The organism is Streptomyces sp. NPDC005898 (genome assembly GCF_040629635.1).
GTDB lineage: Bacteria > Actinomycetota > Actinomycetes > Streptomycetales > Streptomycetaceae > Streptomyces.
In genome coordinates this window covers 57672-173014 of the sequence record NZ_JBEXWC010000010.1, presented here as the reverse complement: position 1 = coordinate 173014, position 115343 = coordinate 57672, and the positions used below count along the sequence as shown (strand labels likewise).

General features: G+C 73.8%; 54 protein-coding genes and 2 pseudogenes (2 of these 56 cut by a window edge). 24 read left to right on the top strand and 32 right to left on the bottom strand.

Annotated elements, in window-relative coordinates; translation table 11 throughout:
- A protein-coding gene (locus ABZ385_RS16320; RefSeq protein ID WP_358911858.1) for a hotdog domain-containing protein crosses the window boundary here: on the bottom strand, positions 1 to 291 show its 5' portion. Its footprint begins 171 nt before the window's first position; the window shows 291 of its 462 coding nt (coding positions 1-291); it begins with the start codon at positions 289 to 291; the stop codon falls past the left edge of the window.
- A gap of 2 nt (positions 292 to 293) precedes the next feature.
- A complete protein-coding gene (gene acpS, locus ABZ385_RS16315) occupies positions 294 to 683 on the bottom strand; it encodes a holo-ACP synthase (RefSeq protein ID WP_358578271.1) in 390 nt (129 codons plus the stop codon).
- Between the two features lie 170 nt (positions 684 to 853).
- Between acpS and ABZ385_RS16310 the strand changes: the two genes are divergently transcribed.
- On the top strand, positions 854 to 1549 hold the full coding sequence (locus tag ABZ385_RS16310) for a MerR family transcriptional regulator (protein WP_358911856.1): 696 nt from the start codon (positions 854 to 856) through the stop codon (positions 1547 to 1549).
- 142 nt (positions 1550 to 1691) lie between these two features.
- Positions 1692 to 2615, top strand: coding sequence for an APH(6)-I family aminoglycoside O-phosphotransferase (locus ABZ385_RS16305; protein WP_358911854.1), 924 nt, complete (start codon positions 1692 to 1694; stop codon positions 2613 to 2615).
- A gap of 94 nt (positions 2616 to 2709) precedes the next feature.
- Here the strand turns inward: ABZ385_RS16305 and ABZ385_RS16300 are convergent, their stop codons facing one another.
- Both ABZ385_RS16300 and ABZ385_RS16295 read right to left on the bottom strand, forming a co-directional pair.
- Positions 2710 to 4314 (bottom strand): peroxidase family protein, encoded by a 1605-nt coding sequence (locus tag ABZ385_RS16300; protein ID WP_358911852.1) that lies wholly within the window; start codon positions 4312 to 4314, stop codon positions 2710 to 2712.
- Between the two features lie 44 nt (positions 4315 to 4358).
- A complete protein-coding gene (locus ABZ385_RS16295; RefSeq protein ID WP_358911850.1) occupies positions 4359 to 5666 on the bottom strand; it encodes a cytochrome P450 in 1308 nt (435 codons plus the stop codon).
- A 302-nt stretch (positions 5667 to 5968) separates the two neighbouring features.
- Between ABZ385_RS16295 and ABZ385_RS16290 the strand changes: the two genes are divergently transcribed.
- Both ABZ385_RS16290 and ABZ385_RS16285 read left to right on the top strand, forming a co-directional pair.
- Positions 5969 to 6916: an acyl-CoA desaturase gene (locus tag ABZ385_RS16290; RefSeq protein ID WP_358911848.1), complete on the top strand. Its 948-nt coding sequence runs from the start codon at positions 5969 to 5971 to the stop codon at positions 6914 to 6916.
- A gap of 204 nt (positions 6917 to 7120) precedes the next feature.
- The gene (locus ABZ385_RS16285) at positions 7121 to 8356 is read left to right on the top strand and encodes a beta-ketoacyl-[acyl-carrier-protein] synthase family protein (RefSeq protein ID WP_358578256.1); all 1236 of its coding nucleotides are present in this window, start codon (positions 7121 to 7123) and stop codon (positions 8354 to 8356) included.
- A 60-nt stretch (positions 8357 to 8416) separates the two neighbouring features.
- Here the strand turns inward: ABZ385_RS16285 and ABZ385_RS16280 are convergent, their stop codons facing one another.
- The 3 genes from ABZ385_RS16280 to ABZ385_RS16270 form a co-directional block, all read right to left on the bottom strand.
- Positions 8417 to 8713, bottom strand: a complete 297-nt coding sequence (locus ABZ385_RS16280) for a hypothetical protein (protein WP_358578253.1) — start codon at positions 8711 to 8713, stop codon at positions 8417 to 8419.
- A 51-nt stretch (positions 8714 to 8764) separates the two neighbouring features.
- On the bottom strand, positions 8765 to 10981 hold the full coding sequence (locus tag ABZ385_RS16275) for an acetoacetate decarboxylase family protein (protein ID WP_358578250.1): 2217 nt from the start codon (positions 10979 to 10981) through the stop codon (positions 8765 to 8767).
- 155 nt (positions 10982 to 11136) lie between these two features.
- Positions 11137 to 11691 carry an XRE family transcriptional regulator gene (locus tag ABZ385_RS16270; protein ID WP_358578247.1) on the bottom strand — a complete coding sequence of 185 codons (555 nt, stop codon included), beginning with the start codon at positions 11689 to 11691 and terminating at the stop codon, positions 11137 to 11139.
- Between the two features lie 184 nt (positions 11692 to 11875).
- Here ABZ385_RS16270 and ABZ385_RS16265 point away from each other — a divergent pair, with 184 nt between their 5' ends.
- The 3 genes and pseudogenes from ABZ385_RS16265 to ABZ385_RS16255 form a co-directional block, all read left to right on the top strand.
- Positions 11876 to 13000, top strand: coding sequence for an aryl-sulfate sulfotransferase (locus ABZ385_RS16265; protein ID WP_358911846.1), 1125 nt, complete (start codon positions 11876 to 11878; stop codon positions 12998 to 13000).
- Complete coding sequence (locus ABZ385_RS16260) at positions 12997 to 14388, top strand: solute carrier family 23 protein (protein ID WP_358911845.1); 1392 nt, start codon at positions 12997 to 12999, stop codon at positions 14386 to 14388. Before ABZ385_RS16265 ends, ABZ385_RS16260 begins: the two co-directional genes overlap by 4 nt.
- 43 nt (positions 14389 to 14431) lie before the next feature.
- Positions 14432 to 14703 (top strand): annotated as a pseudogene (locus ABZ385_RS16255) (histidinol-phosphate aminotransferase family protein); the annotation flags it as partial.
- 85 nt (positions 14704 to 14788) lie between these two features.
- Here ABZ385_RS16255 and ABZ385_RS16250 read toward each other — a convergent pair.
- From ABZ385_RS16250 to ABZ385_RS16185, 14 genes and pseudogenes are all read right to left on the bottom strand, one after another.
- On the bottom strand, positions 14789 to 16027 hold the full coding sequence (locus tag ABZ385_RS16250) for a lytic transglycosylase domain-containing protein (RefSeq protein WP_358911843.1): 1239 nt from the start codon (positions 16025 to 16027) through the stop codon (positions 14789 to 14791).
- Between the two features lie 36 nt (positions 16028 to 16063).
- Positions 16064 to 16825 (bottom strand): hypothetical protein, encoded by a 762-nt coding sequence (locus tag ABZ385_RS16245; protein ID WP_358911841.1) that lies wholly within the window; start codon positions 16823 to 16825, stop codon positions 16064 to 16066.
- A gap of 25 nt (positions 16826 to 16850) precedes the next feature.
- Positions 16851 to 17399 (bottom strand): nuclear transport factor 2 family protein, encoded by a 549-nt coding sequence (locus ABZ385_RS16240; protein ID WP_358578233.1) that lies wholly within the window; start codon positions 17397 to 17399, stop codon positions 16851 to 16853.
- 26 nt (positions 17400 to 17425) lie between these two features.
- On the bottom strand, positions 17426 to 18424 hold the full coding sequence (locus tag ABZ385_RS16235; RefSeq protein ID WP_358911839.1) for a hypothetical protein: 999 nt from the start codon (positions 18422 to 18424) through the stop codon (positions 17426 to 17428).
- On the bottom strand, positions 18421 to 18939 hold the full coding sequence (locus tag ABZ385_RS16230; RefSeq protein ID WP_358911837.1) for a hypothetical protein: 519 nt from the start codon (positions 18937 to 18939) through the stop codon (positions 18421 to 18423). Before ABZ385_RS16230 ends, ABZ385_RS16235 begins: the two co-directional genes overlap by 4 nt.
- Positions 18936 to 20231: an MlaD family protein gene (locus ABZ385_RS16225; protein WP_358911835.1), complete on the bottom strand. Its 1296-nt coding sequence runs from the start codon at positions 20229 to 20231 to the stop codon at positions 18936 to 18938. Before ABZ385_RS16225 ends, ABZ385_RS16230 begins: the two co-directional genes overlap by 4 nt.
- The gene (locus ABZ385_RS16220) at positions 20228 to 21397 is read right to left on the bottom strand and encodes an MCE family protein (RefSeq protein WP_358911945.1); all 1170 of its coding nucleotides are present in this window, start codon (positions 21395 to 21397) and stop codon (positions 20228 to 20230) included. The genes ABZ385_RS16225 and ABZ385_RS16220 overlap by 4 nt, the downstream gene beginning before the upstream one ends.
- 146 nt (positions 21398 to 21543) lie before the next feature.
- On the bottom strand, positions 21544 to 22590 hold the full coding sequence (locus ABZ385_RS16215) for an MCE family protein (protein ID WP_358698324.1): 1047 nt from the start codon (positions 22588 to 22590) through the stop codon (positions 21544 to 21546).
- A 110-nt stretch (positions 22591 to 22700) separates the two neighbouring features.
- Positions 22701 to 23804 (bottom strand): MCE family protein, encoded by a 1104-nt coding sequence (locus tag ABZ385_RS16210; protein WP_358587307.1) that lies wholly within the window; start codon positions 23802 to 23804, stop codon positions 22701 to 22703.
- Positions 23801 to 24847 carry an MCE family protein gene (locus tag ABZ385_RS16205; RefSeq protein ID WP_358587305.1) on the bottom strand — a complete coding sequence of 349 codons (1047 nt, stop codon included), beginning with the start codon at positions 24845 to 24847 and terminating at the stop codon, positions 23801 to 23803. The genes ABZ385_RS16210 and ABZ385_RS16205 overlap by 4 nt, the downstream gene beginning before the upstream one ends.
- Entirely contained in the window at positions 24844 to 26097 is a 1254-nt protein-coding gene (locus tag ABZ385_RS16200) for an MCE family protein (RefSeq protein ID WP_358587303.1), read from the bottom strand. The genes ABZ385_RS16205 and ABZ385_RS16200 overlap by 4 nt, the downstream gene beginning before the upstream one ends.
- Before the next feature lies 1 nt (position 26098).
- Positions 26099 to 26905 (bottom strand): ABC transporter permease, encoded by an 807-nt coding sequence (locus ABZ385_RS16195; protein WP_358587301.1) that lies wholly within the window; start codon positions 26903 to 26905, stop codon positions 26099 to 26101.
- A 5-nt stretch (positions 26906 to 26910) separates the two neighbouring features.
- Positions 26911 to 27660, bottom strand: a pseudogene (locus ABZ385_RS16190) (ABC transporter permease); the annotation flags it as partial.
- An 11-nt stretch (positions 27661 to 27671) separates the two neighbouring features.
- Positions 27672 to 28742: an ATP-binding cassette domain-containing protein gene (locus tag ABZ385_RS16185; protein WP_358587299.1), complete on the bottom strand. Its 1071-nt coding sequence runs from the start codon at positions 28740 to 28742 to the stop codon at positions 27672 to 27674.
- A gap of 562 nt (positions 28743 to 29304) precedes the next feature.
- Here ABZ385_RS16185 and ABZ385_RS16180 point away from each other — a divergent pair.
- From ABZ385_RS16180 to ABZ385_RS16160, 5 genes are all read left to right on the top strand, one after another.
- On the top strand, positions 29305 to 29937 hold the full coding sequence (locus ABZ385_RS16180; protein WP_358587297.1) for a hypothetical protein: 633 nt from the start codon (positions 29305 to 29307) through the stop codon (positions 29935 to 29937).
- A gap of 100 nt (positions 29938 to 30037) precedes the next feature.
- Entirely contained in the window at positions 30038 to 31627 is a 1590-nt protein-coding gene (locus ABZ385_RS16175; protein WP_358587295.1) for a DUF6801 domain-containing protein, read from the top strand.
- A 63-nt stretch (positions 31628 to 31690) separates the two neighbouring features.
- Positions 31691 to 32641 carry a hypothetical protein gene (locus ABZ385_RS16170; protein ID WP_358587292.1) on the top strand — a complete coding sequence of 317 codons (951 nt, stop codon included), beginning with the start codon at positions 31691 to 31693 and terminating at the stop codon, positions 32639 to 32641.
- Positions 32642 to 32854: 213 nt separating this feature from the next.
- Entirely contained in the window at positions 32855 to 34063 is a 1209-nt protein-coding gene (locus tag ABZ385_RS16165; protein WP_358587290.1) for a helix-turn-helix domain-containing protein, read from the top strand.
- Positions 34064 to 34110: 47 nt separating this feature from the next.
- Positions 34111 to 35352 (top strand): glycosyltransferase, encoded by a 1242-nt coding sequence (locus ABZ385_RS16160; RefSeq protein ID WP_358911833.1) that lies wholly within the window; start codon positions 34111 to 34113, stop codon positions 35350 to 35352.
- Between the two features lie 86 nt (positions 35353 to 35438).
- Here ABZ385_RS16160 and ABZ385_RS16155 read toward each other — a convergent pair whose 3' ends face one another.
- On the bottom strand, positions 35439 to 35798 hold the full coding sequence (locus ABZ385_RS16155) for a hypothetical protein (protein WP_358911831.1): 360 nt from the start codon (positions 35796 to 35798) through the stop codon (positions 35439 to 35441).
- Between the two features lie 119 nt (positions 35799 to 35917).
- On the bottom strand, positions 35918 to 36847 hold the full coding sequence (locus ABZ385_RS16150) for a DUF6531 domain-containing protein (protein ID WP_358911829.1): 930 nt from the start codon (positions 36845 to 36847) through the stop codon (positions 35918 to 35920).
- Between the two features lie 342 nt (positions 36848 to 37189).
- Here ABZ385_RS16150 and ABZ385_RS16145 point away from each other — a divergent pair, with 342 nt between their 5' ends.
- Positions 37190 to 39409, top strand: coding sequence for a helix-turn-helix transcriptional regulator (locus tag ABZ385_RS16145; RefSeq protein WP_358911827.1), 2220 nt, complete (start codon positions 37190 to 37192; stop codon positions 39407 to 39409).
- Between the two features lie 6 nt (positions 39410 to 39415).
- A complete protein-coding gene (locus ABZ385_RS16140) occupies positions 39416 to 39973 on the top strand; it encodes an XRE family transcriptional regulator (protein ID WP_358585777.1) in 558 nt (185 codons plus the stop codon).
- 43 nt (positions 39974 to 40016) lie between these two features.
- Here the strand turns inward: ABZ385_RS16140 and ABZ385_RS16135 are convergent, their stop codons facing one another.
- Entirely contained in the window at positions 40017 to 41468 is a 1452-nt protein-coding gene (locus ABZ385_RS16135; RefSeq protein ID WP_358911826.1) for a serine hydrolase domain-containing protein, read from the bottom strand.
- A gap of 211 nt (positions 41469 to 41679) precedes the next feature.
- Between ABZ385_RS16135 and ABZ385_RS16130 the strand changes: the two genes are divergently transcribed.
- Complete coding sequence (locus ABZ385_RS16130; RefSeq protein WP_358911824.1) at positions 41680 to 42417, top strand: TetR/AcrR family transcriptional regulator; 738 nt, start codon at positions 41680 to 41682, stop codon at positions 42415 to 42417.
- Between the two features lie 95 nt (positions 42418 to 42512).
- On the opposite strand, the gene ABZ385_RS16125 is transcribed toward ABZ385_RS16130, so the two are convergent.
- Both ABZ385_RS16125 and ABZ385_RS16120 read right to left on the bottom strand, forming a co-directional pair.
- Positions 42513 to 43607 carry a hypothetical protein gene (locus ABZ385_RS16125; RefSeq protein ID WP_358911822.1) on the bottom strand — a complete coding sequence of 365 codons (1095 nt, stop codon included), beginning with the start codon at positions 43605 to 43607 and terminating at the stop codon, positions 42513 to 42515.
- A gap of 138 nt (positions 43608 to 43745) precedes the next feature.
- A complete protein-coding gene (locus ABZ385_RS16120) occupies positions 43746 to 43943 on the bottom strand; it encodes a hypothetical protein (RefSeq protein WP_358697816.1) in 198 nt (65 codons plus the stop codon).
- Between the two features lie 177 nt (positions 43944 to 44120).
- On the opposite strand from ABZ385_RS16120, the gene ABZ385_RS16115 reads away from it, so the two are divergent.
- Positions 44121 to 44726 (top strand): dihydrofolate reductase family protein, encoded by a 606-nt coding sequence (locus tag ABZ385_RS16115; RefSeq protein WP_358585788.1) that lies wholly within the window; start codon positions 44121 to 44123, stop codon positions 44724 to 44726.
- A gap of 15 nt (positions 44727 to 44741) precedes the next feature.
- On the opposite strand, the gene ABZ385_RS16110 is transcribed toward ABZ385_RS16115, so the two are convergent.
- Genes ABZ385_RS16110 through ABZ385_RS16085 form a run of 6 tightly spaced genes read right to left on the bottom strand, consistent with a single transcriptional unit; the run spans position 44742 to position 49757 of the window.
- A complete protein-coding gene (locus tag ABZ385_RS16110; RefSeq protein ID WP_358911820.1) occupies positions 44742 to 45860 on the bottom strand; it encodes an HAD-IIIC family phosphatase in 1119 nt (372 codons plus the stop codon).
- A gap of 5 nt (positions 45861 to 45865) precedes the next feature.
- A complete protein-coding gene (locus ABZ385_RS16105) occupies positions 45866 to 46843 on the bottom strand; it encodes a 3-oxoacyl-[acyl-carrier-protein] synthase III C-terminal domain-containing protein (RefSeq protein ID WP_358585791.1) in 978 nt (325 codons plus the stop codon).
- Positions 46840 to 47940 carry an acyl-CoA dehydrogenase family protein gene (locus ABZ385_RS16100; protein WP_358585792.1) on the bottom strand — a complete coding sequence of 367 codons (1101 nt, stop codon included), beginning with the start codon at positions 47938 to 47940 and terminating at the stop codon, positions 46840 to 46842. The genes ABZ385_RS16105 and ABZ385_RS16100 overlap by 4 nt, the downstream gene beginning before the upstream one ends.
- On the bottom strand, positions 47933 to 48214 hold the full coding sequence (locus ABZ385_RS16095) for an acyl carrier protein (protein ID WP_127911399.1): 282 nt from the start codon (positions 48212 to 48214) through the stop codon (positions 47933 to 47935). Before ABZ385_RS16095 ends, ABZ385_RS16100 begins: the two co-directional genes overlap by 8 nt.
- A 14-nt stretch (positions 48215 to 48228) precedes the next feature.
- Positions 48229 to 48894: a class I SAM-dependent methyltransferase gene (locus tag ABZ385_RS16090; protein ID WP_358585794.1), complete on the bottom strand. Its 666-nt coding sequence runs from the start codon at positions 48892 to 48894 to the stop codon at positions 48229 to 48231.
- Positions 48894 to 49757, bottom strand: coding sequence for a 3-hydroxyacyl-CoA dehydrogenase family protein (locus ABZ385_RS16085; protein WP_358911818.1), 864 nt, complete (start codon positions 49755 to 49757; stop codon positions 48894 to 48896). Before ABZ385_RS16085 ends, ABZ385_RS16090 begins: the two co-directional genes overlap by 1 nt.
- A 1123-nt stretch (positions 49758 to 50880) precedes the next feature.
- Here ABZ385_RS16085 and ABZ385_RS16080 point away from each other — a divergent pair.
- The 8 genes from ABZ385_RS16080 to ABZ385_RS16045 all read left to right on the top strand — a co-directional run.
- The gene (locus tag ABZ385_RS16080; protein ID WP_358911816.1) at positions 50881 to 74145 is read left to right on the top strand and encodes an amino acid adenylation domain-containing protein; all 23265 of its coding nucleotides are present in this window, start codon (positions 50881 to 50883) and stop codon (positions 74143 to 74145) included.
- A complete protein-coding gene (locus ABZ385_RS16075) occupies positions 74142 to 83354 on the top strand; it encodes an SDR family NAD(P)-dependent oxidoreductase (RefSeq protein ID WP_358911815.1) in 9213 nt (3070 codons plus the stop codon). Before ABZ385_RS16080 ends, ABZ385_RS16075 begins: the two co-directional genes overlap by 4 nt.
- 16 nt (positions 83355 to 83370) lie before the next feature.
- Positions 83371 to 86976 (top strand): beta-ketoacyl synthase N-terminal-like domain-containing protein, encoded by a 3606-nt coding sequence (locus ABZ385_RS16070; RefSeq protein ID WP_358911813.1) that lies wholly within the window; start codon positions 83371 to 83373, stop codon positions 86974 to 86976.
- Positions 86977 to 87054: 78 nt separating this feature from the next.
- Positions 87055 to 93054, top strand: coding sequence for an amino acid adenylation domain-containing protein (locus ABZ385_RS16065; protein WP_358911811.1), 6000 nt, complete (start codon positions 87055 to 87057; stop codon positions 93052 to 93054).
- Positions 93051 to 96407, top strand: coding sequence for an ACP S-malonyltransferase (fabD, locus tag ABZ385_RS16060; RefSeq protein WP_358582994.1), 3357 nt, complete (start codon positions 93051 to 93053; stop codon positions 96405 to 96407). Before ABZ385_RS16065 ends, fabD begins: the two co-directional genes overlap by 4 nt.
- A gap of 128 nt (positions 96408 to 96535) precedes the next feature.
- Positions 96536 to 111454, top strand: coding sequence for an SDR family NAD(P)-dependent oxidoreductase (locus ABZ385_RS16055; RefSeq protein ID WP_358911809.1), 14919 nt, complete (start codon positions 96536 to 96538; stop codon positions 111452 to 111454).
- A complete protein-coding gene (locus tag ABZ385_RS16050) occupies positions 111451 to 114984 on the top strand; it encodes an amino acid adenylation domain-containing protein (RefSeq protein ID WP_358911807.1) in 3534 nt (1177 codons plus the stop codon). The genes ABZ385_RS16055 and ABZ385_RS16050 overlap by 4 nt, the downstream gene beginning before the upstream one ends.
- 45 nt (positions 114985 to 115029) lie before the next feature.
- Positions 115030 to 115343 carry the 5' portion of an OzmP gene (locus tag ABZ385_RS16045; protein ID WP_230904478.1) on the top strand. 835 nt of this gene lie beyond the right edge of the window, so 314 of the gene's 1149 nt are visible here — the first part of the coding sequence; its start codon is at positions 115030 to 115032; its stop codon lies off the right edge, out of view.

Here is a 115343-nt window from a genome sequence, read left to right as displayed (position 1 = left end):
GCCCATGGACTCGACCGTCCCCTCCAGGATCAGGGTGTCCCCGGGGCGTACCGGCTCGTGGAAGGAGACCTCGTCCACCGAGAGGAGCGCGGCGCGCCGCCGCACCCCGGTGGTGGCGATGATCAGCCAGGTCCCGGCCTGGCAGAGGGCTTCCAGGATCAGCGGCTCGGGCATCTGGGGACCCCCGCCCTCGTCCCGCCAGAAGTCCTCCAGCCACGAGGTCACTTTGCGGGCCCGGATGGCGCGCCCCGCATCCCAGGTGTCGATTCGGTCGATCAGATGGAAACGCATCGTCATCCTTCGTCTAGGAACATCACGGCGTGGGCGATGGCGTACGCCCCGCTGTGCGAGAGCGAGACCTCGACCGAGGCGGCCCCGGCCTTCGCCGCCCGGTCCCCGGCGCCGCCGGACAGCCGCACGCGGGGGCGCCCGAGCGGGGTGTTGACCACCTCCACGTCGGTCCAGCGGGTGCCGGGACCGAGCCCGGTGCCGAGCGCCTTCAGGACGGCTTCCTTGGCGGCGAAGCGTGCCGCCAGAGAAGCGAGGCGGTTGCGTTTGCCGGCGCAGTAGGCGCGCTCACGCCCGGTGAAGATGTCCTCTTCCGCGGCGGGATTGTCCGCCAGCAGCCTGCGGATCCGGTCCACTTCGACCAGATCCACCCCGACCGCGATCCGTGTCGCCACGCCACCCATCCCCCGTCAGCTGTTCCGTTCCGGCACTGCCCCTGAGAGATCCGGACCGGGACGCCGCGGATACATCGGTGTACGGGTGTATCCAGGGCACGTGGTGGGCGATCTGTGGTGCGTGATGTGTGGTGGGGGAGCGAAGTCGCGGACGGGCAGGGGTGGGGTCGATGCGCATCGGCGAATTCAGCAGACGGGTCGGCGTGCCGATTCCGACGATCAAGTACTACCTCCGGCAGGGCCTGCTTCCCCCGGGCATCCTGACCAGCCCCAACCAGGCCTTGTACGGCCCCCGTCACGAGCACCGGCTCCGGCTCGTACGCGCGCTGAGCGAGCTGGGCGGTGTCCCGCTGGCCCGGGTGCGGGCGGTCCTGAAAGCGATGACGGAGCCGGACCCGACGCCGCTCGGGGTGCTCCGCGCGCTACGGGAGCAGGACGGCGGGCCGGACCGCGAGCGGAAGCCGGTTCCGGAGCTTCACTCGGAGCCCGAGCCCGAGCCCGAGCCCGAGCCCGACCCCCACCCCGACGCCGGTCCCGAGCACGACCGGGCCCGGGCGGTGGTCCTGGAGACCTTCACCCGCCGTGGATGGCGGATCTCCCCGGACGCCTCCGACGTACGGAAGCTGACCACCGCCGTCCTTGCCGTCCGGCGTCTGGGGCACGCGGACCTGGCGACGGCGGCCCTGGACGCGTACGCGGACGCCGGTGAGCGGACCGCCCGCGTGGAGGCCCGGTACATAGCCGAGGGCCGCGACCCGCGGCAACGGGCGGAACGGGCGGTGATGGCCGCGCTGCTCGGCGAGGCCCTCCAAGCCTCGGTCCGCAGACTGGCGCTGGAGGAGGCCGTACGCGCCCCCGCCCGGTAGCCGCGCAGCACATCTCGCCGGCCACGCCCGACGCCGAGGCCGAAGCCCAGGCCGCCGACCGCCGACAGTCACCCACCCGGCTTCGGCACCGAGATTCGATAGGTTACGCGGAAAGCACCCGCACCCTCCCGAGGACGTCGAGATGAGCAGGGCAAGACTGGTCGAGATCCCGGAAGCCCTGGCGTCGTCGTACGCCCACGCTCTCGGTGAGGAGGGGCAGGGCTGGATCGCCGCCCTGCCCGCGTTGGTGGCGGACTTACTGGACCGCTGGGCGCTGACGACGGACGGCGTACCCGCGTCGGGGGAGGCCTCGCTGGTGCTGCCGGTGCTGCGCGCCGACGGCACCCGTGCCGTCCTCAAGTTGCAGACACCCCGCGAGGAGACCTCCGCCGCCATCACCGGGCTGCACATCTGGAACGGCCGCGGAATCGTGCGGCTGCTCGACCACGACCCGCAGAGCAGCACCATGCTCCTGGAGCGCCTGGACGCGTCCCGTTCGCTGGCCTCGGTCGAGGACGACGACGCCGCCATGGGCGTACTCGCCGGGCTGCTGGCCCGGTTGGTGTCCGTCCCCGCGCCGCAGGGGCTGCGCTGCCTCGGTGACATCGCCGAGGCCATGCTGGAAGAGGCACCGCGCGCGGCGGCGGCGCTGGCCGACCCGACCGACCGGCGGCTCCTGAACCACTGGGCGTCGGCGGTGGCCGAACTGGCCGGCGACCCCGGTGACCGGATGCTGCACTGGGACCTGCACTACGGCAACGTCCTCGCCGCTGAGCGTGAGCCCTGGCTCGCCATCGACCCGGAACCGCTCGCCGGCGACCCCGGCTTCGACCTGTGGCCCGCCCTGGACAGCCGGTGGGACGACATCGCGCCACAAGGGGACATGGCGCGCGTCGTGCGCCGCCGCTTCGACCTGCTGACCGAAGCCCTCGGTCTGGACCGGGCGCGCGCGGCCGGCTGGACGTACGGCAGGCTGCTGCAGAACGCCCTGTGGGACATCGAGGACGGCCGCACCGCCCTCGACCCGGCCGCCGTCACCCTCTCCGAGGCGCTGCGGAACCACTGACCCCGGCCACACCCGGGCCCGTGCACCTCGGATGAACCGGCGTATCAGCGGCCGGCCTGCCCCCCCACCGGGCCGGTCCTCCCCCTGACCGCGCCTACCCCCTGACGCCCGGCGCCCGCTTCGTGCCGAGGGACACCAGGTACCGCCCGTCGTCCTCCGGCAGGTTGCGGTGGACGACGTCGGAGAGCGAGCGGGTGGCGCGCAGGATCGCAAGGCCCTCCGCGGAGAAGGTCTGCGCGGTGAAGAGCCGCGGTGACAGCAGCGGGTTCGTCAGGGCCTCGGAGAACGAGTCGATGCCGATGATCCGCCCGAGCAGATTGCCGAAGAGGCTGCCGTGCCGGGCGTCCTCGGCGAAGAGGCCGACGTACAGGTCCAGGTCGTCGACACCGCCGTACATCTCGTGCAGCGCCTCGCGCACCACCGGGTCGCCCGACACCTGCCGCAGGTCGCTCACGCGGGGAAAGCCGAAGTGCTCGCGGTAGTCGTTGTACGAGGCCACGTCCAGCTCGCGGCCGACCTCGACGCTGCGGGCCTCGATGGGCAGCAGCAGCGGATCGGTGTTGAACAGGCTCATGCGCCCGGCCGGCTGCCGGGAGAGGTCGTCGAACAGGGGGCCCATGCCCCGCTCCTCGACGATCCGGCCGTTGGCGAGCGTATGGAGCAGGGGAACGTCCCGGCCGGCGATGCGGTACGTCGACGGGATCAGGCTGTGCCAGCGGTACACCAGGCTGAACTCGATGGTCGACCAGTTCTCCCGGTGCCAGCTCGAGCGGACCGTCCGTGTCGGGTCCAGGACGAAGCGGAAGTGGAACGGGGTCAGGTGGTTGATGTACTCCTCCAGGACCAGCCGGATCGTCATCACCACCAGGATGTTGCGGGTGGTCTGGAAGACCCGCTCGTCGTCCCAGGCGGGGTACGCGCGCGACAGCAGCCCCGCGATCCTGTTGTGCTCGCGCAGGAACAGCACGTTGACGAGCATCGGGCCGATGTGGGCGTGCGCCCGGTCCCCACCGGTCGCGAAGACGGTGTCGCGCAACGGCTCCGGCACGTCCTCCCAACGCACCGGCTTGAGGAGTTCGAACTCCTTCTTGATGCGTCCCTGGTCGCACAGCAGCGGCGGGAACTCGCCGCCGCCGACCGTGCGGCTCTTCAGCCGGCCGCCCTCGAACTCCCGCAGGCACGCCGTCACCTCCTCGGACGCGCCGTACAGCTGCACCAGGTCGATGGTGTGCGGCGAGTCGGTGCGCCGAGGATCACCGCCCAGACCGTGCCCCCGCAGGAAGCCGTCCGTGAACCACTGGGCGAAGGCGGGCAGCAGGGCGGTCGACCGGGGGCACATCTGCCCCGGCCCCGCCCTGCGGAAGAGTTCGGCCGCCCGCTGCGGTGCCGGTCGCCCCGGGTGCGGGGAGGTGTCCGGGGGCAGGTGCCGGCCGACGTACGAGCGGTCCGTCAGCGAGGGCCATGACGTGTACGGCGCCATGGTGCTGAGCGGGTTGGGCCGGGGCGGGGCCTTGAGGACGGCGACGTCGGTGAGCAGGGCGTTGGTCTTGAGGTGCAGCCACCGGTTGCCCTGCACCGCCCGCCACAGCGGCGCGTAATGGGTGAGGACGTGGGCCTCGACGCGGTTGCGCAGGCCGTCGCGGGAGGGATCACGGTCGTCTTCGCCCGGCGTTCGGCTCCGGCGCGGGATGGTGGTCATCTGGTGCCTGCTCTCCGGTCGGCGGCTGGGGGACGCCCGTACGGTCAGGACGGGGCCCCCGTGTCCGCCGTCACGGTGTAGTGCTGCGGATAGGGCGTGTCCCCGTAGTCCAGGGCGCGTTCGGCGCCTGGCAGCGGCCGGACACCGGGGCGCAGGAGCACCCGCCGCACCATCTCGGGGAGGATCGCCCGGGCCGGATACCGACCCACGCAGGCGTGCGCCCCGTGGCCGAGCACCAGGTTGTGCACGGGCGTCCGGTCGGGCCGGAAGGCGTACGGATCCTCGACGACCGTCTCGTCGAACATCGCCGACGCCAGGTGCGCGTGCACCACGGTGCCGGGTGCGAGGCGGGTCTCGCGCGGGGTGCCGGCGGCCAGCACGTGCTCGCGCACGCAGAGCCGTGGCGTTGACGGGACGAAGGGGTGGAAGCGCAGAGCCTCCCAGACGTAGCCGTCGAAGGCGGTGGTGTCGTCCGCGGCGGCCGACCGCTCGGCGCGGGCCAGCTCCTCCGGACGGATCGCCAGTTCCTTGAGCGCGGTCGCCGCGCACTGGGTGGCGTTCTGCTGGTAGCCGATCAGGTAGCCGACGAGCTGGTGGTTGATCCGTTCCTCGTCCATCGGCCGGTCCGCTCCCGGCGGCAGAACCGTGCGCAGCATCCGGGTGAGGACGTCGTCCGGCACGTCGTGGCCGGGGTCCGCCGACAGCGCGGCGACCCGGCGGCGGATCACCTCGGCCATCAGCTCGTGCAGTTCCTTGCCGGCCGCCACGCCGGCGGCGTGCACCTCGGGGTCCCGGTCGGGGTTGACGAACACCGCGCGCTGCACGCGCTGCGACAGCAGGTGCAGGTCCTCCTCGGCCACGCCGGTGAAGCCCAGGTACTCCTGGGCCACCCGGGCCGCGACCGGGGCGGAGAACTCCTGGATGTAGTCGAACGTCTCCCGCCCCGTGGCACGGGCCGACGCGATCGCCCGGTCCAGGGCGTCGTCGGCGAGGCGCGCCGTGATCCGGCGCACCGGCAGGAAGTCCCGCGCGGGCAGCATGAGCTGGGCGTGCGCGCGGTCGTGCCAGTGGAGGTCGGCGCCGTCCCGGGCCAGCATGAACGGCCCGTGCAGCGCCTCCTCCAGGAGCGGGCCGTACACGCCCACGGTGAAGACGTCGGGCGTCGACAAGACCTCCACCACATCGGTCATCCGGGTGACGAAGACGCCCGCGGGCGTGGCGAACACCGGGCGCGCCGCGCGCAGCTCGCGCAGCACGGCCGGACCGTCCGCCTTCATGCGCTCCCGCAGGAGGGCCACGCGCCGCGCGGCGTCGCTCTGCGGGATGGTGTCGTACGCCGCTAGAAACTCCATGGGTGCACCCAGACGTGGCGGGGCGCCGCGGACCGCGGTCGCCGGCGGATTCGCTCTCAATTACGGCACGGAGTCCCCGAGCCCGCACCACGACCGGGTCACCGGTGTGAATATGCCCGGTGCCTGCCGGGCGCCGCCGCGTGCCGCCGCCCTCCATCCCCGGCCGCGCCCCAGCATGGACCAGGACCGAACCCGCGACGGCAGGAGGCCGCACGCATGCTGGGACCAGGGCAACCACCGGGGACGTGCCCCCTGCCGGCGGCGCCTGTCGCCCGCGCCCGCCGGAGCGCCGGAGCACCGCGGTGACGGCCTCCCACGCCGCCGAGGCGGACGGGCCGGCGCACTCGGGGCCCACGGCCGGCACCGTCGCGGTCACCGGGGCGGAGTACACCGGATATCTGCTGGGCATCATCGTGCTGCCCTTCGTGGTGCTCGCCGCGGCCCTCCCCGTCGCCTGGGGACGCGGGGCGGGCGCCCTCGACCTGACGCTCGCGGCCGTCATGTACGTCATCTCGATCGCGGGCATCTCGACCGGCTACCACCGGCACTTCACCCACCAGTCCTTCAAGGCCGCACGCCCGCTGCGCATCGCCCTCGCGCTGGCCGGCGGCATGGCGATGCAGGGACCGGTCGCCCTGTGGGTGGCCGAGCACCGCCGCCACCACCAGTTCTCCGACCGGCCGGGCGACCCGCACTCGCCGTGGGCGTTCGGCACCGGACGCCGTGCCCTGCTGAAGGGCCTGTGGCACGCGCAGATCGGCTGGTTCGCCCGGCGCAGGCGCGCCGACCTCGCCCACTACGCGCCGGACATCCTGAACGACCCCGACATCAGCCGGCTGGACCGCTGGTACTGGGTCACCGTCACCGTCTCGTTCGCGCTCCCACCGCTGATCGGCGGCCTGTGGACCATGTCCTGGTCCGGCGCCGCCACCGCCTTCTTCTGGGGCAGCCTGGTGCGCTACGCGGTCGTCCACCACGTCACCTGGTCGGTCAACTCCGTCGCCCACGCCTTCGGACGACAGCACTACCGCAGCAGGGACCAGTCGCGCGACGTCCGCTGGGTGGCGCTGCTGACCTTCGGTGAGGGCTGGCACAACCTCCACCACGCCGACCCGACCAGCGCCCGCCACGGCGCGCTGCGCGGACAGTTCGACGCGACGGCCGCCCTCATCCGGCTCTTCGAGCGCAACGGATGGGCCCACGACGTGCGGTGGCCCGACAAGGAACGGCTCGCCGCACGCCGGCTGTGACCCACGATGGAGTGAACGGCGGGCCCCACGCGCGTGTCGTGATCACGGGGCGACTCCGGCGCAGCGGTGGGGTGGTAGGCAAGGACCCGTCCCGCACCGCCACACGCCGCGCACCCGCGCCGTCCACCGGCCCCCGCCCCGGGGGCCGGTGGACGCGCGCTCGCACCGCGTGGGGCCGTGCCCCCTCACGCCCCGGAGGTTCCGTTGCACGCGTACGCGCGCACGCGTGACGTCGCCGTCACCGGCATCGGCCTGCTGTCACCCGCCGGAACGTGCGCCGAGAGCTCTTGGGCCACCCTGGTGCGCGGTGTGTCGGTGGCCCGTACCGACCCCGTCCTCGCCGGGCTGCGGACCGACTTCTCCTGCGCCGTCCCCGACTTCGGGGCCCGCGCACGACTCGGCCACGCCACGGCCCGGCGCCTGGACCCGTACGCCCAGATGGCGGTGGTCGCCGCACGCCAGGCGGTGGGCGACGCCGGCCTGGATCCCCAGGAGTGGCACCGCGACCGCGTCGCCGTCGTCCTCGGCGTGGGCAGCAACAGCCTGCACTCGTACGAGAAGCCCTTCCGGCTGCTCCACGAGGACCGTGCCGACCGCGTCTCCCCGTACCAGGTCACCCGCAGCGTGCCCAGCATGGCGGCGGCCGAGGTCGCCCTGGACCTCGGGGCGCACGGCGTGAACTTCACCACCAGCAGCGCCTGCGCGTCCGGGGCGACGGCCCTGGGCACGGCGCTGGACCTGCTGCGGGCGGGGCGCTGCGACATCGTGCTGGCCGGCGGCAGCGAGTCCGCCCGCAGCCGGATGACGACCACGTGCTTCGGCCAGATGCGGGCCATGTCGTCCCGCCGGTCCGATCCCGGCACCGCCTCCCGCCCCTTCGACGTCGAACGCGACGGCTTCGTGCCCGGGGAAGGGGCCGCCGTGCTGATCCTCGAACGCCCCGAGGACGCCCACCGGCGGGGCGCCCGTGTACGCGGCTACCTCGCGGGCTACGGGGCCACCGCCGACGCCCACCACCCGGCCGCGCCGCACCCCGAGGCCAGGGGCGCCGAAGAGGCGGTGCACGCGGCGTTGCGGGACGCGGACTGCGCGCCCGGCGACATCGACCACGTCAACGCGCACGCCACCTCCACGCCGCTCAACGACCTCACCGAGGCACGCATGCTGCGGCGGCTCTTCCGGCACGACCCGCCGGTGACGGCGAACAAGAGCGTCATCGGTCATGCCCTCGGCGCCGCGGGCGCCATCGAGGCGGCGGTGACCGTACTGACCCTCCAGCACGGTCTCGTCCCGCCGACGGCCAACCTGCGCCGCCAGGACGCGGCGGCCGAGCTGGACGTCGTCTCGGGCGTGCCCCGGCCGGCACGCATGCGCACGGCGGTGAGCACGTCGTTCGGCTTCGGCGGCCAGAACACCGCGCTCGTGCTGCGCGCGCCCTGAGCCGGGCACCCGGAGGGGACCGGCCGTGACCCGGTGGGCGAACAGGCGCAGCGGCGCCCGTCACCTCGGGCGAAGGCGGGCCCTGGGTCCGGCACCGGCCCGGGCGCCCGCGGACCGGGCGGTGTGCCTGCCCACCAGCACCGCGGCCGCCGCCAGGTCGTCGGCGGCCTGCCGGCAGCACGCCGCCTGCCGGTGCAGGGTGGGCACGCACCAGTCGGGCACACCGGGGCGCCCCTCCAGCAGAGCCGCCTGCTCCAGCAGACGCGCCCCGGCGCCGGCCAGCCTCTCGGCCTCGGCCCGCAACCGGGCCTCGTACGGGGTGGGTTGCTCCTCGTGGCGTACGGCGTGCACGGCCATGGGCTCCCTCGCTCTCCTCGTCCCTCTCCGTCCCCGCCCCATCCCTCGGCCTCAGCGCGGCAGAGCCGCTCCGGAACCGCGCCGCGCCTGGTACTGCGGCGTGCTCAGTACGCACAGCGGGCGGGCCCCGTCCAGCCCCAGGGACCGCAACTGGCGCACCAGCGGCTCCTGCTGACCGCCCCCGTCCGGTGCGCAGCGCAGCCGCACCCGGGGGGCCGCGTGGAAGCGCTGGCGTCCGACGCAGTGCACCAGCGACCGCAAGGTCGCCTCCGCCGTGCGCCCGTAGAGCACCGAGTCCATGTGCGGAGCCGGCACGTGCGGCCCGAGGCTGCCGGTCAGCCGGACCGGTGGCTCCGCCGTGGCCCCGCCGGGCCGCGCCGTCTCATCCAGGGTGACGTGCAGCCGGTTGCCGGTCAGCCGGACATCGATCTGGGCGCGCGTGACCGGCTGGCCCCACAGCTCCCGGCTCGCCGCCTCGGCCTCCTCGGTGGTGACGGCCAGGGCCGTCACCTGCCGTCCCGTGCGCCGGGTGTCCGCCCGGCGCAGCAACTCGGCCAGCACCTCGTGACTCCGGGGCCGCCACAGGTCGTTCACCAGTACCGCCAGGCTCAGCTCGTTGTACGCGCCGAGGCTCACACAGCGGTGCTCGTACGCGGAGAGCGCCACCAGAACACGCCGGCCGACCCGGCTGGGGCTCATCCAGGAGGTGTCGGCCAGCAGCCGCGCCGCCCTGTCGGGCTCCACGGCGAAGAAGGCCACCACGCTCGTCGAGTCGTAGTACAGCACCGGGGTCTCGACCGGGCCCGCGGCGGTGGCGGTCCGGGTCACCGGCACCGCCATCAGGGGGTAGCCCTGCGGCGGGTTGGCCCGGTCCGTGAGATGGAAGACCTGCGAACGCACCACCGGCCCCTGGTACGGCGACAACGCCTCGTCGATGTCCCGGCGGGCGTCCGGCAGGTCCTCCTCCAGGTTGGCCATGTACCTGCCCAGCGAGTGACACAGCGGGAACTCATGGCTGGCGTCGACGTAGTCCACCTCGTACCAGTCCGGGTGCGGGGTGAACACCGCGCCGGAGCCCGCGCCCCGGCCGTCGAGCGTGGGCACCAGGTCGTGCTGGTTGGTGACGCTCGCCACCCACGTACGAGGGTCCGCGGGCTTCTTGTTGTCGATGGGGGAGCCCACCGCCACCATGTGCGTCACCCGGAACCGCCGGCAGAAGCCGCTGTTCTGCGCCAGGTTCATCAGGGCGATGCCGCCCTCACTGTGGCCGATGAGGGCGAGCTCGGCGCCGGCGGGCAACCCGTACTCCTCCACGGCCAGCAAAATGCCGCGCGTGTAGGGCGACTCGGGGTCGAAGAGATTGCTCCAGGCGCCCACGAAGTCCTGAGGCGAGTCGTTGCGCGGCTTGCCCGGCGCCATGCCCGGGGCATGCAGCACGTGCCGCACCACACCGTCCGGGCCCCGGACGTCCTGGATCAGGACCCGGCCATCGGTGCGCAGCAGATCGATGTTGCGGAGGAACCCCATGAAGGAGCCCTCCTCGGCGAGCGACCGGCGGTCCTCCTCGTCCAGCTCCACCGGCACCGCCGCGCCCTCACCGGCGTCGAAGGCCGCCAGATGGCGCGCGGAGATCCCGAACCACGGATCCGCGTGCAGCGCCTCGCCGGTCGCGATCTGCCAGCCGACCTCGTCGTTGAGAGGGTTCTCGTCGAGCAGCGCCCGGATCGCCGACAACTCCGCGAACAGAGGCGCGATCGTCGACATCGCCCGCTCGGCGCCCTTGTCCTTCATCAGCGCCCGCAGGGCGCGCAGCGCCTCCACGTCCCGGTCGCCCGTGACGGCGTCCATCAGGCGCCGCATCCCCGGGTCCCGCCCCAGCTCCGGATGCTCCTCCAGCACCGCGGCGGCACGCAGCCGCAGCGACGTCACGGCGACCCGGTTCGCGAGGCTCTCCCCTCCGCACACCTCGCCGGCCTGGCCCATCCGTTTCAGCCACCCGCCCGCGGCCCCGAGCGCGAACCCCAGGCCCGAGGGCCGGGTCAGTGCCCGTACGAGCGCACCCTGCGCCGCGAGGCCACTGCGCGGACGCCGCGCGCTCGACCGGGTGAGCCCCGGATCGGCGAGCACGGCGCAGGCCTCGGCGGCGGCGCCCCGGATGTCCGTGGCGCTCCGCGACACCTCAAGAGCCGCCTCGCGCAGCAGACGCGCGGTGACGACGGCGTCGGACCCGTCGGGGCGCTCCGCGCCGGCGTGGGGGTGAGTCGCCATGACGGCCCTCGCAGAAACGTGAAAACGGGCCGACCGGCTCGACCCTGTCCTGGGCACGATGATCGTGCCTTCCCCACCCCCGCGCATCCGGGCGACCCGGCGCCCTCCGGACTCCGCGGCGTCCGCCGGTGCGCCGGACGCGCGGCCTCGCGTCGTCAGGGCTCCAGTACGTCCACGTGGTCGCCGACCGCCACCACCAGGACCCGGGTGTCCGCTCCGGTGGAGCGCCAACGGTGCCGGACGCCCCCGGACAGCAGCAGCGTGTCCCCGCGCCCCAGCCGGTGGAGCCGGCCGTCGGCCTCCACCTCCACCGAGCCGTCCGCCACGTACATCAGTTCGTCGTTGCGGTGCCGGAACTCCCGGTCGGCCTCGTGCTCGCCGACGAACTCCAGCGCGTGCAGCTGATGGCGGCCGCGCACCACCGGGCGGACCCGCGCCTCCCGGTCGAGGCCGCTGTCCTCGGCGGCCCGCACGACGTCGACCGTGCGGGTCTCGTCGGAGGCCGCGAGCAGCTGCACCGCCGTGGTGCCCAGCGCGTCCGCGATCCGTTGCAGGGAACGCATGCTGGGCCGCGCCCGGTCGTTCTCGATCTGACTGAGGAACGGGGAGGAGAGCCCGCTGCGCCGCGCCACCTCGGCGAGCGTCAGGTCGAGTGCCCGCCGCCGACGGCGTACGGCGGCACCCACCCGCGGTGTGTTCGCGGCCTCCATGGTCTCCCGTCCTCCCCGCGCGGCGCCGTTCTGCCTGGTCGACGACGCGTACACGCACCTTACGCGGCCCGTGGCCGGCATCCGGAGGGGGTTTCGCACTGCCGACACATGCCCGTCACACTCCGTCTCTATCGTCAAAGTCAGTTGTTCTCATCAAAGAAACTTTGACCGCGAGGAGTTGGACGTGCCGCCCGTCGACCAGAATTCACGCCGCCGCCGCCCCACCGGCCTCATCGCCCTCGACGAGAGAGCCGCGTACGACGGATACACCCTCTACGCGCCGCTCACCGGCACCGGAGAGGTCTACCTCATCGACCTCCACGGACGGACCGCCCACCAGTGGCACCTCCCCTGGCGCCCGGGTCGCCACGCCCGGCTCCTCACCGACGGAACACTGGCCTACAACGGCGTGCTGCCGGGCGAGAAGGCGCTCTTCCCGATGTGGCACAAGTACCGGGGAGGCGTCATGGTCCACGCCGCCCCCGACGGGACCGTGCTCCGGGAACACCGCGACCCCCTCCAGCACCACGACGCCCACCACCTCGACGACGGCGGCATCCTGTACACCGCCCTGGAACCCCTGACCGGAGCCGAGGCGGGAGCGGTGCGAGGGGGAGTGCCGGGCTCCGAGGCCACGGGCGGCATCGTCTGGGCCGACACCATCAAGGAGACCGGTCCGGACGGTGAACTCCGGTGGTCCTGGCGGGCGGCCGAGCACCTGGACCGCGAGGAGTTCCCGCTGCACGAGGCCTACGCCCGCGAACACTGGCCCCTGATCAACAGCGTCACCCCACTGCGGGACGGCAACATCCTCGTCAGCCTGCGCAGCGTCTCGGCCGTCGTCGTCATCAGCCGCGACACCGGCGAGGTCCTCTGGAGGAGCCGCCCCGGCACGGTCAGCCAGCAGCACGCCCCCACCGAACTGGACGACGGCCGGCTGCTGGTCTTCGACAACGGCGTGTTCCGGCCCGGCCACGACGTCCCCTACTCCCGCGTCATCGAGATCGACCGGGCCGGTGGCGACATCGCGTGGGAGTACCACGACCCTGCCCGCGAGTTCTTCTTCGCACCCTTCATGGGCTCCGCCCAGCGCCTGCCGAACGGCAACACCCTCCTCACCGACTCTCCCTCCGGGCGGCTGTTCGAGGTGACGAAGGACGGCTACCTGTGCTGGGAGTACGTCGTCCCGCACTTCGCCGGATACGCCGAGAGCGAGGTCAGGGGGCTGTTCCCGTCCGAGCCCAACGCCGTTTTCCGCGCCTACCGTTACGCCGCGGCCGACATCCCCTGGCTGGGGGCGACAGGATGACGGCCACGCCCACCGACGCCACCACCGACCGCTCGGCCGACGCGGTCGATGCGGTCGACGCCAGGGTGCCCTTGCGGCGGCTGGTGCCCCTGTCGGTCCAGCACGTCCTGGCGATGATCGCCGCCCCGATATCCACCGTGTTCCTCGTCGCCGGCACTCTGAAGATGCCGCCGGGAGCGACCGCCTCGCTGCTCAGCGCCGTCCTGCTGCTGTGCGGCGCGGGCACCCTGCTCCAGTCCCTCGGCGTGTGGCGGATCGGCGGGCGCCTGCCGTTCGTCATGCTGCCCGGGGGCGCCGCGACCGCGTTGTTCCTCCAGATCGCGCAGGAACACGGCGCCCCCACCGCCGCCGGCGCCGTCCTCCTCGCGGCGGCCCTGCTCCTGGCCGTGCTGCCGCTGTGCGCCCGTGTCGTCAGGCTCTTCCCGCCACTGGTCATGGGCGTGACCGTGCTGCTCATCGGCATCGCGATGATCCGGGTCGCCGCCGGCCTCGTCACCGGACCGGACGGCACCGGCGAGCCGCGCACGGTGCTCCTCGCCGCGCTCACGGTCGCGGCCACCCTCGCCGCGTACGTTCTCCTGCGCGGTGTCTGGCGGCAGACCTCCGTCCTCATCGGGATGGCGGCGGGGGCCGTCGTGGCAGCGACCACCGGTCTCGGAACCTTTGCCCCCGCGGCCGGAAGCGGCTTCGCGCCGCCCGCGTTCCTGCCCTTCGGAACGCCGCGGTTCGATCTGGTGGCCGCCCTGCCGCTGCTCGTGTTCAGCCTCACCACGCTGGCCGAGATCACCGGGCAGACCGTGCTCAACAGCGAGACGGTGGGCCGCACTCCCGCCCCCGAGCGGGACGTTCCGCGCGTCGCCCGCGCGGACGCCCTGGTCTCCCTGGCCGGCGGGCTGTTCGGCACGTCCCTCATGGTCACCAGCGCCGAGAACATCGGCATCGGCCGGCTCACCGGGGTCCGCAGCCGCTTCGTGACCGCCGGGGCCGGAGTCCTCCTGGTCGCCCTCGGCCTGGCGACACCCCTCTCCCGGGCGCTGGCCGGCATCCCGGCGGCCGTCGTGGGCGGCTCCGCCCTCGTCGTCTACGCCGTGATCGCCGTGCTGGGCATCGAGATGCTCCGCCGCGCCGACCTGTCCGGCACGGGCACCGGCACCATGACGGCCGCGCTCGCGCTCACCGCGGGGCTGCTGCCGCTGCTCAGCCCGCATCTGTACGCCGGATTCCCCGCCTGGGCCCGTACGGTCCTGGGCAACGGCGTCGTCGCCGGCACCCTGACGGCGGTCCTCCTCTCCGCACTGCTCGGCCGCTTCCGCCCCGGAAAACCCGCCGTTGCGCTGCCGAGCGGAGGCGTTCGAACACCGCTCGACGGCAGCCCGTCGGGCACTTGACGCACACCGCCCCAGCACCCGACCTGGACCGGGCCGCTTCGACTCGGTCGATGAAGGAGTGGCGAACTTTCTCACGGTGACCCTGCCGCCGCGGGGACCGAGCGCGCGCGACTGGTGGGGGAGTGCCGTAAGTTCGACGTGTTCCTGCGTGACCTGTCGCCGATGTCCTCGGCGTACCAGGGACGATCCGTCCGGATCGCCGTCCGCGACACGGCGGAGAACGCGCGGATCGTGGCGGCGTGCCGAAGCGCCCTGGACGCGCTGAACGCGCCGGCCGCCGTGCCGGGGGGCGCGCCGGGGCCGGCCTCCCGGTGACGACGGTCGCCGCTCTCGTGCCGTACCTGTGCGGGGCGCCCCCGCCAAGGACGCCGACCGGTGGCTGTCCGGGGCCCCCCAACCCTCACCTCTCGGTAGCGGTCATGGACGTGCAGGGCGGCTCCTGTTTCGGGGCCGGGGAGCTGTCGGGGTCCGGCGAGGGGCTCGTCGAGTCGGAGGGGCAGGGCTGTGGGGGTGACGGGTCGGTGGGGGTCGGTGTGGGGGAGGGGCCCGGGGTCGGGGAGTCGGACGGGGTGGGCTCCGGCGGCCGGGTGGGGTCCGGTTCCGTCGGGGTCGGGGACGGCCGGGGTGAGGGCGAGGACGGTGCCGGGTGCGAGGGTGTGGGGGTCGGGGTGGGCGTGCCGGGGTCCGGGCCGATGATGACGCCGCCGTCGCCACCCTTGCCGTCGCCCCCGCGACCTCCCTTGCCCCCGCGGCCGCCCTTGTCGGCCGGTGACGTGGCCGGCGTGTCGCCGCCGGCCCCGGGTGACGTCGGGATGACGCCCTTGCCGTCGGGCACGGCGTGCGTGCCCCTGCGGTAGAACTCCAGCCAGGAGCGGACCAGTTCGAGATAGGGACGCGACTGGTTGTAGCTGAGGACCGCGCGGTCGAGGTCGGCGGGCCGGCTCAGGTCGCGGCTCCCGGCGCACAGGTAGTGCCCGGCTGCCAGGGCCGCGTCGAAGACGTTGTTGGGGTCGTCGCGGCCGTCCCCGTTGCCGTCCGCACCCCACCGCGCCCACGTCGACGGCAGGAACTGCATCGGCCCCACCGCGCGGTCGTACACCGTGTCGCCGTCGTGGACGCCGCCGTCGCTGTCCCGGATCAGGGCGAAGTTCCGGCCGTCCAGGGCCGGGCCCGTGATCCGGCCGAGCGTGGTGCCGTGCCGGTCGACCGCGCCGCCGCGCGCCTGCCCGGACTCCACTTTGCCGATGGCGGCGAGCAGTTCCCAGGGCAGCGCGCAGCCGGGGTCCGTCCGGGCAACGGATCTCTCCGCGGCGCGGTACGCGCGCAACACCGTCCCCGGGATGCCGGCCGCGGCACGCTCCGGGGACCTCCGCTCGGTGTGCGGCGGGGCGTCGGACGTGACCTGCGGCGGGAGTTCGGTGTGGTACGAGCCGTCAGCGGGCGGGGCGAGTTCCGCGTACGGCGGGTCGGGGGCCGGGGCGGGCCGGTCGTCGGCGGCCGGACGGGCGCTCACGTGCTGCGGGAGCACTCCGGGGGCCTGGGAGGCGGTGAGCGCCGCCACCGCGCTCACGGCGATGGCGGTGGTCCGCAGACCCCTGCGGGTCCGGACGGGCAGGCGGCGGGCGCGGTGTTCGGGCATGGGCACTCACTCCCTGGTGGTGGGGCGCGGGCGGGTTCAGCGGCGGAAGGTGTCGATGCGTGAGACGAGCCAACGGCCGTCGCGCCGCTGGACGTCGACGGCGAACATCGCCCCGGCGTAGGCGCCGTCGTCCCGCGCCTTCTTGTCGCCGGCCGTGCTGACGCTGCTCTGATCGGCGTAGACCAGGACGCGGGCCCGGTCGCCGTCGATGCGTTCGACCGCGCTGTCGGTGACCGTGGTGGTGATCACCGCCTTCTGCTTGTCCGCGCGGGCGCGGACGGCGCCGAGCAGTTCCCGGTGCTGGGCGACGGCACCTCCCGTCAGCCACTTCTTCGCGGCCTTGTCGAAGGCGCCGGGATGGGCGTGGTCGTACGAGAAGAGTGCCGCGACGGCCTTGGTCGACTGGCCCTTGATCTCGCTGGTGCGCGCGGTGTCGGACAGGGCCGTGTTGCGGGCGGCCGGGTCGTCGCGGAGCGCCTGTGCGCGGGCGTGAGCCCAGCCGGCGAAGCCGCCGAGGAGCAGGGTCAGCAGGCAGAGGATCGCGAGCGTGCGGCGGGGCGGGGGCGCGGGATCGAGGGGGGACGCCGTTTCGTCGCGGGCTGCCTGCCGGGGGCGGGTGAGCCGTGCCTTGTCGCGCCGGTCCTCGCTCCCCTGGGCGGCGTCGGCGGCATCGGCGGCGACCGGGGCGGGCGGAGTGCGGTCGCGGGAGTGGGCGGCGGCGGTGGGGGCCGGCGGGCGGCGGGCCTCGCGGGTCTGGCGGCGGCGTGCGTTGTTCAGGTGGTGGCGGGTCGTCGGCATCGTGTGTCGTCCTTTCCTCGGCCGGTCAGCCGGCCGGCGTGCCGCCGACCGGGGCCTGGCCCAGGGCGCTCAGCTTCCAGGTGCCGTCGGTGCGGGTCAGTTCGCCGAGCATGCGGCTGTCCTTGTCGGTGCGCTGCGCGCCGGGCGCCTTCACCGTCACCCGCAGCGCGACCAGCACTCGGGCCCGGCCGGCCCGGTCGTCGAGTTCGGTGAGGGCGCCGGAGAGCACCTTCGCCGTGGTCACGGTCTTCGCTTCCCTGACCCGGTCGGCGAACTCCGCTCGTCCGCCCGCCAGTTGCTCGCGCAGTTCGCCGGTGGTGGAGGACTCCCAGAGGTCCAGGCCGCGGTCGAGGCTGCGGTGGTCGAGGGTGTTGAGGTTCTGCACGGCCTGCTCACCGGCGGCGAGGGCGGCGTCGCGCTGCTCGGCGTACCCCGCGGAGTCGGCGTGGGCCGCGTCGTACCAGTCCCGGCCCGCCCACGCGGCGAAGCCGCCCGCGAGCAGAGTGAGCGCGAGGGCGAGCCCCGTGACCGGCATCGCTCCCGGCCGGGCCCGGCCGCTGGTGCGGCGTCTCATCCGTGGTCCCCTCTCTCCGCGCTCGCTCAGCGCGTCTTGATGTCGACGATTCGCCACTGGTCGTCCTCCCGTCGCGCGGTCACCGTGAGCTGGGCCGCCGCGGAGGTGGTGCCGGCCTTGCCGCGGTGCGAGATCTGATCGAGGAAGACCAGCAACCGCGCGCTGTCACCGTCGAGTTCGATCACCCCGGTGCGGACCGCCTGGGTGCTCAGGGTGACGCGCCGCGCGGCGACGTCCGCGCGGATCCGCTCCATCAACTCCGTGTACTGGCGCTGCGCCCGCCCCGCGAGGACGGACCGCGCCGCGCGTTCGGTGGCCTTCAGACCGTCCGGCGTGTACGAGAAGACACGGGCGAGGGCGTTGTCGACGTCACCGGCGACCCGGGTCGTCTCCTCGGCGTCGGTCAGCGCGCGGTTCGCGGCGGACGGGGTGGACCTCGCCTGATGGGCGCCGTAGAAGAAGCCGCAGCCGGCGAGGACGAGCAGCGCGGCGCACACCGCGGGGACCAGCCGTCCGCCGAAGCCACGCCGGCGCGCTCGGCCGCCGCGCACTCCCGCGGTCTCCTCCCGCGAGACACCCCGGCCGGGCTCGGTGCCGGGGGCCGGGGCGGCGTTCGCGGTCGCCTCCCCTTGTCCGCCGGGGGCCGGGGTGGTGTTCGCGGTCGCCTCCCCCTGTCCGCCGGAGGCCGCGGTAGCGCTCGCGGTCGCCTCCCCCTGTCTGCCGGGGGCCGCGGCGGCGTTCGCGGTCGGTTCCCCCTGCCCACCGGGGGCCGGGGTGGTGCTCGTGGTCGGTTCCCCCTGCCCACCGGGGGCCGGGGTGGTGCTCGTGGTCGGCTCCCCCTGCCCACCGGGCGCCGGGGTGGCGTCAGTGGTCGGCTCCCCTTGTCTGCCGGGGGCCGGGGCGGTGCTCGTGGTCGCCTCCTCTTGCCCGGCGGGGCCCACGTCCGGCCCGGTCCGGTCGGTGGGCGGTCCGTCACCCGGGCCCCGGTGGGCCCGGGGCCGTCCGAGGTGCGGCAGCCGTGTCATCGGCCCTCGCCCTCCTTCGCCGTCCGCGCGAGCGGTACCGCGCTCAGTGCCTTGACCTTCCACTCGCCCCCGCCCGTGCGGGCCAGCACCGCCTCCAGGCGCTTGCGGTCGACGGTCGGCCGCTTGCCCGCGCCGGGGGTGACCTCGACGCGCACGGTGGCGACGAGTTTGGCGGTGCCCGCGCGCGTGTCGAGGGCGGTGAGCGCGGCCTCGGTGACCGTGCCCCGCGCGGAGGCCCCCTTCCGGGGGGCGGTGGCGTCCAGTTCCTCCCGCAGCGGACCGGTCGAGGCGGCGCGCCAGTCCTGGATGCCCGCCTTGGCCCGCTCCCGGGACGAGGCGTCGAGGGTGTTGAGCACGGCGAGCCGCTCGCGCCCGTCGGCCAGCGCCTCGTCGCGAGCACGGCCGTACGCGAGCGAATCGTCGCCCCGTGCCTGCGCGTACGTCCACGCCCCGGCGCCGCAGAACGCCAGCGCCAGCGCGAGTCCCGCCCCGGCGACGACCCGCGCCCGCCTCATCGGCCCGGCTCCGCGCCGAGCAGCCCCGGCAGCCCGGTCGCTCCGCCGCCGCCCGTGTCCGGCAGGGCCAGCGCGCCCGGCAGGCCCGCGCCCGACCGCGACGACGCCCCACCCCTCGTACCGCCTGCTCCGGGCGAACCGCCCGACGGCAGGGAGCCCGCCCTGGCCGGGTCAGGCACCGCGCCACCCCGTGGGGCATGGGCGGACCCCCGTACATTGACGCCGCTGCCGGCCGGAGCCGTGCAGGACGCGCCGGTGTTGAGGGCGGGGGCGGTGCCGAGGTCGAGGCCGGTGCGGTAGCGGGTGCCGCCATAGCCGTCGGTGCAGGGCAGGGGCTTGAAGAAGGTGACGGCCAGGCCGAGTCTCATCTTTCCTCCGTCGACGGCGGTGGCGCCCGCCGAGACGGCCGCCGGATATCTCACGAGGAGTTCCTCGATGCCGCGCTGCCGGGTGACGGCCACCTCGGAGGTCGTGAGCAGGTTGGCGAGGACGACGCCCAAACTGGGGTCGAGATCCCGGAGCAGCCCGCTGACCTGCGTGGCGGCGTCCGGTGTGACGGTGAGCAGACGGCGCAGGTCGGCGTCGGAACCCTTGAGGGTGCGGGCGAGTTCCGTGGCACCCTCGGCGAAGCCGCGGATCGCCCCCGCCTCCTCTGCCTGGGTGCGCAGCACGGTCTCGCCGTCGGTGAGCAGGCGGCTGGTGGCGGGCAGGTTCCGGTCGGCGGCCTCGATGAAGGCGCTGCCGTTGTCGAGGAGCACCCGCAGGTCGTCGCCGCGCCCCTCGAAGGTCTTGCCGAACTCGTCGACCACCGTGCGCAGTTCCTCCAGCGGCACGGACCGGACGAGGCCGTCCACACTGGTGAGCACGTCGGTGACGGGCGCCGGCACCTCTGTCTCGGACCGGGCGATCCGGGTGCCGTCGACGAGGTGGGGGCCGGAGTCGCTCTCCGGCCGCAGGTCGATGTACTGCTCGCCGACCGCGGAGAGCCCGGCCACCACGGCCCGCGTGTCGGCGGGGATGCGGGGGGCGGACTTCTTGATGCGCAGCTGGGCGACCACCCCGTCCGCGGTGAGGTCGATCGGACCGACCCGGCCCACCGACACGCCCCGGTAGGTGACGTCGGAGTGAGTGAAGAGACCGCCCGTGCGCGGGAGTTCGACCCGCACCGTGTAGTAGTCGGCCACGCCCACGTACCGGCCGAGGTCCGCGTAGCGGATGCCGAGGAAGCCGAGGACGAGGACGGCGATGAGCAGGAAGGCGAGGTTCTTCAGACGTATGGCGAGGGTGATCATCTCTGTGCGCCTCCGTCCCCGGGGTCCCGGGTGGGCGTCGGTACGGACGGCAGGGGCAGCGGCGCCGACGGCGAGGGCGATGCCCCGCCGCCGGGCCGTTTGCCGGGCGCGGCGCCCCGGGGCGTGCCGGTGGGCGAGGGGGTGCTCCGCGGCACGAGGGGCGGGATGACCTGGGTGCCGGGGACGGCGGTCATGTGCAGATACACGTTGAGGTAGTCGCCCTTGATTCCGTTGAGCACCTCGTCGGTGAACGGGTAGGTGAGCAGCACCTGGAGGGAGTCGGGCAGGTCGCTGCCCGCGTCGGCGAGGGCCTTGAGGGTGGGGGCGAGCGCCTTGAGGTCGGCGACCATGTCGTTCTTGCTCGCCTTGACGGTGGAGACGGCGACGCCGGACAGCCGGTCCAGGGAGCGCAGCATGGTCAGCAGTGAGCCGCGCTGTTCGTGCAGGGTCTTCAGGCCGGGGGAGAGGTCGGTCAGGACGGTGCTCACGTCGTCCTTGCGGCCGGCGAGGGTGGTGGCGAGCCGGTTGACGCCGTCGAGGGCGTCGGTGATGTCACCGCGGTGGTCGTCGAGGTTCCCCACGAGCTCGTCGACCCGCTTCAGCATGGAGCGGACCTCGGGTTCGCGTCCGCCGAGGGCCTTGTTGAGCTCCCGCGTGATGGTCTTGAGCTGGTTGACGCCACCGCCGTTGAGCAGCAGGGACAGCGCGCCGAACACCTCCTCGACCTCGGTGTTGCGGCCGGTGCGGGAGAGGGGGATGACACCGCCGTCGCCGAGGTCGCCCCCGGCGGACGACTTGGCCGGCGCGACGAGACTGACGTACTTCTCGCCGAGCAGACTGGACTGTTCCAGGCGGGCGCCCGCGTCGCGCGGCAGCCGGACGTCGCCGTTGATCTCCATGGTGACGCGGGCCGACCAGCGGTCGTCGTCGAGGCGGATGGCGGTGACCCGGCCGACGGCGACGTCGTCGACCTTGACCGCGGCGTGCGGCACCAGGCTGAGGGCGTCGGCCAGTTCGGCGGTGACGGTGTAGGGGTGCGAGCCGAGGTCGGCGCCGCCCGGCAGGGGCAGGTCCTCGATGCCGTCGAAGCGGGGAGCGGTGACGGTGAACGCGCCGAGGGCGAGCGCGAAGCCGAGGCCGAGGGCGAGCAGGCCGCCGAGGCCCATGCCGGCGGCGGCCCCGCCGGTGAGCACCCGGCGCCCTGCCGTGCTGTGCGGGGGCTCGACGCGGTCCGCCTCGGCGGTCTCCACCTGGTCCGCGCCGCCGGTCTCCACCGACCCCGACGCCCGTCCCCGGCGCCGTACGACGCGCTTCACCGCTCTCCCTCCCCCGAGGTCGCAGCAGAGGCCGAAGCAGAGGCCGAAGCCGAGGGAGAGGCCGAGGGCGGCTCCGTGGAGCCGCCACCGGTCGCCGGCAGGGGCAGCAGGGGGCCGCCCATGCTGATCTCATTGAGGTTGGCCCGGCCGTCGATCCTTCCGGTGCCGGTGTCGTAGGCGCCGACCAGGTTGCCCGCGGCGAGCGGCGCGACGTCCAGGGCCTCAGCCAGCGAGGCGCGCCGGCGCACCAGGGCCCGGGTGAGGGGCACGAGCCGCTCGACGTTCCCCTTCAGCTCTCCCCGGTTGTCCTTGATGAAGGTCTTCACCCGGCGCAGGGCGGTGCCGAGTTCCTTCAGGGCGCCCGCGAGGTCGTCCTTGTTGTCGGCGAAGTAGCCGACGACGGTGTCCAGCCGCTTCTGTGCCGTGCGTACGTCGCTGTCCTTGCCCTTCAGCATGGTGGTGAACGTCTGGAGGTTGCGCAGGGTGGCGAACAGATCGTCGCTGGAGCCGTCGAGCGTCCTGGTGGCCTTGCCGAACTCCTCGATGCTCTTGCCGATGGCCGCGCCGTTGCCGTCGAGGTTGGCGGCACCGGTCCTCAGCAGCCCCGACAGGGCGCCCGCGGAGTTGGCCCCCTCCGGCCCCAGTGCCTTGCTGAGGTCGGTGATCGACGCGTAGAGCTGGTCGATCTCGACGGGGGTGCGGTTGCGGGAGGCGGGCAGTACGGCGCCGTCCGCGAGGGCGGGGCCGGCGCGGTAGGCGGGGGTGAGCTGGACGTAGCGGTCGGCGACCACGCTGGGCGCGACGACCAGGGCGCGCGCCGACTTCGGCACGCGTACGCCCTCGTCCAGCGCGAGTTCGACCCGGACCCGGGTGCCCTGGGGGTGGACCGACTCCACCTCACCGACCCGGACGCCGAGGACGCGCAGGTCGGAACCGGCGTAGATGCCGACGGCACGGTCGAAGTAGGCGGTGACGCGGGTGCCGGTGGAGTCGAGGACGCGCACCGCGAGGAGTCCGGCGGCGACCACGACGAGGGCGACCACGGCCGCGAGGAGTTTCCTCCGCGTGGCGAGGTGCTTCCCCCGCGTGGCGAGGTGCTTTCCGCGCGCGGCGAGGAGTCTCGGGCGCACCGCGAGGAGTGTTCCGTGTCTGCTCATCGCTCACCGCTCCTCCGGGCCGCCGCCGACTGCTCGGGCGGCATGCACGACGTCTTGGGCCGGGACCGCGCGGGCAGGTAGTCGCGCGGCACCACCCCGCACAGGTAGCTGTCGAACCAGCGGCCGTTGCCGAGGGTGTTGCCGACGAGCCGGTAGTAGGGGCCGACCAGGGCGAGCGTCTCGTCCAGCCGGCTGCTGTTCTTCTCCAGGACGGTGGTGACCCGGCCCAGCGCCTTCAGGGTGGGGCCGAGCTGCTTGTCGTTGTCGTCCACGAGGCCGGACAGTTCGGTGCCGAGGGCGCGGCTGCCCTTGAGCAGGGCGGTGATGGCCTTGCGCCGGTCCTGAAGTTCGCCGAGCAGGGGCCCGGCGTCCTCGATGAGCGTCTCGAAGCTGGACTTGTTGTCCTTGAGCGTCTTGCTGAACTTGGCGCTGCCCTTGAGGAGTCGGGCGAGGTCACGGTCGCGCTTGGAGAGGGAACGCGACAGGTCGGACAGGCCGGTCGCGGCCTTGCGGACGTGGGGCGGCGACTTCTCGAAGGTCCGCGAGATGGTCTCGAAGCTCTTGGCGAGCTGCCGGGTGTCGAGGGCGTCGGCGGTGGAGCCGAGGTCCTGGAACGCCTGGGTGACGTCGTACGGAGAGGTGGTCCGGGTCCGCGGGATGCGGCTGCCGGGGTCCTGTGCCGCGCCGCCGAGCGGGTCCAGGGCCAGGTACTTGTCGCCGAGCAGCGTCTTGATGGCGATGGCGGCGGTGGTGCGGTCGCCGAGCCAGGCGTCCTCTACCTCGAAGGTGACCTTCACCCGGTCGCCGTCCAGGGCCACGCCGGTGACCCGGCCGACCTTGACGCCCGCGACCCGCACCTCGTCGCCCTCGTCCAGGCCCGCCGCCTCGGTGAAGTCGGCGCTGTAGGCGGTGCCGCCGCCGGTGAGGGAGAGCCGGTCGGCGTTGTAGGCGAGGACGGTGAGCAGCGCCAGCAGGAGCAGGCCGACGACGGCCACGGCGACGGGGTCGCGGTCCTTGACCGGCTTGAGGCGCGGCGCGCGGGAGCGGCGGGGCGCGGGGGCGGGGGTGTCGCGGCGTCCGGGCCGCAGCAGCAGGGTCATGCGCCGCACCTGGCCTCGGTGACGGCGATGCCGGTCGGCGGCTTCGCGCCGGTGGAGGTGGTGACGCCGTCCACGCGGGCCTCGCAGAGATAGAGGTTGAACCAGGAGCCGTACGAGGAGAGCCGGCCCAGCGCGGTCAGCTTGGCGGGGGTGCGGTCGAGGAAGTCCTCGATCTGCGGGGTGGCGTCGCCGAGGTTGTCCGAGAGCCGGCCCAGTTCGCGGAGGTCCTTCTTCAGCGGGGCGCGTCCCTCCTGGAGGAGGTCGGCGGTCACGGTGGTCAGGTCGCCCATGGCGGTGACGGCCTTGCCCAGGGGCTTGCGGTCGTCGTTGAAGCCGGTGACGAGCTTGCGGAGGGTGCCGACGAGGTCGTCGAAGTCGCTCTCGCGGTCGTTGAGGGTGCTCAGGACGGTGTTGAGGTTCTTCACCACCTTGCCGACGACCTGGTCCTTGGCGGCGAGCGTCGTGCTGAGGGACCCGACGTGCCGGATGAGGCTGTCGACGGTGCCGCCCTCGCCCTGGAGCACCTGCACGATGGAGCCGGCGAGTTCGTTGACGTCCTTCGGGGAGAGGCCCTCGAAGAGCGGCTTGAAGCCGTTGAAGAGCAGGGTCAGATCGAGTGCGGGGGTGGTCCTGTCCAGCGGGATGGTGTCGCCGGCGTCGAGCGCGCCGGCGAGGTCGCCGCTGCCCCGCTCCAGGGCGATGTAGCGCTGGCCGACCATGTTGAGGTACTTCACGGCGGCGGTGGCCGACGCGGGCAGGGTGCGGTCGTCGCGGACGGTGAAGGTGACCTGCGCGGTGCGCCGGTCGACGACGCGGACGTCGGTGACCTCGCCGACCTCCACCCCGGAGATGCGGACGCTGTCGCCGTCGGTGACCCCGGTGGCGTCGGTGAACAGCGCCTTGTAGGTGAGGCTGTCGTCACCGACTCCGCTGCCGGCGACGCTCAGCCCGAGGACGGCGGTGGCCAGCGCGGTGACCACCAGGAAGGCGAGGGACTTCAGGACCGGGCCGGTCAGCGGGCGGCGCCGGGTGGGGGACGTCATCGCAGGGTCACCTCCGTGCCGCGCAGGGCGGGGCCCGCGAGCAGACTGCTCCACTCGGGCAGTTCGGTGGGGGCCTTGCCGGCGGCCGGTGCGAGGAGTTCGTTGACGAGGTCGTTCTCCTGCGGGGAGTTGGCGGGTCCGAGGTCCTGCCCGGCCGCCGCGGGGACCTGCACGGCCGGTTTCCCGGCGAGGCCGAGGTAGGGCACGGGGTAGCAGCGGGGGCCGCCGTCCGCGTCGTACGAGGGGGTGTCGCGGCCGGGGCGGTAGGCGCCGCGGGAGGGCACGGTGGTGACGTCGACGCGCAGGCCGGGCCGGTCGGTGCCCTTGCCGAGGGCCTTGTCCATGGCCGGCACGAAGTCGGCGAGGGTGCGCAGGGTGCAGGGGAAGGCCGAGGAGTACTCGGCGAGCAGTTCCAGGGTGGGCCGGGAGGAGGCGGAGAGCCGGATGATGTTGTCCTCGTTCTGCCGCAGGAAGGCGGTCAGGTCCTCGGCCGTCCCGGTGGTGGCGCCCAGGGTGGCGGACAGCTCGCTCTCCTTCTCGGCCAGGGTGCCGGTGGTGGTGGTGAAGTCGGCCAGAGCCGTGAGGATGTCCGGTGCGGCATCGGCGTAGACATGGCTGACCTTCACCAGGTGCTTCAAGTCGCGGTTGAGGGTCGGCAGGTGGGGGTTGAACTCGCGCAGGTGGGAGTCGAGGAGGGTGAGGGTGTCGCCCAGCCGGCCGCCGCGCCCCTCCAGTGCGCGGGAGACGGCGGAGAGGGTGGCGGAGAGCTTCTGCGGCTGGACGGCGGTGAGCATCGGCAGCACGTCGTCGAGGACCTGCTGGAGCTCCACGGCGCTCGTGGAGCGGTCCTGCGGGATGACGGCGCCGGCGGCCAGCGGCCGCGCGGAGGGCGAGGCGGGCGGGACGAGGGCGACGAAGCGCTCCCCGAACAGGGTGGTGGGCAGCATCTGGGCGCGCACGTCGGCCGGGATCCGGGTGCGGGTCCCCGGGCGCAGGGCGAGGGTGAGCCGGGCACCGTCGTCGGTGGCGTCGATCTCGCGGACCTCGCCGACGACGACGCCGCGCAGCTTCACCTCCGCGCCCAGGTGCATCTCGTTGCCGACGGCGCCCGTCTCCACGACCACCGGGTCGGAGTCGGTGAACCGCTTGTCGTAGACGGCGACCGAGAGCCACACCAGCAGGGCCGGGACCACCAGGAAGACCACTCCGGCGAGCCGGCGGCGCGCGGTCGCGCCTCGTGCTGCGCTCATGTCAGCCCGCCACCTTCACGGTCGTGGTGGCGCCCCACAGGGCCAGCGACAGGAAGAAGTCGGTGACGCTGATCAGCACGATGGCGTTGCGCACCGACCGCCCCACGGCGACACCGACCCCGGCCGGGCCGCCGGAGGCGCGGTAGCCGTAGTAGCAGTGGGCGAGGATCACCATCACGCTGAAGATCAGCACCTTCAGGACGGAGAGCAGCACGTCCGTGGGCGAGAGGAAGAGGTTGAAGTAGTGGTCGTACGTCCCCCGGGACTGGCCGTTGAAGAGGACCGTCACGTAGCGGGAGGCCAGGAAGGAGGAGAGCAGCCCGATCGCGTAGAGGGGGATGATGGCGACGACGCCGGCGATGATGCGGGTGGTGACCAGGTAGGGCAGGGAGCGGATGCCCATGCCTTCGAGGGCGTCGACCTCCTCGTTGATGCGCATGGCGCCGAGCTGCGCGGTGAAGCCGGCGCCGACGGTCGCGGAGAGGGCGAGACCCGCGACCAGAGGGGCGATCTCGCGGGTGTTGAAGTACGCGGAGACGAACCCGGTGAAGGCCGCGGTGCCGATCTGGTCGAGCGCCGCGTACCCCTGGAGTCCCACGACGGTCCCCGTGAACAGGGTCATCGCGATCATCACGCCGATGGTGCCGCCGATGACGCCGAGGCCGCCGGTGCCGAAGGCGACCTCGGCGAGGAGACGCTGCACCTCTTTGAGGTAGCGGCGCAGGGTGCGCGGGATCCACAGCAGGGAGCGCACGTAGAACAGGAGCTGGTCACCGGAGCGGTCCAGCCAGACGAACGGGGAGGCCATGGTCCTCAACCCCCCTTCGGCGGTACGAGTTGCAGGTAGACGCCGGTCATCACCATGTTCACGAAGAAGAGGAGCAGGAAGGTGATGACCACGGACTGGTTGACGGCGTCGCCGACGCCCTTGGGGCCGCCGCGCGGGTTGAGGCCCCGGTAGGCGGCGACGACGCCCGCGATGAATCCAAAGACCAGCGCCTTGAGTTCGCTGATGTAGAGGTCGGACAGCTGGGCGAGGGCGGAGAAGCTGGAGAGGTAGGCGCCGGGGGTGCCGTCCTGGAGGTAGACGTTGAACGCGTAGCCACCGAGGATGCCGACCACGGAGACCAGGCCGTTGAGCAGGACCGCGACCCCCATCGTCGCGAGGACGCGGGGCACCACCAGGCGCTGCACGGGTGAGACGCCCATGACCTCCATGGCGTCCAGCTCCTCGCGGATGGTGCGCGAGCCGAGGTCGGCGCAGATGGCGGAGCCGGCCGCGCCCGCGATCAGCAGGGCGACGATCAGCGGGCTGGCCTGCTGTACGACGGCCAGCACGCTGGCGCCACCCGTGAAGGACTGGGCGCCGAGCTGCTGGGTGAGCGAGCCGACCTGGAGGGCGATCACGGCGCCGAACGGGATCGAGACCAGGGCGGCGGGCAGGATGGTCACGCCGGCGATGAACCAGAACTGCTCCACGAACTCGCGGAACTGGAACGGCCGCCGGAAGATCGCCCGGGCCACTTCGGCGGCGAGCGCGAAGAGCCGGCCGGTCTGCCGCAGGGCACCGGTGATCATGCGCCGCTCCCGGCGGCCGGCATGGGCAGCGTCGGGGCGGTGGAGCCATGGGTGCTGGGCGCGCCACCGGTGGGGGAGGCCTGGGTGCCGGTCGCGCCACCCGTGGGGGAGGCGGCGTACGTGCGCTCGATGGCGGTACGGGCGGCGGGCGGCAGCCGGTCGAGCATGCCGAGGACCCGCTCCCGGCGGCGGGCGACGGCGCCGCGCGGCGGAAGACCGGGGGAGGGCTCCAACTGGGGGACGATCTCCCGGGGTCCGTCCGCGCCCCGCGCTCCGGCGGCCTCGGCCGCGAGGGTCGCGGCGTCCTTCTCCTCGGACATCCCGATCGGGCCTTCGCGGCGGCCGGACAAGAACTGCGCCACGACCGGCTCCTCGCTGGTGAGGAGGACTTCGCGCGGGCCGAAGGTGACCAGTTCGCGCCGGAAGAGCATGCCCATGTTGTCGGGGACCGTGGCGGCGATGTCGAGGTTGTGGGTGACGATCAGCATCGTCGCGTCGATCTGCGCGTTCAGGTCGATCAGCAACTGCGAGAGGTAGGCGGTGCGGACGGGGTCGAGCCCCGAGTCGGGTTCGTCGCACAGGATGATCTGCGGATCGAGCACGAGCGCGCGGGCGAGCCCGGCCCGCTTGCGCATGCCGCCGCTGATCTCACCCGGCAGCTTGCCCTCGGCGCCCAGCAGCCCCACCACGTCGATCCGCTCCATGACGATGCGGCGGATCTCCGATTCCTTCTTCCTGGTGTGCTCGCGCAGCGGAAAGGCGATGTTGTCGAAGAGGGACATGGAACCGAAAAGGGCGCCGTCCTGGAACATGAGACCGAACTTCTTCCGGGTCTCGTAGATATCCCGTTCCGGGCTGTTCACCATGTCGACGCCATCGATGAGGACGCGGCCGTGCTCCGGCTTCAGCAGCCCGATGAGCGACTTGAGGAACACCGTCTTTCCGGTACCGGAAGGCCCGAGCATGACACTGACCTCGCCGGCCGGCAGCGTAAGGCTCACGTCCTGCCAGATCTTCTGCGTGCCGAAGGATTTGGTGAGGCCTTCGACCACCACTTCGATTCCCATATCACCTCCAAAGCGGCGGACGGCGGCGGAGTTCGGATGAGGGGCGCGGAGCGCGGGATGCGGGACAGGGGCCGTGTGCGGCTCCCTGGGGCGGAGCACCGCACGGCCTGGAGATCAGCGCCTGATCCGGCACGCTACGGCTGAGTAACCTGAGCGGGCAAGAGAGGATCCGAATTTCGCCGAGGTTTGAGTCGAGCCACCGAGGTCTTTGTCAGCGCGGCGACAAAGACCCGGCCCGTTCTTGTCACTCGGTGAGCAGTGGCGGCCTCGGCGGGGGAGGGGGGCAACATCAACTGCTCCCCGGGTGCGTCCGCTGATTTTGGCCACAGCGGCTTTCTTAGCAGCGGATGACTAAGCGGGGGCCCGGACTGCTCACCTGGGGAACAGGCATTTCCCCTTCTCGAAAGAATCATGGTCAACAGCATTGTTCGGCTAAGTTTCCCGCAAGTAACGTCATGGCTCGCGGTCGAGGATTTCCGAGCCGCGGACCGCCTCTTCCTCCGCTTCACCAGCACGGGCGCGGTCCCCCTCTGCCGGTCAATCCACAAGGGAGTCCCCAGTCATGAACAAACCCCTGGCAAGAATCGCCGTCGCGGCGGGCGCGGGCACCGCCGCGTTCGTCATGGCCGTCGCCCCCGCCTCGGCCGTGCCCTCCACGGTCTGGACCGTCACCCCCTCACCGTCCAACTTCGCCGCGGCCAACAGCGGGAACATCGTCCTGACCGCGAACATCCCGATGACGTGTACGACGTCCAGCGCCTCGGGCACCATGGCCAGCGCCACCGGCAACCCGGCGACCGTGGCCAACATCAACGCCATCAACTTCGGCACCAGCGGCTCGCCCTGCACCAGCGTCCTGGGGAACGTCACGACCACCGCGACCACTCCCTGGACCGTCGTCGCCCAGGACTACACCGCGTCCACCGGCGTGACCAAGGGCTACATCGGCAACGTGAAGGCCAAAGTGACCGCCGGCGCCTGCGTGTTCAACGTGCAGGGCAAGGCCACCGCCACCTACACCAACTCCACCGGCATCCTCGCGGTCGCCAGCGTCAGCGGCGACCTGGCCGTCACCTCGGCCTCCGGCTGCGGCACCGTGGTCACCACCGCCACCAAGCCCACCTTCAAGGGCAACTACGCGGTCAAGGTCGCCGGCACGACGACCATCCCGAAGATCGTCGGCTCCAACCCGTAGCCGACGCACGGCTCGCCGCCGCCCGGCCGGTGACCTCGGCCGGGCGTGCGGGCCGCCGTCGGCCATTTCGGACCGTGGGACGACCCGAGCGGAGTGACACATGACAGGCCCCCCGACCGCCGTCCGACGGACGGCCCGCGGTCGCGCCCGCGGCGCGGCGATCGCCGCGTTCGTCGTGCTGGCCGCCACCGTGCCCGCGGCGGCCGGGGCGTCCGGGACCCAGCAGATCGACGCGGCCCTGCCCTACGTATGCCTGTTCCCTTCCGGCAGGCATGCCGCGACGGTACGGATCTCGGCGGCCCTGCCCGAGCGGGTGGCTGCCGGCGAGCCGATCGAACCCGCGGACGTGACCACGACCCTCGTCCTGCCGGAGCCCGCGGTGGCGGACCTCTCGGCGCTGCACGCGGCCGGCGTACGGGCGGCGACCGGGCTCACGGTCGGTGTCACCCAGGGCGAGGCCACCGCCGAGGCGACCTGGCGCGGCGGCACGGAACCCACGCCCCTGCCCCCGACCGGGCCGCTGACGCTGACCGCGACGGGCGACGTCCCCACGGTGACCGGTCAGAGTGCCGGCGAACTGACCCTGACGGCCCGTGACTTCGCGCTGGACCTCACCTTGACCACCGCGGACGGCGGCGCCCCCGACCCTGCCTCGGTGACCGTCGACTGCACCCTCGCGGAGGACGCCCCGGACGGGGGCATCTTGGCCGACGTGGAGGTCGGCACGGACGAGGAAGACGACCCGGGAACCCCCAGCGGATCGCCGTCCGGCTCTCCCTCCGGTACACCGTCCGCCTCCGGCACACCCGGGCAGCCGGGCGAGGAGCCCACCGACCGGCCGGGCGGGCACGCCCCGAAGGTCACCGAGCCGGGCCGGCGCGGTGTCGCCGCCGACCGCCCCGCGCCGACCTGCAAGTACGACGAGAAGTACCCGGCCGGACCGATGTCGTTGAACGCCTACATCACCGGCTACTCCAACGTGAACAAGCTCGACGGCGCCGCGCTGATCCCGCCGTTCTGCACGCTCATCACCCAGGGCGAGCCGCAGTTCGTGTTCTTCCCCGACTACAGCGGCGCCACCATCACCCAGCACTCCACCGCCGACCTCTACCACCGGCAGCGCAAGCAGACCCAGCCCTTCGAGGCGACCTTCCTGACCTTCGACTTCACCCCCACGACGGCCACGATGGTGCTGGAGCAGACGGGCCCGATGACCATCGACTCGCACGGCACCACCGACTTCGTGTTCACCAGCACGGACACCTACGTCCGGGCGCCGCTCGTGCTGCGGGTGACGTCGTTGAAGGTCAACGGCACCCCGCTGGACGTGGGAAAGAAGTGCCGGACCAAGGCGTCCCTCGCCTCCCCGGAGCCGGAACCGGCGAAGTTCCCCGGCGACCACCTGGTCCTGCACGGCCGGGGCGAACAGACCACCGGCCAACCCGCGACCGGCTATCTGCTGCTGTCCGGCGGCCCGCTGACCGGCAAGGTCACCATCCCCGCCTTCACGGGCTGCGGCACCGCCGACGGCGAGGACCTCGACCGTCTGCTCACGGCCGCGGTCTCCGGTCCGGACAACTACGTCAAACAGATCCAGGGGCAGACCTGCTTCGTCTCGGCCGATGTGCTCAACCCCGACGAGTGCACCGACGACGCGCAGCCCCGCAAGATCCCCGTAGCCGAACGGTGATTGCCCCCCGTACCCCTGACTGCGTGATCCCCGCCCCCGCAACTCCCCGACCCGAAAGGCCACATGATGCGGATCTCCCTCGGCGCCAGAGTCGCCACCACCGCCACGGCGCTCGGCACCGCGCTCGGTGTCCTCTCCTCCATGGGCACCGCCACCGCGGCCGCCGCCGTACCGAACGGTGAGTGGGCGCCCTTCACCCGCTGCCCCGTGGACGCCCCGGCGATGCTCGCCGCCGACGGCCTGGACCGCACCCCGCAGTGCGTGGTCTCCACCTCGCCCAACGGCTCCATCAAACTGGGCAGGACCACCGTGCCCACGGGAAAGACCAACCTCCAGATGGGTGTCGTCCAGAACTCCGACGGCACCAGCACCGTGGTGGCCCCGCCCGGCGGCGCCCTCGTGGCCGACCCGGCGACCGTCCCCGGAGGGCTGCTGGGACTGATGTGCCCGAGCGACATCCCCGTGATCACGGCCATCTGCGTGCAGCTCGACAACAGCTCCCTCAACAAGATCACGGCAACGGTGGAGTCCGTCGGCGCCCCCTACGACTTCGACCAGACCGCCGGCATCGTCACTGACAAGCCGATCGTCGCCCTCCCGGTCCGCATCCACCTGGAGAACCCCTTCCTCGGCAGCAAGTGCTACATCGGCACCGCCGCCAAGCCCATCGTCCTGCGTCCAAAGAACCTCCAGTTCCCCGAGTTCGGCATGTCGTTCTTCCACGGTGACGGCACCGTCGCCGAGGACGGCGAGATGAGCCGCGTCAACCTCACAGGCGCCCAGCAGAACGACAGCACCTTCGCCGTGCCCGGCGCCGACGGCTGCGGTCTCGGCCTGCTCGGGCTGGTCGACGCGGCGGTCAACGCCAAGACCGGGCTGCCCTCCGCCGCCGGAAAGAACAGCGTGACGCTCAACAACACCCAGACCCACCTCGCCGGCCTGAACGCCCCCGGTACCTTCGCCCCCGACGCCGGCAAGCGCCTCGCGAAGAACTGGCACTCCGCCGTCGACTAATGGCCGGGCGACGGCGATTCTCAGTCGTCCCGGCAACCATGTCCCGCCCCACCGCACCGATGTGTGCACGAACTGTGTACGTCCCACCGAACTTGATTTAGCTTCAACAGCCCAGACACACGTCTCCTCAAGTCCGGTCGCGTGCCCCTCCCGCGAAGGAGCGGAGCACACGACCGGTGCACCGTGGGCACCGAAGAGCAAGGGACGGCACTCATGCCTTCAACCACGCGACCACCCGAAGTCGGTGAGCCGCTGGAACCCCTCCCCAAGGAATTCGCGGCCTTCATGAGACCGGAGTTACCCGGCCTCATGAAGGAGATCGGCGCCGAGGTCACCCGCGCCTACCCCGTGTACGGCCGGCTCCTCAACGGCCCCAACGCGGAACCCATCCGCCAGGGCCTGGAACAGGCCCTGTACGCGTTCGTGGACCGCGTCGCCGACCCCGGCAAGAACGCCGTGCTCCGCGACCAGCTGCTGCGCAAGTTCGGCCGGGTGGAAGCCTACGAGGGGCGCGCGCTGGAGACCCTGCAGGGGGCCTACCGGCTCGGGGCCCGCATCGCACTGCGCCGCGCCAAGGCGCTGGGCCGCCAGTACCGGCTCTCCCCCTCCCTCATCCTCGCCTTCGCCGACGCGCTGTTCGCCTACGTCGACGAACTGGAGCAGATCTCCCGCGAGGGCTACGCCGAGGTGCAGTCCCGGGCCTTCTCCGAGGTGCCGGCGCGGCGCCGACGGCTGCTCCACCTCATCCTCGCCGCCCCTCCGCTGCCCCAAGCGCTCCCCGGGCTCTGCGAGAGCGCTGCCTGGCAGCTGCCCGCCGACGTCACCATGATCGCGCTGCGCCCCCCGGTCCCCGTACACCTGGAGGCGGGGCTGGCCGACGACATCCTCTTCGACCTGGACGTCCCGCAGCCGCACCTGCTGGTGCCCGGCCCCCTCACCCCGGAGCGCCTGGCGATGCTCGACGCGACCCTGGAAGGAGCGCACGCGGTGGTCGGGCCGACCCTGCCGCCGGCCCAGGCCGCCGACTCCATCCGCTGGGCCCGCCGCATGCTTCACCTGATCGACGAAGGCGTCGTGGCCGATGCCCCCCTGGTCCGCTGCGACGACCATCTGGTGACGCTGTGGCTGCTGTCGGACCCGGCCCTCGTGACCCACCTGGCGGCCGCGGAGCTGGCCCCGCTCGAACATGTGCCGGCCAGTCGCCGTGACCGGCTCGTGGAGACCCTGCGCGTGCACGTCTCGACACGTGCGCCGGCGGAGCAGGTCGGCGAGATGTTGGGCGTGCACGCCCAGACCGTCCGCTACCGCCTGCGGAACCTGGACGTCCTGCTGGGCGAGCGCCTCACCGACCCCGACCACCGCTTCGCCCTGGAGGCCGCCCTGCGCGCCGTGCACCTGCTCTCCCGCAACGCCGAGAAGTAGCGGGCGGGCCATCGGCCGCGGCCCGCTCGGGCTGACATAGTGCTGTCATGCGCGTACTGATCGTCACGGCGGGGAGTTGGGGCGATGTTGCCCCGTACACCGGCTTGGGGGTGCGGCTGCGGGCTGCGGGGCACGACGTGGTGCTCGCCACCCATGAACGGTTCCGGCCGGGGGTGGCGGTCCACGGGCTCGGGTTCCGGCCCCTGCCCGTGGACCCGCGCGCGGAACTGGCCTCCGCGGGCGGGCAGGGCCTGGCCAGGGCGATCAGCGCGCCCGTGGCGATCGCGCGGCTGATGCGGATGGCGAAGGCGTTCATGCCGAGGCTCGCGGCGGGCGTGCACGACGCCGTGCGGCAGGGCGCCGACGTGCTGGTGAGTTCCACGGTCACCGACCCGATGTGCGCGGCGCTGGGCGAGGGGCTGCGGCTGCCGAACCTGAGCGCCTACCTGCAGCCGATCCAGCCCACGGCGGCCTTCACGCCCCTGGTCGTCGGGGCCCGTTCGTTCGGCTCGTACGGCAACCGCCTGAGCGCCCAGGCCCTCTGGGCGGCCACCGATCGGATGTTCGCCCCGGCCGTCCGTGACCTGCGGCGCGAACTCGGGCTGCCGCGCGGCGGGTTCGCCGGGCCGCTGGGCCTGCCGCGCGGGCGCGGCGTCCTGCACGGCTTCAGCCCCCAGGTCGTCCCACGCCCCGGGGACTGGCCCGAGGGACATCGGGTCTGCGGGTACTGGTGGCCCGAGACCCCACCCGGCTGGCAGCCCGAGCCCCGGCTGCTGGACTTCCTCTCCGCGGGCCCGCCGCCCGTCTTCGCGGGCTTCGGCAGCTTCGTCGCCGCGGACGCCGAACGGCTGAGCACCCTGGTCGCCGAGGCGATGCGCCGGGCCAAGGTGCGCGGGGTCCTCCAGGCGGGCTGGAGCGGCCTGCACGCCGAAAGCGACGACCTGATCACCGTGGGGGAGGTCCCGCACACCTGGCTGTTCCCCCGGACCGCCGCCGTCGTCCATCACGCCGGCGCCGGCACCACCGCGGCAGGCATCCGCGCCGGTGTGCCCGCCGTGCCCGTCCCGGTGCAACTGGATCAGCATTTCTGGGCCGCGCGCCTGCACGGCCTCGGTGTCTCCCCGCGCCCGCTGCGCTACCAACGCCTGACCGCACGGCGTTTGTCCGACGCGATCACCAGCGCCGTCCGCGACCCCGCGCTGCGCGGCCGCGCCCGGCGCCTGGCCGCGTCCATCGCCGAGGAGGACGGCGCGCAGGAGGTTCTCGACGCGGTCGAGCGGCTCGGGTGACGATGCGCGCCGCGCTCCGGCTCACCGCGCCGGTCTCCCGCCGGGAAGCAACCGCACACAAGCACGCCCTCCCAAGCCGTGCAGGGTCAGCCGATGTAGGTCCATGACCAGAGCGCTGAACCGGTGACCACCGGACACGCCACAACCCCCGTCAGCAGGAGGCGACTCGCCCATGACAGACGGCGGACGCCGGGAGCGAACACCAGGGCGCCCAGGAGCGCGGCACCACCGGCGACGATCGCCACGTACCGGAGGACGAAGGTACCGGCGTCCGTGCCCTGCGCCGTTCCCCAGAGGGCGGCCAGGCCCACGAGCAGCGCGATCCAGGCCAGCGATGCCAGAGCGAGCGCCCACAGCACGCCTGCCACCACGAGGAGACCCCGGTGTCCGGAGCGTGGTGCGGGTCGGGTGGGGCCGTACAAGCGCGCGTAGGTGCCGGGGTTCATCGTCGATTCCTTCCACGTCGGTGGGCACGATCCTCGCCCGCCCGCCACGCTGTGGCATGGGCGCGGATACTCACCGGCGTCGTGGCCCGTACTCAGTCGGCGCAGTCCCACTGCTGACGTCAGGGTCTCGCGGCCGCCCCGGCACCGAGGGACCGTCCGGGGGATTCGTCGGCGGGCCTACTTGCCATGTCGTCGGCGGTCCCGACGGACGTACGCGGTGAGCAGGGGCGATGAAGAAGATCGCGGCTGCGGCCGCGAGCCACATGTGCCAGGGCTCGCCTGTTCTTGTCGGTGACCTTGGTCAGCGTGCCGTGCTCGTCGTAGGTGTCCTTCGAGCCGGACTTCCAGTTGGTGAGCGTGTAGGTGCCGTCGGTGTTCTTCTTCAGCTCCTTCGAGTAGCCCTTGGGGGTGATGAAGGAGCCGTCGGTGGCCTTCTTGAACCGCAAGGTGTCACCGGAGGCGTCGTAGAGGACCACCTCGTCACTGAGGACCTGGAGGTAGCGCTCGTACTGCTGCCACCAGCGCTGGGAGACCTTGCCCCACGGCGCTTCCAGCGAGTTGTAGGTGCGGGCCAAGGTCAGCTGCTGGCCGACGCCGGCGACGGAGAAGTCGGTGGCCGCCAGCATCAGGTTGCCGGTGGAGAAGTTGATCCGGGCCGTCAGCGCGTCCGTGATGGCGAAGTCACTGATCTTGTGCCACGGCACATCACCCTGGCCCTGGGGCACAAGAGCGGGAATCTCCTGCTGGAGGGAGCGCGCCGTACTGCCCTCGGCGCGCTTCTTCTGCTGGGCCCGCCAGGCGGCCACCCGGCGCGAGGGCGCACGTTCGGCTTTCGGCGCGACGGGCTTGTTCGAACCGACCTTCACCGCGGGCATCGAGAACGACGGGGCGTCCTTGCCCCACGCCGAACCCGGCTCATCGGCGGCCACCGCGGCCGTGGCAGGCAGCAGGGAGAGGGTCAGGGCGCCGGTGGCCAGAGCGGCGGCGGTGGCGAGGCTGGTTCTATTCCGGGCACGCGAAACACGCGCACCGACGGTGCGTTGTGACAAGGATTTCCCCCACAGGAAGACACGTCTCGCCAACCCCAGTGGTCACGAGAGGCCCACAACCTGTCACAGGACCTCCACAATCGGTCCCTCGCTTCCCGCGAACACATGTACTACACGGGAGGGAACCGGCCGCTTCTGTCAGCGGCAGAATCCCTACGAAAGCCGCTGTTCAGCTTCGACTTCGTGCCGTTCCTGCCCTCTGCTCGTTCAGAACATGGCCGACATTGATCGCGTCGGTCACAGGCAGAACCGGAGCGCTGGGGCGGGGTGAGCGATCCACGTTAAATCCAATGCTGGTTTCAGCGTGCGCTGAGGATAGGGTGCGGTGTGGAGGTGAGCTCTGTGCCTACTGAGGACGAGCTGTTCAGCGCCGTGGACGCGCTGCTGGAGGAGGTCGCGCAGGACGACCTTCCGTCGCCGGAAGAGCGCAAGCGTCTGCGGGAAGCCGCCGGGATAAGCCAGGAACAGATCGCCAAGGCCCTCAAGAGCCGGCGGGAGACCGTCGGGAACTGGGAATCGGGGGTCACCGAGCCCCGGCCGCCGAAGCGGGCCGCCTACGCCCGGCTCCTGGAAGGCCTCGCCCAACGCTTCCCCGCCCAGGGCGACAACACGCCCGCCGCAGTTGGGGCGTCGGCGGACCCTGCCCCGGTGGTCCCGGAGGCGTTCACCGACCCGGGGGCCGGACCAGAGCCGACGCCCCCGGCGCTCCCCGCCACCCCGCCGGCGCGCCCGGCGCCAAGCCGCTCCGCCAAGCCGGCGACCGCGTCGTCACGGCGCCCGGGTGCGCAGTCGGCGGTGGCGAAGAAGACCACGACGGCCGCCCCCGCCGACCCCCGCTTCGAGAACGGGCCGCTCGCCGTGATCGACTGCGAGGAGGGGCAGGTGTCGGCGTACTGCGTCGGCGGCCTGGTCCTGGACGTGCCCGCCAAGTCCCTCCCGGCGCTGGTCGACTGGACGCTGGCCGAGGCGAGGCTCGGGCAGGCCCGGCTGCACCGCAACGGCCGTGACGCCGACCCGATCCTCGTCCTGACCGCGTCCGCCCTGGAGCGCTACGGCCTGCCCGCCGACCTGTCGGAGCAGGAGCGGCGCCACGGACGGCTCGCGGACAGCCACAAGGTGGTCAAGCAGATCGCCAGGGCCGGCCTCCAGCTCACGCAGCGCGGACTCGGGCCGTGGGCCCGCGTCTTCCGCGAGCCCGAGGGGTCGCAGCGGCGCTGCGTCCAGCTGTGCGTCCTGCCGTGGAACGCGCTGGACACCCGGGAGTGGGGCAGGAGGGACGACCCGCGGCTGCTGCTGACGATGCACCCGGCCGACCTCGCCCGCTACCTCGGCCTGTACGCGGCGCGGGTGATGACACCGCGCGGCAGCACCGCGACGACCGGCCTTGAGCTGATGGTCGCGCTGCGCCCGCCGACCCGGGCGGAGAAGGACCCGGCCACCGGCGAGTTCAAGCGGGCCTTCAACGACGACGCCCTCACCGCCCGCTACGACGTGGTGGAGTGCGAGGTCCCCGACGAACACCCGGTGCTCCGGGGCAGGTTCGCCCGGCACCATCTGCGCACCCCTGCGGAGATGCTGATGGAGGAGCCCTACGACTGGTGCCGGCCGCTGACCGACGAGGAGTGCGCGAACCAGTTCCTGGTCGCCATCGACATCAACATGTCGTTCGCCGCCGCCGCGAACGGGCTCACCGTCGGGCTCGACGGGCCGACCCACCTGAAGGACAACCCGGCGTTCGACGCGTCGCTGCCCGGCTCGTGGCTGGTCGACCTCTCCCACGTCGACCTGTCCCGCGTCCCCGTGAACGGACGGACCGTCGACGGGGACCGCCTCCCCAGCCCGTTCACGCCCAAGGGCGACCGGCCCGAGGGACCGGCCTGGTACGCCACCCCGAGCGTCGCCTACGCGGTGGAGCTGGGTTACGAAGTGGCGCCGATCGAGGCGTACGTCCGTACGCGGACGGGCCGCTATCTGGACGCCTGGTACAAGCGGCTGCGCGACGCCTACATCGAGACCATGGCGGACATGGGCGTCACTGGCGGCCTGGGGGGCGAGGAGTTCCTTGCGGCGATGGCGCGGCGCAAGCAGGTCGATCCGACGATGGCGTTGCTGGAGACCGCGATCAAGGCGACGGCGAAGGGCGGCATCGGCAAGCTCCGGCAGCGCAGCCGGGGCCAGGTGCCGTACTACGAGGAGTACCCGGCGCTCAAGCGGGAGACGTGGCGGCCCGACATCCGGGCCGCCGTGCTGGCCAATCAGCGGGTGGGCCTGCACCGCAAGCTGATGAAGACGGCGGCCGCCGCCGACCTCTACCCGGTCGCGATCGGCACCGACGCGATCGTCTACCCCTCGCCCGGTCCGACGCCGCTGGACATCCTGCCGCTCACCCCCGAGGGCAAGCCGGCGCCGGGCACGTTCCGGCTGGGGGTCTCGCCCGGGATGGTCAAGCACCAGGGCACCCAGACCGTCCTGTGGGCGGAGCAGCAGTACGAGGAACACGGCGGGGTGTTCAACATCGCCAATCTCGTCAAGACCGACCAGAGCGCCGGAGAAGGGGAGTAGCAGGTGATGGCCGACTCCGTCGGGGACAGTCTGGACCGCGCGCTGGAGTCGGCGTTCACCCGCCGCATCCCCCAGAGCGCCCAGGCGCAGATGAAGTACCTCGTCAAGCAGCTCAAGGGCACCAAGGCCGCCGCCCGGACGCTCGGCATCTCCCAGCGCACGGTCGAGCGGTACGTCGCGGGCAAGCTCAAGCGGCCCCGCCAGGAGCTGCGCGCCCGCCTGGAACGCGAGGTCAAGAAGCGTTGGCAGCCGCAGATCCGCGCGAAGGCCAGGAAGAAGGCGGCGACCACGGACGGCCTGGTGCTCTCCACCCGTGCCCGCTTCGGCTTCGAGGCCGCCGCTGGCACGACCGACGACGCCCGGATCCGCGACATCACCCAGGCCCTGCCGCCCCAGTGGGCCGACCGCCTCTTCACCGCCCGCGAGCAGGGCGCGAGCGAACGGCAGCTCCAGCAGATCGCCGCCGACGGCCTCGCGCAGATGTACTTCCGCGCGAACGACTCCCGGGCCCAGGGGCTCGGCGTGGAGTTCAGCGACGTGGAGCAGCTCGACATCGAGCTGTGACCCTGGCGGCACCTGACCCGCACCGCCACGCGGCGCGCGGACGTCAGGCGACCTTCGGGGCCGCCCGCATGCCGATGTACACGCACGCCGTGCCGTCGGCCAGGGTGGCGAAGACGACCGGCATCCAGTCGGCGCTGTAGGCGCCGCTGCCGGGCCCGGCGAAGACCGTCGGGGAGACCGGGGTGAGGTCCATCTCCAGCGGCGGCGAGAAGTCCTTCATGCCGTCGACGAACGCGTACACCAGGTGGGCCGTGCCGCCCTGCTCGGTGACGGTGATCTCGACGCCCTCGCGCTTGTACGTGCCGCACAGCGGAGCGAGGTCCACCACGGGCGGCTCGGCGGGCGGCGCGAAGGGGGTGGGCATGCGCACCCCGGCGAGCTCGCCGAGCAGCTCGTCGAAGAGGTCCGCGTAGAGCTGGCGGGCGTCGCCGCCGTTGGTGAGCAGGACGAGCGCGACGCCCGCCGAGGGCACCACGCGCAGGAAGCCGTACTGGCCGATGGAGGCGCCGTCGTGCCCGAAGCCCGGGATGCCCGACCAGTCGTACAGCGTCCATCCGAGGCCCCAGCCGTCGGCGCTGACCGTCCACTTGTCGGGGACGTCCACCTCGCGCTGCCGCATCGCGGCGACGCCGCGCGGGCTCAGTACCTGGACGCCTTCGGGGCTCTTGCCGTCCTCCAGGTGCATCCTGGCCAGCCGGGCCACGTCGCCGGCGGTGGCGAGCACCCGGCCGTAGGGGCCGGCGGAGCGCGGCATGAGGTCCCACGCCGGGGCGGGGGTGGGTTCCTCGCCCAGCTCCCCCAGGTGACCCATCGCGGTGCGGTGGGCGAGCGCCTCCTCGGGGAGCGTCATCGTGTGCGTGAGGCCGAGCGGGGCCAGGAGCCGTTCCTTGAGCGCCTCGTCCCAGGTCCGGCCCGTGAGGACCTCGACGATACGGCCGAGCACGTTGTAGCCGAGGCTGCTGTAGGAGACGGCGGTGCCGGGCGGGCAGTCGAGGCCCACGTCCTTGGCGGCCTCCACATAGCGGGCCAGGCAGTCGTCGCCCCGGCCCGAGTCGTAGGTGAAGTCGCAGGTGAGTCCGCTGGTGTGGGAGAGCAGTTGCCGCGTGGTGATGGTACGGGTGGCCTCCTCGTCGGCGACGACGAAGTCCGGCAGCACGTCCCGTACCGGGGCGTCGAGGTCGAGCGCGCCCGAGTCCACGAGCTGCATGATCAGGGTGGCGGTGTAGATCTTGGCGAGGGAACCGAGCTGGAACACCGAGTCGGGGGTCGCGTCCACTCCGGTGCCGAGGTGCAGGACGCCGCTCGCCAGTTCCTGGACGTCCCCGTCGACGAGGACGGCCAGCGTGGCCCCCGGGACGTGGTGGGCGATGCGGAGCTGGTCAAGCCGCGCCTGCCAGTGACCCAGGTACAGCTTGCGGCCCTCGGAGTCCCGGGTCCCCCAGTCGCCCTTGGCCGACCAGGTGCCCTGCGCGTCCCAGCTCAGGTTCTTCGGCATGACTGCTCCCTCGGTGTGCGAATGACGTTCTCCCGTTGCGAACACTGTACGCATAGGGGTGCGGCGTTCTCAATAGTGGGGGCTGTATGCGGGCGCTTCCGGAGTGCGCGGCCCGCGCGGTGCAGGGTTACGCGCGGTGCGTACGGCGTACCCCTTTGCGTACGTCATGAGCTAGGGTGAGGGGAAAACGAGAAGAAGGGCGTGGACCCGCATGCAGCAGGCCGGCCAGCAGCCGATCCCCTCCGTCTGGACCCGCCCGCGCCGTCGGCGGGAACCGCTGACCCGCGAGCGCATCGTGGCAGAAGCCGTGCAGCTGCTGGACGCCGAAGGAATCGAAGCGCTCAGCATGCGCGGCCTCGGCAACCGGCTGAACGCCGGGGCCACCTCGCTCTACCGCCACGTGGCCAACCGCGACGAGCTCATCGAGCTGGTCGTCGACGAGGTCTACGGCGAACTGCGCATCCCGGCCGCCGGGGATGAGACCGAGTGGCGGGCCGCCGCCGTGGACGCCGCCCACAGCCTGCGGGCCATGGCGCTGCGCCACCCCTGGGTCGCCTCCGTGCTCGGTCAGGTCGGCCTGTCCCACCTCGGCCCCAACGCGATGCGGATGGCGGACCAACTGCTCGCCCTCTTCGAGACCGCCGGCTTCCCCTCGCACGAGACCGACCGGGCCATGAGCACTCTCGTCTCCTACGTCATCGGCATGGCCACCTCCGAGGCCGCGTACCTGTCGATGATCGCCCGCAGCGGCAGCACCGAGCGGGAGTGGGTGGAGAGCCTGCGCCCGGCCCTCGAAGAAGCCACCCGCGAACACCCGCGCCTGGCGGAAGGCCACGCGGCCCAGCGGGACAAGGACCCCGCGAAGGTGCGCGACGAGAACTTCGACTACGGACTCCAGTGCACCCTCGACGGGCTGACGGCCCGCCTCGCCCACAACAGGTCCGCCTGACGCTCCGCGCCCCTACGGCGGACCGGCCCCTCCGCATCGCCGCTTGTGATGTCGACCATCTCGATGCCGTGGTCGACGCCGAAGCGGGGCGCCCGCTAGGACCGCGTCGCCCTCGCGCACTCGTCCTCGGAGGACCGGACCCGCCCGACCGGCGCGCTGCGGTCGTACGGGTCGACCTCCGCACCGGACTCGTCCGCCCGGCGGTCCTTGCCGAAGGGCGGGACCAAGTAGCCCGTGGGGGCACCGCAGCCGCCGTTGCTCATGTCGTACTTGTACGAGACGATCGAGAACGTGCCCGGCTCGGTGCTGACCTTGGCAGGGTCGTCCCAGCTCAGGACCAGCTCGCGCCGGACGATCGTGCGCACGATCTCGTCCTCGCCACCCGCCTTCGCGCGCATCACCGGGTAGACGAAGGTGACGTCGGCGGTCACCTGGAGCGCGCCGCGCTCACCCTCCCGGTAAGTGAGTCGGCCCCGGGTCTTCACGACGTCACCGACCAGCTGGGTGCGGGAGGGCTGGAAGCGACTGAACAGGAAGAGGGGGTCGCTCTTCTCGCTCGGGGTTCGGAAAGCGGTTCTCAGAAGGCGCTGCACGTCCTTTTGGCGCGGGTTGATCAGTGAGATCGCCTTCTCGGGGCGCTCGCCCCGCAACACCCCGCGGTCCAGGCCCGACGCGACGAGGAAGTCCCGGCTGCGGGCGAGGGCCCGCTCGACCTCGGCCGCGCTCATCCAGCCCACCGCCTCGGCCTTCGGCACGCTGATCCCCGCCGCTCCACTCGCCCAGCGCGCCGCCGGTGAACCGCGGAACGGCTCCCGCAGCGTGGGGCGCCGGGCCGCCTCCGCCGGGGGCGCCTCGGTCGGGCGGGCGGTCTCGGCCGCCACCTGCGGGGAGTCAGCGCCGGCGAACAGGTCCACTGTCCGTCCCGGCGCGAGCGCCACCACCAGCACCACCAGCGACCCCACCAGCCCGGCCACGTACCAGCCAGTGCGCCGCTCGGGCCGAGCGGGCGCATGGGTGCGCCAGCCCTCCAGGTCGCGGCTGGGCTCAGCGCGCAGCCGCTTCGCCACGTCACGGGCCCGCGACGACGGCTCCTTGGGCGCGTCGGCCACCCCCGCCACCGACTCCCGCAGGAACCGCTCCCACTCCTCGTCGGACCTCGACGAGCCGTCCGGCTCCGTACCCGCGCCCATCCCCAACCCCCCTGACCATGCGTAGACCACGACCCACTCCTCGGGGACGCGTCCGCATGATGACACGGAGCGCGGACAACAAAGCCGGGCGGGTGACCGCGCCTTGCGCGCAGAGGGCTGACCTTTCCCGGGCTGTCCTTACAGGCGTGCCTCGCGCTCCACCTTGCGTCGGTAGATGTCACGCGTCGCGGAGGTGACGATCCCGGCGACGAAGGCGGCCGGGCTGCCATAGAGCAAAGGAGGACCCACATCGGTCATCCAGTCCCCGATGGCGAGACACGTGACAACGTCGATGTAGCAGAAGAGAAACAGTGCCCCTGCCCCGAGCTTCGTCATCGGCCCCCCTCTGATCACAGCTCTCTCGCTTGCAGCATGCCCGGCCCGTTACCGCCCGACACCGTCCAGGGCGGCCCGCGGAGGACCACGCGGTCACGGCGGCCGCGTCCGCCGCGACCGATGAGTTCGTGGTTCCCGACCGGTCCACGTATGTGAAACCCAGGAAAGGACACCGTCATGTCTGAGCTTCTCGTCGACTTCATCACCTCCCTCGACGGCTACGCGTCGGGAGAGGGGTGGCCCGGCTTCTGGGGCCTCGAAGGCCCGGAGTACCTCGCATGGCTCAGTGAGCAGCCCGAGGCCACCTACCTGATGGGATCGAACACCTACCGCCTGATGTCCGGCTTCGCCGCGGGCGGGGTCCCGAACGGACAGGACGAGTTCAGGCCCGAGGAAGAGGCGTCCGTCGACGGACTCACGCGCGCGTCCAAGGTGGTGTTCTCCTCCTCGCTCAAGGAGCCACTGACCTGGGCCAACTCCACGCTCGTCCGCGACGACGCCGTCGAGGCGGTCCGCGCGATGAAGTCGAGCGGACCGGGGCTCCTCAGCACCATCGGCAGCCTCAGCCTGTGCCGGTCCCTGCTGCGAGCCGGACTCGTCGACCGCTTCCGGGTCGTGCTGTTCCCGGTGATCACCGGGGCCACGGGCCAGGAACGCATCTACGACGGGTATCCGGACGTCGCCCTCGACATGACCGAGCACCGCACCTTCGACGGCCGTATCCAACTGGTCGAGTACAGGCCCCGCGTACTCGACCACCCGCCGCTCGGCGCCCCTGCGTGACGCGGGCCCCCTACGTCATCGCGCGTGCGCCCACGGGAGCAGCTCGGGCGAGTCTCCGAACAGACGTGGGGCTCGTACGTCCAGATGCGCGGGGGCGTCCTGCCTGGCCGGTTCGAGGGCGAGCGTCTGTACACCGTCCTGCTCCGCCGCGACGGCGTCGTCGGTGTGCTCGCGGAAGCCCGCGAAACGGTAGGCCACCTCCATCATGCGGTTGCGTTCGGTGCGCCGGAACCCGGCGGTCAGCAGGACCCCGGCACGGGCGGCCTCGTCGGAGAGCCAGCGCAGCAGCGCCGCCCCCACGCCGAAGGACACCACGCGGCAGGAGGTCGCGAGCAGCTTGATGTGCCAGGAATCAGGGCGCCGCTCCAGCAGGATCACGCCGATCGCGCCGTGCGGGCCGAAGCGGTCGACGAGCGAGGCGACGAGCACCTCGTGCTCCTCGTCGGCCATCAGGGCGCGCAGGGCCTGATCGGAGTAGTGCACGCCCGTCGCGTTCATCTGGCTGGTGCGCAGGGTCAGCTCCTCGACCCGGGAGATCGCCTCGTCGCCGGCCCGCTCGATGCGCAGCTCCAGGCCGAGCGAGCGCAGGAACTCCTCGTCGGTGCCCGTGTGCTCGGTGCGCTCGGCCTCCCGCCGGACACCGGCCTGGTACATCTGCCGCCGCCTGCGGGCGTCGCCGGTGACGACGGCCGGGGTGAACTCGGGGCGGCCGGGCAGGCCGAGGGCCTCCTCCGCCGGATAGCAGCGCACCTCGGGCAGGTGGAACTCGACCTCGGCGCGCTCGGCGGGCTGGTCGTCGATGAAGGCGATCGTCGACAGCGCGAAGTTCAGCTCCTCGGCGATGGCCCGTACGGAGGCCGACTTGGCGCCCCAGTTGATGTGCGGCAGCACGAAGTACTCCGCGACGCCCAGCTTCTCCAGGCGCGCCCAGGCGTGGTCGTGGTCGTTGCGGCTCGCGACGGCCTGGAGGACGCCGCGCGAGTCCAGTTCGGTGATCACCTCGCGCAGGCCCTCGTGGAGCACGACCTCGCCGTCCTCCACGAGCGTGCCGCGCCACAGGGTGTTGTCCAGGTCCCAGACCAGGCATTTGATCGTCGGCCGCGCCTCGTTCGGCTGCCGCGCTTCGGTCGTCACCGGCTTCACACCTCCCACAACGTCACCGTCCACGCGGCGACCGGACTGTTGCTCAGGACGAGGACATGGCCCCCGGGGCCGACCTCACCGGAGGCGAGGAGGCGGTCCAGGTTCAGGACCACGTCCATCGGGCCGAGATGGCCCAGCTCCGCCAGGTGGGTGGCGCAGACGGGGTGGATCTGGAGCCCCAGCGTGGCCTTGTAGAAGTCGAAGGCGCTGGAGGTGACGTTCTGCATCAGGGTGGCGGCCACGTCGTCCTTGCCGATCCCCGCGTCCGCGAGCACCTGGTCGACGAGCCTGCCGAGCCTGGTGCGGCTGTGCATGGCCAGCTCGAAGGAGTAGCGGTCGTTGTCGTCGCACACCTCGCGCCACTGCGACCAGGGGCTGTTCTTGTACTCGACCTTGAACAGGTCGTGGAAGGAGCTGTCCGCCTCCATGCGGTGCGCCTTGAGCAGCGGCCGGCCGCCGCGCACCAGCGTCATGGCGAACGCCCCGTCCCCGATCACCGTGACGGGGCGGCGCACCCGGTCGGCGGCGGTGGGCCGGCTGCCGTAGGTGAGCAGGACGCTCCGCCGGGACGGGTCGCCGTTGAGCAGGTCCCTGCCGAGCGCCCAGGCCGCCGACGAGCCGGCGCAGCCCAGACCGTCGACGGTGAAGGGGAAAATGCCGGTGAGCCCCGCGAGATGGGCGATCTTGCCCGCGTCCGAGCCGATCAGCACGTCCGGTGCGCGGGAACCGATGTGCAGCATCAGGTCGGGGTCGCCGGGGTGCGCGGCGAACAGTTCCCGGCAGGCCCGCGCGGCGAGTTCGGTCGGCTCGGTGTCGGGGAAGACACCGACCGACTTGATGCCGGCCTGCCCGGCGAACCGCAGTTCCTCTTCGGTCAGCCTGGCCAGCTCGGGCAGGTCCTCGACGGCCACGCGCTCCTCGGGCAGCAGGCAGTGGATCGCGCCTATTCCTATGTCTTCGCCGGCCGTCGTCATGCCACACCCTCCAGCGCGCGCTCGGCGAGGATCAGCTGGCAGATCTCGTCGCTGCCCTCGATGATCTGCATCAGCTTGGCGTCCCGGTAGGCCCGGGCCACCGGTTCGCCGTCCACCGACCCCGCCGAGGCGAGTACCTGCACCGCGGTGGCGGCGGCGTGTGCCGCGTGTCCAGCGGCGACGTGCTTGGCGAGCACCGCCTCGCCCGACAGCTCGGGGGAGCCGCTGTCCCAGCGGTCGGAGGCGTGCTCGCACACCCGGGTGGCGGTCTGCTCGGCGACGAGCAGCTCCGACAGGTGCCGGGCGACGAGCTGGTGCTCGGCCAGCGGCTTGCCGAACTGCTCGCGGCGGCGGGCGTGGGAGGCGGCGGCCCGCAGGCAGCCGCGGATGATGCCGACGCACCCCCACGCCACCGAGAGGCGGCCGTAGGTGAGGGCGAGGGTGGTCAGCAGGCCGAGCGACTGGCTCGTGCCCGAGAGCACACGGGACGCGGGCAGGCGTACGCCGTCGAGGACCACGTCCGCGTGGCCCGCGGCGCGGCAGCCGAGGGGCTGGGCGACGGGGTGCACCGTGACACCCGGGGTGTCGGTGGGGACGACGACGGCCGCCGCGCCCTCCTGGTAGCGGCCGAAGACGACGACCACGTCGGCGTAGGCGGCGGCGGTCGACCAGACCTTGTGCCCGTTCAGGACCACCTCGTCGCCGTCGTCCGCGATCGTGGTGGCGATCGCGGAGAGGTCGCTGCCGGCCTGCGGTTCGCTGAACGCCACGGCCGCCAGCGAGCCCGAGGTGAGCCGGGGGAGCTCCGCCGAGCGCTGGCGGCGGGTGCCGAAGCGCTGGATGGTCCAGGCGGCCATGCCCTGGGAGGTCATCACCGACCGCAACGAACTGCACAACGCCCCCGCGTGTGCCGTCAGTTCACCGTTCGCCCGGCCCGTCAGACCGTGACCGCCGTACTCGGCGGGCACCTCGGCGCACAGCGCGCCCTTGGCGCCGAGCCCGCGCAGCACCTCCGGGGGGATCGCCCCCGCCAGGTCCCACTCCGCGGCCCGGTCGGCGATCTCCGCACCGATCAGGGCCGCGAGTTCGTCACTCACCGGAGCCCGCTTCGGCGAGCCGGAGCACCAGGTCCGTCATGGCGTTGACCGTACGGAAGTTGTCGATGCGCAGGTCGGGGCCCTCGACGGCGATGCCGAAGGTCTTCTCGACGTGGACCACCAGCTCCATGGCGAACAGGGAGGAGACCCCGCCGGTCGCGAAGAGGTCGGTGTCCGCCGCCCAGTCGGTCTTGGTGCGCTCCTCCAGGAACCGCCGCAGCTCGGTCCTGACGTGCTCCGCCGACAGGGGAGGGGTGGTGGTGGGCTCGCTCATCTCCGTGCTTCCTCTCAGGGCTTCTTGTGGACGAGGGTCAGGCCGTCGGCGACGGCGAGCATGGAGATGTCCACGCGCTCGTCGTCCCGCAGCAGGGCGTTGAGTTCACGGATGGCCAGGGTGTCCGGGTCCTGTGCGGCGGGGTCGACGACCTTGCCGAAGAAGAGGGTGTTGTCCAGGACGAGCAGCCCGCCGGGGCGCACCAGGGTGAGCGCCTGCTCGTAGTAGCGGACGTAGTTGGCCTTGTCGGCGTCGAGGAAGGCCAGGTCGAAGCCGCCGGGGCCGTGCTGCGCACGCAGGTCGTCGAGTGTCCGCGCCGCGTCGCCGAGCCGCAGGTCGATCAGTTCCCCGACCCCGGCCCGCTCCCAGTAGCGCCGGGCGACGGCGGTCCAGCGTTCGCTGATGTCGCAGGTGACGACCTTGCCGCCGGGCGGCAGGGCGCGCGCCATGCACAGGCTGCTGTAACCGGTGAAGGTGCCCACCTCCAGGACGCGGCGCGCCCCGGTGACCCGTACCAGGAGGGCGAGGAGCTGGGCCTCCTCCGGCAGGACCAGCATCGCCTGGAGCATGGGCATGCCCGCGGTCTCGGCGCGCAGCTCGCGCAGCACGTCGTCGTCGCGCAGCGACATCTGCCGTACGTAGTCGAGAAGCGTCTCGTCGACGGCGAGCTGACCGGCCATCAGGAAAGCACTCCCGTATAGGTGTAGAAGCCCTTGCCGCTCTTGCGGCCGTGCTCGCCCGCGGCGACCTTCCGCAGCAGCAGCTCGCACGGGCGGCAGCCTTCGTCGCCGGTGCGCTCGTGCAGTACCCGCAGGGAGTCCACGAGGTTGTCGATGCCGATCAGGTCGGCGGTGCGCAGCGGCCCGGTGCGGTGGCCGAGGCAGTCCTGCATCAGGGTGTCCACGTCCTCGGCGCTCGCCCGGCCCTCCTGCACGACGCGGGCCGCGTCGTTGATCATGCGGTGCAGTACGCGGCTGGTCACGAAGCCGGGGCCGTCGCCGACGAACACGCCGCGCCGACCGAGCGCGGTGAGGAGCCGCCCGACCGAATCCGCGGCCCGGGGCGAGGTGCGCGAGCCGCGGATCACCTCGACGGTGCGGATCAGATACGAGGGGTTCATGAAGTGGACGCCGAGCAGGGCCTCGGGGCGCGGGAGCTTCGTGGCCAGTTCGTCCACCGGGATGGAGGAGGTGTTCGTGATCAGCGCGGTGTCCTGACCGACCGTGTGGCTCACCTCGGTCAGTGCCGCGATCTTCAGGCCGGCGTCCTCGGTGATCGCCTCGATCACCACGTCCGCGTCCGCGCAGTCGGCCGCAGAGGCACCCGTGACCAGTTCGGCGCGGGGCTTCCCGGAGCGGACGCCCATGAGCTGTGCGGTGCGCAGTTCGCGCTCGATCCTGGCCGGGGCGTCCGCCCGCTTCGCCGGATCGGTCTCCACCAGCACCACCGGGACGCCGTGTTCGAGGGCGAGTGTGGTGATGCTGACCCCCATCACGCCGGCGCCGAGAACGGCCAGCCGCGGGGTGGGATCTTCCTCTGTCACCGCGTACCTCCCCATGCCAGGCGGTTGACATACATGAATGGTTCGCTCGGGAAGCGGGTATGGGCGTCCGTCCGGCACGCGCAGAACGCGCGAAGATATCGCCGTGTGGCGCCAGCACGTGTGGCGCCAGCACGGCGGAATTCTTCATTCCGGAAACTCGGGTACCGGTCGGCGAGACGCTCGAAGGGTCGCAATGCGACGCCGCGTTCCTTCCCCTCGATCCGACGCCGCACGACCGTAGCATGATTGTTCCACGGTGGCGCCAGGGGCCAATGGCTCCTGAATCCCCGGGACTCCGCCGTGAATGCCGGACGGCCTGCGGCTTCTCTCTTTTTTGCGGCTTCTTCATTCTTCGGTGAATATGTCGGGGGCAGGTGGGGAATAGGTTTCCCGGTTCGGTCCGCACGCCTCGCCGCGGCGCGGATCGTCCGTCTGCCGACGCGCGTGAGGGGGAGGGGAGTGTGCGGCAGAGGCCTGCGGCAAAAGCGGTCCAAGTCCCCGCAGTTGGGCGCAATCGGACGGATCGGCGGGCGGGCGCGCGCTACGGACGGTGGGCGCACCGACCGGGCCGGGTCACCCCGGGTCGGCCGGGTCGCGATGCGGTTCCTGTCCGGAAACCATCGCCCGGAAGGCCCCGGGACACGACGGAACGGAAGCCTCCGGAGACGTGGTTCTCGCTGGCCAACGAGGGTTCGGAACGGTTTAGTTGAATAGCTGATCAGGTGCGGGTGCATAAATGATCACGTGGTTGCCGCTTCTGGATATCAAGTGTTAGATTTCAGTTGACCGATGAAGCTGACGGGGGGTCGAGCGCTGGGCATGCCTACGGACAGTGATGCAAGTGGAGTCGACGGCCGCCGCCTCGCACTTCGCCCGGTCAGTCTCGTGACAATTGGTCCGGACAATCCCATGACTGATGCCTCCCCGCACCGGCAGGCACCCTTTCCGTGCGCACGTGAGTTCCGTCTCATGTAGGCCGACCGCGAGCCGACACTCTTGATCGGTGCTGAATATCTTCAGCCCTCATTGACGAATTGTTCACCTTGGACCGCGCCGCATTGTGGCGCGGTGCTGTGGGCCGCCCTAATTCGAGCCGCAAGGCACCCGGATGAGACGAAGGTCTATGGACGACAAGCGTGCTCTTCTCCTGAAGCTGCTGGCATCCGTGCGGCAACAGGCTGCTCCCGCCACCACGTCGCGACGCCCCACCGAGGACATCGCGGTCATCGGCCTCGCGGGGCGCTATCCGCGGGCGCGGACACCGGACGAGCTGTGGCGCAACGTCGTCGAGGGCCGCAACTGCGTCGGCGAGGTGCCCGCGGACCGCTGGGACGTGGACGCGCACTACCACCCGGACGCCAAGGACGGGCGCGCCTACAGCAAGTGGGGCGGCTGGCTCGACGACGTCGACAAGTTCGACCCGCTGCTCTTCCAGATCTCTCCCTCCGACGCGCAGGAGATGGACCCGCAGGAACGTCTCTTCCTGGAGACCGCCTGGGCCGGCATCGAGGACGCCGGGTACCGCCCGCGCGGGCTGGGCGAGCACGGCGCGGTGGGTGTGTTCGCCGGGGTGATGAACAACGACTACGAATGGCTGGCGGGGCACAGCAGCGCCTTCGGCGAGCACACGCACGCGCGCTCCGCCCACTGGTCGGTCGCCAACCGCGTCTCCTACGTCCTCGACCTGCGCGGGCCGAGCCTGACCGTCGACACGGCCTGCTCCGCGTCGCTGACGGCCATCCACCTGGCCTGCGAGAGCCTGCGCCGCGGCGAGTGCGCCATGGCGCTCGCCGGTGGGGTCAACCTCATCCTGCACCCCATGCACCTGCGGATGCTGGCCGACCGTCAGATGATCTCCCGCGGTGCCGAGTGCCGCAGCTTCGGCGCCCACGCGGACGGCTTCGTCGACGGCGAAGGGGTCGGCGCCGTCCTGCTGAAACCCCTGCGGGCGGCCGAGGCCGACGGCGACCGCGTCTACGCGGTGCTCAAGGGATCGGCGATCAACGCCGGCGGCAAGACCAGCGGGTACACCGTGCCGAACCCCACCGCCCAGGCCGAGGTGATCACCGCGGCCCTGCGCCGGGCGGGCGTCGCGCCGGACACCGTCGGCTACGTCGAGGCACACGGCACCGGCACCCCCCTCGGCGACCCCATCGAGATCGCCGGACTGCGTGCGGCCTTCAGCCCCGACGCCGACGGCAGCGCTGCCCCGGGCGGCTGCGCCATCGGCTCCCTCAAGTCCAACATCGGGCACCTGGAGTCGGCGGCGGGCATCGCGGGCCTGACCAAGGTGCTGATGCAGCTCAAGCACGGCGTCCTGCCGCCGTCCCTGCACTCGGCGGAGCTGAACCCCGACATCGACCTGACCGGCACCCCCTTCCACGTACAGCAGGAGGCCGCGCCCTGGCACCGCCCCGTGCTGCGCGACCAGGACGGGCGAGAGACGCACGGGCCGCGCCGGGCCGGCATCAGCTCGTTCGGCGGCGGCGGGGCCAACGCCCACTTGATCGTCGAGGAGTACCTGGCACAGCCGGCCGAGCCAGGCACGTCCGCGCCCGAGAAGTCGCCGGAGGAACTGATCGTCCTGTCCGCGCTGAGCGAGGAGCGGCTGCGGGCCTACGCGCGTGAGCTCGTCGACTTCCTCGACCGGCGGCCGGGCACGGGGCAGCCGCTCGACGAGTGCGTCCGGGTGGCCGCCGACGTCCTGCGGGTCCAGCCGCGGGACCTCGACGCCGATCTCGAACTCGCCGAGTACGGGCTCGGCGCGGCCGAACTGGCCGTGCTCAGTGAACGCCTCGGCCTTCCGACGACCGTCACCGACCGGACCACCCTGCGGGAACTGGCCCGTGCCGGGTCCGACCCCGCGCCGTCCCTCGCCGACGTCGCCCACACGCTGCGAGTCGGCAGGGAGCCGCTCGACGTACGCCTCGCCTTCCCCGCCCGTGAACTGGCCGACGTGCAGGCCGTGTTGCGGGATGTCGCGGACGGCGTGGAGAGTGGCATCGCACTGCACGACGCGGCCCGCGGCCGCCGCGCACTGGCGGCCGACGCGGCCGATCGGCTCGCGCGCGCCCTGAGCGACGGTGACCTGACCGAGGCCGCCCGGCTGTGGACCCAGGGCGCCGAGGCCCGGTGGCCGGACACCGGCGCCCGCCGCATCGGCCTGCCCACGTACCCCTTCGCGCGCAAGCGGTACTGGATACCCGAGCCCCCGCGGGCGGCGGAGCCCCTCCGGGACGCGCTCGCGCGTACGGGCCCCCAGGAGACGCGCACCGAGCCCCAGGAGATACGCGCCGACGCCGCACCCGGCGCTACCACGTCCGCCGCGTCGAAGGCGCGCGAGGACGCCCCGGAGCTGGGCTTCTACCAGCCGGTCTGGTGCCCGCAGGAACGTCCCGGGCCCGCGCACCGCACCACCACCGCCGAAACCGCCGCCGAGGGCCCCGAGGTGGCCGTCCTCACCGCCGGGGAACCCGGCCCGCTCGCCGAGGCGTTACTCCGCCACCACCCCGGCGCCCGCCTCCTGCGGCTCGACCGCGAGGACCCGGCCACCCTGCTCGCCCGGCCCGTGCGGCACCTGTACCACCTCGGCGGACTGCACCGCCCCGACAGCCTCGAAACCGCGCTGCGCGACGGGGTGCTCGCCCTCTTCCGCAGCCACGGCGCCGGCCCCCGGATCACCGTCGTCACCGCCGGCGCCCACGACGACAACCCCCACGCGGCGGCCATCCTCGGATACGCCCAGGTCCTCGCCGCCGAATGCCCGCACCTCGACCTCACCTGCGTCGACATCGAGGGCACCGACACGGCGGAGATTCTGCCCGCGCTCCTGGCCGAACCCCCGCACCCGGCGGGCCGCGCCGTCCTGCTGCGGGCCGGCCGCCGCCACGTCCGGCAGCTCGTGCGCACGCCCGTACCCGCGCCGAGGCGCCCGCCCTACCGCACCGGCGGCACCTACCTCATGGTCGGCGGCAGCGGAGGCATCGGCCGGGCCCTGTCCGAAGAGCTCGCGCACCGCCACCGGGCCCGCATCGTGTGGATCAGCCGAGGCGAACTCGACGCCGAACAGCGCGCCACCGCCGACCGCGTGCGCGAGGCCGGGGGACAGCTGCTGCACCTGCGGGCGGACGCGTCCGACCCCGCGGCGCTGCGCGACGCCGTCGCCGAGGCCCGACGGCGGTTCGGCGCCCCGCACGGCGTCTTCCACGCGGCCATGACGTTCAACGCCAGCACCATCGCCGAGCTGACCGAACCGGAGCTGCGGGCGGCCCTCGCCGCCAAGGTCGACGGTGCCCTCGCGCTCGTGGCGGCGCTGGGCGACGAGCCCCTGGACTTCCTCGCGCTCTTCAGCTCGGTCGGCTCCTTCGTCAGCGCGGCGGGCAACGCCGCCTACGTGGCGGCCAGTTCCTTCCTCGACTCCTACGGGCGCCACCTCGCGACCCGGCTCCCGTATCCCGTACGGGTGGTGAACTGGGGCTACTGGGGGCGGGTCGGCTCCGGGGCGCAGCCCGGGCTCCAGGAGGTGTTCCGCAGGACGGGCGTCGCCGAGTTCACCGTGCGCGAAGGCCTCGACTGCCTGGAGCGGGTGCTGGCCGAAGGCCCCGTCCAGGTCATGCCGATCCGCGCCGACGCGCGGGCCCTCGCGGCCCTCGGCCACCGCGCGTCGCCGCTCGGCGAGCGGTTCACCGCGCCCGCACCGGCCGGGCCCGGCGCCGACGCCGTCATCGAGGGCTACGACCGCCTCTCCGCGCTCTGCGAATCGGCGCTGCTCGGCGTCTACCGGCGGATGGGCGCCTTCCCGCGCCAGGGCGAGCGGGACACCGTCACGGCGCTCGCCGACCGGCTGGGCATCGTGCCCAAGTACCGACGGCTGCACGCGGCCCTGCTCAACATCCTCGCCGACGCCGGGCACCTGAGCGTGCGCGGCGACGCCGTGGAGGTCCTCGCGGCCGACGCGGACCCGGACACGGACGGCACCGGTGGCACGAGCGTCGAGCACGCCGAGCGCGAGCTCGACCGGATCGCCGCCGACCATCCGGACATCCGGGCCACGGTGGAGCTGACCCGGCTGTTCCTGCGCGGCTATCCGCAGGTGCTGCGCGGCGAGACCGGTGCCACCGAGATCATGTTCCCGAACGCGTCGATGGACCTCGTCCAGGACTTCTACCGGGGCAATCCGCTCACCGACTCCCTCAACGAACTCGTCGCCGAAGCGGTCACCGACCACGCCCGGCGGCGCGTCGAGGAACTGGGTGCGGGCGAGCGGCTGCGCGTCGTCGAGTTCGGCGCCGGCACCGGAGCGACCACCGAGCGCGTGCTGCCCGCGCTCTCCGGCTGGGCCGACCGGGCGGAGTACGTCTTCACCGACATCTCGCCGCAGTTCCTGGAGAGCGCCGAGCAGCGGTTCGGCACACGCCATCCGTTCACCCGGTTCCGTACGCTCAACCTCGAACGCGATCTCGCGGAACAGGGCCACACCCCCGGCAGCGCCGACATCGTCGTGGCCACCAACGTCGTGCACGCCACCGGCGACCTGCGCGCCACCCTGCGCAAGGCACGGGAGCTGCTGCGTCCCGGCGGCAGACTCGTGCTCAACGAACTGACCGCGATCCGCAGCAGCATCACCGTCACCGGCGGGGTCCTCGACGGCTGGTGGGCCTTCACCGACGAGGAACTGCGCATCAAGGACGCGCCCCTGGCCACCGCGCAGACCTGGCAACGGCTCCTCCTGGAGGAGGGCTTCGCCGACGCCCTGGTCCTGGACCGGGGCGCCCACCTCGGCCAGCACGTGATCATCGGTGTGAACGCGGGCGCCGGCCACCGCGCCCCGGTGAGCGCCCCGGACAGGACCGTGCCGCCCGCCGCGGCCTCCTCCTCCGGCCACGGCCCACTGGACACGCTCCGCGGCATCGTCACGGCCACCCTCAAACTGGACGAGCCCCTCGACCCCGACCGGCTCCTCGCGGACTACGGCTTCGACTCGCTGAGCGGCATGAAGATCGCCGCCGTGATCGAGGAGGACCTGGGCGTCCGGCTGCGGCTGAGCGACCTCCTGGAGCACGCCACCCTGCGCGAGCTGAGCGACCACATCGGCGAGCTGACCGGCGCGGTGTCCGAGAGCGCCGCCCCGGCGGCACCCCTCCGCTTCCCCCTGTCCGCCGGCCAGCGCGCCCTGAGCGTCATCGAGCAGACGGCGCCCGGCACGTACGCCTACAACCTGCCGCTCGCGTTCTGGCTGGAACCGGGGACCGACCCGGCCGCCCTCCGCGAGGCGCTGCAGACCATGGTGGACCGCCACCCCCAGCTCCGCGCCCGCCTGGACGGCGACCACCAGATCGTGGAGGCGCGACAGCAACTGGCCTTCACCGAAAGGCGGTTGGACACCTCGTCCGTGGACGCCGTGCGCGAGGCGGCCAGGGAGTGCGTCCGCGAACCCTTCGACCTGGGGCGCGGGCCCCTGCTGCGGGTCACGCTCTTCACCCTCGCCGACGCCCGGCACGTGCTGCTGCTCACCTTCCACCACATCGTCTTCGACGGCCTGTCCATCGCCGTCTTCCTGCGCGAGCTGTCCGCGTACTACCGGGGACAGCCGCCCGCCGTCGAACCGCCCGCCACCTTCGCGGACTTCGTCGACTGGCAGCGGGACCTGCTCGGCTCACCGCGCGGCGAGCAGCTGCGCGCGTACTGGCTGCGCCGGCTCTCCGGCGACCTGCCCACCCTGCAACTCCCCTTCGACCGGCCCCGCCCGGCGGTGCCCGGCCACCGGGGAGCCTCCGTCGAAGGGCGCCTGGAGGCGGCAAGCGTCCGGGCGGCACGGGACCTCGCGGGCGAGGAGCGGACCTCCCTCTTCTCGGTGCTCCTCACCGTCTACACGACACTCCTGCACCGCTACTCCCAGCAGGACCGCGTCCTCATCGGCACCCCGGTGGCCGGACGGCCCTCCGCCCGCTACGCCGACGTCCTCGGCTACTTCATGAACATGGTCGTCCTCAAGCACGACATCGCGGACGGCCAGGACTTCCGCGGCCTGCTGCGCCAGGTGCGGGACACCACCCTGGAGGCCCTGGAGCACAGCGACTACCCGCTGCTGAGCCTCGCCGAGGAGCTGCGCGCCTCGCGCCTGTTCGACACCGCCTTCTACTTCCAGAACTGGGTCGAGGACGACACCGACGTCCGCCCGGTCGCCGGCGTGTTCCACGGTGTCCATCAGGAGGGCGAGTTCGACCTCACCCTGGAGGTCGTGGAGGAGCGCGAGGGCGCCCGCTACTGCCTCAAGTACGACCCGGACCTCTTCGACGAGGACACCGTGCGCGGGATCGGCGAGCACTTTTGCCTGCTGCTCGACTCCGCCCTCGCCACCCCCGACCGCGAGCTGGGCGCGCTGTCCCTGCGCAGCCCCGCCGACACCGCCCGCGCCCAGGAGCGGCAGCGGCTCACGCGCCGCGACTTCCCCGCCGACCGCGTGCTGCCCGCCCTCCTCGCCGAACAGGCCCTGCGCACCCCCGACGCCGTGGCGGTGACCGACCGCCACACGGCGCTGACCTACCGTGAACTGACCGCGCGCGTCACCGCGCTGGCGGCCCGCCTGCGGGGCCGGGGAGTGGCGCCGGGACGCAACGTCGGGGTGCTCGTCGACCGGTCCGCCGACATGCTCGTCGCCCTGCTCGGCGTCCTCGCCGCGGGCGGCGCCTACGTGCCGCTCGACCCCGGCTACCCGGCCGAACGGCTGCGGTACATGGCCGAGGACGCCGGACTGCACCTGCTGATCACCGGCCCGGGGGTCCGCGTCGACCTCGGCGCGCCGGTCCTGGCCATCGACGCCGATGACGCGCCCACGGGCGTCCCCGAGACGGGCGAACTCCCCGCGCCCGGACCGGACGACACCGCGTACGTGATCTACACCTCGGGCTCCACCGGCCGCCCCAAGGGCGTCCAGGTGCCGCACCGGGCGCTGGCCAACCTGCTCCTGTCCATGGCCGAGGAGCCGGGACTGACGGACAAGGACCATCTGCTCGCCCTCACCACCGTCTGCTTCGACATCGCCGCGCTCGAACTGTTCCTGCCGCTGATCACCGGCGGCCGGGTGGAGATCGTGCCCGCCGAGGTCGCGCGGGACGGCGTCCTCCTGCGCAAACTTCTGGAGTCCAGCCCCGCCACCGTCGTCCAGGCGACCCCCGCCACCTGGAAGATGCTGCTCGCGGCCGGCTGGACGGGAGCACCGGAGCTGAAGGTGCTGTGCGGGGGAGAGGCCCTGGACCAGGACACCGCGGAGCTGTTGCTCGCCCGCGCGGGCCAGGTGTGGAACATGTTCGGACCCACCGAGACCACCATCTGGTCGGCCGTGTGCCGGCTCAACCCCGGCGAGCGCGTCACCATCGGCCACCCCATCGCCAACACCGGCCTGTACGTCCTCGACGCGCGGGGCAGGGCGGTGCCGCCCGGGATGCCCGGCGAGCTGTACATCGGCGGCGCGGGCCTGGCCACGGGCTATCTGGGCCGCCCCGAACTGACCGCCGAACGGTTCGTCACCCTTGACGGCGAGCGCCGGTACCGCACCGGTGACCTGGTGCGCGAACTGCCCGACGGCCGCATCGAGTACCTGGGCAGGCTCGACGCCCAGGTGAAGGTGCGCGGCTTCCGGATCGAGCCCGGCGAGGTCGAGGCCGCGCTGCGCGCGCGGGACGGCGTCCGCGAGGCCGCCGTGGTCGCCCGGCCGGTCGGCGGCGAGAACGTGCTGCACGCCTTCCTCGTCCTCGACGCGGGAGCCACCACCCCGCCCCGCGACGCGCTCGCCGAGCGGCTGCCCGCCCACATGGTCCCCGACGTCCTGGTGGAGCTGGACGCCCTGCCCCGGACGCTCAACGGCAAGGTGGACCGCGGCAGACTGGGCCGGGCACCGCTGGCGGAGCTGCGCGGCGAGGCGTCTGCGCCGGAGCTGCGCGGCGGGGCGCCGACGGGCGAGCCAGGGAGCACGGGTGGTGCGGCCGCGCGCCTGACCGAGGCCGCCGCCCGTACCGCCGCCGCCCGTACGGCTGCCGCCCGCATCCCCGAGCTGAGCGGCCTCATCGCCGACATCCTCGACACCGACCCCGGGCAGATCCCCGCCGACGTACCGCTCGGCCGGCTCGGCATGAACTCGATCAGCTTCACCGTCCTGAGCACGCGCGTCAGCGAGCGGTACGGGATCGAGGTCCTGCCCACGCTGTTCTACCGCCATCCCACCGTCGCCGCCGTCGCCGCGCACCTGAGCGAGGTCCTCGGGGACACCGCCGATGCCGCCGCCTCCGCCACCGCCGCCACCGCCGCTGAGGAAACCCCCGCCGGAACCGAACCGGCCGAGGCCGTGCCCGACGCAGGCCGTGCCGCCCCCCGCGGCGGCGACGTGGCCATCGTCGGCATGGCCGGACGGTTCCCCGGCTCCGCCGACCTCACGGAGTTCTGGGACCACCTGGAGCAGGGCAGGGACCTCGTCACCGAGATCCCCGGCGACCGCTGGGACTGGCGGGCGCACACCGGCACGTCCCGTTCGCGCTGGGGCGGCTTCCTCCCCGGCGTGGACCGCTTCGACGCCGCCTTCTTCGGCATCTCGCCGCGCGAGGCCGAGCTGATGGACCCCCAGCAGCGGCTGCTCCTCGAAGTGGTGTGGACGGCGATCGAGGACGCCGGGTACCGCGCGAGCGACCTCGCGGGCAAACGCGTCGGCGTCTTCATCGGCACCACCAACTCCGACTACGCCGAAGTGCAGCGCGCCGGCGGCAGGTCGGCCGAGGCGCACACGCTCACCGGCGCCGCGCTGTCGGTCATCCCCAACCGTGTCTCCTACCTCCTCGACCTGCGCGGACCGAGCGTCGCGGTCGACACCGCCTGCTCCAGCTCGCTCACCGCCGTCCACCAGGCCGTCGGCGCGCTGCGCGAGGGCAGCTGCGACCTCGCCGTCGCGGGCGGCGTGAGCCTCATCCTCGACCCCCGCCTCTACGACGCCCTGAGCCGCAACGAGATGCTCAGCGAGGACGGCCGCTGCAAGGCCTTCGACGCCTCCGCCAACGGCTATGTGCGGGGCGAGGGCGTGGGCGTCGTCGTCCTCAAGGACCACGCGCGGGCCCGCCGCGACGGCGACCGCGTCGCCGCGGTGATCAAGGCCGTCGCCGTCAACCACGGCGGCCGCACCACCTCCCTCACCTCGCCCAGCCCGCACGCGCAGGCGGAACTGCTGGTCGAGGCCTACCGCGCGGCCGGCGTCGACCCCCGCACGGTCGGCTACATCGAGGCGCACGGCACCGGCACGGCCCTCGGCGACCCCATCGAGATCAGCGGCCTGACCGAGGCCTTCGAACGGCTCGCCGGGGACGGCGCGGCGACCGGAGCCGAGGGCCCGCGCTGCGGCATCGGCTCGGTGAAGACCAACATCGGCCACCTGGAGGCCGCCGCGGGCATCGCCGGACTGCTCAAGGTGGTCCTCGCGCTGCGCCACCGGACCATCCCGGCCAGCCTGCACTTCCGCGAGCGCAACCCCTATCTCGACCTGGACGGCGGCCCCTTCGAGATCGTGGACACCACCCGGCCGTGGCCCGCGCCGCCCGCCGCGGACGGCGCGCAGCCGCTCCGCCGCGCGGGCGTCAGCTCCTTCGGCTTCGGCGGCGCCAACGCCCACGTGGTGATCGAGGAGGCCCCGGCGGGAGCGGACGCCGCGCCCGCCGACGACAGCACGGACGCGGAGCTGTTCATCCTGTCGGCGCGGACCGAACGGGCCCTGCGGGCACAGGCCGGGCGGCTCGCCGCGCACATACGCGCCGCGCAACCCGCGCCCGCCGACGTCGCCCACACCCTGCGCGTCGGCCGCGAGGCCATGGACGAGCGGCTGGCCTTCGTGGCCCGCGGCCGCGCCGAACTCCTCGCCCGTCTCGACGCCTGCGCCGAGGGCCGGGACCCCGAGGGCGCGCTGCGCGCCCGGGTCGGCGCGGCGCAGCGCCGCACCGCCGCCACGCGGGGCAACGCCTGGCGGGAGTTCGTCCGGGCGCTGTCCGCCGAGGGCGACCTCGAGTCGCTGGCCCGGCTCTGGACCGACGGCGCCGACGTGGACTGGTCCTGGCTGCCGCGAGGGCGCCGCATCGGGCTGCCGACGTATCCGTTCGAGCCGACCCGGCACTGGGTCGACGCCGCCCCCGGCGCCCCGGCCACGGCCGCCGCACGCCCCGCGTCGTCGGCGCTGCTCGACGAGAACGTCTCGACCTTCGGCGGGACCGCCTTCGCCAAACACCTCACCGGCGCGGAGTTCTACCTGGCCGACCACCGGGTCGGCGACGAACTCGTGCTGCCCGGCGTGGTCTACCTGGAGATGGCCCGGCTCGCCGGCGAGCGCGCCCACGGCACCGCCCTCGTACGGCGCGTCGACGAGATCGTCTGGGCCGCGCCCGTCACGCTCCCGCCCGGCGCCTCGCGGGACGTCCGGGTGGTGGTCGCGCCCTCCGGCGCCTTCGAGATCACGGGCGAGCGTCCGCACGCGAGGGGCCGCCTGGTGTTCGGCCAGGACGGCACCGGGCAGGACGCGGCGCCCGCGCCGATCGACCCGGCCGCCGTACGCGCCCGGTGCGGCGAGCGCAGGACCCGCGAGGACTGCTACGCCTACTTCGCGGACCTCGGCTTCCGGTACGGTCCCGCCTTCCAGGTCATCGAGGAACTGGCCCTCGGCGACGGCGAGGCCCTGGCACGGCTGCGCCGTCCCGAGGTCGGCGACCACCGCTTCCACCCCTCGCTGCTCGACGGGGCCCTGCAGGCCGCGGGCCACCTGGTGCGCGGCACGACGGCACACCTGCCGTACTCGATCGGTTCCGTACGCCTCTTCGGTGAGCTGCCCGCCGACTGCCTCGCCCATGTCGTCGCGGTGGAGGGCAGGACCGACGCCCAGGTCTTCGACATCAGCCTGACCGCGCCCGACGGCACGGTCGTCGCGCGCGTCGAGCGGTTCACACTGCGGGCCGTGCCGGACGCCGGGCGCGACCTGCCCGGGCCGGCCGAGCGCGCCGTGCTCGCCTTCGAGCCGTACTGGCAGGAGGCACCGGCCGCCACCGCGCAGGCCGAGCCGGCCGGGCCGCTGGCCGTCATCGACGCCGGGGACGGCTCCGCCGAGGCCCTGCGCGACGAGCTCGCCGTGCTCGCCCCGCGCCTGGACGTCGTGCTCGGCGCCCGCCCGGACGCCTCGCACCTCGTGCACCTCGCCGCGGGCGGGTCCACCAGCGACCTCGAAGAGGCGCTGCGCGCCGGCTTCCACACCGCCCTCGACGTGTGCCGGACCCGGATCGCGGAGCACGAAGGGCCGCTGCGCTACCTGTTCGTCCACCAGGACCGGGCAGGAGCCGCAGGGGCGGCGCACGCCGCGCTTGACGGGTTCGCCCGCTGCATCGGCCAGGAACACCCCGGCATCCGGATGAGCGTGCTCACGCACACCGGCTCGCCCTCCGCCCGCGACCTCGCCGAGCTGGTGCTCGCCGAACTCCCGGCCGACGCGCCGGAGGTACGCCACGACGGGCACCGCAGGCTCGTGCGCGCCTGGCGCGAGAGCACGCTCCCCGCGACGGGCGACGCGGCCTCGCCCCTGGCGGCGGCCGGGGCGCACCTCGTCACGGGCGGCACGGGCAAGCTCGGCATGCTGGTCGCGGAGCGGATCGCCCGGCACCCGGGCGCCGGAGTCGTCCTCATCGGCCGGTCCGACCCGGCCGAGCCGCTGCCCGAGGGCTGGCTGCACGTCCGGGCCGACGTGAGTGTGCGCGCGGACGTCGAGCGGGCGGTGGCCGAGGCCAGGCGCCGGTTCGGCCGGATCGCCGGCGTGGTGCACGCGGCCGGTGCGCTCCGTGACGGGCTCGTCCTCCACAAGAGCCGTGCGGACGCCGACGCGGTGCTCGCGCCCAAGGTGCGCGGCCTGGTCCACCTCGACGAGGCGACCCGCGCGGACGCCCCCGAGTACTTCGTGGCGTTCGGCTCGACGGCCGCGGTCTTCGGCAACGTCGGCCAGAGCGACTACGCGTACGCCAACAGCTTCCTCGACCACTACCTGGAGCGGCGCCCCGGCGGCGGCCTCGCCGTCGACTGGTCGCTGTGGCGCGACGGCGGCATGTCCCTCACCGCCGACGCACGCGAGGCCATGCGCCGCGAGTTCGGCATGGAACCGCTGCCCGCGCAGGCCGCCCTCGACGCCCTGGAGGCGGCCCTGCGCGGCGGCGCCTCCCGCCTCCTGCTGACCGCGGGGGACCGCGCGCGGATCGGCGAGGCGCTGCGCGACACCGCGCGGCCGCCTCGGCCCGCGGCCGCGCGCCCCCGGGCCGAGGACACGGACAGCGGCGACCTGCGCGCCCCCATGGTCGCCTACCTCCGCGAACTCCTCGCCGAAGAGCTGAAGATGGCCCTGGAGGATGTCGCCGAGGACGAGGCCTTCGACCACTACGGCGTCGACTCCCTCCTCGTGCTGAGTCTGACGCGGTCACTGGAGGAACGTTTCGGGCCGCTCTCCAAGACGCTGTTCTTCGAGTACCTGACCATCGGCGAGCTGGCCGACTTCCTGGTCGCCCAGCACCCGGCCGAGGCGCGCGCCTTCCTCGCGCCCGCCGCCCACGGCGTCGCGCCCGCCGGGGACGACACCTCGGAAACGGCCCTCACCCCCGCGCCCGCCCCGTACGCCGCCCCGCCCGCGCCGCTGCCCGAACGGGACGACGACGACATCGTGATCGTCGGTGTGGCCGGCCGCTACCCCGGGGCCGACGACCTCGGACAGTTCTGGCGCAACCTGCGGGAGGGCAGGGACTGCGTGACGGAGGTTCCCGCGGACCGGTGGGACCACGACCGGTTCTACGACCCCGACCGCGCCACCCCCGGCAAGACGTACGCCAAGTGGGGCGGCTGGCTCTCCGACGTCGCCTCCTTCGACCCGATGTTCTTCCGCATGTCCCAGGTGGAGGCGGAACACATCGACCCGCAGGAGCGGATCTTCCTCCAGACGGTCTGGCACCTCCTGGAGGACGCGGGCACCTCGCGCGCCGCCCTCTCGAAGGTCCGCACCGGCGTCTTCGTCGGCCTGATGTACGGCCACTACCAGCTCTACGGTGTCGACGAGGCGCTGCGCGGCACCGGGGCGGCCACCTCGTCCTCGTACGCGTCGGTGGCCAACCGCGTCTCGTACTTCTTCGACTTCGACGGCCCGAGCATCGCCCTGGACACCATGTGCTCGTCCTCGCTCACCGCCCTGCACCTCGCCTGCCGGGCGATCAGGGACGGCGACTGCGACGTCGCCGTGGCAGGCGGGGTCAACATCTCCAGCCACCCGCTCAAGTACCTCCAGCTCGCCAAGGGCGGCTTCCTCTCCACCGACGGCCGCTGCCGCAGTTTCGGCGAGGGCGGCGACGGCTACGTGCCCGCCGAGGGCTCGGGGGCCGTGCTGCTCAAGCGCCGCTCGGCGGCCGAGGCCGACGGCGACCGCGTCCTCGCGGTGGTCAGGTCGACGGCCGTCAACCACGGCGGGGCGGGCAAGGGCTTCAGCGTGCCCAACCCCAAGGCGCAGGGCGTGCTGATCGGCGAGGCACTCGACCGGGCGGGCCGCACCCCGGCACAGCTCGACTACCTGGAGGCGCACGGCACCGGCACCTCGCTCGGCGACCCGGTGGAGATCACCGGCCTGGTCCGCGCCTTCCAGGGACACGACCTGACGGGCGTACGCATCCCCATCGGCTCGGTCAAGTCCAACATCGGGCACGCCGAGTCGGCCGCGGGCATGGCCGCGCTCACCAAGGTGCTGCTGCAACTGCGCCACCGGGAACTCGTGCCCTCCCTGCACGCCGAACGCCTCAACCCGCACCTCGACCTGGACGCCACCCCCTTCCGCCTCCAGCGCGAGCGGGCACCCTGGACGCCGCGCGTCGACGCCGCGGGCCGACCCCTGCCCCGTACCGCCGGCATCAGCGCGTTCGGCGCGGGCGGCGGCAACGCCCACGTGATCCTGGAGGAGTACGTGTCCCCGACGCAGCCGCCCGCGCAGGAGCCGCCGTACGTGTGCGTGCTCTCCGCGCGGGACGCCGAGCGGCTCGACGAACACATCGCGCGCACGGCCGACTTCCTGCGCGGCGAGGGACGTGACACCCACCCGGCCGCGATCGCCGCGACGCTGCGCACCCGCGAGCCGATGGCGCACCGCCTCGCCGTGGTCTTCGACGCCGTGGACGACCTCGCGGACGCCCTGGAGGGCCACCTCGCGGGGGCCGACTCGCCGCGCGTCATGACCGGCACCGCGAGCCGCTCGGCCGCACCGGCCACCGGCCGCGGCGCGCCCGAACTCGCCGCGGCCTGGGTGCGCGGCGCCCACGTCGACTGGCCCGGCGGCGGACCCCGCGTCTCCCTGCCCGGCTACCCCTTCGCCCGGGAGCGCTGCTGGCTGCCCGCCGCCGACGCCGTGCGCCGGCCGCCCGTCGCCGAACCGCGCGGCGAGGTGGTGCTCTCCACCGAGACGCCGGTCATCGCCGGCCACCGCGTCCAGGGCCGCGCGCTGCTGCCCGCCCTCGCCTACCCCGACCTCATCGCCAAGGTCTTCCGCGACCACGGGTACGCCGTGGAACGGCTGACGGTGCGCGACCTCACCGCGCTGCGCCCGCTCGACGTCACCGACGGACCCGTGACCGCCGAGATCCGCTGCGCCCCGGCCGGCGAGGGCCGCTGGCAGGTCACGGTGGGCGACGGCGATCCCTACGCCACCGCCGAGGTGGTCCTCACCGAAGCCCCCGCCTTCCGCGACCGGCTCGACGGCCATCCGCTCGGCACACCGGCCCCGCTCGCCGAGACCTACGACAGGGACAGCGGCAACGGCCAGCACTACAGCGGCGCCGCGCGCGCCGAGGGCACCGTCCGCGCCGATCAGGAGCGGTTGACCGCGGAACTGCGGGCTCCCGGCGGCGACTTCCTGATCCACCCCGCCCTGCTGCTCGCCGGCGCGGTCGCGGCCGGTTCGCTGCTCGACACCGACGGCCAGGCGTTCCTGCCGCTGCACATCGGTTCCTTCCGCACGGCGGGGCCGCTGACCGGCGCCTGCACGGCGCGGGTGCGGCGTGCCTCGGTGAGCCGCAGGGGCGAGGTCGCCCGGTTCTCCGTGGACTTCTTCGACCCCCGGGGACGCCAGGTGGCCGAACTGACCGAGCTGTCCAGCAAGGCCGTGTCAGGGGCGTCCACCCCGGCCCGGACCGCCGCTTCCGCCCCGGCCGCCGAGCCCGAGGCCGGCCACGTCGAGGACTTCCTGCGCAGGCTGCTCGCCGAACGCCTCGGCACGGACGCGCGGTCGGTGCCCGTCACCGCCGGCTACTACGAACTCGGCCTGGAGTCCGCGCAGGTGCTCGGCCTGGTCGAGGCCGTACGGGAAGTGGTGGGGCAGGAGCTGGAACCCACACTGCTCTTCGAGTACACCACCGTGCGCGACCTGGCCGCCCACCTCGCGGCACGCTTCCCCGACGCCTTCGGGGACCCCGCCGCGAACCCCGTCGGACCCGCCGCCCGGAGCACGGCCGCCGACACCGGGGCCGGCACAAGCCCAGAGGCCGGCACGAACCCCGAGACCGGCACGGGCACCGGCACCGGCACCGGCAAGGGCACCGGCCTCGCCCGTGTCCGGCGGGACGCCGTCATCCCGCCCGCACCCGCGCCCGCCGCCCTCCCGGCCCAGGAACTCGACCGCCTGATCGCCCGCCAGGTGCTGCTCCGCCTGTGCGCGGCCGGGCTCTTCACCGACGCCCGCACCGAGTCCGTGGACGGGATCGCGCGGCACCTCGGCGTCGTCGACAAGTACCGGCGCTGGCTCGACGAGGCCGCCCGGCTGCTGACCGCCACCGGTCTGACGCGACGGCACGGCGACGTCCTGGAACTCGCGGGGGAACGGCCCCCGGCCCACGACGCCGCGTGGGCGGCCGTGCGCGAGCGCTTCGCGACCGACCCCTACTGGGACGCGCAGCTCTCCCTCGTCCAGGAGTGCGTGGAACGGCTCCCCGAGATCCTGTCCGGCGCGCTGCCCGCGACCGACGTGCTCTTCCCCGGCGGCTCCATGGCCAGGCTCACCGCCGTCTACCAGGGCAACGCCGTCGCCGACCGGCTCAACGACGTGGTGGCCGAGGTCACCGCCACGGCGGTGCGCGAACGCCTCGCGCGGGACGCCTCGGCCACCGTCCGCGTCGCCGAGGTCGGCGCGGGCACCGGCGGCACCACCGCCGCCGTCCTGCCCCGCCTCGACCCGTACGCCGACCACCTGGAGTACTGGTACACCGACCTCTCCCCGGCCTTCCTCGACCAGGCCGAAAGCCGCTTCGGACCCGGCAGGGACCATCTGCGCTACGGCCGTTGGGACGTCACCGCGCCCGGCGCCGGCGAACGGCTCACCGGCGGCGACTGCGACGTCATCGTGGCGACCAACGTGCTCCACGCCACCCGCGACATCCGCGCCGTCCTGCGCAACCTCGCGGCGGCCCTGCGCCCCGGCGGCGTCCTCGTCGTCAACGAGGTCACCCGCAAGTCCGCCGTCCTCACCCTCACCTTCGGCCTCCTCGACGGCTGGTGGCTCTACGACGACGAGGACGTACGGCTCCCCGGCGCGCCGCTCCTGTCCGCGTCCCGCTGGCAGGAGGTGCTGCGCGACACCGGCTACGGCGAGGTGTGGCGGCCGGTCGCCGAGCCGGACGCCTTCGGCGAGGTCTTCGTCGCCCAGCGGGGCCGGGGCGAGGTGGCACCGCCCGAGGGCACGCGTCTGCTCGTACGGCGGTGGGAGCCCGCTCCCGCCCTCGCGGGCCGCGCGCCGGCCGCCATGGCCGTCCTCGGGGCGGGGCCGCACGCCGCCCGCCTCGCGGACGCCCTGCCCGGTGCCCGCCTGATCGGCTCCGCGGCCGACGTGGACGACCGCTTCGACGCGCTGGTCGACCTCGGCGGGCTCGGCCTCGACGACTGGCTGCCGGTGCTCCAGCGCATGGCCGGGCGCGAGGCGCTGCTGCTCGGCGTCGGCCCGGGTGACGCCCGCGCCGGGCTCTACCGGATGCTGCAGAGCGAGTACGGGCGCGTCCGCTCCCGCTACCTGGAGGCCGACCCCGCGGACGCGGAGCTGGCGGACCTCGTGGCGCGCGAACTGGCCGAAGGCGGCGACGACACCGAGGTCACCTACCGCCGGGGAACCCGGCAGCGGGCCGTCCTCGAAGCGCTGCCCGCCGCCATGGGCGCCCCCGTCGACTTCCCCGCGCACGAGCCGCTGCTCATCACCGGCGGCACCCGCGGCATCGGCCTCGCGCTCGCCGGGCACGCGGTCAGGGAGTGGGGCGCGAGGACCCTCGTCCTCACCGGGCGCGAGCAGCTGCCGCCGCGAGCGGAGTGGGCACGGCACGGCACGGACACCGCGCTCGGCCGCAAGCTCGCCGGGCTGCGCGCGCTGGAGCGCGACGGGGTCCGCCTGAAGGTCCTCTCGCTGCCGCTGGGCGAGGACGCGGACGCCGTCCGCACCGCCGTGGACGAGATCCGCGGGGAGTTCGGGCCGATCGGCGGGGTGCTGCACGCCGCCGGACTCGTGGACCGGGACAACCTCGCCTTCGTACGCAAGCCGGTCGAGGCCGTGCGCGCGGTGCTCGGCCCCAAGACGGCCGGGGTCGACGCCCTTCTCGACGCGCTGGCCGGCGATCCGCTGCGGTTCTGCGTGCTGTTCTCCTCCGTCGCCTCGATGGTCCCCGCCGCGGCCGTGGGACAGAGCGACTACGCGATGGCCAACGCCCACCTGGACGCCGTCGCCCGCCGCGCGCCCCACGGGCTGCCCGTGGTGAGCGTGGCCTGGCCGAGCTGGCGGGGCGTCGGCATGGGCGGTGAACGCCCGGGACCCGGCTACCGGGCCACCGGTCTCGGCGAACTCTCCGAGGCGCAGGGGCTGCGGCTGCTCGACCACATCCTGTCCACCGGGGTGGGCCCCGTCGTCCTGCCGGCGATCGTCGCCCCGGAGTGGACGCCACGGGAACTGCGGGTCCGCGCGGCCAAGACGCCGGCCCCCGCGGCCGTGCCCGCCACGAACGGCACGAACGGCACGAACGGCACGGCGCGCACGGGCGGTGGCACGGACGCCGCCGAGCAGGCCGAGGCGTGGCTGATCGGCCTGCTGGCCGATGAACTCGGCTTCGACCGCGCCCGCTTGGCCGCCGACGTGCCGATCTCCGACTACGGCACCGACTCGATCATGATGGTCCAGATCCTGCGCAAGGTCGGCGCCGAACTGGACGTCGACCTCGACCCCTCGGTCCTCGTGGACCACCCCACCGTGGAGTCCTTCGTCGGCTGGCTCACCGCCCACCACGGGCAGGCCCTCGCCGCGGTCTTCGGCGGCACGGCACCCGAGGCCGTCGTCGATCCGGCACCCGCGGCCTTCGGCGGCACGACACCCGCGGCCGCCCAGGACCGTTCCCCGGTCACCGTCACCGTGCCCGCGGAGCGTCACCGGGCGCCCGCCGGCGCCCCGGACGACATCGCCGTGGTCGGTATGTCCGGCCGCTTCCCCGGCGCCCCCGACCTCGACGCCTACTGGCGGCTGCTCAGCGAGGGCCGCTCGGCGATCGCCCCCGTGCCCGCGGGGCGCTGGGGCGGCGCGACCGGGTACACCGCGGGCCTGCTCGACCTCGACGGGTTCGACCCCGGCCACTTCCACCTCTCCGACGCCGACGCCGCCGCCATGGACCCGCAGGCGCTGCTGCTCCTCGAAGAGACGCTGTTCGCGCTCTGCGACGCGGGCTACGCCCCCGACGAGGTGAAGGGCCGCGACATCGGCGTGTACGTGGGCGGGCGCACCCGGCACGCCCCGGACGAGGCCACCCTCGCCCGCAGCCGCAACCCCGTGGTCGCCGTCGGCCAGAACTACCTGGCCGCCAACCTGTCGCACCACTTCGACCTGCGCGGCCCCAGCACGGTCGTGGACACCGCCTGCTCCTCCGCGCTCGTGGCCCTGCACCACGCCGCCCAGGCACTGCGCTCCGGCGACATCGAGGCCGCCGTGGTCGCCGGCATCACGCTGCTGCCCGACGCCGGCGGGCACCGCCTGTTCGACCGGCGGGGACTGCTCAACACCGGCACGGAGTTCCACGTCTTCGACCGGCGTGCCCACGGCTTCACGCCCGCCGAGGGCGTCGGCGTCCTCCTGCTCAAGCCGCTCGCCGCGGCCGAGGCGGCCGGCGACCGCGTGCACGCGGTGCTCAAGGCGGTGGCCGTCAACAACGACGGCAGGACCGCGGGCCCCGCGACCCCCAACCCGGGCGCCCAGCGCGGCGTCATGGCCCGCGCCCTCGCGAAGTCCGGGGTCTCCGCCGACGACGTCACGTACATCGAGACCAACGCGGCGGGCTCCCAGATCCCCGACCTGATCGAGCTGAAGGCCATCGCGGCCGTCTACCGCGACGGTTCCGACACGCCCTGCTCGCTCGGCTCCGTCAAGCCCAACATCGGCCACCCGCAGTGCGCGGAGGGCATCGCCGGAGTCATCAAGACCGTCCTGATGCTCCGCAACCGCGCCCTCGTGCCCTTCCTCAGCGGGCAGCAGCCCCTGGAGCACTTCGACCTCACCGCGACCCCCCTGCGCTTCGAACGCACGCTGGTCCCCTGGCCCGACGCCCCGCTCGTCGCCGCCGTCTCCAGCTTCGCCGACGGCGGCACCAACGCCCACGCCGTCCTGGCCGGACGGGAGGCGACAGGGGCCGGGCGCCGCGAGCCGCTGGAGCGCCCGCGCCTCAGGCGGCGCCCCCTGCCCGCCGCCGGCCCCGAGCGCTTCGCGATCATCGGCATGGCCGGGCACTACCCCGGGGCGGACGACCTCGCCGCGTTCTGGACGAACCTGAAGGACGGCAGGGACAGCGTCCGCGAGGTGCCGGCACGGCGCTGGACGCCGGGGGAGGGGGACGGCTCGCGCTGGGGCGGGTTCCTCGACGACGTCGGCCGCTTCGACGCCGACTTCTTCAGGATCTCCCGCCCCGAGGCGGAGATCACCGACCCGCAGGAACGCTGGTTCCTGCGGACCTGCTGGGAGGCGATCGAGGACTCCGGGTACACCCCCGCCGGGCTCGCCGAGCCCAAGGGCCCGGACCGGCGGCGCGCGGTCGGCGTGTTCGCCGGAGCCATGCACAAGGACTACACGCTGGTCGCCGCCGAGGCGGACACGCCCGTGCCGCTCAGCCTCAACCAGGGGCAGATCGCCAACCGCGTCTCCTTCGTCTGCGACTTCCACGGCCCGAGCATGACGGTCGACACCCTGTGCTCGTCCTCCCTCACCGCGGTGCACCTCGCCGTGGAGGCACTGCGCCGCGGCGAATGCGAGGTCGCCCTCGCGGGCGGCGTCAACCTCTCCCTGCACCCGGGCAAGTACCGCACCTACGGCGCCGTCGGCATGCACTCCTCCGACGGCCGCTGCCGCTCCTTCGGCGAGGGCGGGGACGGCTACGTGTCCGCCGAGGGCGTCGGCGCGGTCGTCATCAAACCGCTCGCCGCCGCCGAGGCCGACGGCGACCACATCTACGCCGTCATCTCCGGGACCGCCGTCAACCACGTCGGTGCCGTGAGCGGGTTCAGCGTGCCGAGCCCCGTCGGACAGGCCGCCGTCATCTCGGCGGCGTTCGACGCGGCGGGCGTCGACGCCCGCTCCATCGGCTACCTGGAGGCGCACGGCACCGGCACCTCCCTGGGCGACCCCATCGAGATCCGCGGTCTGACCACCGCCTTCGGCCGGCACACCCAGGACCGCGGTTTCTGCGCCCTCGGCTCGGTCAAGTCCAACATCGGGCACGCGGAGTCCGCCGCCGGTGTCGCGGGCCTCACCAAGGCGGTGCTGCAACTGCACCACCGCACCCTGGTGCCCTCCCTGCACGCGGACACCGTGAACCCGCTGCTCGGCCTCGACGAGACCCCCTTCAGGCTCCAGCGCGCCACCGAGGCGTGGCCGGCGCCGCCCGAGGGGCCGCGCCGCGCGGGCCTCAGCTCCTTCGGGGCCACCGGAGCGGGCGCGCACATCGTCCTCGAGGAGTACGTGCCCCTCGCCGACGCCGTGCCGTCCCGCACCCCCGAAGGACCCGTCCCCGTGCCGCTGTCGGCACGCACCGAGGAGCAGCTGCGGCAGCTCGCCGCGCGGCTGCGGGACGCGCTCACCGACGGCCCGGCCGGGCCGCTGCGCGACATCGCGTACACCCTCCAGGTCGGTCGGGCCGAGTGGCCCGTGCGGGCGGCCTTCGTGGTGCGTGACACGGTCGAACTGGCGCGCCAGCTGGGCGAGTTCGCGGACCACGGGGTGCGTCCGGTGCTCGGTGCCGGTGAGCCGCACGAGGTCGCGCGACGGTGGGCGGACGGTTCCGCGGTGGACTGGAGCGCCCGCTACGGCGAGGACCGGCCGCGCCGGGTGGCGCTGCCGACGTATCCGTTCGCGGGGGAGTGGCATTGGGTTCCCACGGGCGGGGCCGCCGCCGACGCCCGGACCGTGGAGGCACCCGTCGAGGCGCCCACCGAGGTGCCCGTCGTGCCGCCGAACGGGCTGCTGAGCGTGGTGCGCTGGACGGAGGCGCCCGTCGCGCCCGCCGCCGGGCCCGCTCCCCGCAGGGTCCTGATCGCCGCCGACGATCCGGGGACCGGGCTCGCGGGGGCACTGGCGGCGCACTACCGGCGCGTCGGCGCCACCGAGGTGATCGAACGGCCACTCGACGACCCCTTCGCCCTGACGGGGACGGCACCCGATCGGGTCTTCCTCGTCAGCGGTCCAGGCCAGGGTGTCGGCGCAGCCTCGGCCGGGCCCGAACTGGCCCTGCTGCGGCTGGTCAAGGCCGTCCAGCGGCTCGACGGCGCACGCACGGACCTCTGCGTCGTCACCCAGGACACCCAGTCGGTCGCCGGTGAGCCGAGCGCCGCGCACGGCGCGGGCCTGGCCGGTCTCGCCTACTTCGTGGCGCGTGACTCCGGCCGCTTCGCCGTACGCAACCTGGATGTGGCCGGCGCCGACCTGCGCACGCCCGAGGGCCGTGCCGCGGTGGCCGCCCTGGTGGCCGGCGAACCCGCCTCCCCGGCCGCCGACCTGGTGGCGCTGCGGGGCGGGCGGCGCCACCGGCAGCAGACCGCACCGGTGCCCCCGGCCGAGGCCGCCGCACCGGGCCTGCCCGGCATCCGGCCCGGCGGCACCTACGTGGTGGTCGGCGGCAGCGGCTTCGTCGGACGCGTCGTCAGCCGCCACCTCATCGACCGCTACGACGCCAAGGTGGTCTGCGTCGGACGCCGCCCGCAGAGCGACCCCGCGGTGCGCGAGGCGCTCTACGGCGACCGCGTCGGCTATGTGCAGGGCGACGTCACCGACCCGCGCCAGGCACGGCGGGCGATCACCGAGGCCAAGGGGCTGCTCGGCGAGATCCACGGCGTGCTGTTCGCGGGCGCCACCCGCATCACCGGGGCGCCGGGCGCCCTCGCGGACCTCGGCGAGGAGGAGTTCCGGGCCCACTACGAGATCAAGGCGGCGGGCGCGCGGAACGTCTACGAGGCCGTGGCGGACGAACCGCTCGACCTCCTCTGCTACTTCTCCTCGGCCCAGGCCTTCTCCTTCGGCGGCGCGGGCACCCACGCCGCCTACGCGGCCGGCATCACCTCGGCCGACGCCTTCGCCAGGGCCGTCGCCCCGGGCGCCGCCTTCCCGGTCGGCATCGTCAACTGGGGAGCCTGGCGCGCCTCGTTCGGCGAGGCCGCGCGGGACTACCCGACGCTCGGCTTCCTGGACGACGACGAGGGGGCCGCCTGCTTTGACACAGCGGTGCGGCTGCTGCGGGCGGGCCGCCACCGGCAGGTCATCGGGATGCGGGCCCCGGCGCCGGTCACGGCTCGGGGCGCGGAGCGGAGCGGGGCCGCCGACGGGCGGCGACCGAGCGCGCCCGTCGCCCACGACCGGCGCCCCGAGCTGCGCGGCCTGCTCGTGGCACGCCTCGCGCGGACCCTGCGGGTGCCGAAGGAGGAGCTGTCGCCATCGACGGCCTTCGCCGACCTCGGGGTCGACTCGATCACCGGCTCCACCTTCGTCGCGGCCATCGCCGAGGAGCTGGGCATCGAGCTCAACGCGGCCGCCCTGTACGAGTTCTCCTCCGTGGAGCGGCTGGCCGACCACCTGAACGACCTGCTGGCCCCGGCACCCCAGGAGCCACCGGCACCCCACGAACCACCGGCACCCCACGAACCACCGGCGCCCCAGGAGCCACTGGCGCCATCAGCGCAACCGGAACCGCCGGCGACCGCGCCGGACGACCTGATCGTGAAGTTGGAGGCACGGTTCGCGGCAGGAGAGCTGTCCGCCGCGGAAGTGCTCGACCTGCTCGACGCAGAGCTGGCCACGAGGGAGCAACGATGAGCAGCGCTAACTTCCGCGACATCCTCGACGGGTACGTCAAGGGCGCGGTCGGCGCGGAGCAGGCACGCGGTCTCCTCGACGCGCGCCGCGAGGACCAGGGCGAGAAGCGGGGCCGGGTGCCGGAGGCGGCGGCCGACGCCGCCGACCGCCCCGACCGTTCGCGGATGCTGGACATCGCGGTGGTCGGCATGGCCGGGCAGTTCCCGGGAGCGCCGGACGTACGCGCGTTCTGGCGCAACCTCACCGAGGGCCGCGTCGGCTACGGCGAGCTGCCCGACCACTACATCGCCCCCGACGACCCGGCGGGCTACCGCTGGGGCGGCGCCCTCACCGAACGCGACCACTTCGACGCGGAGTTCTTCGGCATCCGGGCGCACGAGGCCGATCTGATGAGCCACAACCAGCGGCTGCTGCTCCAGGAGAGCTGGCACGCCCTGGAGGACGCCGCGATCGACCCGACGTCGCTCGCCGGCTCCCGTACGGGCCTGTTCATCGGCGCCGAGCCGACCGGTTACCCGCACGAGTCGTTCACCGGCGCCTCCGACGCCCTGGTGGCCTCCCGACTCTCGTACTTCCTCGACCTGCGCGGCGCCGCCCTCGTGGTCAACACGGCCTGCTCCTCCTCCCTGGCCGCCGTGCACCTGGCCTGCCAGAGCCTGCGGTCGGGCGAGTCGTCCCTGGCGCTGGCCGGCGGCGTCAACGCGGGCCTGGACGCGCGCGGCCTCGACCTGCTCGTGGAGAGCGGCGCGATGTCACCGAGCGGCGAGTGCCGCACCTTCGACGCCGGCGCCAATGGCACCGTCTACTCCGAGGCGGTGGCCGTCCTCGTACTGAAGCGGCTCTCCGACGCGGTGGCCGACGGCGACCACGTCCACGGAATCATCCGCGCCACCGGCATGAACCAGGACGGCGCGAGCAACGGCATCACGGCCCCGAACGGCGCCGCCCAGGAGGAACTGGTCCTCGACGTGTACCGCCGCTTCGGCGTCCCCGCCGAGCGCGTCGGATACGTCGAGGCGCACGGCACCGGCACCGCGCTCGGCGACCCGGTGGAGGCCAACGCGCTGGTACGGGCGTTCCGGCGGCTCACCGGTGAGCGCGGGTTCGCCGCCCTCGGCAGCGCCAAGGCGCACATCGGCCACACGGGCGCCCCCGCCGGGGTCGTCGGCATGATCAAGGTGCTGCTCTCGATGCGGTACGGGCGCCTGGTCGGCATGCCGACGCTGCGCGACCTCAACCCGCTGATCGACCTCGCGGACTCCGCGTTCGTCGCCGACGCGGCGGCCGGCCCGTGGCAGCACCCCGACGGCCTTCCGCTGATGGCCGCGGTGAACTCCTTCGGCCACAGCGGGACCAACGCGCATGTCGTCGTCGAGCAGTACGTGCCCGCGCCCGTCGCGGGGCAGGGGCAGGGGCGTCGCGAGGACACGTCGCCGCAGGTCGTGCCGCTGTCGGCGCGTACCCCCGAGCGGCTGCGCGCGTACGCGAAGAACCTCGCCGCGTACCTCGCGGACGCCACCACCTCCGCCTCTGCCGTCGCCGGCCCGTCCGCCGCGCGTGCGGTGGAACCGGCGCGGGTGTGCGCCGTGGTGGCCGACGTCCTGGGCGTGGACGCCGAGGAGATCGACCCGGACGAGCCCCTCGACTCCTACGGGGTGCGGCCCGAGCAGTTCGGCCGCATCGGCGAGGCACTGGACGCCGGGTTCGGCGGCCACATCGACGGCGATGCCCTGCACGAGGGCAGCACGGCGGCCGAACTGGCGCGGCTGGTCGACGCGGGCCGGCACACCGCCCAGGACGACCGCCCCGAGGGCGCGCCGCCCTCACTGGCCGATGTGGCGCGCACCTTGCAGCTCGGACGCGCGGAACTGGCGGCGCGGGCGGCGCTCGTCGTACGGGATCTGGACGAACTCGTCACCGCCCTGCGCGCGCTGGCCGAGGGCACCGAGCTGCCCGACAACTGCTGGCTGGGCGAGGGCGACGGGCGGTCCGACGTCGCGCGGCTGTTCGCCGACGACGAGCTGCGCGAGGCCGTGGGCAAGTGGCTCGAACGCGGCAAGCTGACCCGTGCCGCCGAGCTGTGGGTGCGGGGCGGCCCCGTGGACTGGGCCGTACTGCACCGGGGTGGCACGCCGACGAGGATCCCCCTGCCCGGTTACCCCTTCGCCGAGACCCGCCACGGTATTCCCATGACCCCGGTGGCTCCCGCTTCCCGTCCCGCTCCTGCGCCCACGCCCGCTCCCGCGTCCGTGGCTGCTCCGGTGGCCGTCGCGGCGGCGCCCGTGGCGGAGCCGGTGCCCGCCGGGCGGACGGAGCGGCGTCCCGAGCGGCTGGCGGAGGCGGTGGAGCAGCGGATCGCCCTGATGGCCACGGAGTTGCTGGGCGGCACGGAGGGCGACGGCGAGATCGACCCGGGCGAGCAGCTCGACCGCTACGGCATCGACTCCGTCACCCGCACCCGCCTGAACCAACTCCTGAGCGAGGCGTTCCCGGCAGCGTCCCGCACCCTGTTCTTCGAGTTCGCCAAGGTCGAGGGCGTGGCCGGGCACCTCGTCGAGCGGTTCCCTGATGCCTGCAGGGCGTTCCTGGGGTGGAGCGGGGAGCCGGCGCCCGCGGAAGCGGCCGGCCAGACCGGGCCCGTATCGGCTTCCGGGTCGGACGAAGCCGGCGCGCCCGCGTCGGCCGAGCGCGGTGAGGTCATCGCCCCCGCCCCCGCTTCGGCGGATGTTGTCGCCCCCGCCCCCGCTTCGGCGGATGTTGTCGCCGACACCCCCGCCGACGCCGACGCCGACGCCGAGACCGCGACGGCCGTCGATCTCGGCCTCGACGACTTCGACGGTGCCATCGCCGTGATCGGCATGAGCGGCACCTTCCCCGACGCCCCCGACCAGGACAGCTTCTGGCAGCTGCTCATGGAGGGCAGGAGCGCCGTCACCGAGATACCCGGGCGCCGCTGGGACTGGCGCGAGCACTACGACCCGCGGCCCGAGGGCGCCGACGTGGTGCGCAAGAGCCACTCCAAGTGGGGTGCCTTCCTCGACGGGTTCGACGCGTTCGACCCCGCTCTGTTCGGCTTCACCGAGCAGGAGGCCCGCAACACCGACCCGCAGGTGCGCCTCTTCCTCCAGGAGTGCTGGAAGGCCCTGGAGGACGCGGGCCATGCCCCGTCGAAGCTCCCCGCCGGCGTCCGGGGCCGCATCGGCGTCTTCGCGGGCGGCGCCAAGCACGGCTTCACGCAGCTCGGCGCCGAGGGGCGCCTGGAGATGCCCCGCACGTCGTTCGGCGACATGGTCAACAGGGTGTCGTTCCAGTTCGACCTCGGCGGCCCGAGCAAGGCCGTGGACACCGCCTGCTCCTCGGCCCACGTCGCCCTGCACGAGGCGGTCGAGAGCCTCCGCTCCGGCCGCTGCGACCTGGCGCTCGCCGGGGCGGTGAACCTCTACCTGCACCCCTCCACGTACGTCGAACTCGCCACGGTGGGGCTGCTGTCCGACCGGGACGACTGCGCGTCCTTCGGCGCCGAGGCCGCCGGGATCGTCCCCGGCGAGGGCGTCGGCGTGGTGCTGCTCAAGCCGCTCCGGCACGCGCTGCGCGACGGCGACCCGGTGCACGCGGTCATCCGCGGCAGCGCCGTCAACCACAACGGCCGCACCATCGGCTTCACCAGCCCCAGTTCCCAGCGGCAGGCCGAGGTGATCCGTGCGGCACTGCGCGACGCCCGCGTGGACCCGCGCACCGTCGCCTACGTGGAGGCCACGGCGAACGGCTCCGAGATCGGCGACGCCGTCGAGATGACCTCCCTCACCCAGGTCTTCGAGGACCGGCAGGACGCGCGCGGGCCGTACCGCATCGGCTCGCTGAAGCCCAACATCGGCCACGGCGAGGCGTCCGCCGGCATGGCGCAGCTCTTCAAGGTCGTCCTCGCCCTGCGGCACCGCACGCTGCCGCCCACCCGGCTGCCCGACGAGTACAACCCGGCCATCGACATCGACCGGCTCCCCTTCGAACTGTCCGGCACCTCCGTGCCCTGGGAGCAGGTCACGGTCGACGGCGTCCCCGTACCGCGCCGCGCCGGGATCACCGGCCTCGGCGGGGGCGGCACCAACGCGCACGTCGTCCTGGAAGAGGCGCCCGAGCCGGCCCGCCGCCCCCGGTCCGCCGGGCGCGGTCCCGTCCTCTTCGTCCTCTCGGCGCACACGCGCGAGCGCCTCGACGCCTACGCCGACCTCTGGCTCGACTTCCTCGGGCAGCGGCCCGCGGCCGCCCTGGCCGACATCGCGTACACCCTCCAGGTCGGCCGCACGGACCTGACCCACCGTCTCGCCGTCATCGCCTCCGGCGCCGAGGAACTGCGCGGGCACCTGACCCGGTGGCGCCGGGGCCGCCCCGGTGACGCGGTGTTCTCGGCCACGGCCGCCCGGGTGGACGCCTCCGGGCTCGACGCCGCCCTGCGCGCACGCGACCTCGCCCGGGTGGCGGACCTGTGGGTGCGCGGCGCGGTCGTCGACTGGGCCGCACTCCACGCGGACGCGGACGTGGACACGGACGGCGACGCGGCCGGCAGCGGGAGCGGCACGCCCGTACGGGTGCCGGGGCTGCCGACGTATCCGTTCGAGCGCAGGATCTGCTGGGTCGACGCGCCCGCTCCCGCCGCACAGGAGCAGACCCCCGTCCCCGCCGCCACCGAACACCCCTTCGTCACCTCCCGGGTCCAACTGGCGGACGGCAGCACCGTGTTCAGCGGAGAGGTGTCGCTCGCCACGCACCCGTGGATCGCGGACCACGCGGTCTCCGGCACGGTGCTCTTCCCCGGCACCGGCTTCGTCGAGATGGCGCTGCACGCCGGCCGGACGCTGGGCTGCGGACGCCTTGAGGAACTCACCCTCGAGGCCCCGCTCACCCTCACGGAACAGGAACAGGAACAGGAATCGGGCGGTGTCCGGCTCCAGCTCGTGGTGGGGGCGCCCGACGCCACGGGCAACCGACAGCTGGAGGTGCACTCGCGGCCTCTCGCCGACGACGGGGCGACACAGCAGCGGCCATGGACACGGCACGCCGCCGGACTGCTCGCATCGGACGACACCGACGCCGGCGCGTCGGACGACACCGAGGCCGGATTCGCGCGGGAGGCGTGGCCGCCGGTCGGCGCCGAGCCGATACCGGTGGACGACTACTACCAGGTGATGGCCGACGCCGGGTACGCCTACGGTCCCGCGTTCCGCGGGCTGCGCGCGGTCTGGCGGCGCGACGACGAGGTCTTCGCCGAAGCCACGCTCGACGACGCCCCCGACGCGGCCCGCTACGGCGTGCACCCCGCGCTGCTCGACTCCGCCCTGCACGCCATGGGCTTCGGCGGCTTCGTCCGGGACGGCGGCGGACTGCTGCCCTTCTCCTGGACCGGCATGCGGTTGTTCGCGGGCGGCGCGGCCTCGGTACGGGTGCGGCTCACCGGCGCCGGTACCGACGCGGTCTCGGCCGCGGTCGCCGACACCGCGGGCAGGCCGCTCGCCGTACTGGACTCGCTGGTGCTGCGCCCGTTCACCGGTACCTCCCCCCAGCCCGAGCCCGTACGAGCCGCCGCCCTGCCCGACGAACTGCTCCGCCTGGAGTGGACGCCGCTCACACAGGCCGACGCCGCCGAGGGCACCTTGGCCGTGGCGGGACCGGACGCCCTCGGGCTCCGCGAGGCACTGCGGGACGCGGGCGTCGACGTGGCGGACGAGGCGGAGAACTCGCTGCTCTCCCTGGGCGCCGGACCGGCGGCCGACCTCGCGGCCGGGATGACGGCCGCCACCGCGCGCGCCCTCGACCTCGTGCGGACCTGGCTGAACGACGAGAGCCGGGCCACGGGACGCCTCGTCGTCGCGACCCGGCGTGCCGTCTCCACCCACGTCGGCGAGGACGTCGAGGACCTGGCACACGCCCCGGTGTGGGGCCTGCTGCGGGCCGCCCAGGCGGAGAACCCCGAGCGGCTGCTCCTGGTCGACATGGACGATGATCGGACGTCCGCCGCCGCGCTGCCCGCCGCGGTCGCGTCGGCTCTCGCCGCCGGTGAGTCGCAACTCGCCCTGCGCGCGGGCCGGGCCCTGGTGCCCCGCCTCGTCCCGCTCGGCTCGGACGGCACGCTCGTACCGCCGGGGGACGGCACCGCATGGCGCCTGGACACCAGCGGCGCCGGCACGCTGGAGAACCTCGCCCTGCTGCCCTGGCCCGCCGCCGACGCCCCGCTCGGCCCCGGCCAGGTGCGGATCGAGGTGCGGGCGGCCGGCCTCAACTTCCGTGACGTGCTCGGCGCGCTCGGCATGTACCCCGGCGAGCTGACACTCGGCGCGGAGGGCGCCGGAATCGTCCTCGACGTGGGCGCCGACGTACGTCACCTCGCCGTCGGCGACCGCGTGATGGGCCTCTTCCCCAGCGGCCTCGGCCCGGTCTGCGTGGCCGACGCGCACACGGTCGTGACGATGCCCGACGGCTGGTCCTACGAACAGGCCGCGGCCGTCCCCGTCGCGTTCGCCACCGCCTACTACGGCCTGGTCGACATGGGGGGCCTCAGCTCCGGCGAGTCGGTCCTCGTGCACGCCGCCGCGGGCGGCGTCGGCATGGCCGCCGTGCAGCTCGCCCGCCACCTGGGCGCGGAGGTCTTCGCCACCGCGAGCGAGGGCAAGTGGGACGCCGTACGCGCCCTCGGCGTACCCGAGGACCACCTCGCCTCCTCGCGCGACCTCGGCTTCGAGGAACACTTCCGCGCCGTCACCGCAGGGCGGGGCGTGGACGTCGTACTCGACTCGCTCGCCCGCGAGTTCGTCGACGCCTCACTGCGGCTGCTGCCGCGCGGCGGGCGGTTCGTGGAGATGGGCAAGACCGACATCCGGGACGCGGCGCAGGTCGCGACCGAGCACTTCGCCGTGCGCTACCGGGCGTTCGACATCGTCGACGCCGGGCCGCGCCGCATCGGGGAGATCCTCGCCGAGATCGTCGGCCTCTTCGAGCGGGGCGTCCTGAGCCACCTGCCCCGGCGCGCCTGGGATCTGCGGCGGGCGCCCGAGGCCTTCCGGTTCATGAGCCAGGCCCGGCACGTCGGCAAGATCGTGCTGACCGTGCCGCGCCGCCCGGACCCCGCCCGCACCGTCCTGATCACCGGCGGTACGGGCACCCTGGGCGGCATGCTCGCCCGGCACCTGGTGACCGAGCGCGGCGCCCGGCACCTGCTGCTGCTCGGCCGGCGCGGCCCCGACGCGCCCGGAGCGGCCGAGCTGGCCGCCGAACTCCGGGCGGCGGGCGCGGAGGTGTCCGTCGTGGCCTGCGACGTCGCCGACCGGCAGCGGCTCGCGGAGGTGCTCGCCGCCCTCCCCGCCGAGCATCCGCTCGGCACCGTCGTGCACACCGCGGGGGACCTCGACGACGGGGTCTTCGACGCGCTGACCCCCCAGCGGCTCACCCGGGTCCTGCGGCCCAAGGCCGAGGGCGCCCTGAACCTCCACGAGCTGACCCGGGAGGCCGACCTCGCCGAGTTCGTGATGTTCTCCGGCGCGGCCGGCGTCCTCGGCAACCCCGGGCAGTCCAACTACGCGGCCGCCAGCTCGTTCCTGGACGCCCTCGCCCAGCACCGCAGGGCGCAGGGGCTGCCGGGCACGTCACTGGCCTGGGGGTACTGGGAGCAGGCCACGGGCCTCACGAAGCACCTGAGCGAGGGTGACACGGGCCGGATGGCCCGCGGCGGGCTGCTGCCCCTGCCCTCCGCGGATGGTCTCGCCCTCTTCGACCTGGCCCGGGGCGCGGACGAACCCCTCCAGGTCCCCATGCGCCTCGACCTCGCGGCGCTGCGCGCGCAGGCGGAGTCGGGGGAGGGCCACCCGCTCCACCGCGCCCTGCTGCGGGACGCGCCGCGGACGGCCGCGGTCACCGCCGACTCCGCCCGGCCGGACAGGGGCATCGACGGGCTCGCGGATCTCTCCCCGGACGACCAGCTCACGCTGCTCCTCCAGCTGGTGTGCGAGATGGTCGGCTCGGTCCTCGTGACTGACCCGGCCACCATCGGCCCTGACACCGGCTTCGTCGAACTGGGCCTGGACTCCCTGACGGCGGTGGAACTGCGCAACCGCCTCAACCGCGTGACGGGCCTGCGCCTCCCCGTGACCCTCGTCTTCGACCACCCGGCACCGGGACCCCTGGCCGCGTACCTGCGCCGCCGCCTGACGAGCGGGGGCAAGGGCGGCAACCGGGCCAAGCCGACGGGCGAGGCCGCGACCGGGGCGACGGCCGGGGCCGTGGCCGGGGCCGTGGCCGGGGTGACGGCCGAGGCTGTGGCCGGGGTGACGGCCGAGGCGACGGCCCAGGCACAGCCGGTGGCCGAGCCGGCACCCGCCTCGGCATCGGCACCCGCCTCCGCACCGGTCTCCGCCCCTGCGTTCGCACCCGCGCAGCCATCGGCCGAGCCCGAGGCGACGACCCCAGCCCCGACCCCAGCCCTCGAACCGGAGCCCGCAGCGACGGCCCCGGCCCCGGACTCCACCCCCGCCCAGGCCCCCGCCCCCGGGCCCGCCCCGACCCCCCTCACCGACCACCCCCTCCTCGCCTCCGCCGGTCTGGAAGACCTCGGCGCCGTGCTCGACTTCGGCTGCCGGGACGTGGCCTCGCTCGTCGGGCTCGCCGGCGCGCACCCCGCGCTCATCGTGCACGGCGTGACGTGCGACAAGGAGCTCGCCGACCGGGCCCAGCGGGACCTCGGTCGGCGCGGTCTCGACGGCCGGGTCGGGCTGTTCCACCGGAGCGGGCCGCTTGACCCCTTCCCCGGTCAGTACGACCTGGCGTACGGCATCGACGCCGGCTACCGGGTGCAGGACAAGCAGGCGCTCCTCGCCCGGCTCGACGCGGCCGTCGTGGACGGCGGCCGGCTCCTCCTGGCCGACTACCTGTGCACGCTCAGCGGTGATCTCGTCGACCCCGGCGCCGGGATCAGCGTCCCCACCGCCGCCACCTGGGCCGAGGTCTTCGCGCACAACCGCTTCGTGGTCGAGGAGACGCGCCCCGACGACTCCGCGGCGCACACCCCCGACCCCGACCTGGCGGAGCCGCTGCGGCGCGGCTGGATCGCACGCCGCCTCTTCCACCTGCGCAAGGCGGCCTCCGGCAGCACGGAGGACCGCCTGCGGACCAACCGGGCACACCTGGCCGAGACCACCGCGCCGCCGCGCGCCCCGCGGAGCTGAAGGAGATACGAAGTCAATGTCGCCCCACGTCAAGCAGGCGCTGTCGGAACTCGCGGCCCGTGTCCTCGATGTCACCCCCGAGCGCGTCTCCGGTACGCCCTTCGATCAGCTGGGCCTCGACCTCGCCGCGGCCGTGGCACTCACCGAGGAGATCAACTCCCGGTTCGGCACCACGCTCCCGACCAGCGCGGTCAGCGAAGCCGGTGACCTCGACGGGCTCGTCGCACGCGTGTCGGACCGGCTCGCCCCCGCCACCCCGCCGGAGGCCGTCGCGGTGATCGGCATGCACTGCCGCACCGCGGGCGCGAACAACCCCGACGAACTCTGGCAGGTGATCGCCTCGGGCGAGGACCGCACCACCGAGGTCGACGACCCCGTGGCGCTCGCCCTGCTCGAGGAGCACTTCCCGGACGCCGCCGCGCCGCGCTACGGACGGATGGCCGACAGCGACCGCTTCGACCCGGCGTTCTTCCGCATCGCCCCGCGCGAGGCCGCCGCGATGGACGCCGCCCAGCGCGTGCTGCTCGAATCCTGCTACCACGCGCTGGAGGACGCCGCCCAGGACGCCTCCGCGCTGCGCGGCCGCGCGGTCGCCACCATCGTCGGCAGCACCGGCCTCGCACCCCAATCGGAGTACTCCGCGCACGCCCTGATGGGCGCCGACACCAGCATCATGGCGGCCCGCCTCGCCTACCAGCTCGACCTCAGCGGACCCGCGATGACGGTCGACACCGCCTGCTCGTCCTCGCTCGTCGCCGTCGACATCGCCCGCAGGCTGCTCCTCGACGGCGAGTCCGACCTCGCGCTCGCCGCCGGCGTGTACGTCGCCAACCACCCCGGGACCTTCGTCACCATGGAGGCCCTCGGCACCGTCTCGCCGGGCCGGGCCTGCCGCCCCTTCGACGCCGACGCGGACGGCATGCTCGTCGGTGAGGGCGTCGGCACCCTCGTCCTCAAGCGCCTCTCCGACGCGGTGCGCGACAACGACCGGATCCTCGGCGTCATCCGGGGCAGCGCCACCAACCAGGACGGCCGCACCTCCGGCATCACCTCGCCCAGCTCCGCCGCCCAGAGCGCGCTGCTGCGCGACGTCTACCGCCGCAGCAGCGTCGACATGGCCCGCCTGCGCTACGTGGAGGCGCACGGCACCGGCACCAGCCTCGGCGACCCGATCGAGGTGCACGGCCTCAACGAGGCGTTCGCGGAGTTCACCGACCGCAGGCGGTTCTGCGCCGTCGGCTCGGTGAAGGCCAACATCGGGCACACCATGGGCGCCGCCGGTGTCCTCGGCGCCATCAAGGTGCTGCTGTGCATGCGGCACGGCAAACTGCCCCCCGCGGCGAACTTCCGCACCGAGAACAAGCACGCCGACTTCGACGAGAGCCCCGTCTACGTCAGCCGCGAACTGGCCGACTGGGACCGCGAGGCCGATCAGCCACGCGTCGCCGGCGTCAGCTCCTTCGGCTACAGCGGCACCAACGCGCACATCGTCATCGAGGAGCACGTGGACACCCGCCCCGCGGCCCTGCCCACGCCCGAGCGCCGGATGGTCGTACCGCTCTCCGCCAAGAGCGGGGACCAGCTCCGCGAGAAGGCCGCCGCGCTGGCCGCCCACCTGCGCGCGGCCGAGCCGGATCGGCTCGCGCTCCGGGACGTGGCGTACACCCTGCAAGTGGGCCGCGAGGCGTTCGCCGAGCGCGTGGCCGTCACCGCCACGTCGACGGACGAACTGCTCACGCGCCTCGACGCGTTCGCCGACGGCGCCGCCGCGGTACCCGGCACCTACAGCGGCCGGGCCGCCGAACGCCGCCCCGCGACCCGCCCCGCCGGCCGCGACGTCGACGAGTACGCGGCGGCCTGGGTCACCGGAGCCCCGGTGGACTGGCCCCGCCTGCACACCGGCACCGCACCGCGCCGCGTCGCCCTGCCGGGACACCCCTTCGCCCGCGAGGTCTTCCCGCACGCCTGGGCCGACGGCACCGCCCAGGGCCCGGCGGACCGGGGCGGTGCCCGTGCGGCGTCGGCTGCGAACGCCGTGCCCTCCGTCCTCGCCGACCTCGACGCCGCCGCAGCCGAGCACCTGCGGTCCGACCCGGCCGCCGCGGACCTGGAAGCCGCGCTGCGCTCCGACGTGATGGTGCGCGAACTGACCGGCGTCTGCCGCAGGATGCTCTTCGCCTCGCTGCGCCGCATGGACGTCTTCGCGGCGGCGGGCGAGCGCTACACCGAGGCGGAACTGGTGAGCCGGCTCGGCGTCGTGGACGAGCACGCGGCGCTCTTCCACGGACTGCTCGGCGTCCTCACCGAAGGCGGCTACCTGCGCGCCGAGGGGGAGCACCTGCTCACCACCGACCTCGTCGCCGAACCCGGCCGGCTCACCTGGGACGAGAGCGAACTGGCCCGCCTCAAGCGCGAAGTGACCGCCGAGTACGCCGAGATGGACGGCTACTTCCACCTCCTGACGCTCTGCCTCGAAGAGATGCCCGACGTCCTCACCGGCCGCAAGAAGGCGCACGAGGTGCTCTTCCCCGGCGGCTCCTTCGACGCCGTGGAAGCCGTCTACCACAGCGACGGGGACACCAACGGCCTGGTGGCCGGGCTCGTCGCCCGCTACGTCCGGGCGCGGCGCGAACGCGACCCCGGGGCCACCCTCTCCGTCCTGGAGATCGGCGCAGGCACCGGCGGCACCACCGCCAAGGTGCTCCCCGCGCTCGACGCCTCCGACGAACGGCTCAGCTACGTCTACACCGACATCTCGCGCGGCTTCACCCAGTACGGGCGCAACCAGTACGGCAAGGACCACCCCTACGTCACCTTCGCGCCGCTGGACATCGAGTCGGCGCCCGTGGAGCAGGGCTTCGAAGCGGGCAGCCAGGACCTCGTCCTCGCCTGCAACGTGCTGCACGCCACCCGCCGCGTCGACGACACCCTGGCCCACGCCCGGCAGCTCCTGCGCCCCGGCGGCGTGCTCATCCTCCTGGAGACCACGCGGGCGCAGGACTTCTTCACCCTCACCTTCGGGCTGATGGGCGGCTGGTGGGCCTACGAGGACGACTGCCGCATCCCGGGCTCCCCGCTGCTCAGCGTCTCCCTGTGGCGCCAGGCCCTGGAGCGCGGCGGCTTCCGCGCGGTCCGCGCCCTGACGCCGGCCCCCGTGCGCGAGGACCAGGCGTACCAGGCCGTCGTCCTCGCGGAACTGGAGGGCGCACGGGAGGCGGGGGAGCCCGTGCGGGCGCTGCCCGACGCCCCGGCCCCGAGCGCCGCGCGCCCCGTGGCGCAACCGCCCGCCGAGACCGCCGAAGCCGGTGCGGCCGTCGCGGCGGGAGCGGCGGCGGGTGAGCCGTCCGGCGGCCCGCTCCAGGAGCTGGTGGCCGACGCGTGGCGCGACGTGCTCGGTGTCACCTCGGTCCGCCCCGAGGACGACTTCCAGGAAGTGGGCGGCGACTCGATCCTGGCGACCCAGATCATCTCCCGCCTCAAGAGCGGCTTCCCCATCGAACTCGACCTCGGTGAGCTGTTCCAGGCCCGCACCCTGGCCGACATGGTCGAGATGCTGGAGGCCGAGCTGATCGAGCGCATCGACGAGCTGCCCGAGGAGAGTGTGACCACCCTGCTCGCGTGAACCGGACCGTACGCCCGCCGCTCGCGTGAAACGGCGAGAGCAAGGACACCGCCGAGACCACCAAGGAGTTCCCCCGCAATGTCCCGCGAAGATCTCGCCACCTCGCGCAAGGCGCGGCTGTCCCCGCAGAAGCGGGCCCTGCTGGAGAAGCTCAGCGGCGCGGCCCGCACGTCCGGGACCACCCGCATCCCGCGCCGCCCCGCCGACGACCGCCCGCCGCTCTCCTACGCCCAGCGCCGCCTGTGGTTCCTGGACCAGATGGTGCCCGACAGCCCCGCGTACAACGTCCCGATGAGCTTCCGCGTCCGCGGGCCGCTGCGCCGCGAGATCCTGGAGCGGGCCGCCGAGGAGGTGGTGCGCCGGCACGAGTCGCTGCGCACCCGGCTGCCCAGCGAGAACGGCGAGCCGTGGCAGGAGATCGTGGACGACGTCAAGGTCCCCGTCGAACTCGTCGACCTCACCGACGACCCGGCGCGGCTCGACGCGCTGGTCTTCGAGGCGGGCCGCCGGCCCTTCGACCTGGCCACGGGCCCCCTCCTGCGCGTCACCCTCTACCGGCTCGCCCCCGAGCTGCACGTGGTCCTGCTCAACGCCCACCACGTGGTCGTCGACGGCTGGTCGCTCGGCCTGTTCTGGCAGGAACTCTTCACGCTGTACGAGGCGTTCGCCGCGGGCCGGCCCTCCCCGCTGCCCGAACTGGCCGTGCAGTACGCGGACTTCGCCGTCTGGCAGCGCGAGTACCTCTCCGGCGACCGCCTGGAGAACCAGCTCGCGTACTGGCGGCGCCAGTTGGGCGAGGGCACGGAGAACCTGGAGCTGCCCCTGGACCGGCCCCGGCCGCCCGTCCAGACCTTCGAGGGCGGCGACCTCAGGGACGTCTACCCGGCCGCCCTGCGCGACGAGCTGCAGGCCCTGTGCCGGCGCGAGGGCGTCAGCCTGTTCGTCGTGCTGCTCGGCGCGCTGAACGTCCTGCTGCACCGCTACACGGGCCAGAGCGGCATCCCCGTCGGCTCACCGGTGACCAACCGCACCCACGTCGACATCGAGCCGCTGATCGGCATGTTCGTGAACACCCTCGTCTACCGCACGGACATGGCGGGGGACCCCGACTTCCGCGAGGTGCTGCGGCGGGTCCAGGAGGTCGTCAACGGCGCCCAGCAGCACCAGGAAGTGCCCTTCGAGGTCCTGGTCGACGCCCTGCGGCCCGAGCGGTACCTGTCGCAGAACCCGCTGTTCCAGGTCTGCTTCAACTTCCTGCCCGCCCGGGAGCTGCAGCCGGGCGACGAGCTGGTCATCGAGGCCATCGAGGGCGTACGGATCGCCACCTCCAAGTTCGACCTGTGGATCAGCGTCGTCGACTGCGCCGACGAACTCCTGGTGGAGGTGGAGTACAACCGCGACGTCTTCGAACCGGCCACCGTGCGCCGCCTCATGGACGCCTTCCGCGTCGTCGTTGAGGCCGCGGCGGCCCGGCCCGACGTCGCCGTGTCCCGGCTGCCCGTGCTGCCCGACGCCGACCGCCGCAGGATCGTCGAGGAGTGGAACGACACCGCGAAGGCCTTCGACGGCGCCGAGCGCTGCCTGCACGACCTGATCGCCGACCAGGCCGCCCGCACCCCCGACGCCCCCGCGGTCGTCTTCGGCGGCCAAGAGGTGACGTACGCGGAACTGGACCGCCGCGCCAACCGCCTCGCCCACTGGCTGCGCGGCCGCGGCGCGGGCCCCGAACGCACCGTCGCCGTCTGCGCCGAGCGCTCGATCGAGCTGGTCGTCGCGCTGCTCGGCGTGCTCAAGTCGGGCGCCGCGTACGTCCCGGTCGACCCCGACCACCCCGCCCGGCGCCGCGCCTTCATGCTCGACGACGCCGCCCCCATGCTCGTGCTCACCCAGGAGCACCTGCGGGCCGGGCTGCCGCCCACCGAGGCGGAGGTGTGCGCCCTCGACGCCGACTGGGCCCGCATCGCCGAGGAGCCGGAAGGACCGGTCGCGCACGGGGCGGGCCCCGACACGCTCGCCTACATGATCTACACCTCGGGGTCCACCGGCGAGCCCAAGGGCGTCCTCAACACCCACCGCGGCATCGTCAACCGGCTGCTGTGGATGCAGGACCGCTACCGCCTGGACGCCACCGACCGGGTGCTGCAGAAGACACCGTTCAGCTTCGACGTCTCGGTGTGGGAGTTCTTCTGGCCGCTGCTGGCCGGCGCCACCCTCGTCGTCGCCGGCCCCGACGAGCACAAGGACCCCGCCAGGCTCGCCGAGGTCATCGGCGCCGAACGGATCACCACCGCCCACTTCGTGCCCTCGATGCTCCAGGTCTTCCTCGGCCAGGAGGAGGGCGCCGACGGCCTCGCCGGACGCTGCGCGGACCTGCGGCGCGTGGTGTGCAGCGGCGAGGCGCTGCCGTTCGCCCTCCAGGAGCGGTTCTTCGCCAAGCTGCCGGGAACCGAGCTGCACAACCTCTACGGACCCACCGAGGCGGCCGTCGACGTCACCGCCTGGCAGTGCGTGCCCGGCGACGAGCGCGGCGTCGTGCCCATCGGCCGCCCCATCGCCAACACCCGCGTCCTCGTCCTGGACGAACGGCTCAACCCCGTACCGGTCGGCGTCGTCGGCGAAGTGCACATCGGCGGCGTCCAGGTGGCCCGCGGCTACCACAACCGGCCCGAACTGACCGAGGAGCGCTTCGTCCCCGACCCGTTCGGCGCGCCCGGCGAGCGGCTGTACAAGACCGGTGACCTGGCCAGGCTGCTGCCCGACGGGGCGATCGAGTACCGCGGCCGCGCCGACTTCCAGGTGAAGGTGCGCGGCATCCGGATCGAACCCGGCGAGGTCGAGGCCGCCCTGACCCGGCACCCCGGCGTCCTGGACGCGGCCGTCGTCACCCGCGAGGACCCGCGCGAGGCGGGGCACAAGCAGCTCTGCGCCTACGTCGTGCCCGACACCGCGCCCGCCGCGCACGCCCCCGGCGACGACGAGGACCCGATGGCCGAGCGCGTCGCCGAGTGGGCCGAGGTCTTCGACCAGGCCTACGCGCGGGGCACGGGGGCGCGCGAGGCGGACTTCAACATCGTCAGCTGGAACAGCAGCTACACCGGTGAGCCGCTGCCCGCCGAGGAGATGCGGGAGTGGGTCGACGGCACCGTCGAACGCATCCTCGCCCTGCGCCCCCGACGGGTCCTGGAGATCGGCTGCGGCACCGGCCTGCTGCTCTCCCGCATCGCCCCGCACTGCGAGAGCTACCACGGCACCGACATCTCCTCGGCCGCCCTGGACTTCGTGCGCACCCGGCTGCTCGCCGAGCGCCCCGACCTCGCGGGCGTCACCCTCGCGCACCGCGCCGCCGACGAGAGCGCGCGGCTCGCCGAGGAGCCGTACGACGTGGTGATCCTCAACTCCGTCGCGCAGTACTTCCCCGACGGCGCCTACCTGCGCAAGGTCCTCGGCCAGGCCCTGGACAGCCTCACCGGGGACGGCGCCGTCTTCGTGGGCGACCTGCGCAACCTCGCCCTGCTCGACACCTTCCACACCGACGTCGAGCTGAGCCGCGCCACGGCGAAGCTCCCCGTCGGCCGCCTCCGCGGACGTATCGCCCGCCGGATCCGCCAGGAGCAGGAACTCCTCGTCCACCCCGCCTTCTTCACCGCCCTGCGCGAGGAGCGGCCCGCCATCGACGGCGTCGACATACAGCTCCGCCGGGGCCGCCACGACAACGAACTGACCCGCTACCGCTACGACGCCGTCCTGCGCGTCACGGCACGGGACCCCGCCCCCGACACGGACGTCCGCACCCTCGACTGGGCCGACGCCGCCGGCCTCGACGAGGTCCGCCGGCGCCTCGAACAGGAGCGGCCCGACGCGCTCGTCGTACGCGGCGTGCCCAACGCCCGCCTCGCCGCCGTCAACGCCCGGCGAGCCCTGCTGCGCGACAAGGACGCCGAGGAGATCGTCGGCGAACTCGTCCGCGACACCCCGACCGGCACCGCCGGCCACGTGGACCCCGAGGAGTGGTGGCGCCTCGGCGCCGACACCGGCCTCACCGTCACGGTCTCCTGGATGCCCGACACCACCGACGGCAGCTACGCGGTCCTGCTCAGCCGCACCGGCACCCACCACCTGGACCTGCCCGACCCCCGGCTGGCCGGCCCCCTGACGAACGACCCCGCCTTCGACCGCGCGGGCGCCGAACTGGTCCGCGACCTGCGCCGCTTCCTCAAGGACAGTGTCCCGGACTACATGGTGCCCGCCGCGTTCCTGGCACTGCGCACCCTGCCGGTCGGCGTCAACGGCAAACTCGACCGCGACGCGCTGCCGCCGGTGCCGGAACAGGGCGACACCGACGGCGCCGCCGCCGAGCCCACCACCCCCACCGAACACGTCCTCGCCGAACTGTGGGCGGAGGTGCTCGGCGTGGACGACGTGGGCGTGCACACCAACTTCTTCGAGCTGGGCGGCGACTCCATCCACACCATCCACGTCGTCGCCAAGGCCAGGCAGCGCGGCCTGGAGTTCGCCCCGCAGCTCGTCTTCCGGCACGGCACGATCGCCGCCCTGGCCGCCGCCCTCGACGAACGGGCCACCGCCGACACCACCGCCCCCGAGCAGCGGGCCGCCCCCGGACAGGACGCCGACGCGGCGCTGCGCGAGCTGTCCGAAGCACCCGGAGTGGTCGACGTCTACCCGCTCTCGCCCTTCCAGCAGTGGGCGCTCGGCGAGTGGCGCGAGCGCCCCGAGCCCGGCCTCTTCCTGGTGCACCGCATGCAGTTGCTCCAGGTCTCCGCGTTCAGCGAGGACGTCTTCGTCGACTGCTTCCGCCGGCTCATCTGCGAGCACCCGCTGCTGCGCACCACCTTCGCCTGGGACGGCCTCGCCGAGCCGGTGCAGGTGGTGCACGAGGACGCGACCCCGGAAACGACCTTCGCCGACTGGCGCGGCCTCGCGGGCCCCGAGCAGGACGCCCGCCTGGAGACCTACCTCGCCGCCGACCGGGACCGCGGCGTCGACCTCGGCACCGCCTCCGCACTGCGCTACCTGGTCGCCCTGCTCGACGCGGAGACCGCGCTCGTCGTGGTGAGCCTGAACTACTTCTGCCTGGACGGCTGGAGCTTCGAGATCGTCACCGACCGGCTCCAGGAACTGCTCGACGCGGCGGCCACCGGCCGCACCCCGGCGCCCGCCCCCGCCCGCCTGCCCTTCAAGGAGTTCGTCGAAGGCGTACGCGCCCTGCCCGCGCGGCCCGCCGAGGAGTACTGGCGGCGCGCCCTCGCCGGCCTGACCCGGCCGACCGCCCTGTCCGAAGGCGTCCGCGCCCTGCTGCCCGCACAGCCGGCCGAGAAGGGCTGCGCCCGCCAGATCATCACCCTCGACCGGGACACCACCCTCGGCCTGCGCCGCCTCTCCCAGCGCGCCCACCTCCCGCTCAACGCCCTGTTCCAGGGCGCCTGGGCACTGGTCAACGCCGCGTACACCGCCTCCGACGACGTCACGCACGGCGTGCTCCTCGCGGGGCGCTCCTCACCGGTCGCCGACCCCGACGCGCTCTCCACCATGGTGGGCCCCGCCTTCAACATCCTGCCGCTGCGCACCCGCCTCGACCGCGAGCGCGACGCCGGGTCCTTCCTCAAGGACGTCCTCGGCGCCCTCGTGGAGATGGGCGGCCACGAGACGACACCCCTGGACACCGTCCTCGGCTGGAGCGACCTGCCGCCCGGCACGCTGCCCTGCGAGAGCTACATCGTGTTCCAGAACGTCGGCGTGGACACCATGGAGCGCTCGGGCACCGCCTTCTTCGTCTCCAAGATGGGCTTCCCGCTGCGCCTCGACGTCTTCCCCACCAACGTCGTCACCGTGCACCTGTCCTACCACCGCGACCAGGTCACCGACGCCGCCGCCACCCGGCTCCTGCTCGGCCTGCAGAACGTGCTCGAAGCCATGCTCGACGGCCTCGCGGGGCCCGTGGGGGAACTCGCCGACGCCGCCCTGCGCGAGCGCGCCGCGCCGCCCGGCCTCGGCGTCTTCCACGAGGGCGAGTTCCGCGTCGCCGACATACGCGAACAGCAGGGCGGTGAACGCGCTTGAACCGCCCCGTCGTCTTCCAGTTCTCCGGACAGGGCTCGCAGTACAGCGGAATGGGAGCGGCCCTGTACGAGAGCGAACCGGTGTTCCGCCGCGTCATGGACCGCCTCGACGCGGCGGCGGCCGACGAGCTCGGCGAGTCCGTGCTCGCGGCCCTGTACGCGCCCGGCCGGGGCCGCGCCGAACCGTTCGACGACATCGCCTTCACCCACCCGGCGATCGTCATGGTCGAACTCGCCGCCGCCGAGACCCTCATCGCGGACGGCATCGAGCCCGACCTGCTGCTCGGCGCGAGCCTCGGCGAGTTCACCGCGTCCGTCCTCGCGGGCGTCCTGGACGCCGAGGAGTGCCTGCGGCTCCTCGTCCGCCAGGCCGCCGCGCTGCGCGCCGCGCCGGGCGGCGGCATGCTCGCCGTACTGGACGACGTGGCACTGCACGCACGCGTGCCGCTGCTGCGGGAGCGCACCGAGGTCGCCGCCCGCAACTACCCGGGGCACTTCGTCCTCTCCGGCGCGCACGAGGACCTGGTGGCCGCCGAGGAGGAGCTGCGGGCCCGCAAGGTGGTGTGCCACCGCGTCCCCGTCCCGTACGCCTTCCACTCGCGCCGGATGGACCCCGGTGAGCCGCTGTTCCGCTCCATCATGGCGGGGGCCGAGCTGAAGGCACCGCGGCTGCCCGTCGTCTCCTGCGCCACCGGCGGCGAGGTGGACCGCGTCACGGTGGACCACCTGTGGCGGGCGACCCGGCTGCCCATCGAGTACGCGGGAACGCTGGCCGCGCTGGAGCGGCGCGGCCCCTTCCAGTACGTGGACCTCGGCCCCTCGAGCACCCTGCACAACTTCACCCGCAACGGCCTGCCCGCGTCCTCGCGCTCCCGGTCGCTGCCGCTGCTGAGCCCGTTGGGCGACGACATCCGCTCCCTCGCCGCCGTGCGCGCCGCCGTACCGGCCACCCGGCGCCGGGCGCTCCCCGCACCCCCCGCACTCCCCGTATCCAAGGACGGCGTCATGAAGGTGTACGGATTCCCGGGCCAGGGCAGCCAGGCCAAGGGCATGGGCAAGGACCTCTTCGACGAGTTCCCCGAGCAGACCGCGCTCGCCGACTCGGTGCTCGGCTATTCGATCCGCGAACTGTGCGTCGAGGACCCCCGCCGCGAGCTGAAGCTGACCCGGTTCACCCAGCCCGCCCTCTACGTCGTCAGCGCCCTCGCCTGGCTGCGCGAGCAGCGCGAGAACCCGGCGCCGCCCGACTACTTCGTCGGGCACAGCCTCGGCGAGTACGTGGCGCTGTTCGCCGCCGGAGCCTTCGACTTCGAGACCGGGCTGCGCCTGGTCGCCCGCCGCGGTGAACTGATGAGCCGCGCCGACGGCGGACGCATGGCGGCCGTCCTCAAGTGCGACCTCGAAACCGTCGAGCGGGCCCTGACGGAGCACGGCCTGACCGCGCTGGACATCGCCAACCACAACGCCCCCGGCCAGTTCGTGCTGGCCGGGCCCACCGAGCAGATCACCGCGGCCAAACCGGTGTTCGAGGGGCTCGGCGCGCACTACGTCCAGCTCAACGTCAGCGCCCCCTTCCACTCCCGCTACCTGCGGGAGACCGCCGAGGAGTTCGGCCGCTTCCTCGCGGGCTTCACCCTGCGCGATCCCGCCGTGCCCGTCGTCGCCAACGTGGACGCCCGGCCCTACCGCCCCGGCGAGGTGGCGCGGCAGCTCGCCCGCCAGATCGCCTCGCCCGTGCTCTGGACCGACACGATCCGCTACCTCATGGGCAAGGGCGACTTCACGTTCGTGGAACTGGGGCCGGGGCGGGTCCTCGACAAGCTCGTCACGAAGATCAGGGCGGAGGCGGAGCCCCTGGTGATGGAGGCGGAGCCCGCGGTGGCGGAGGCGGAGCCTGTGACTGTGGCGGCGGGGCATGCGGCTGTGGAGGCCGAACCCGCCGTGGCGGAGGCCGAGCCTCCGGTCGTGCGGACCGAGCCCGTGGTGGTGGAGGCGCAGCCCGCGGTGGCGGAGGCGGAGCCCCCGGTCGTGGCGGGCGAGCCCGGGAGGGTGGAGCCCCGGGTCGTGGCGGCCGAGCCCGTCGGGACGCCGGACGGCGGTGGTCCCGCGACCCTCGGCGCCGCCGCGTTCCGGGAGCGCTACGGCCTGCGCTACGCGTACCTCGCGGGAGCCATGTACGGCGGCGTGTCCGGCGCCGACCTCTTGGTGCGGCTCGGGAAGGCGGGCGGGATGGGCTTCTTCGGCACCGCCGGGCTCCCCCTCGACGAGGTCGGGACGGGCCTGGACGCGGTGCGCGCCGGGCTCGGCGCCGACGGGCCCCACGGCGCCAACCTGCTGCACCAGCACACCGACCCCGACCGGGAGTCGGCCCTGGTCGACCTCTTCCTGCGCAAGGGCGTGCGCACCGTCGAGGCCTCCGGCTTCCTGCGGATCACCCCGGCCCTGGTCAGATACCGCCTCAGCGGCGGGCGGGTGCTCGCCAAGGTGTCGAGCACCGACATGGCCGCCGCCTTCCTCGCGCCCGCCCCACCCGCGCTCGTCCGCGAACTGGTCGACGCGGGCCAGGTCCGTGAGGACGACGCCGCGCGGTACGCGGACGTGCCGCTGGCCGACGACCTGTGCGTGGAGACCGGCTCCGGCTGGTACGACGCCGTCGGCAGCCTGACCACGCTGCTGCCCGCCGTGCTCCGGCTGCGCGACGCCGCGGCCGGACCGGGGCCGCGGGTGCACGTCGGCGCCGCCGGCGGCATCGGCAGCCCGGAGGCGGCCGCCGCCGCGTTCCTCCTCGGCGCGGACTTCGTGCTCACCGGGTCCATCAACCAGTGCACGCCCGAGGCGGACACCAGCACGGCGGTCAAGGACCTGCTCCAGTCCCTGGACGTCCACGACGTGGCCCTCGCGCCCGCCGCCGAGATGTTCGAACTCGGCGTACGCGCGCAGGTCGTCAAGCGCGGGGTGTTCCTGCCGGCGCGCGCCACGAAACTCCACGACCTGTGGCGCCGCCACGACTCGCTCGACGCCCTCGACGCGCCGACCCGCCGACAGATCGAGGAGAAGTTCCTGCGCGGCCCGCTCACGCCCGCCTCCCGGGCCGACGACCCCAAGCGGCGGATGGCCGACGCCTTCAGGAGCTACCTCGACCGCGGCTTCGAGCTGGCGCGCCGCGGCGAACCCGGCAGGACCGTCGACTACCTGATCTACTGCGGGCCCGCGATGGGCGCGTTCAACTCCTGGGCGCGCGGCACCGTCCTGGAGTCCTGGCAGTCGCGGCACGTGGATGCGATCGCCGAGCAGCTGATGACCGAGACGGCGGCACTGCTGCGCCGGCGCGCGGCCGCGTTCGCCGCGCTCTGAGCCGAACGGACCACCCGCCGAACGGACCGCCGCACGCCGAACGGGCCACCCGCCGAACCGCCGCACACCGGGCCGCAGCCGCACTCCGAGCCGAACAGGGCCGAGCAGCAAGGGAAGAGGGAACGACCGTGAGTTCGCACGACGCCACCGAGGTGTCCGGGAACGACATCGCCATCGTCGGCATGGCCGGGCGCTTCCCCGGCGCCGACAGCGTGGGGGAATTCTGGGAGCTGCTGCGCGCGGGCCGCGAGGGCATCACCCGGTTCAGCGACGAGGAACTGGCCGACGCCGGCGTACCCGCCGCGCTGCGCGCCGACCCGGCGTACGTACGAGCCCACGGCGTCCTGCCCGACGTCGACCTCTTCGACACCGGCTTCTTCGAGTTCACCCCGGCGGAGGCCGAGGTCATCGACCCCCAGCAGCGCCTCTTCCTGCAGAGCTGCCACACCGCGCTGGAGGACGCCGGCTACGACCCGCGCCGCTACGACGGGCTGATCAGCGTCTACGGCGGCGCCGCCATCAACACCTACCTCCAGCAGCACGTCCTGCCGAGCATCGACCAGACCGCCACCTCCGACCACTTCAAGGTCATGGTCGGCAACGACAAGGACTTCCTCGCCACCCGCGTCAGCTACAAGCTCGACCTGCGCGGACCGAGCTACAGCGTCCAGACGGCCTGCTCGACCTCGCTCGTGGCCATCCACCTCGCCTGTCAGGGGCTCATCAACGGCGAGTGCGACATGGCGCTGGCGGGCGGCGTGACGGTCAAGCTGCCCCAGACGCGCGGCTACCTGTACGAGGAGGGCGCGATCCTCTCCCCGGACGGCCGGGTCCGCACCTTCGACGCCCAGGCCGGCGGCACCGTCCTCGGCAACGGCGTGGGCATCGTCGTCCTCAAGCTCCTGGAGGACGCGCTCGACGCGGGCGACACGATCCACGCCGTGATCAAGGGCACCGCCACCAACAACGACGGCTCCCTCAAGGTCAGTTACGCCGCCCCCGGCAAGGAGGGCCAGGCGGCCGTCATCGCCGAGGCGCACGCGGTCTCCGGCACGGAACCGGAGAGCATCTCCTACGTCGAGGCGCACGGCACCGCGACGCGGCTCGGCGACCCCGTGGAGGTGTCCGCGCTCACCGACGCGTTCCGCCGCGGCACATCCGACACGGGCTTCTGCGCCATCGGCTCCCTCAAGTCCAACGTCGGCCACCTGGACGCCGCCGCGGGCGTCGCCGGAGTGATCAAGACGGCGCTCATGCTGCGCCACCGCTCCCTGGTGCCCACCCTCAACTATGATCAGCCCAACCCGGCCATCGACTTCGCCGCCACCCCGTTCTACGTCAGCACCGAGACGAAACCCTGGACGGCCGAGGGGCCGCTGCGGGCCGGGGTCAGCTCGTTCGGCATCGGCGGGACCAACGCGCACGCGATCCTCCAGGAAGCCCCCCAGCAGGACCCGGGCGACCCCTCCGCGCGCGGGGAGCAGCTCCTGCTGCTCTCCGCCAGGACCCCCACCGCCCTCGACGCCCTCACCGACGCCCTCGCCGACCACTTCGAGGCCGCCCCCGGCACCGACCTCGCCGACGCCGCGTACACCCTCGCGATGGGCCGCCGGGCCCACCGTCACCGCCGCGCCGTGATCTGCGCCGATTCCGCCGAGGCGGTGCGCGCCCTGCGTGCACGCGAAGAGCCCGGCTGCGCGACCGGTCAGGCCGAAGACGTTGCCGAGCAGCGGCTGTTCACACCGGACCCGGAGCTCTCGGGCCGTGCCCTGCTGGACGCCGTGCGCACCGCCTGGCTCGACGGCGCCGAGGTGGACTGGGAGGAGTTCTACGCGGGTGAGCGGCGCCGCCGTGTCCCGCTGCCCACCTACCCCTTCGAAGGCCGCAGGGTGTGGCTCGAACCGCCGTCGGACAGCGCGGGCGCGGACGCCGTCAAGGGCCCGCATCCGCTCATCGGCGCCAACGTCTCGACCCTGGCCGAGCACCGCTACGCCACCACCCTGACCGGCGACGAGTTCTTCGTCGCCGACCACCGCGTCGACGGCCGGGCCATCATGCCCGCCGTCGGCTACCTGGAGATGGCGCGCGCCGCGGGGGCGCTGTCCCTGCCCACCGGGGCGCGCTCCCTCGCCAGGGTCTCCTTCGAACGGCCGCTGTCCTTCCCGCGCGGACCGCGCACCGTGCACGTCGAGCTGACCCCGCACGGGGACGGAGCACGGTTCGCGATCACCGACCCGGCCGGGACGGCGGCGGGCGAGCCCGAGATCTACGCCCGCGGCGAGCTGTCCGCCACGGCCCCCGCCGACGCCCCGCCCCCGGTGGACCCGGACGCCCTCACGGCGCGCTGCCCCGACCTGCTCGCCGCGGCCGACCTCTACGGCCTGCTGCGGGCCCGCGGCCTCGACTACGGCCCGGCCATGCGCTCCCTGCGCGAGCTGCGCCGCGGCGACGCCGAGGCACTGGGCGTCCTCGAACTGCCCGCCGACGCCTTCCCGGCGGGGGAGCGGGACACGGAGGACTTCGTCCTGCACCCGTCGCTGCTGGACGCCGCGCTGCACGCGGTGGTATGCCTGCTCGCCGCCCGCGAGGACGAGGGCACCACTTACCTGCCGCTGGCGCTCGGCGGCCTCGACGTGTTCGCGCCGCTGCCCCGGCACTGCCTCGCCCACGTCACGCTGCCCGCCCACGGCGGCGGCGAGAAGCAGACCAAGGCGGACATCGACCTCCTCGACACCGAGGGCCGCCTGCTCGCCCGCCTGCGCGACCTGTCCGTACGCACCCTCAGGAACGGCCGCGACGAGCCGGAGACCGCCCTCTTCGCCGGCGTCTGGCAGCCGGCGGCATCCGACGCCCCGGCGGCCCCGCCCGCCGGCCCGCGGCTCCTCCTCTCCCACGAGCCCGCCCAGCGCACCGCGCTGCTCGAAGCGCTCAGGGACGCCGGTGACCCGGACCCCGCGGTGGTCCTCGCCACTCCCGGCGAGGAGTTCACGCGGGTCGACGACGACCACTACACCGTGGACCCGCACCGCGAGGCGGACTTCGCCGCGCTCCTCGACGGGCTCGCCGGAACGGGCCGCACCCCTGCCACGGTGCTGCACACCTGGTGCGCGGCCGAGGGCGGCCACGACCTCGACGGCCCGCGCTCGGTCTTCGCCCTGACCAAGGCGCTCCTCGCCCGCCGTGGCGGCGACCGCACCGCGCTGCTGGTCGCCCACCGCACCGACGCCCACGGCGCGGACCCCGCCGAAGCCGCCCTCGCGGCCTTCGGGCGCACCGTCACGCTGGAGAACCCGCGCCTCACCCACCGCCTGGTCGGCCTGGACGCCGACACGGCGCCGCTTCCCGCGCTCGTCGACGAACTGGCCCGCCTGGACGACGGCGAGAGCGAGACCCGGCACAGCGGCGGTGTCCGGTACGTGCGGCGCCACCGCCGCCTGGCCCGCACCGAACCCCCGGCGGGGACCGCCACCTCGCCGCTCCAGGACGGTGCCTGCCTGATCACCGGCGGCACGGGCAGCCTCGGCCTGGCCCTCGCCGAGCACCTCGCCGCGCGCACCGGGGCCCCGCTCGCCCTGCTCGGCAGGTCCGCGCCCGCCCCGGCGGCCGCCCAGCGCGTCGAGGCCCTGCGCGCGGCCGGACACGACGTCACCTTCCACCGGGTCGACGTCACCGACGAGGCGGCCCTGCGCGCGGCCATCGACTCGGTCCGCGCCGAGCACGGGGCGATACGCGGGGTCGTACACGCGGCGGGCACGCTGGACGACGCCTATCTGCTGCACAAGAGCTGGGAGGAGTTCACCGAGGTCGTCCGCCCCAAGGCCCTCGGCGCGCGGCTCCTGGACCGGCTCACCGCCGAGGACCCGCTGGACTTCTTCGTCTGCTTCTCCTCCATCGCCGCGGCCTTCGGCAACGCGGGCCAGAGCGACTACGCGTACGCCAACGCCCACCTCGACGCCTTCGCCGAGCGCCGCCGCGCCCACGTGGCCGACGGCAGCCGCTTCGGCCGCACGCTCTCCCTCGGCTGGCCGCTCTGGCTCGCGGGCGGCATGCGCCAGGACGAGGACGCCGTCCGGGCGCTGCGGCACCGTACGGGGCTGTCCCCGATGGCCACGGACGCCGCTCTCGCCGTCTTCGACCAGGCGCTGCGGCACGACGGCGGTGCGCTGCTCGTCGGCCACGGCGACCTGGCCCGCGTCGCGGCGGCGCTCGAACCCGCCCCCGTACGCCGCTCCCGAGCGGCCGGGGGAGCGGGGGAGGCCGAACCGTCCGGCACCGATCTGGCCGCGTGGGCCGCCACCTTCCTCAAGCAACTGCTCGCCGAGCGCACGAAGCTCGACGCGGGGGAGATCGACCCACGCGTGCCGTTCGACCGCTACGGCATCGACTCGCTGGTCATCACCCAGCTCAACGCCGAACTGGAAAAGCACTTCGACGAGCTGCCGAAGACGCTGTTCTTCGAGTACGCCACGCTGGAGGAGCTGGCGGAGTACTTCGTCGCGGAGTACGCCGGGCGGCTCGGGGAACTGGCGGCAGCGCCCACCGGCCCGGCGGGCACGTCCGCACCGCCCGCGAGCACCTCGGCCGACCGCGCGGAGACCGGGTCGGCGCTCCCCGCCCGGACCACGGAACCGCACCGGCCCGGCCCCGCCGAGGCCGACGGCGCCGTGGCCATCATCGGCCTCGCCGGCCGCTACCCCATGGCCGACGACCTCGACGAGTTCTGGGACAACCTCGCCGAGGGCCGGGACTGCGTCACCGAGATCCCCGCCGACCGCTGGGACCACGGCCGCTACTTCGACCCCGACCCGTCGGCCGCCGGCCGCGCCTTCTCCAAATGGGGCGGCTTCCTGCGCGACGTGGACCGCTTCGACCCGCTGTTCTTCGGCATCTCGCCGCGCGAGGCGGAGCTGATGGACCCCCAGGAACGCCTGTTCCTGCAGAACGCCTGGCACGTGTTCGAGGACGCCGGATACCGCGGGGACGAGCTGACCGGCCGCCCGGTCGGCGTCTTCGTCGGCGTCATGTACGGCGAGTACCAGCTCTACGGCGCGGCCGACGCCGAGCGCGGCGGCATCAGGGTCACCGGTTCGTCGTTCGCCTCCATCGCCAACCGCGTCTCGTACACCCTCGGTCTGAACGGGCCGAGCATCGCGCTCGACACCATGTGCTCGTCCTCGCTCACCGCGATCCACCTGGCCTGCGAGAGCCTGCGCGGCGGCGAGAGCGAGATGGCCGTCGCGGGCGGGGTGAACCTCTCGCTGCACCCCTACAAATACGTCTTCCTCAGCCAGGGCCGCTTCGTCTCCGCCGACGGCAGGTGCCGTGCCTTCGGCGCCGGGGGCACGGGGTACGTGCCGGGCGAGGGCGTCGGCGCGGTGCTCCTGAAGCCGCTGGCCGCGGCCGAGCGCGACGGCGACCACGTCTACGGCGTGATCAGGGGCCACGCCGTCAACCACGGCGGCAAGACCAACGGGTACACCGTGCCGAGCCCGCACGCCCAGGCCGACTCCGTGCGCCGCGCGCTGCGCGGGGCGGGCCTCGAACCCGCCGACATCGGCTACGTCGAGGCCCACGGCACCGGCACGTCCCTGGGCGACCCGATCGAGATCGCCGGGCTCGCCAAGGCCTTCGGGGCGACGAAGGCGGACGGCCGGCGGTGGCCCATCGGCTCGGTGAAGTCCAACATCGGCCACCTCGAATCGGCGGCCGGGATCGCCGGACTCACCAAGGTGCTGCTCCAGTTCAAGCACCGGCGCCTCGCGCCCTCGCTGCACGCCGACGAGCTGAACCCGAACATCGACTTCGGGCGCTCCCCCTTCCTGGTGCAGCGCGAGGCCGCCGACTGGCCCGCGCCGGCCGGTGAGCACGGCCCGGCACCGCGCCGCGCCGGACTCAGCTCGTTCGGCGCGGGCGGCTCCAACGCCCACCTGGTCATCGAGGAGTACCAGCGGGGCCCGGAGCGCCCCGAGCGGCCCGTCGCCGCCCAGCGCTTCCCGCGCACGCTGGTCTTCCCGCTCTCCGCACGGGACCCGGAACGGCTCGCCGCCTACGCCGGCCGCCTCGCCGACTTCGCCGAACGCGAGCACGTACGCGCCGAAGACCTCGCCCACACCCTGCAACACGGCCGGACGACCATGGCCGAACGCCTCGCCGTGGTCGCCGACGACGGCGCGGCCCTCGTCAGGGCGCTCCGCGCCTTCCAGCAGGGCGCACCGTGCCCCGGCCTCGTGACCGGCGCGTCCCCCGGTCCCGAGCAGCCGACCGAACACGACCCTGCCTACAGCGTCGCCGCGCGCTGGACACGCGAGGGGTCGGCCGACTGGAGCGGTATCGCCCCCGCGGGGCCGAAACCCCGCCGCGTCCCCGCGCCGGCCTACCCCTTCGCCCGCGAGCGCCACTGGGTGCCCGCCGCCGACCGGAGCACCGCCGACGCGCCCGCCCGCCTCCACCCGCTGCTCGACGCCAACGAGTCCACCCTCGACGAGATCCGCTTCCGCCGTACCTTCCGGGCCGGCGAACCGCTCGTCCGCGACCACGTCATCGAGGGGCGGGCCCTGCTCGCCGGTGCGGTCTGCCTGGAGATGGCCCGCGCGGCGGCCCGTCTCGCCGGTCTCGACGACGCGCTCGGCCTGCGGGACGTGCTCTGGGGCCGGCCGGTGGTGATCGAGGACGGGCAGAGCGTCGACGTGCACGTCGGCCTGACCCGCACGGGCGGCGGACCGGAGCGCACGGACGGCGAACTGGCCTTCACCGTCTGGACGGCACAGGGACAGACAACCGGGCGCACCGTCCACGTGCGCGGCACGGTGTACGCGAACCCCACCGGTCCCGCCGCGGCCCCCACCGACCTCGCCGCCCTTCGCGCGAGCTGCCCCGAGGTCAGGGACCGTGCGGCGGTCCAGGCCGCCTACCAGGGCGCCCGCTTCGCCTACGGCCCGGCCTTCGACGTCATCGAGGAGGCCAGGTTCGGCGACGGCGGCGCCCTCCTCACCCTCACGCTGCCCGAGCAGGACGGCGCCTCACTGCTGCCGCCCGCGCTGCTCGACGGCGCGCTGCGGGCCTGCCACTGGGCGGCTTCGCCGTCGCCGCAGGAGAGCGGGAGCCTCGCGGTCCCCTTCCACCTCGGCGCGCTGGAGATCCGGACGCCGCGGCCGCTGCCGCGCAGGTGCCACGCGCACGCCGTGCCCGCCCGGCAGCCCGGAGCCGCCGACCAGGGGCAGTTCGACCTGCGCATTCTCGACGACTCGGGCGCCGAACTGGTCCGCATCGACAACTTCACCGGCCGTCACCTCGCCCAGCAGGACGCCCCGTTCTTCTACGAGCAGGTCTGGCAGGACCAGGCCCTCGTGGCGGGCGCCGCTCCCCGCGCCGACGCCGTGCTCGTCCTCGGGGACGACGACGAGGTGGCCCGTGGCCTCGCGGGGACAAGCGGCGGGCGGCGCGTCATCGACGTACGCGTGGCGCCGCGGTTCACCAGGACCGGGCCCGACCGGTACGCCGTCGACCCCGCGCGGCCCGGCGACTTCGAGCGGCTCCTCACGGACCTGGCACACGACGGCGTCCGCTCGCTCGACGTCGTGCACCTGTGGGGCCTGAGCGCCGAGCCCGTCGCCTACGGGCGCGAGGGCGACTCCGCCGAGGCACAGGCCGCGCTCGACGGGGCCTTCGCGCGCGGACTGCACTCCCTGCGCTCCCTCGCCCTCGCCCTGGACGCCGTCCGCCTCCCCGGCCGGGTGCGCTGCGCCTACGTACTCGCCGACACGGGACAGGGGCAACGCCCCGACCAGGAGGCCGTGGCGGGCTTCGCGCTCTCCCTCGCCGGGGTGCTGCCGCGCTTCGAACTCTTCACCGTGGCCGGCGCCGGCGGGCCGGAGCTGCCGGCCCTGCTGGACGCCGAGCTGGCGCAGGGCGGCCGTCCCACCGGGGCGGAGGTCCGCCACTCGGCGGCGGGCCGCCAGGTCCGCGTCCTGCGCAGGGCCGACACGCCGGACCCCGGAGCCGCCGTCCCGCTGAAGCGGGGCGGAACCTACCTCGTCACCGGCGGCACCGGCGGCATCGGACGCGAACTGGCCCGCCACCTCGCGTCCACCTACCGGGCGCGCCTCGTACTGGTCAGCCGCTCCGCAGACCGGCCCGCGGCCCGCGAAGCCGCGGACGAACTCGTCGCGCTCGGCGCCGAGGTGCTGCTCGCGGCGGCCGACACCGCGGACGCGGCGGGCATGCGGGCCGCGGTGGCGCGGGCCAAGGAGCGCTTCGGGCATCTCGACGGCGTCTTCCACCTCGCGGGCGCCGCCGACCAGTGCTCGCTCCTGGAGGCGGACCCCGCCCGCTTCACCGAGCTGCTGTCGGTGAAGGCGCACGGCGTCCGGCTGCTCGACGCGCTCACCGCCGACGAACCGCTCGACCTGTTCGTGGTCTTCTCCTCCATCGCCTCGGTCGTCGGCGACTTCGGCGCCTGCGCCTACGCGGCGGCGAACCGCTTCCTCGACTCCTACGCGGACCTGCGCGACCGCCGGGTCCGCGAGGGCCGCGCGGCGGGCCGCACCCTCTCCCTGGCCTGGCCGCTGTGGCGCATCGGCGGCGTGGACGCCCTGATGGGGGAGGAGGAGCGGGCCGGCTACCGCCACCGCACCGGCATGCGGGAGTTCACCGGAGAGGAAGGGCTGCGCGCCCTCGAACTGGCCTGGCGCACGGGGCGGGCCCGGCTCGTCCCCGCCATCGGTGACCCGGAGGCCGTGGACGCGGCGCTGGCACCACGCGCGACGGGCCCGGCCGTGCCCCCACGTCCGCCGCACACCCCGGCGCCGCTCGCGACGACGCACGGGAACAGCACCGCCGACGCCACGCGGCCCGCCGCCCCCGCCGCACCGGCCACCACCCCCGCTCCCGCCCTGCTGGACCGCATGCGGGACCACGTGCGCGCCCTGCTCGGCAACGTGCTCGGCCTCTCGGCGGAGCGCATCGACGACCACACCACCCTGGACGCCTACGGTCTCGACTCCGTCCTGGTCATGGAGACCAACCAGCACCTGGACCGGGACTTCCCCGGCGCCCGCGGCACCCTGCTCTTCGAGTACCGCACCGTGCACGACCTCGCCGCCCACCTCCTGGACGAACACCCCGACGCCGCCCGCCGGCTGTTCCCCGAGGAGACCGCGCCCCCCGTGGCCCCGGCCGCCACCGAAGCACCTCCCGTGGCCGCCACCGAGGCGCGCCCCGCAGCCCCCGCAGCCCCCGCCGCGCCCCCGCGGCAGCCCGCGGGCGACGACGACATCGCCATCATCGGCATCGGCGGCCGCTACCCGGACGCCCGTAACCTCACCGAGTTCTGGGAGAACCTGCGCCGCGGCCACGACGCGGTCACCGAGATACCCCGCGACCGCTGGGACGCCGACGCGCACTTCGCCGCCGACCACGCGGCCCCCGGCACCAGCTACGGCAAGTGGGGCGGCTTCCTGGCGGACGTCGACGCCTTCGACTCGCTGTTCTTCCGCATCCCGCCCTCCCAGGCCAAACTGATGGACCCCCAGGAGCGCCTGTTCCTGGAGGCCGCCTGGTCGGCGCTGGAGAACGCCGGCTACCCGCCCTCGCGCCTGCCCCGCCCCCGCTTCGGGGGACAGGGCCGCGACGTGGGCGTCTTCGCGGGCGTGATGTGGGGCGACTACGCCCAGCTCGCCGCCGAGGAGGCCGCGCGGGGCAACCACCACACGGTCCTCGCCAACCGCTCGGCCATCGCCAACCAGGTCTCCTACTTCGGTGACTTCCGCGGCCCGAGCGTCGTCGTGGACACCGCCTGCTCGGCCTCGCTCGTCGCCCTCCACCAGGCCTGCGAGAGCGTCCGCAGGGGAGAGTGCCGCTACGCCGTCGCGGGCGGCGTCAACGTCTCCGCGCACCCCTCGAAGTACGCGCACCTGAGCCGGATGCGGATGCTCTCCACCGACGGCCGCTGCCGCTCCTTCGGCGCGGGCGGCGACGGCTACGTGCCGGGCGAGGGCGTCGGCGCGGTGCTGCTCAAGCGGCTCTCGGAGGCCGTCGCCGACGGCGACCACATCCACGCGGTGATCAAGGCGACCGCGGTCAACCACGGCGGCCGCACCGGCGGCTACACCGTGCCCAACCCCCAGGCGCAGCAGGCCCTCATCGAAGAGGCACTGGACCGCGCGGGCATCGACCCGCGCACCATCGGCTACGTCGAGGCGCACGGCACCGGCACCGCGCTCGGCGACCCCATCGAGCACACGGCCCTGCGACAGGCCTTCGCCGACGCCACCCGCCGACCGGGCACCATCGCCCTCGGCTCGGTGAAGTCCAACATCGGCCATCTGGAGGGCGCCGCGGGCATCGCGGGCGTCACCAAGGCCGTGCTCCAGCTCTCCCACGGCCAGCTGGTGCCCTCGCTGCACTCCGAGGAGACCAACCCGATCATCGACTTCGACCGCTCACCGTTCCGTGTGCAGCGCGCCCTCACCGACTGGGCGCGGCCCGTCATCGAGACGGACGGGGTCAGGATCGAGCAGCCGCGCAGGGCGAGCGTCAGCTCGTTCGGCGCGGGCGGCACCAACGCGCACGTGATCCTGGAGGAGTACCGCGCCCCCGAGGAGCGGCCCGCCGCCCCGCCGTCCGGCCCCGAACTGCTCGTGCTCTCCGCGCGCAACCCGGAGCGGCTGCGCGCCTACGCCGCCGAGATGGCGGCCCATCTGCGCCGGGAGCGCCCGGCCCTCGCCGACACCGGCCACACCCTGCGCGTCGGCCGCGAGGCGCTGCCCGCACGCCTCGCCTTCCCGGCCTCCGACATCGACGACGCCGCCGACAAGTTCGCCGCCTTCGCCGCCGGGGAGAGCGTCGCCTCCGCGATCACCGGCAACGCCGACCAGCACACGGCGCTGGCCGAGGTGTTCACCGACGGCGCGGGCCCGGACTTCCTGCGCACGCTCGCCGCGGCCGGCGACCACACCCGGCTCGCCCGGCTCTGGGTCTCCGGCGCCTTCGCCGACTGGACGGCACTGGACGAGTTCGCGGCGGGCGGCGGTCGCACGCTCCCGCTGCCGGGCTACCCGTTCGAGCGCCCGCGCCACTGGCTGCCCGTCACCCGCAGGGAACCGGCCGAGGCTCCTGCGCCGCCCCAGCAGGCGGACCGGCCGACACCGCCCCGAGCGGCGGACACCACCTTGACCCTCGCGCCCACCGACCCGGTCGTACGCGACCACGTGGTCGGCGGCCGTGCGGTGCTGCCCGGCGCCGGCCACCTGGACCTGGTGGCCCACACCCTGGGCGCGGACGCGGCCCGGGTCTTCAGCGACGTGCGCTGGCTCGCCCCGCTCGTGGTGGCCGACACCGGCACCGACGTCACCCTCGCCACGACGGAGTCCGACACCGCCCAGGCACTCGACTACCGCCTGACCGCACCCTCCACCGGCGACGCCCCCGTGTACTCGCTGGGCCAAGTTCTCGCCACCGCCCCCGAACGCCCCGACCCCCTGCCCCTCGACCTGCTCAAGGCGGACTGCCCGCACCCGGTGAGCCACGAGGAGCTGTACGAGGGCCTGCGCCGCCAAGGCCTGCCCTACGGCCCGCACTTCCGCCGCGTCACCCAGGCCTGGACCGGTGAGCGCACCGCCCTCGCCCGGCTGCGCCGGCCGCGGGAGCACTCCGGCGCGGCCGGCCGGCCGCTGGACCCCGGCACCCTCGACGCGGCGCTGCACCCCCTGGCCCTGCTGCTCGCCGACGGCGGTGCGCCGGGCCGGCCGCTGCTGCCGTACGCCGCGGACCGGGTGGAGCTGCACGCCGCCCTGCCCGACGAAGGCTGGTCCCACGTCCGCGACCTGGGCGCGCGGCGGTTCGACGTCACCGTCACCGACACGGACGGCCGGGTGTGCGTACGCGTCCTCGGCCTAGCCCTGCGGGAACCGAAGCCGGAGCCGTCCATCGACTACCGGCCCCGCTGGGCGGTCGCGCCGCCCGCTGTCACGGACACGGCCGCGCCCCGGGCGGTTCTGACCGTGGCGGGGGAGGACGGCGCGGCGTTGGCGGACACCCTGCGCGCCGCTCACCCGGACGCCGAGCACCTGCGGCTCACCGTCGGCGACGGCGGCCTGGACGAGCGCGCCACGGACGCACTCCTGGCCCGCGCCCCGCACCTGGACCTGGTGTACTTCCTGGGCGTCGGCGGACCGCGCGAACCGGTGGACGACAGGGCCGGGCTGCACGCGGAGCAGGAGCGCGGCACCGTCTCGCTGCACCGGCTGGTCCGCGGCCTCGACCGGGCCGGCCTGCTCGACCGGCCCCTGGCCCTGAAGGTCCTCACCGCCGACGGCCTGCCGCTCGGGGACGACGACGCGCTGCGCCCGGCGGCCGCCGGGCTCGTCGGCTACTGCGAGGTCGCGGCCAAGGAGTTCCCGCAGCTCACCGCGGCCTGCCTCGACGTGCGCGGCGGTGAACTCGACGCGGCGGCGGCCGCGCTGGTCCACGAGCCGGCGCGGGCCAAGGTCCGTGCCGTGTCGCTGCGCGGCGGCGTACGGCGCGTCCGCGCGCTCGAAGCGGTCGAACCGGCCGCCGCCCCGACCCGCTTCCGCGAGCGCGGGGTGTACCTCGTCATCGGCGGCCTCGGAGTGCTCGGGCGCGACACCGCCCGGTATCTGGCCCGCGCACACCGCGCCCGCCTGGTCCTCGTCGGCCGCGCCGCGCCGGACGAGCGGCGCCGCGCCGACCTCGCGGCACTGGAGGAGCTGGGCGCCGAGGTCTCCTACGTACCGTGCGACGCCGGTGACCCGGCGGCCCTGCGCCAGGTGATCGACGAGACCAAGACGCGCTTCGGCGCGCTCCACGGCGTCATCCACTCCGCGATGGTGCTCGTCGACAAGCCCATCAGGGAGCTGTCCGAAACCGAGCTGCGCACCGCCCTCGACACCAAGGCGGACACCGTGTGGAGCATGTTCCGCGCCCTGCGCGGCGAGCGGCCCGACTTCGTGCTGCTGTACTCCTCCGCGGTCACTCTGGAGGGCAACCACGGCCAGGCCGGATACGCGGCGGGCTGCCACGTCGCCGACGCGTGGGCGCTCGCCGCGGCCCGCACCGCGCCCTACCCCGTGCGCACCGTCAACTGGGGCTACTGGCACGCGGCCGGCGACGCCCACCGGGAGCGCGTCCTCGACCGCTTCGCCGCCGCGGGCATCCGGCCCATCAGCGCGGCGGAGGGCATGGCGGCCGTCGAACGGGCACTGTCGGGCCCGCTGCCGCAGACGCTCGTCGTCAAGGCCGACCCGAAGATCCTCACCGGTCTCGGCGTCGACCCGGACACCGTGCTGAAGGCGCAGCCGCAGCGGCCCGCCCCCTCCGCCCCCATGACCCCCGGCCGCGCGGTGACCGGCGCGGTCGGCCACGGCGGCGCCGCGGCTGCGGACGTCGAGACCTTCGCCCGACGGCTCCTCGTCGGCACCCTGCGGACCATGGGTGTGCTGCGCGATCCCGGCGAGCGGCACACCCGCGACGGGCTCCGCGTCCGCCTCGGCGTCGCCGCCGGGCAGGAACGGCTCCTCGGCCTCCTGATCGACGTCCTGCTGCGCGGCGGCCACCTCCGCGCCGAGGGCGCCGACCTGGTCACCACCACCGCGCTCGACGATCCGGAGCTGCGCCGCTGCGTCGCCCACCCGAAGGAGGTTGCAGCCGAGCTGACGGCACGTCATCCCGAGACGGAGGCCGTGACGACCCTGCTGCTGCGGTGCGTCGACGCGCTGCCCGACGTACTGACCGGACGGCGCGGACACATGGAGGTGCTCTTCCCCGGCGGCTCACTCGACCTGGTCGAGGCCGTCTACGCGGGCGACCCCGTCACCGACCGGTGCAACGAGCAGGTCGCCGACACGGTGCTGCGCTACGTGCAAGAGCGCCTGCGTGAGCGGCCCGGTGACCGCATCCGCGTACTCGAAGTCGGCGCGGGCACCGGCGGCACCAGCGCCCGCGTCCTGCGCGCCCTCGCGGAGGCCGGACTCGGCGACCACGTCGCCTACCTCTACACCGACGTGTCCGACGGATTCGTGCGGCACGGCCGCAAGCGCTTCGCCGCCGACCACCCCTTCGCCGACTTCAGGGCCCTGGACATCGAACGCGACCCCGGGGAACAGGGAGTCGAGACCGGCGCCCACGACCTGGTGCTCGCCACCAACGTCTTCCACGCCACCGCCGGCATCGACCGCACCCTGGCCCACACCAAGCGGCTCCTGGCCACCAACGGCGTACTGGTGCTCAACGAAGGCGTGGAGCTGCGCGACCAGATGTCCCTGATCTTCGGCCTGGCCACCGGCTGGTGGCTGTTCGAGGACGCGGAGTACCGGTTGCCCGGCTCCCCGCTCCTTTCCACCACGGCCTGGCGCGACGTCCTCGCCCACAACGGCTTCCGCCGCGTCACCGAGGGACCGCGCCCGGACGGCGGCACCCATCAGTGCGTCCTGGTCGCCGAGAGCGACGGCTTCGTGCCCGCGTCCGTACCGGCCGCCCCCGCACCGGCGGCGCCGGCCCCCCGGGCCACGGGCGAGGACCCCGCCGCGCGGCCCGCCGACGCCGACCCGGTCGGTGGAGCGGAACGCCGGGTCAAGGAGGTCTTCGCCCGTGTACTCGAAATGCCCGAGGACCTTCTCGACCCCCGGGCCACCTTCGAGAACTACGGCGTCGACTCCCTCGTGGTCCTCAGCCTCACCAAGGAACTGGAGCGCGAGTACGGGCCGCTGCCGTCCACCCTGCTCTTCGAGCACATCACCATCGAACGCCTCGCCCGCCACCTGGCCACCCTCGGAGCCGCGAAGACACCCGCACCGCAACAACCCGCTCCCGAGCCGCAACCCGCTCCCGAGCCGCAACCCGCTCCCGAGCCGCAACCCGCTCCCGAGCCGCGGCCCGGGACCGGTGCGGGGCCACAGCCCGGCGGGACCGAGACCGCGGCCGGGCCCGAACCCGGCATCGAGCAGATCGTCGACAGCCTCTCGGACGCGGAGGTGGACCGCCTGCTGCGCCAGCTGAGCAGCGTCCTCGAGGACCAGGAGGAACAGCGATGACCACACCCTTCAGCGCCGTCCTGATCGGCGAGGAGCCCCTGCTCGCCGAGTGCGGCGAGCACTTGCTGACGCGGGGCCACCACGTGGCCGCCGTGGTCGCCGAGGACCCGGGGCTGCGCCGCTGGGCCGCCGAGCACGGGCTGAGCGTCGTCGATCCGGGTCGGGGCCTCGCGCAGCGGCTGCGTCCGCTGCGGTTCGCCTACCTGTTCAGCATCACCAACCTGCGGATGCTGTCCGACGAGGTCCTCGCACTGCCCGAGCGGATGCCCGTCAACTTCCACGACGCGCCGCTGCCCCGGCACGCCGGCCTGCACGCCACCAGCTGGGCGATCCTGGAAGGCGCCACCGAGCACGGCGTCACCTGGCACGTCATGGAGCGCGAGGCCGACACGGGCGACGTGCTCAAGCAGCGGGCGGTGCCGGTCGGCCCCGAGGACACCGCGTACACCCTCAACCTCGCCTGCTACGAGGCCGCGGCGGCCAGCTTCGGCGAACTCGTGGAGGAACTGGCCGCGGGCACCGAGACCCGCACCCCGCAGGACCTCACCCTGCGCACCTACCACGGACTGCACGACGGCCCGCCCGACGGCGGCCTGTTCTCCTGGCACCGGCCCGCCGCCGACCTCGGCGCCCTGGTGCGCGCCACCGACCTCGGACCGCACCGCAACGCGTTCGGCCTCGCGCTCCTCGCCCTCGGCGAGCGCCTGTTCGCCGTACGGAAGGCGGAGGTCACCGACCGCCCCTCCACGAGCCCGCCCGGCACCGTGGTCGCCGTCGACGGCCCGGCCGTGACCGTCGCCACCACCGACTTCGACGTACGGCTGAGGGACCTGGCCGACCTGGACGGCGACCCGTCGGCCGGGGCGGGACTGCGTCCGGGCGACCGGTTCACGCACGGGGACGACGCGGACCGCCGGCAGTGGGCGACCACGGCCCGCGCCGCGCGGCGCCACGAGAGGCACTGGCTGCCCCTCCTCGCCGACCGAGCCCCCCTCGAAGTCCCCTGGCCGGCCGCCCCGGAGCCCGCCGAGCCGTCCGGCGCCCGCGACCTCGCCCGCGCCGCCGTCCCGCCGGACATCCCGGCCGGGGACCCCGACGAGGCCAGGGCCTGGCTGCTCGCCGTACTCCTGCGGTTCCTCGGCCGGATGGCGGGGGAGGACGAGGGCGGCTTCGACGTGGCGCTGCGCCTCACCGCGGACACCACCGGGCCCCTCATGTCCGACGTGCCCTTCCGTGCCCCCGAGACCGGACAGGGCCGTTCCCTGGCGGCTTTCGCGGAAGAGGTCTCCCGACGGCTCACCGAGCAGGCCGGGCGGAGCGCCCCGCTGCGGGGAGCGCACCTGCGCCTGCCCGGCCCCGGCGGACGAGCGGCGCTCGCGGCGAGCGCGCTGCCGGTCACCGTGGACCTGAGCGACGGCCACGGCACCGCGCACCGCCCCGCCGGTCCCGCCCTGACCGTACGTATCGGCGGGCCCGGTGCCGTGCCCCGCGCCGTCGCCTTCCTCCCGGCGGACGAGAGCAGGGCGGCCGCCGCCCACCAACTGGCGGCACGCTTCGAGCGGTTCCTGCGCTCGGCCGCCGAGCGGCCCGACGAGGACGCCGGACTGCTTCCCCTGCTGTCCGGCGACGAGAGCCGCCTGGTGCTCGACACCTGGAACGACACGGCCGCCGACTACCCCGCCGACCGCTGCGTGCACCAGCTGTTCGCCGAGTGGGCGGCCCGGCGGCCGCAGGAGCCCGCCGTCCGTTTCGGCGACACCGTCCTCACCTACGGCGACCTCGACCGCCGGGTCAACCGGCTCGCCCGCCGTCTCACCCGCCTCGGCGCGGGACCCGGCACCCTCGTCGGGGTCTTCCTCGACCGCTCGGCCGACCTGATCACCGGGCTGCTCGCGGTGCTGCGGACGGGCGCCGCGTACGTGCCGCTCGACCCGGTCTACCCGCCCGAGCGCATCCGGCACATGCTCGACGACTCCGGCGCCGCCCTGGTGCTCACCGAACCCGCGCTCTCCTCCGCGCTCCCCGCCGACTGCCCGGCACAGCCGGTGGAGATCCACCCCGGCGAGGAGGCGCACGAGGCGCACGAGTCGGACGTCGAGGAGGACTTCCCCGACCGCGCCTGTGCCAAGGACCCCGCCTACGTCATCTACACCTCCGGCTCCACCGGCCTGCCCAAGGGCGTCAGGGTCGGCCACCGCGCGCTGACCAACTTCCTGTGCTCCATGGCCAAGGAGCCGGGCTTCGGCCCGCGGGACTCCCTGCTCGCGGTGACCACCGCCTGCTTCGACATCGCGGGACTCGAGCTGTACCTGCCGCTGGTCACGGGCGGCGAGGTGCGGGTGGCGCCCGCCGAGACGGCCGCCGACGGATTCGCGCTGCGCGCGCTGGTCGAGACGTACCGGCCGACCGTCATGCAGGCGACACCCGTCACCTGGCGCATGCTGATCGGCGCGGGCTGGCAGGGCGAGGCCGGGCTGACCGTCCTGTGCGGGGGCGAGGCGCTGCCCGGCGACCTGGCCGCCGAACTGGTGCGGCGGGCGGACCGGGTCTGGAACATGTACGGACCGACCGAGACCACCATCTGGTCCTCCCTCGACCGCGTCGAGGCGGGCCGGCCGGTCACGATCGGCCGACCGCTCGCCAACACGCGGATGTACGTGCTCGACGAGCGGCTGCGGCCCGTGCCGCCCGGCAGCCCGGGGGAGCTGTACATCGGCGGTGACGGGGTGGCCGACGGCTACCACGGCCGGCCGGACCTCACCGCGGCCAGGTTCCTCGACGACCCCTTCGCACCCGGCCGCGTCTACCGCACGGGCGACCTGGTGCGGCACCTGCCCGACGGCCGCCTGGAGTATCTGCGCCGGGTGGACAGCCAGGTCAAGCTGCACGGCTACCGCATCGAGCCCGGCGAGATCGAGACCGTCCTGCGCGACCACCCCGCCATCGCCCAGGCCGCGGTGGTGGTACGCGACGACGAGCCGGGCGGCGACAGGCTCGTCGCCTACACCGTGACCGAGGGGGACGCGCGGGTCCCGGACGCCGCCGAGCTGCGCGCCCACGTACGGGCGCGGCTGCCCGCGTACATGGTCCCGTCGGCCGTCGTACCGCTGCCCGCGCTGCCGCTGACGCCCAACGGAAAGCTCGACCGCAGGGCCCTGCCCGCCCCGCACGGCGCGGCCGCCCTCGACGGGCCGTCGGCCGACGCCGTGCCGCGCGGCGCGCTGGAGCAGCAGATCTCCGCGATCTGGCGGAGCGCGCTCGGCCTCGCGGAGGTCGGCGCCGACGTCAACTTCTTCGACGCGGGAGGCGACTCGCTGCGGCTGACCCACGTGGTGGCGCGGCTTCGGGCGGAACTGCGCCCCTCGCTGAGCCGGCTCGACATGTTCCGTCACCCGACGATCCGGGCGATGGCCCGCCACCTCGCCGAGGACGGCGCCCCGCCCCGGCCGCCGGAGGGCGGACGGCACAAGGGCGGCCGGGACAGATCGCTGCTCGGAGCACGCCGTCGCAGGTCCGGCGCCGAACGCTGAGCCCGCCGCAGGCCGCAGGGCCGACACAACCCACCAGGAGGCACCGTGGAACCCACCATCGTCCGCTGCAAGATCTGCTCGCTCAAGGACGGGCACCCGGGGGTCGTCCTCGACGACCAGCAGGTGTGCAATCTCTGCAACCTCGATTTCGCGGGTGACCTGATCGTCAACTACAAGTACACCAACGAGGTGTTCGCCGAGTTCCAGGCGGCGCCGCCCAATCCGCGCGGCGAGTTCGACTGCCTCTTCATGTACAGCGGCGGCAAGGACAGCACGTACATGCTGGACAAGTTCGTCAACGAATACGGCAAGCGCACGCTCGCCTACACCTTCGACGTGCCCTTCGAGAGCACGCACGC

Excerpts from the sequence above, each read along its gene's own strand:
- ABZ385_RS16195 (WP_358587301.1), bottom strand. The coding sequence starts at position 26,905 with ATGGCCTCCCCGTTCGTCTGGCTGGACCGCTCCGGTGACCAGCTCCTG.
- ABZ385_RS16185 (WP_358587299.1), bottom strand. The coding sequence starts at position 28,742 with ATGGGAATCGAAGTGGTGGTCGAAGGCCTCACCAAATCCTTCGGCACG.
- ABZ385_RS16065 (WP_358911811.1), top strand. The coding sequence starts at position 87,055 with ATGTCCCGCGAAGATCTCGCCACCTCGCGCAAGGCGCGGCTGTCCCCG.
- ABZ385_RS16260 (WP_358911845.1), top strand. The coding sequence starts at position 12,997 with ATGACGGCCACGCCCACCGACGCCACCACCGACCGCTCGGCCGACGCG.
- ABZ385_RS16245 (WP_358911841.1), bottom strand. The coding sequence starts at position 16,825 with ATGCCGACGACCCGCCACCACCTGAACAACGCACGCCGCCGCCAGACC.
- ABZ385_RS16235 (WP_358911839.1), bottom strand. The coding sequence starts at position 18,424 with ATGACACGGCTGCCGCACCTCGGACGGCCCCGGGCCCACCGGGGCCCG.
- ABZ385_RS16140 (WP_358585777.1), top strand. The coding sequence starts at position 39,416 with ATGGCCGACTCCGTCGGGGACAGTCTGGACCGCGCGCTGGAGTCGGCG.
- ABZ385_RS16180 (WP_358587297.1), top strand. The coding sequence starts at position 29,305 with ATGAACAAACCCCTGGCAAGAATCGCCGTCGCGGCGGGCGCGGGCACC.
- ABZ385_RS16275 (WP_358578250.1), bottom strand. The coding sequence starts at position 10,981 with ATGGCGACTCACCCCCACGCCGGCGCGGAGCGCCCCGACGGGTCCGAC.
- ABZ385_RS16070 (WP_358911813.1), top strand. The coding sequence starts at position 83,371 with ATGTCGCCCCACGTCAAGCAGGCGCTGTCGGAACTCGCGGCCCGTGTC.
- ABZ385_RS16300 (WP_358911852.1), bottom strand. The coding sequence starts at position 4,314 with ATGACCACCATCCCGCGCCGGAGCCGAACGCCGGGCGAAGACGACCGT.
- ABZ385_RS16105 (WP_358585791.1), bottom strand. The coding sequence starts at position 46,843 with ATGACGACGGCCGGCGAAGACATAGGAATAGGCGCGATCCACTGCCTG.
- ABZ385_RS16075 (WP_358911815.1), top strand. The coding sequence starts at position 74,142 with ATGAGCAGCGCTAACTTCCGCGACATCCTCGACGGGTACGTCAAGGGC.
- ABZ385_RS16080 (WP_358911816.1), top strand. The coding sequence starts at position 50,881 with ATGGACGACAAGCGTGCTCTTCTCCTGAAGCTGCTGGCATCCGTGCGG.
- ABZ385_RS16305 (WP_358911854.1), top strand. The coding sequence starts at position 1,692 with ATGAGCAGGGCAAGACTGGTCGAGATCCCGGAAGCCCTGGCGTCGTCG.
- ABZ385_RS16280 (WP_358578253.1), bottom strand. The coding sequence starts at position 8,713 with ATGGCCGTGCACGCCGTACGCCACGAGGAGCAACCCACCCCGTACGAG.
- ABZ385_RS16250 (WP_358911843.1), bottom strand. The coding sequence starts at position 16,027 with ATGCCCGAACACCGCGCCCGCCGCCTGCCCGTCCGGACCCGCAGGGGT.
- ABZ385_RS16130 (WP_358911824.1), top strand. The coding sequence starts at position 41,680 with ATGCAGCAGGCCGGCCAGCAGCCGATCCCCTCCGTCTGGACCCGCCCG.
- ABZ385_RS16125 (WP_358911822.1), bottom strand. The coding sequence starts at position 43,607 with ATGGGCGCGGGTACGGAGCCGGACGGCTCGTCGAGGTCCGACGAGGAG.
- ABZ385_RS16310 (WP_358911856.1), top strand. The coding sequence starts at position 854 with ATGCGCATCGGCGAATTCAGCAGACGGGTCGGCGTGCCGATTCCGACG.
- ABZ385_RS16230 (WP_358911837.1), bottom strand. The coding sequence starts at position 18,939 with ATGAGGCGGGCGCGGGTCGTCGCCGGGGCGGGACTCGCGCTGGCGCTG.
- ABZ385_RS16135 (WP_358911826.1), bottom strand. The coding sequence starts at position 41,468 with ATGCCGAAGAACCTGAGCTGGGACGCGCAGGGCACCTGGTCGGCCAAG.
- ABZ385_RS16115 (WP_358585788.1), top strand. The coding sequence starts at position 44,121 with ATGTCTGAGCTTCTCGTCGACTTCATCACCTCCCTCGACGGCTACGCG.
- ABZ385_RS16295 (WP_358911850.1), bottom strand. The coding sequence starts at position 5,666 with ATGGAGTTTCTAGCGGCGTACGACACCATCCCGCAGAGCGACGCCGCG.
- ABZ385_RS16095 (WP_127911399.1), bottom strand. The coding sequence starts at position 48,214 with ATGAGCGAGCCCACCACCACCCCTCCCCTGTCGGCGGAGCACGTCAGG.
- ABZ385_RS16240 (WP_358578233.1), bottom strand. The coding sequence starts at position 17,399 with ATGAGACGCCGCACCAGCGGCCGGGCCCGGCCGGGAGCGATGCCGGTC.
- ABZ385_RS16090 (WP_358585794.1), bottom strand. The coding sequence starts at position 48,894 with ATGGCCGGTCAGCTCGCCGTCGACGAGACGCTTCTCGACTACGTACGG.
- ABZ385_RS16205 (WP_358587305.1), bottom strand. The coding sequence starts at position 24,847 with ATGACGTCCCCCACCCGGCGCCGCCCGCTGACCGGCCCGGTCCTGAAG.
- ABZ385_RS16210 (WP_358587307.1), bottom strand. The coding sequence starts at position 23,804 with ATGACCCTGCTGCTGCGGCCCGGACGCCGCGACACCCCCGCCCCCGCG.
- ABZ385_RS16220 (WP_358911945.1), bottom strand. The coding sequence starts at position 21,397 with ATGGGCCTCGGCGGCCTGCTCGCCCTCGGCCTCGGCTTCGCGCTCGCC.
- ABZ385_RS16270 (WP_358578247.1), bottom strand. The coding sequence starts at position 11,691 with ATGGAGGCCGCGAACACACCGCGGGTGGGTGCCGCCGTACGCCGTCGG.
- ABZ385_RS16155 (WP_358911831.1), bottom strand. The coding sequence starts at position 35,798 with ATGAACCCCGGCACCTACGCGCGCTTGTACGGCCCCACCCGACCCGCA.
- ABZ385_RS16120 (WP_358697816.1), bottom strand. The coding sequence starts at position 43,943 with ATGACGAAGCTCGGGGCAGGGGCACTGTTTCTCTTCTGCTACATCGAC.
- ABZ385_RS16200 (WP_358587303.1), bottom strand. The coding sequence starts at position 26,097 with ATGAGCGCAGCACGAGGCGCGACCGCGCGCCGCCGGCTCGCCGGAGTG.
- ABZ385_RS16050 (WP_358911807.1), top strand. The coding sequence starts at position 111,451 with ATGACCACACCCTTCAGCGCCGTCCTGATCGGCGAGGAGCCCCTGCTC.
- ABZ385_RS16175 (WP_358587295.1), top strand. The coding sequence starts at position 30,038 with ATGACAGGCCCCCCGACCGCCGTCCGACGGACGGCCCGCGGTCGCGCC.
- ABZ385_RS16170 (WP_358587292.1), top strand. The coding sequence starts at position 31,691 with ATGATGCGGATCTCCCTCGGCGCCAGAGTCGCCACCACCGCCACGGCG.
- ABZ385_RS16160 (WP_358911833.1), top strand. The coding sequence starts at position 34,111 with ATGCGCGTACTGATCGTCACGGCGGGGAGTTGGGGCGATGTTGCCCCG.
- ABZ385_RS16165 (WP_358587290.1), top strand. The coding sequence starts at position 32,855 with ATGCCTTCAACCACGCGACCACCCGAAGTCGGTGAGCCGCTGGAACCC.
- ABZ385_RS16225 (WP_358911835.1), bottom strand. The coding sequence starts at position 20,231 with ATGATCACCCTCGCCATACGTCTGAAGAACCTCGCCTTCCTGCTCATC.